We start from the raw sequence: 115,343 nt of genomic DNA, 5'->3' as shown, positions 1-115,343 counted from the left end.
AAATGTCCTTTTTCTGCCAGTGTTGTTTCTGTTGTTGTTTCTGAATACTCGTATGCATGGAATCGTACTGGGTTGGAACCATGTTCCGCTGAGCACTGTGGCATTGCAAACTACCTTGTTAATTGCTGTGCTGATGACTGTCATGGGGGGCCGTGTTATCCCATTTTTTACGGCGCGTGGCACACAAACTGAACCCATCACACGTATACCCTGGCGTGAATACTTAGCCTTGTGGCCCATGTGGGCTGTTTTCCTGTCATTATTACTGCTCCCGCCAGAGCACCTCTCAATGTGGTTTGGTGTCTTGTGTATGTTTGCAGCATTGGCACAAATTCCGCGTCTGGCGCGCTGGCGAACAGGCAGCACGTTTAGAATTCCATTATTGTGGATGCTTCATTTAGCCTATTACTTTACTGTTGTGGGTGTGTTTTTGTTAGGTGTCAGTCAGGTGTTTCCTCAGCAATTAGCCTACAGTATCTCACCGCATGTCATAACAGTCGGTGGTATAGGGGGCATGATACTGGCGATGGTTGTCAGGGTCTCATTAGGTCATACCGGAAGGGCACTGCAGACAGGGAAGCTGATTTTTGCTGCTTTTGTCACTTTGCTGATGGCTGTGTTAGTCAGAACGTTACTGATAGTGATGTTTCCGGGGCTGACGCAACACGCCTACATACTATCCGCATTACTGTGGGCGGTGGCCTTTGGGCTATTTTGTATTGTGTTCTGGCCGATACTCACTCAGGCTCGTGCTGACGGGCATCCGGGCTAGGGCTTTTGAATTATCAATGACAGGCTGATGAAGAGTCGTTAGAATGGCTTCCCTTTCAAGAAGTGTACAGGATTCGTTATGTTTGGTGATTCGTCAATTTCTTTAACTCACGAAGAACAGCAAGAAGCGGCAGAGCGAATTCATGAGCTGATGGCGCAAGGTATCAGCAGTGGAGAGGCGATTCAAATTGTTGCTGAACAGATTCGCCAGAGTAAAAGTGCGGATAAGAGTCAGTAACCATTACAGTCAGACTCACAAAAAGGGCTTTGCAATAACGCAAAGCCCTTTTGCTTTTCAGCGACGGTTTGCTTAATCCTGGTCGTAGATAGTCGGGATTGGTTGTCGTTTATGCTGAGTGGCGTTATAAATGCCGATCAGCTTCTCCTTCACAGAATCACTGACTGTTTTTCCTTCAAGAAAATCATCGATTTCATCGTAAGTCAGCTGTAGCGCCTCTTCGTCCGTCTTTTGGGGTGTCAGGCATTCAAGATCGGCAGTTGGCACTTTGTGAACAAGTGTTTGCGGCGCGCCAAGGAAATCTGCAATTTGTCGTACCTGCCGTTTGCTCAGACCAAACAGTGGTGCTAAATCGCAAGCGCCGTCGCCCCATTTGGTATAAAAGCCGGTAATATTTTCAGCCGAGTGGTCGGTCCCCAGGACAAGTCCGCCAACCAGACCGGCGATCTCATACTGTGCCACCATACGGGTCCGCGCTTTAACATTCCCTTTAACAAAATCGACTTTGGCATCATCTTGTGGAATCACGCCGGTACCGCTCAGCGCATCCAGTGTGGCGGCATGCGTTCCATCGACGCCAGGCTTAATATTGACCGACACTGAATGAGTAGGGCGGATGAATTGTAAGGCCTGTTGGGCTTCATCTTCATCCTGTTGCTGCCCATAAGGTAAACGAACAGCGATGAACTGATAGTTTTGAGATGCGGACTCAGCATTAAGACCATCTACCGCCAGTTGAGCCAACCGGCCGCAGGTAGTGGAATCAACCCCACCACTGATACCCAGCACTAAAGACCGGCAATGCGCTTGTTTAAGCTTGTGTTGAATGAAAGCAACGCGACGCTGAACTTCAAACTCAGCGTCTATCACTGGGAGTACCTGCATTTCTGCACGGATAAGCTGTTCCATGACATGAATCCTCTGTGCTTAGACCAATTTCTGGACATTCGATGCCGAATACTGGTGAAAGCGGTAAAATGTATTAAACCTTTTACGAAATCATGCGATAACTCTTAAGTAGGATCAATGCTGATTGAGAAAGAAATTGGTATTTTTATTTTGTTCAGAGGGGAATGAGGCAACAGAAGTATGACAAAAAAGATTGCAGTATTTGGCAGCGCATTTAATCCCCCCAGCTTAGGGCATAAATCTGTGCTGGAACGGCTATCCCATTTTGATCAAGTTTTACTGGTTCCCAGTTATTCTCATGCCTGGGGAAAAGTCATGCTTAACTATGACTCTCGTTGCACTATGGTTGCCGCTTTTATCGCAGATTTAAATTTTGCCAATTTATCTCTTTGTCGAATAGAGGAAGCAATCTCACAAAATGATAAACCAGTGACGACCTATGATGTTATGCGTTCCCTGCAAAATGAACATCAGAGCGCAGAGCTGACTTTTATTGTCGGACCAGATAATTTTTTAAATTTTTCAAACTTTTATCGGGCTAAAGACATCTTAAGTCATTGGCAGATTCTCAGCTGTCCTGAAACGCTTCCCATTCGGAGTACTGACATTCGTGATAATATTGTCAAAAACAGGCCAATTTCACATTTAACAACTCCGGGTGTGGTTAGAATAATAACGTCAGAGCATTTTTATGTTGCCAGTGATGGTTAAAAATAAACCAGTCAGTATTTCTGTCGCCTATACGTTTAAAGTCCGAAAAATTTATTAAGGGTGTTTCGTGAATCGGGTTATTCGAAAATTGCATGTTGCTCTATTGCAGATCGGGCTGTTGTCTTTTTCGTATTCTGCATTCGCTTTACCTTGCCACTTTTATAGTCAGAAACAGCTTAAAAGTTTGTCTGAAGACGACAGAGGGGCCTACTTGCTGACCTGTTTTCAACCCTTAACGGTAGGGAAAGGGGGAGCTTATTCCACTCAGGCTCTGCCCTCAGCCGGGGACAATATGCGCTGGGATGAAGCTGAAAATCACCATGAGAACGACGCATCTTTTTGGGATGACTGGCAATCTGGCTCCAGTGGTCCAATGCTGAAAGATAACTCATCGTCCGCTTTCTATGGTCTGGGCTTGTGGCTTCCCAAAAAATATGAAGGTCTGGATATCATGACGCTGCAAGATGCCAAAGAATGGGTCATGAAACACGGTGTCATGATGAGTTTTGGACTGGGTTCAGAAGACGGCCAATCTACTAAATACCGAATCGATTACATGTGGCATGAAGATGAGCGGGATGGCGTCATGCTGCAGGTAGATATACCGCTTAAGTAACAATCGCTTTTTATACTCGCCCGGTTATCTGTAACCAGCTACCTGTACCAGGTAGCTGGGTGTTTTTTGTGAAGCTAAGCCGAAGCTTTAGAATGGGTAGTTAGCAAGAGTTTGACCAAGTGCTTGTAAATGGTCTAATTGGCACTCAAGTTCGCTGGCTATTTGCTCTGCATTTCTTCCGGAACGGGAGAGTCTGATAGCTTCACGGACGACAAGACAGGCTTCAAGTTCACGTACGCTCATCCCCAGAATGGCTTCGATTGATGATAGGTCTTCATCAGAAGCGGGTGAGCGCCTTTGAAGCAAGTTTCTCAGTACAGATTGCTGTTTGTCAGTAAGAGCAGGGCAAAGTTGCTGCGTAACAGGTGAAAACTTCGCCGTTTGATCAACTATGACTGCGAGTATCCGTCCTATAGGGCTATGATTGGTTTGAGACTGCTCTTTAGTTTGGCTCAGCTCTTGCAGTAAAGCGTCCAGAAGTGGTGTTACAGTCACAAAGCCTGCTTGCTGACACAGCGGTTGCTGGAGGCGGGCAGAGAAATGAATCATGCTATAGCGACAGCCCGGTAATACGGTTAAAGCATGAAGACACTCAAAGGGTACCCAAAATCCGCTACCCGCGGTTAATGCGAATTCATGTTTGCCCAGCCGTAACAGAGCGACGCCTGCATTGACGGTAATCAGGTATGCGGTAACATTTTTTCTGCGAGCGCCCACGGCCAGCAGGGACTGTTCAGCCTTTGTATATTCAATTGCCTGGTTCATGTTGTTCCTCTGAGTCAAAGCCCGCACATAGTGTTCGGTTTTACCTTCGGGGTCAAGATGGTCTGAGTCGGGCTCAGTAGGCAGAAAGTTTGTTGGTCAGACCTCCAACCATTAAACTGTTTGGGGCCGATCATTGGGTAATCAATCAAATCTGCGTAGAATGGCGCGATTTTAAAATTAGATGAAGCAACATAGTGCAAACAAATAACGATATTTATAAAGATATACGCCCCTACAATGACGATGAAGTCAGTGGGGCGATTCAACGCTTAATCAATGATGACGAATTCATCAACGCTATCCTCAACTACCGGTTTGCACAGCTATCTGGTGTGTTTGGCTGGCTGTTGCGCCCATTGATTAAACGCTTTCTTGTCCGTAAATGGTCAAGTGTTAAGACAGTAGAAGACGTTCAGCTGCAAGTGGCCAAGTACATGGCTGCGACGATTGAACACTCTTGTGACGGCGTCACCCATTCTGGGTTAGACAAACTGGATCCTAATAAAGCGTATCTGTTCATCTCCAATCACAGAGATATCGCCATGGATCCGGCAATGGTGAACTGGTGTCTTTACCACAATAACCTGAACACAGTCCGTATCGCTATTGGCGACAATCTTCTGAAGAAGCCCTGTGCGACAGAACTGATGCGTTTAAACAAAAGCTTTATTGTGAAACGTTCAGTGAAAGCGCCGCGTGAAATGATGAAAGCACTGGGTCTGCTGTCAGATTATATTGCCAATTCTATCGAAACTGGTCACTCAATCTGGATTGCTCAGAAAGAAGGGCGAGCAAAAGACGGAAACGATAAGACTGATCCAGCGTTGCTGAAAATGTTTTACATGGAAGGACGCAAACGGAAACTGTCTTTTGCCGAATTCATGACTCAGCTTAATATTGTGCCTGTGGCCATTTCTTATGAGAATGATCCCTGCGATTTAGCTAAGGCAAACGAACTGAATGCCAAGCAGACAACGGGTAGCTATGAGAAAGGCGAGTTTGAAGATATCGAAAGCATCGTACAGGGTATAGTCGGAGAAAAACGACGTGTTCATGTGAGCTTTGGCGATGTGATAGAGCAACCGTTTGAAACCCCAGAGCAACTGGCTGATGAAATCGACCGTCAGATAACGGGTATTTACCACTTGTTCCCTGCAAATTATATTGCTGCCGGTATCAAAGACGACTCAGTCACCGAAAGTGAAGAAGCGAAGTTTAACAGCAAGCTGGTTTCTCAACCGGAAGGCGTGGCAGACATCATCAAGAAAATGTATGCATTCCCGGCGTTGAAAAAACAGGGATAAATTCACCTCTTTTTCTGTATGGAGCTGTGGTTCAGAACTTGCCGTCCTCATTAGAGGCATTTAATGTTCTGACCACAGTCTCTGGCGAAATGACTTCAACCCGGCTGTTCGACCCGGATGTTGCCGGATCGCCGTTGCCTTGGGCAACAACCTGTATACGTTCTTCTTCAATCCCAAATACAGATGCAATATAAATGGCCACACTGAACGCCCGTTCATACGATAACGCCATATTATCTTCTTCGTTCTCACTCTCTGAACTGTGACCAATGATGATTACGTTACTGTCAGGATGCTGCCTGAGTCTGACTGCAATGGGATCGATTTTCAGCTGTTCGCGTTGCGGAATTTCAAAGCTGCCTTTGTCAAAAAAGACGGTGTCACTGACTTCAGGAATTTCTGTAAGGATTGCTTTTGGTGGTGGTGGCGGTTCTGCAACCTCTTCAACCGTTGCCGGCGTACTGGTTACTGCCGGAGACGGTTCAGTTTCTTCCTGAGTGGCACAGCCAGCCATGATCAGTACCCCTGATAAAAGTATGATGTGAAAAGGTTTTTCTCGAATGTAGGCTGAAAGAGTTAACATGGCTGCTCACCTGTAAGAACTACCTATAGGTGTAGAACAGTAAGTCAGGTTCCTCAACTGCAGTTCTAAGACGTGGCAGCACAGAGACTACTGGCGAGGTTGGAAAGGATGGCTGGTCATCCATTCTGCCATAAAGTCGATAAAGGCTCTTACTTTTGGGGCCAGGTACTTGTGACGCGGATAGACAGCGTACATGGGAAGCGCTAATTCTGGCTTCCAGTCTGCTAACAGCTGGGTTAACTGCTGAGTTTCTAATTCATCGTGGATCAGGTAGGTGGCCAGATAGGCGATACCTGCTCCTGCTTTTGTTGCTTCTAAAACAGCGGGCGCATTATTGATTCGGTAGCTGCCAGTGACCCTGACTGACTCTTTTACGCCTTCTTTTGAAAAGTCCCACTGGACATATTTTCGATCCCGGCTTTCATAGGTGATGCAATTGTGCTTGCGTAAATCAGCAGGAGTTTTGGGTTCGCTGTGCAGGGCGATATAGTCCGGAGAAGCGACAACGATGAATTCGCAATCGACAAGTTTTTTCGCAACCATGCCTTCAGGCGGGTGCTCGTGAATAGCCAGCCAGCAATCAAAGCCTTCTTCCAGCAGGTTAGGACGATGATCAAAAAGACTGATTTCCAGCTCAAGTTCAGGATGAGCTCGCTGAAAAGCGACCATTGCGGGGGTGATATTGGTGTTCCCAAATGACTGGGCGACACCTATTCTGAGTACGCCTTTTATTTCATTTCTGTACCCGGCAACCAAAGCCTCTGCTTCTTTTACGGTATCAAGCAGTTGCTGTCCAAATTCAGCATATTGCAAGCCAATATCTGTAAGGGCAACAGTGCGTGTGCTGCGCTGAACTAATTGACAACCCAGGCGTTCCTCAAGGAATCGAATTTGCTTGCTGACTTGTGATTTAGAAATGCCAAGGCGTTCAGCGGCACGTGTGAAGTTCTGTTCGTGACTGACAGTGGCCAGGATCACCATTTGTTGCAAATTTTCTAACATCAAGGGCTTACCTGTAATATTTCATACATAAAGAAGAGATAAAATTGTCATATTTAGTCTCACTGTTTGCTAGTGTAAACAATCACAATTTGATTCGGTAGTTATGATCCAAGATTCATTTAAAAGAAGATTAGTTTCTTCACTTGAACCCGTATTGCAGGTGTTCTGTTCATTTCTTATTTTAGGGTTAGGCAGTTTTGGTGGGCCAGTTGCTCATATCGGCTATTTCCAGCGATCATTTGTACAGAAGAAACAGTGGCTATCAGATTCTGAATTTTCCCAGGCGACGGCGCTATGCCAGTTCTTACCTGGACCTGCAAGCAGCCAGCTAGGCATGTTTATTGGGTATCGTAAGGCCGGTTATGTGGGCGCGCTGGCGGCATTTATCGGTTTTACTTTGCCCTCTGCAGCTTTGTTAACAGTGCTCGCCGTTCTGGAGAACAGAGACTACCAACCAGAATGGGTATATCAGGTTATTCAGGCGGCGAAACTGCTTGCGGTTGTGGTTGTCGCTGATGCTTTGTTCAGCATGATTAATAAAAGCCTGACAGATAAACTGACCGTTTGTATTGCAGTATTAGCAGCAATCAGTGTCTTTTTTACTCATGGATTAAGCGGCCAGTTGTTACCGATACTGCTGGCTGCAGCCACGGGGTTCCTCCTGTCCTTCATGCAAAAAGAACCGACGGACAAAACGATGCCTCGATCTTCCCCGGGAAAGCCAAATTTCGTCATTCTTGCTGTTTTCCTGGTACTTTTGCTGGGGCTGCCATATCTGGCTCTTCTCTCAAAAGAGTGGGCAGTGTTTAACAATTTCTATCAGGCGGGCAGTTTTGTCTTCGGAGGAGGGCACGTCGTTCTTCCCTTACTGGAGCCTTTAGTCCAGCAATGGATTGATGCAAATACATTTCTGAGCGCTTATGCATCTGCTCAGCTTGTTCCAGGCCCAATGTTTACCATGGCGAGTTATCTGGGCGCAGCGACTTTACCTGAAGCTCCTGTTTGGGGAAGTGTTCTGGCAACGCTGGCGATTTTTTTACCGGGCAGTTTGCTTCTTTTTGCCTTTTTACCGGCGTGGCAATCATTATTGCAACATCCCCGTTTACGTCTTTCAGTTAAAACAATTACAGCCTCTGTCGTCGGGTTGTTAGCGGCGGCTTGGGTCGACCCGGTTATTACATCTTCAATAACGAGCGGCTGGGACATCTTGGTGATTGTTATCGGTTTCGGTTTACTGAAAAAACAGCTACCAGTTTGGTGTCTGGCGATGATGTTTATTGGCTATAGTTTTGTTATTTAACATTTTTTCTGAAGTCGCTGTGGATTTCATTATGATCCTTTAGTGCACTATAACTTATCTGTGTGCATTAAAATAAAAGCACTGATACAACACACATTGCACAGTGCTTTTATTACCTAAAGACCGGCTTATCAAATTTGAATCACCAGAGAATGATTCTTGATTTTGAGTTCTGGTCTGGCAGTTTTCAGAAGCGATTGCTTAAAGTCGTCTTCCTGGAGTTTGTAGACAGGTATCTTCAATAGATATTGTCCCACGATCTCAATGAGAGGAGAAAGTATCTGGCTACTGGCAAAGGGACCTAGCGTATTTGGGGTAATATCCAGAGATTCTACTTTCAAATTATTCAGGTAAACAGCCCCTTCACTTTTGTCGTAATAGGGGATCGCACTGAAGTTGACATTGATAGCCACTTTTTGCTGCGGTTGACCCTTGATACTGATATCTGCTTTAGATTTTGCTTCGAGATTAATACGATCCGATGCCGAACGACCGATGCCTACTTTGATGTCGTTAAACAGAACATGAGCCTGAACGAAGCCGCCAAACCCTACCTTTTGCTCTACACGTGCTTGTTTATCAAGGTAATTCTGTACTTCTTGTTCCGTAATACTATAACTGGCACAAGAAGTCAGTAAAACGACAGAAGCGAGGAAACACAGTTTTCTGAATATCATGATCTCTACACTGCTAACTGAATGGGTTAACCCAAATTATGAGTAAAATACAAATGTCTGCCAAGCAATTTGGCAGTAAGGATTTTTGCTTTATGGTTAGGATAAGGTGTCAGAGTTTTGTCAAATGCCGTGAAATGAGAAAAGCCTGGTGTATTACCAGGCTTTATTGGTGTAAAAACAGTCAATTACGCTATTTCGGAAAATAACATCTCCAGGCTGTAATTCTCACGCTGAAGGGCATTTTTCAACTTATTCAACGAGCTTACCTGCAGCTGTCGGATACGTTCACGGGTAAGACCCACTTCCTCTGCCACCTCCTGAAGAGTCTGCGCTTCATAGCCAAGTAACCCGAAGCGACGACACAGTATTTCTCTGTCTCGTTCATTCAGGCTCTTCAGCATAGTCAGAGCGAGAGCATGGATGTCTGATTGATCCATCGAGGCATCCGGAGCGGTCATGTTGGTATCAGCGATGAAAGCAGCGATGGAATTTGAGTTGCTGTCGTCCGACAAAGATTGATCGATAGAAACCACAGGGGTGTCGTAGGACAGGACTTCTGAAATTTCATCTACAGATTTTTGCATTTTTTCAGCAACCTGCTCGTGAGTAGGTTCCTGATTACTGTTTTTCATCAGCTGTTTGTGCGTACGAAGTATGGTATTGATTTCCTTTGATACGTGAACAGGCAAGCGGATGGTTCTTCCCTGGTTGTGGATCGCACGTTCAATGGTTTGCTTAATCCACCAAGTAGCGTACGTCGAAAAACGGAACCCACGTTCAGGATCAAATTTTTCAACAGCAGTAATTAAACCAATATTGCCTTCATCAATTAAGTCGCTAAGCTGCATCGTGCTGCCGCGATATTTCTTAGCGATACTGACCACCAAACGCAAATTACTCTCAATCATGACAGATTTTGCGTGTGGGTCGCCAGCCAGACTTTTACGACTGTATTGAACTTCTTCTTCTTTACTGAGTAGTGATTTATGCGAGATTTCCTGCAAATACAAATGAATAACATCAGTATCAAAGCTACTTACTTCCTGTGTATTGACATCCATATCTGGTCCCCTCTACAAGGTTTGAGCAAGCTAACTAATTTTTCGTGTTTTTATTGCAGTACCAGAAAACACTAACACACAGATGTTACACAATCTATTCACAGGAAACACAAAGTTGCCATTAAGGTATACTTATTTGTTATTAGGCGATTTGAATTTCATCGCTTTTGTTCTTAAAAGGAATAATTAACCTGAGTGTCAATATTCATTCCCGTCGCTAATTTCAGCACGAGATGCGAAATTCTTGATTTTTTATGAAGTTTGATGCTTTATATTCTCTTACGCTCGGTGTGATTTCAGTCATTAATCAGATAAAATGACCCCCTTATTAACCTTTGTTTTCTTATGGTTTTCTTGTAAGAAATCAAGTGCTCACAACTTTAAGGTGAAGATAAAAATGGAGTTTCAAACACTTTTACTTTTTGCTCTGGCCTCAATCAGCCTTAACTTAGTACCGGGGCCAGATGTTATCTATATTGTGTCGAACGCTATGCGTGGAAAGATGCAATTAGGCATTCAAGCGGCTCTGGGACTAGGAATAGGGTACTTGGGACATACGCTGGCTGCTGTGCTTGGGCTTTCAACGATTATACTCAGCTCAGCTTTTTTATTTAGCGTAATAAAATACTTAGGGGCAGCGTATTTACTCTATTTGGGTATTTCGTCGATTCGAAACAGTATCCGTGGTAAGAGTCAACTGACAGCTTCCACACCAGTAAAATCAACATCGAATGTGTTTATGCAAGGCGTGATTGTTAGCGTTCTGAATCCTAAAGTTGCCTTGTTTTTTCTGTCTTTTCTGCCTCAATTTATTGATGTCAGCGCTGGCCAGGTCACAATACAACTTTTGACCCTTGGCTTACTGTTCAGTGTTTTAGCCACTTGTATTAACTTACTTTACGCCATGTTGGGTAGTTTTGTTTTTGGTAACCCTAAAATGTCAGGTTATGCGAAAGCGATTGAGGGTGTTTCTGGTGGTTTACTGGTTGCCTTAAGTGCCAAAGTGGCACTGACGCAGCGTTGATCAATCCTGAATAATAAGGTGGGAAGATGCTAAAGAAAGGATACTGTGTCGTTCTGACCACTTTTTCAGATGATAAGGTGGGTGAGGCAATCATCCATTCTCTGCTGAACAAACATCTGGCTGCCTGCGTTCAGGTGCAGAGTATTGACAGTTATTACCACTGGAAAGGCAAAATCCAGTCTGACAAAGAAAAACTGGTTGTCATTAAAACAACTCAAGACAGGTATTCAGAAGTCGAAGCCGATATCCTGGCGAATCATAACTATGAAACGCCGGAAATCATTTGCCTACCCATTGAAGCCGGTTATCAGGCCTATCTCGATTGGGTGCGCGTAGAGACACACCCTTGAGCTGATCACATTCACATCGAGCGATAATTGGGCCCGCTACCGCCTTCTGGTGGGGTCCAGATAATATTCTGGGACGGATCTTTTATATCGCATGTTTTACAATGAATGCAGTTTCCGGCATTGATTTGAAATCGTTTCTGTCCGTTATTTTCTACAATTTCATACACGCCCGCCGGACAGTATCGCTGGCTAGGCTCGGCATACTTGTCCAGGTGCATTTTTATCGGCAACTCTTTATCTTGCAGTATCAAGTGGCATGGCTGGTTTTCATCATGTTTAACAGTTGATAGAAAAACAGATGAAGTTCGGTCAAAACTGAGTTTTCCGTCCGGTTTAGGGTATAAAAGCGGTTCAGTCTGATTGGTCATTTTCAGGGTTTGATAGTCTTGTTTATCATCCCGAAATGAAAACAGGCTTTTTTTCAGAATATTAAATTCTAACGTTGCGATGGCTCCACCAACTAATGTGCCTAAGCGATGCACCTGAGAGGTGAAGTTTCTGGCTTCAAAGAGCTCCTCTTTCAGCCATGAGTCCTCGAACAGCGAAGAATAATCGGGTGATGTGTGCGAGTGGTTAACGGCTAGCTCCGAAAAAACCGCCTCAGCAGCGAGCATGCCAGATTTCATTGCAGTATGAGAGCCTTTGATTTTTGCACTGTTTAGCGTCCCAGCATCACACCCAATCAGTAATCCGCCAGGAAAGCTTTGCTCTGGCAGGGCATGCAGTCCGCCTTTTGTAATAGCACGTGCCCCGTAAGAAATACGCTCCCCGCCGTTTAACACAGAGGCGAAAACCGGATGGTGCTTCATTTGCTGAAACTCATCAAAAGGGCTGAGATAAGGGTGCTGATAATTCAGGTCGATCACTAATCCGACAGACACAAGGTTATCGCCAATATGGTACATAAAGCCCCCACCTGAGGTTTGGGTCTGGCTGAGTGGCCAACCGGAAGTATGTACGACAAGCCCAGCCCGGTGTTGTTCTGCCGGAATTTCCCACAGTTCTTTAAAGCCAATTGCGTAATGCTGGGGCGCTTTATCTTTATCCAGTTCGAAACGATCTATGACGGCTTTTCCTAAGTGCCCGCGAGAACCTTCAGCAATAAGCGTATATTTTGCTTCAAGTAAGATACCTGGCTGAAAACCTGGTTTTTCATTACCTTGCTTGTCGCGTCCCATATCAGTCGTCATGATCCCAGCCACGGCACCAGAGTCGTTAAAAAATAATTCAGCTGCAGCAAATCCCGGAAAAATGGACACTCCCAGCGCTTCTGCCTGTTGAGCCAGCCAGCGACATAATTCGCCCAGACTGATAATGAAGTTCCCATCATTCTGAAGGGGGGAAGGAACAAGTACTGTAGGGATACAGAACTGATTGTACTGATTGGAGAGCCAATACACCTTATCATCCTGAACCCGGGTACAAAGTGGTGCCTCGCGGCTTTGCCAATCAGGAAACAACTCATTTAATGGTCTGGGTTCAAACAAGGCACCGGATATGATGTGCGAGCCAACTTCCGCCCCCTTTTCGATCACACAAACCGATAACTCCTTTCCACTCTCCTTAGCCAGTTGCATCAGCCGACATGCCGCTGACAACCCCGCTGGACCGGCTCCGACAATGATCACATCAAACGCCATGCTTTCTCTTTCCATGCCCCATGTCCCTTTGTATTAAGACTATGAGTAACTGTAGTCCAGTTGACGTAAACGTAAACCCGAGCCACACTCAATGCAAAAGACATCTCTCGGCTTTTGAATGTCCGATTGGGAACTTTTTAATCAGGCATCTTGCCGTACTTCTTCATTAACATATTGATTTGCAAAGGAGCCGCCAGTGAAAGTGTTAGTCGCAATCAAAAGGGTGATAGACCCGTATGTGAAGATTCGTGTTAAATCCGACGGCTCAGGCGTTGAACAGCATAATGTTAAAATGGCCATTAATCCTTTTTGTGAAATTGCCATAGAAGAAGCGGTTCGCATGAAAGAAGCCGGCTCGGCCAGTGAGGTGGTTGTAGTCAGCGTGGGTGAAACGAGCTGCCAGGAACAGCTCCGTACTGCTTTGGCACTTGGCGCAGACAGAGCAATTCACATTGATAGTGCCGCACAAGCTGAGCCTCTGAATATTGCACGCATTCTTCATGCCCTTGTAAAAAGTGAATCGCCTGATCTGGTGATTATGGGCAAGCAGTCAATTGATTCAGATAATAATCAAGTCGCTCAAATGTTAGCAGCCATGTCTGGCTTTCCTCAGGGGACTTTTGCCTCAAAGATTGAAGTAGATAACGGTTTCATCAAAGTAACACGAGAAATTGATGGCGGTTTGGAAACCGTCAAGTTACGGCTGCCTGCGGTAGTCAGTACAGATCTCCGGTTGAATGAGCCCAGATATGCCTCATTACCCAATATCATGAAAGCGAAGCAAAAACCGTTAGATGTTATCAGCTTGGATGGTCTTGGTGTGACGCTGTCACAAAACCAGGAATTACTGGCAGTTTCATCACCACCTGCTCGCCAGGGGGGCACAAAAGTAAGTTCAGTCTCTGAATTGGTTGATAAACTAAAAAATGAAGCCAAGGTGATCTCATGAGTGTACTTATCATTGCAGAACACGACAATCATACGTTGTCACCTGAAACATCCAAGGTGATAACTGCAAGTCAGTCACTGGAGAGCGACTGTCAGGTATTGGTAGCGGGTTATCAATGCCAGGCTGTTGCAGAGCAAGCCGCTGGCATTGCGGGTGTGAGTAAAGTACTTCTGGCCGATCATCCTGTGTACACGCATTGGCTGGCTGAAAATATGTCAGCGGTTATCGCCGAACTATCAGCCGATTATTCTCACTTACTGATGGCAGCAACGACAACCGGAAAAAACATATTACCGCGTGTTGCCGGTCTTCTGGATGTTGGATTACTGGCCGATGTCGTCAGCATCGAGTCTGCCGATACCGTAATCCGACCGATATATGCAGGGAATGCACTAGCCAAAGTGAAGTCGCTAGATAGTAAAAAGCTGATTACTGTGCGTGCTTCAGCATTTACCTCTTCAGCAACAAGCGGGGCAGCGGCCCCAATTGTCGAACTAGAAAAAGTGATCGAATCACCGAACTCTGAATATGTGTCCAGTGAAATTACGCAAAGTAGCCGCCCAGAATTGCCAGCTGCGCGTGTGGTGGTTTCCGGTGGCCGGGGGCTTGGAGATAAAGCACATTTCGCAATGATAGAAACGCTGGCGGATAAACTTGGCGGCGCTGTGGGGGCTTCCCGAGCGGCTGTCGATGCGGGCTTTGTGTCAAACGATCTGCAAGTTGGGCAGACCGGTAAAATTGTTGCGCCAGAGCTGTATATTGCTGTTGGTATTTCAGGAGCAATACAGCACTTGGCTGGGATGAAAGATGCGAAAGTGATTGTCGCCATCAACAAAGATCCTGATGCTCCAATCTTTGATATCGCTGACTATGGGTTAGTCGGTGACTTGTTTGAGATCTTACCTGAACTCATCGAAAAGCTTTAATGTGAAGGGTCAGAAGTGCGCCCAGACAGTCTGAGCGCATTTCTTTAACGCATACGAAAAACGTCAGTTTGCTTATCACTTTGCACTTCCGCAAAACTGCGGACGAACGGACCTTGTGCCAATATACGAGGCGACAATGTTTGAATACGCTGCTTCGCTTCTTGTTTAGTGGCAAAATCGCCATAAATAACAGCGTACCAGCTCTTACCTAAACTATGTTTCCAGTTAACCCAAATTGGATCCTGCCCTGGGATTTCCCGCAGATAACCGCGAATATCTCTTTCTTCACTCAGAGCCAGCACCTGAATAGTGTAACGATTAGGGTCTAAATGCCCATACGCTTCTTCTGTTGTCATTTTTCCGACGCACTGCCCAGTGTGATACTGCTGATCAGGCTGTAAAGCACAGCCACTGAGCACGACCAGTGCTAAAATCATGATGATTTTTCGCATTTTCATTCTCCAATTCCAATCCCTGTCACCAACAGGCGGCCAGTTTAGCAATAAGATAAACTGGTGATCGGATAAATCCCTAAATTAGCGTTGAGTTTGTTGTTTTTTAAAGCAGACTTGCCCGTTTTTTTGCAAATATGTAGCAGCATGAGTGCTATGAGCGCAAGAATACCATGGTACTGTATATAAAAACAGTCCCATCAACATCGCTTCAGTGTAAGACAAAGATTTATACATTTTATTTCGGTATTTCAGTGCATTAGAAACACTCTGAACTTTTCAGAGCCATGCCGCATTTTTTCTCTGTTCAGTACGCCAATAACCTTTTATACTGTTTTTATATACAGTGTAAGTTGAGAGGGTAACAATGGCTGTATTACCTTTGTTTATTGAATCTGTTCGGTGCGGCTTTCCCTCACCAGCTGAAGGGCATGAAGAATCACTGGAACTGATGGATTATCTCATTCGCCATCCCAATGCCACTTTTGTACTGAAAGCGTCTGGTGAGTCTATGACGGGGGCCGGCATTTACGATGGCGATTTATTAGTTGTGGACCGTGCTGAAGCTGTGCTGCCGGGCCGGATTGTCATTGCCCGTATCTTCGATGAGTTCACGTGTAAGCGTCTCATTCGACATAACAATACCTGGTGGTTAAAAGCTGAAAACCCGGCGATGAAGCCATTTCCTATGCCGGAGGACTCTGAAATTTTTGGCGTGGTTACACGTAATATTCATAACTTGCTGGAGCGCTAATGACTCAAACAGTATCTGGAAACAAGGATCAGGTTTGGGCGCTGGTTGATGTTCAGAGTTTTTATACAGCCTGCGAGCAATTATTTGACCCCAAACTCGCAAACAAGCCTGTTGTGGTGCTTTCAAATAACGATGGCTGCTGTGTTGCTATTAATGCACAAGCAAAAGCGGCAGGGATAAAACGTGGGGCAGTATGGTACAAAATTGAGCGAGAAGCTAAACACGCAGGTGTTGAGGTACGCAGTTCAAATTACAGTCTGTATGCTGATATGAGCCAGCGTTTTATCGACGAGTTGAGGCAGTTTTCTCCTCAGGTTGAGCAATACTCTATTGATGAAGCGTTTATACGTTTAGACGGTTTGGCAACTGAAACACTGACAAGTTATGGAAAAAGTATTGTAGAAGCAATCAGTAACAGGCTTGGTTTAGCTGTTCGTGTTGGCATTGGTACTTCACCGACATTGGCGAAACTTGCAAACAATGCAGCCAAACGCTACGAAAACAGAGTGCATGGCGTGCTTCATATTCAAACAGAACGGCAAAGACAGTGGTTGCTGGAAAGAATGGATGTTCAGGAAGTGTGGGGGATTGGAACACGATTGGCCACCCGACTGAAAACCAGTGGTATAACAACAGCGTGGCAATTAGCAAATCAGGATGTTGCGTTTATGCGTCAACTCTGGAATGTAGGCCTAACTCGTACAGTATTAGAGCTCCAGGGAATCAGTTGCATTGATCCAGGAGATATTGATGTAACGAAAAAACAAATTCTCTCGAGCCGGAGCTTTGGTGTAGGCATTACGGATCAACAAGAATTACAATCAGCTCTTGCTTTCCATTGCCATCGTGCAGGTGAAAAACTAAGAAAACAGGGGAGTCAAGCGTCCTCTGTTGGGGTTTATATACGAACAAATCGCTATAAACAGTTACCTCAACACAATAAAAGCAGTATGGAATCCTTGGTTTGCCCGACTCAGGATACACAAAAACTGATCATTTCTGCACAAGCGCAGTTGGCTAAAATGTATCGTCCTGGTTATTCATATCAAAAAATTGGCGTCATGCTGAATGAGCTTAGCCCTGTGAGTCAGAACAAACTTCAGCTAGACATGTTTAGCGGAGATGCGCTGCAAGAAAGCAAACGCCGTGATCTCATGCTCATCACCGACAGGCTCAATACGCGCTATAAGAATGGCCTTAAACCGGCATCCGTTATCGCAACCAGCAATTGGCACATGCGGCAAGCCTTCCGATCCAACCGATGGACAACTATGCTGGACGAAATACCAGTGGCAAAGTGTTAAGCATCATTTGTAGTGCTGGTATAACCTTGCTTAATCAACGTCATAGGCCATGACAGAGGCAATAGAAATATCACGGGCAGTGATAAGTTAACTCGACATTTATACTTTGCAGAAAATAGACACTTTAGCTTTGCGTCTACAACCTTAGTGCGCATAACATAGATTATGTTAAATTAAGGGTGTGAGAGTCTACACGTTGGGCTCTCTGCTCCCTTCTGTATGACGGCCTCGCCAGACAGGTTCACGCAATTTAACCATAAGTGTGATTTACCATAAAATAGGTAATTCACACTTGTATTTAAGTCCTGCTGCAAATTGTCAGTTTGCCTGGTTCTTCAATGTCAGGCGGAATTACCTAAGACCAACGAACGCCAATGTGTTCGTCGGGATCTCTTAAAGTGCGCAGGCAATCTTGTCGGCGTGTATACGTTGTGAATTCAGGTTGCGCTGATTAGATCCTGGTTGGCTGCTGAAACCAGGATTGCCAGACTGATGTAAGTCTCTCAGCCACCGGCTAATTTTACCGTGTGTCCCTTTTTCTCAAGGGTGGTTTTGATGAGATCGCGTTTATCACCCTGAATTTCTATGGTTCCATCTTTTACAGAACCGCCGCAGCCACAGACTTTTTTTAACTCAGCGGCCAAAAGCTTGAGCTCAGCATCATTCATATCCAACCCTGTGACAATACAGACTCCCTTTCCTTTACGGCCTTTTGTCTGGCGCTGAATTCGTACCACGCCATCGCCTTTCAGACGTTCCGGGACTGTTTTCTCTTCTTTAATTCTGCCTGCATCTGTTGAATAGACTAATCGGCTGTTATCACTCATGAAATTGACCCCAATAACTGCTTTAAAAGTGTGACCTGGCCATCAGGTTGAATATAGAAGCTTGCGACCAGGCTAAGCCCGAATATTATCAATAAATAGGCCTCTAACGGAAACGCATATGATTCATAACGTAGTTTTTGACTTTGGTGCTGTGCTGTTTGATTGGAACCCGCACAAAATCGTCTCTACTTTCACTCAGTCAACTTACGAGCAAGACATACTGCTGACACATGTACTTCAGCACCCTGACTGGTTGGCTTTGGATCGCGGTACAATGTTGATGGCCGAGGTTATCCCTAAATTTGCTGCTCGTACCGGTTTTCCAGAGGCAAGAATGGAAGATTTCATCGATCACATTCAAAACAGTCTGACTGTGATCGATGCGTCGAAAAACTTACTTGAAGACTTACTGGAACAAGATTTTAACCTGTACTATCTCACGAACATGAGTAGCGCCTTTTTCGACACGCTCAACGATAAGCATGATTTCATTTCATTGTTCAATGGTGGTCTGGTTTCTGCTAAAGAGCTATTAATGAAGCCAGAACCTGAAATATTCCAATCACTTATGTTAAAATACGCGTTTAGTCCAGAAGATACGTATTTTATCGATGACAATGAAGACAATGTGCTTGCGGCCAGAAAGTTGGGCATAACAGCCATTCGTTTTTCACCTACACCTGCTTGTTATCAACAGATTCGCTCAGCATTGAGACTAAAGGTTGATTAGCTGAACCTAAGCTTACCTCATCAGACCTTTAACTTTAAGCTGAACAAACATACGTAACTTATGTTTATAGTGATCATATTTACGATTGGCACTTTTTTGGAGGTTCCGTGAAAAAAGCATTGATTCCGTTAATGTTAGTTGTATTTGCATTTAACAGCCCCTCTTCCTTGGCTGACAGTCGACCTCTCGAAAAAAAATCCATTGTTGGTCAGGTTGAAACTATCAACGTCCAGGATTTAGAACTCGAATATAAAGCCCGAATTGATACTGGCGCGAACACGTCTTCGATCAATGCTTACGATATCCGTATATTAGGTGATAAAAGCGAGGATATGCGTGAAAATCTAGGCAATATGGTGGAATTCAAGACAAAAAATGAAAAAGGTGAAACAACCACCCACAAAGCCAAAATAGTTAAAGTCAGTAAAATCCGTAATGCTCAAGGTGTTGAACGCCGTTATGCAGTAAAAATGGATTTAAGCTGGAACGGTGAGCATAAACAAGTCACAGTAAACTTGCGAAACCGGAGTAAGCTGGAATACAAACTGTTGCTCGGCAGAAACTGGCTGATGGGCGACTATTTGGTTGATGTAGAAAAATCAGATGAAGACGATTAACCTCCTGTATTAGTTAGCTATTTAATGTTTGTTACATGCCGTCTTGTTTATGAGGCGGCTTAGTATATAGTATTTGTTATTGACGAATAAGTTATAGTGCATTAAATGAAGAATATTCCTTCCATTACAGATGAAAACAAGAAAAAAGACAGTATCAAGGTCTTCACACTCCCTATAGAAGATATTGATATCTGGAAAGTTTTAACGCATAAGCAGTATTCACCAAACACATTGCTTGCTTTCAAAAATGACTGGAATAATTTCCTTCAATACTGCCTGGACAAACACGCGATTCCTTTGCCGGCAACGGTGAAAACGGTACATAACTTTATTGATACGATGGCCAAGAAACGCAAGCTGGCAAGCCTTAAGCGTTACATTGTCACAATCGGGCTGGTTCACCGCTGTCATGCCCTACCCGATCCCTGCCGTCATACTGAAGTCAGGCTGGTACTGAATAAATATTGCGTTGAAAAAAAAGACGACTATAAAAACGCGAACGCCTTCAGAGACGATCACTTACAGCAACTGGTTGATGTTTTCTCTCTCTCCACCAAACCTAAAGACATTCGCGATCTGGCGATTTGGGCTGTCATGTTTGAAGCAATGCTCAAGCGGAGTGAACTGGCAGCACTGACCATTGAAAATATCTCCATTGATGCGTCTGGACTTATCAGTCTGCATATCCAGGAGTACACGATTGCATTAAGTACCATCGCATCTCGTAGTATGCAGCGTTGGCTTACGGTAGGCATGATTGAATCAGGTGTTATTTTTCGAAGAATTGATCGTCATGGCAATATTGGCGAGCAACAGCTTGACCATTCATCCATCTACCGGGTGTTTCGCCGGGCTGGTGAAGAACTCGGACTCAGTCAGGACAGTATTTTTTCAGGTCAGTCGCCCAGGGTGGGAGCCGCCAAAGATTTATCTGATGCTGGCGTATCCATTCCTGACATCCAATCCCAAGGCCGCTGGAAGAGCCCAGCTATGCCAGCACAGTATGTAGGCCATAAAGACAAACACGATACGGAAATTGCGAAATACGTGAAGAAAAAAGACTGGGAAAAGTAAGTGTAGATTTAAGCGCCCGGGCCGGATGCCCACTGAGGTTGAACCACTGCATGAATCGGTTGAGTGATTCTTTCAAACAAGCCTTCCAAAGGAGCCATAATGCCAAAGTAACCCGCCTGATTCGCTTCGACCCACTCTTTCAGGTTAATGCCTTCCCAACAGATTTCGAACCCGGCATTGAGGGACAGAATTTCAAAGAAAATACGTTGGACGCGCCCATTCCCTTCCCTGAACGGGTGTATGACATTCAATTCACAGTAATAATGGGCAATGCGGCGAATAAAATGATCAAAGTCCAGCCCACAAAGATGTGACTCATCAGCCAGTGAAGCAAAAAGACGAGTCGCCTCTCTTTCAATATTCCTTGCATGACAAAAACGACTCTGGCCTTTGGTGATGTCAACACCTCGTATGTCACCGGCCCAGGGATATAAATCCTGAAACAGAGTGAAATGTATTTGTCTCAGATAGGCTAAATCAAATCGGTCGAACTCAGGTACAAAGTGCTCTGCCCGGACCCGTGTGAAATCCCGCTCAGCCAGAGCGAGCTCTTCTTCATCGTTGATATTCAGTAAGTTGATAAGAACAGCCGAACCGGGGTAGCAATCAGGATCCTGCTGAACACCATATTTATCTCGCATAATGCTTCTTTAACCGAGCGATTTGTTCATATTCGGACACGGGTGGTTCATGTGGCGACTCTGTACCTGGCGCCCCATCTAATTCAAAGCCCTCCAGCTTTAAACTGGCTCTGTAGTTCTTGTTCTGCATAGCTTTAAAACGCGCAGCTTTCTGTTTGTTCGTCAGCATAGGGTTCTTTTTCAGTCTCATCGTCAGTATTGCAGCCAATGAAAAAAACGCCAGTCAGGCTGGCGTTTTTAAAACTGTAAAATCACTGGTTGAATGGATGAACAGCACTTTTGATAGCTTTCTCAAGATAATCCGTAAACGTGTGTCCATGATGAGCCAGCATCTGAGGAAACATAGATATCGGTGTCATGCCAGGGAAAGTATTGATTTCATTAAGAAGAATGTCACCGTCTTCACTCAGGAAGAAATCAATCCGTGACAGATCTTTTAACTTCATATGGACAAACGCTTTTCTGGCATAACTGCGAATGGCTTCAATCTGTTCGTCTGTAATACCAGACGCTTCAACAGAGGTGGTCGAATGGCTTTCTGTGCTGTATTTTTCTTCGTAGGTGTAGAATTTACCATCCGGACAGGTCACTTCCCCTGGCTTGGTGACAATCAATTCATCGCCATACTGATAAGCAGCGACTTCTAACTCTCTGGGCTTGATGGCTTTTTCAACCAAAACTTGTTCTGAAAAGGTAAACGCCTTGTTCAGCGATTCGATCAGGCTTTCCTGATCTGTCGCTTTATAACAGCCCACTGATGACCCTTGGCAGGCCGCTTTAACAAAAACACTTCCCCAACGGGCTAATGCATCTTGGGCAGTACGTAACGATTCTTCGTCTTGCTCGCTGAGAAACACATAAGGTGTGTTAGGAATACCCAGCGCATCAAACCACAATTTGGTCGTGATCTTGTTGAAACAATTTGTGCTGGCCTGAGGGCCACAACCGAAGTAAGGCACAGCGGCTATTTCAAGTAAAGATTGCAAATCGCCTGTTTCGCCGGGGTAGCCGTGGACACACGGAATGACGTAATCAACGGGGAGCTTCTCGCCAGATTCAGACTGGATACTGCGATCCAGGTTCAACTGCCAGCGCTGGCCTTCTCTGTCAAACCAGCCGTCTTTTTGCATTTCTATGCGGATATAGCGAATGCCATCAATCGCCTGTAGGTTTTGTTCTATGAAATTGGCAGAAACCAAAGACACTTCGTGTTCTGCGCTGCCGCCGCCACAAAGAAGTAAAACGTGAATTGGATTCATCTTGATCCCTTGTAAAACGTAACCTGCCGATCATGGCAGGCCGAAATTTGTTTGTACCACCGGGTTTCATCTGTTCTGAAGGATGATATTACGAAGTGCCCCCGGCAGCCTTCAGGGCATCAACTATTGCATCTTATCTACCAGGCATCAAGCCATTGGCCTGATTCCCTGCCGTGAAAGCGGTCAACGATGCAAAAAATAAGCTCTTCCAGGGAAGAGCTTATCGGGAGGATTAATGTATCTTGGTCAGCTTAGGCTCAGGTGACTGATGAATCTTGGCCAGACTACGAACAAAGGGGCCGAACGAACGGATCTCTGCAGGCAAATCTTTGATGGCAGCCTGGGCTTCCTGAACAGTATCAAAGTGTCCGTAAAGTAAAGTGTACCAAGGCTTTTCGTGGAAGGTTTTCTGATTCACCCACACCGGTTGCTGTCCTGGCAACTTAGCAATGTATGAGGCAAAACCACTATTTTTACTTACACCCAGCACCTGAACAGTGAATCCCAATACAGGTTCCGTCACATATTCATAGCTGGCTTTCGCCGTTTGTGACTCATTGTTCTTCGAAGCTGCCGCGGCTGAGTCAGTCATTGGCTCAGGCTCTGCGATTACAGCCACGGATGTTCCCTCAGCCGCTGCTGGTGCGTCTACGGGGGCAATCTCCTGATCAAGTGGGACAACTTCATCTGTGATTGCTATATCAACAGGGTTCAGCGGTGGAATCGGTTCATTTAACTGCTCAACCGCCATCGGTTCAGCCGTTGCTCCCTGTTCTACGGCCATTGCCGCTTGTTCCTGTTCATCCAATGTTGGAACCACAGTGCCATTCATTGTCTGACGCTCATTATCTAGCGCACAGCCTGTTAAAGCTGATGTAATTGCAACCATTAAGGCAATTTTTTTCATTATCATCGTGCCTGATCAAATTTGTCTTTAAAAAGATTTTGCACCCCGACCTGATGCCAATCAAGCCTGCATCACTCTGTATGCGATAGAATTGGCGTTATGTCACAGGTTCAACGTTATATCAATAATAGATTGATTTTTTATGTGAATTCCAGTTTTAAATAAAATTGTGCAATATAAAAATACAAAGAATGAAGCGCAGCACCTTCTTCTTTTTCAAACAATGTCGAATGGGTTCCATTACACTCACAGCAGTGAATAATCAGCAGCTCAATCATACAACCAAGCTAAGAAAAATGATTGTCTGTCGTTGAGTGTTAATTCTTTACGAAATACTGAGAGAAAATGCCATGAAAGGACTCGAGTCACTACTGAAGCCACGTTCTGTCGCCATTATCGGCGCATCGGATAACCCCAAGCGTGCCGGTTATGTGGTTATCAAAAACCTGCTGTCCGCTAACTTTCATGGGCCCATCATGCCAGTGACCCCCAAATATGACGCAGTTGCAGGGGTATTAGCCTACCCAGACATCGAGAGTCTGCCTCGCGTACCAGATCTGGCTGTTTTATGTACCAATAGTGTCAGAAACGTCAGTATTATCGATCAATTAGGCCGTAAAGGCGTCAAACTGGCCGTAGTATTAGCGGCAGGAATGAACGCAGAGCCCGACAGTGACGGTGTCACAGAAGATGTGCGCATGTATGAAACCGCCAGACAATACGGAATGCGACTTATCGGGCCAAACAGCATGGGGATGATCTTACCCTGGCATAATCTCAATGCGTCTTTCTCACCGGTTTCCGCCAACAAAGGCAATATTGCTTTCATTTCACAGTCTGCGGCAGTCTGTACCACGATTCTGGACTGGGCCAAGAACAAGAATATTGGCTTTTCGACCTTTATATCGTTGGGAGATACCTGCGATATTGGTTTTGATGAACTGTTAGATACCTTGTGTCGTGACAGCAAAACACAGGCTATCTTGCTGTATATCGACTCAATACGTGATGCCAGACGCTTCATGTCAGCTGCACGAGCAGCGGCTCGGACCCGGCGAATACTGGTGCTGAAAAGTGGCCGGACGAAAATTGGCAGTGCTGCTGCCCATCTTCACACAGGAGGAGAAATCGGTCTGGATGCTGTCTATGATGCGGCCATCAAACGCTCGGGGATGCTGCGGGTGCATAATACCCATGATCTGTTTGCGGCAGTGGAGACACTGGCTCACGCTGTGCCTTTGCGAGGCGAACGTTTAGCAATACTAACCAATGGTGGCGGGCCTGCGATTATGGCCGTTGATGCCCTCAGTGAACGTGGCGGAAAGCTCGCGACACTAAGCCAGGAGACTATCGCTAAACTTTCTTCTGTATTGCCGGCCTGCTGGTCTCAATCTAACCCGATTGATATCGTCGGGGATGCCGATATCGCTCGTTATGAGGCGGCAACCAAGATTCTGTTAGACAGCGACGATTTCGATGCCCTGCTCATTATGCACTCTCCTTCTGCCATTGCACCGAGCAAAGAGACCGCTGAGCACATGGTCAAAGTATTGCAACAGCACCCCCGTACCCTGCATTTCAACATCCTCAGTAACTGGGCCGGAGAAAATCAGGCGTTGAAAGCCAGGCAGGTTTTCACACAGTCCGGCTTTCCAGCGTACCGAACACCGGAAAGTGCTGTCACCGCCTTCATGCACCTGGTGGAGTACCGGCGCAACCAGAAACAGCTGATGGAAACCCCGTCCTCATTCGGTGAGACCCAGAGCAACCCGGGGTTGGTTCATCAATTATTGGATCAGTTACTCGATCAGAAAATCTATCATCTGGAAACGCACGAAGTACGCCCTGTGCTGGAAAGTTATGGTTTTCATACTCTGCCGACCTGGATTGCGTCAGAGCCCGCTGAAGCCGCACATATTGCCGAGCAGATTGGCTATCCGGTTGCCGTCAAATTGCGCTCTCCTGATATTCGCCATAAATCAGAAGTACATGGTGTCATGCTGCATCTGCGAACGGCAGCAGAGGTTGCCAATGCCTCTCAGGCGATTCTGGATCGTGTTTCCTACAACTTCCCGAAAGCCCGTATTGACGGCTTGCTGGTGCAGCGCATGGCCAACCGTTCCGGTGCACAGGAATTACGCATTGCTGTTCACACCGATCCCGTGTTCGGGCCTGTTATTCTTATTGGTGATGAAGCTGCAGAGTGGGATATCCATCGTGATGCCGCCGTTGCTATTCCACCACTTAATATGGCGCTGGCGCGATACCTTGTCATCAATGCCCTGAAAACAGGAAAAATTAAACAGCGCAGTTTGCCGGATCGATTGGACATCCCTGCACTCTGCAAACTACTGGTTAAGCTTTCACAGCTGATCATTGATTGCCCGGAAATCATTGAACTGGATATACACCCCTTACTGGCAGCGGGTGAAGACATGACAGTGATCGATGCTTCCATGACCATTCACCCCTTTAATGGTGACACACAACAAAGGCTGGCTATTCGGCCTTATCCAAAAGAGCTGGAAATTTACACTTCACTGAAAGACGGTTCGCCGATATTACTTCGCCCGATTCGCCCGGAAGATGAACCCGGCCACAAAGCTTTCATTGCGCAGGTTTCACATGATGACCTGTACAGCCGTTTTTTCTCTGAAGTCGGTGAATTCAATCATGAAGCATTGGCGAATCTCACTCAGATTGATTACGACCGTGAAATGGCCTTTATTGCGGTGCGGCTTGCGCCTGATTCACACACCGAAACCGACATTATTGGTGTCAGTCGTGCGGTCTCCGATCCCACCAACGAAGAAGCGGAGTTTGCGGTGTTGGTTCGCTCTGATCTCAAAGGGCAAGGGCTGGGGAGCATCTTGCTCAATACCATAATTCAATATTGTAAGCAGCGGGGTTTACAGCGGTTGACCGGGATAACCATGCCCAATAACCAGGGAATGCTGTCACTTGCCAGAAAGAGTGGCTTTCATGTAGAGATTCATTTTGAAGACAAAACGGCGGAACTTCTGTTGGCGTTACAAGAAGACAGCCAGTCTGACCACGGTTAAATAATCACCACTGCCATAGTCGGTGGTTTAGAAGTGACAATAAAAAGGCTGACCATATGCCAAAGGTCAGCCTGCTTTTTCATGGCATACTGAGTGACCAAGCGGGTCGAAAAATATCGACACAAACATACGTCAGTTCAGATGCTTTTTCCATAACTGCTCAAGGTGTTTGATCGCCCAGGCTTTTGCCTTGCCCATGCGGCTGCGATTCCAGGCCAGGACCAGTTCAAACTCTCTGACAGGATTATCCCCCACCATGGCCAGCTTGCCTGTTGCTAAATCATCCTGAATGAAAAAACTGGGGATTGTCGCTACACCAAGGCCGGCACGTAAGGCATTCAACTTGTCATTCATGCTGGAAACTGTAAGTAACGGCTGCTCTTCAAGAATGTTGTGCGTTATCGGCGGCAGATTTCGTGCGGTATCTGCAACTGCTATGCCTCGGTATTGCTGACGAATGACAGGATCGAGCGGGTTATCATGTTTATGAATCGGGTGATCCGGGTGAGCAACCCAAACGATATCCATTTTGCCGAGAGGCTGAATTTTCACTTCCGGTGGCGCGACACTTGGCGGAGGAGCAATCAGAATATCGGCTCTGTCCTGTGCGAGCGCTTCCCAGCATCCGGCCAGAATTTCTTCACGAAACTTCAGACGGGTCTTACTTTTCTTTGCCAATGCATCAACAAGCGGAAACATCAGATCGAGCTTAATCAAACCGTCGTAGGCAATCGTGAGATCTAATTCCCAGCCGTGTGCCAGCGCTGTTGCATCCGAGACCATTTCATCCGCCGCGGATAATAATAACCGCCCCCTGTCCAGCAACAGCCGGCCAGCTTTGGTAAACGCGGCTTTATGACCGGAACGGTCGAAGATAACCAGATCCAGATCTTGTTCCAGTTTCTGAACCTGGTAACTCAGGGAAGATGGCGCTCGGCCGAGTTCTTCTGAGGCCGCAGCAAAACTGCCGCGACGCTCAATAGCATCTAAAACCATCAATGCTTCAAAGGATAATAACCGGTTCACTTTCAATCCCTGTGCCAATACAGCCATTTATTATGAGGCTGTTTTAACACATTCATCTTAAAATGCCTATCTGTACAATAACGCTCAATGCATCAGGTTCAAACTGGTGCCGAGGCCTGCGAAAGCTGTCCTCGACGACGGCGATTTCTGTATACCAAGCCTAAAGCGACCAGTGAATACAGAACAGCCAGCCCCCAAAGCTGAAACCACCAGGCGCTAATCTGGCTAAAACTCGCTCCCATCTGATTTAACCGCAGGAATCCGTTAATCGCCGGCGTAGAAGGTATCCATTGTGCCAGCCAGTAAACCGGAGCCGGCAGTGCGGATACGGGCCATACAAAACCAGCCGAGAACACCAAAGGCAGTGAGCTGAGCAGCACGATAACCGTAGCCAGTTCCTTACGGGGGATCAGCTCACCGATGACTATACCTAACGCAGTTACTGAGATCAGAAACGGCACTGTCAGCATCAGCATGTCGCCGATTAAAGCCTGCCGACCGATGCCGTAATACTCAAAACTCAGTCCAAAGTAGTAAGCAGACAGAGGCAGATAGATCACGGAAAACAAGCAGATACGTGTGAAAATCATTCGCCAGGGTGAGCAGGTGTGCCAGTAACCCGACACGCCGGAACGATGCATTTCATTCTGAGCCGCCCCAACTAATGCAGAGCCAATCAGCAGTGTCTGATGGAGTATCAGTACGAACACGGCAGGGACAACATAATTGATGTAACCCATGGTCGGGTTAAATACCGGACGCATATTCAGTTTCAGCGACGCGTACTTTTCGGAAGCTAACGCCAGGTTCTCGCCTTCAAGAATCATACGGGCCACTTTTGCTTCAGCGCTGAGCGTTCCTGTGGCTGTCGCCAGCCCTTCAACAACAGTACCGTAAACAAGAAACAGCGCCGCATCACCGGCGAAAGAGACTGTCGGGCTGGTACCAAGCAGGAGATCCCGGTAAAAGTGTTCAGGGATCACTAGCATCCCTTTCACCTCTTGTGCCTGAATCCAGTTTTTTGCTTCTTCAATACTGGCGGCTGTTTTCGTCACGGCCACCTGAGGTGTCGCATCAACCATGCGTATCAGTGCCCTACTAACTGCACTGTTATCCAGATTAACAACTGCAATCTGCTGTTCGCGAGGAAGCTGGTTTGAATAAGGCAGCGGGTAAATAAGCGAATACATTAAAACGCCGCCAAACACGGTGAAGATAATCGCAGGGTTGGTGAACACCGCTTTCAATTCACTCAGAAACAATTGACGCCAGCTCATACACCGCCCTCCAGCTGGCGTTTGCGCCAGACCAGCATTTTCAGCATAGCCAGTGCCATTGCCAGCAGAAACACCGCAAGCGCCATCATCTGAGGCATAGCTTGCTGTAAACCCGTCCCATAGTTAACCTGCTGAACCTGAATTTCAATGTAATGACTGACAGGTAACAGCGCCCGCCAGCCTGTCGCAATGGCTGGCATATCTGTCGCAGGAAAGGTTATTCCCATAAAAGCAAACGCCGGCGCTGAAAACCCGGCCACGAAGCTCATTGCCCGGGTAACATCCATTGCAAGGAAAAAGAACAGCACAGCCACACTCTGGCAAGCAATCACCATTAAACATTGTGCCACCAGCAAAATGCTCCAGCTACCGTGCATAGGCCAGCCCAGCAGCGAATACATGCCCCACAGAAACAACACACCTTGCAGAATAAAAACCGCCGCATAAGGTATAAGCTTGGCGACGAGTTGCTTCACCGGGTGTTGCCCCAGCCAGGCCAGTAATCCTTGCCGTCGCTGCTCTGCCGCCAGTGCCATGACAGTCGTGGCAATGATAAATATCTGCCACATGGCAGGAATAGCCGCCGAGACCAGAAACTGCCCATAGTGCGAGTTACTGTTAAATAACGGGGTTATCTGATTGCGGACTGGCAAGGCCTGCCCCAGCGCCTGTAGCGGTACTGGCGTGCCAGACACCATATTACTTACCGTATCTATACTGGCGGCATAGGTAGTCTGCGCCGACACGAAAGCGCTGTTTATCAGCTTGGCAATCAAAATAAACTGGGCGTTATAAAACACTGTCACAGACGGAGATCGCCCGAGCAATGTGTCTTTTTCCAGAGAATCAGGAATCACCACCAGCGCATAAATCTCACCGCTCCGCATTAACGCTGTGCCTTCTTCCACCTCGCTCAATTGTCGGGCAACCGACAGGGTCGGGCTGGCATCGTAGTATCGGATCAATCCGCGGGACAGGCGGCTGTGATCCAGATCGACCACACCGACGGGCAGATCGCGGGCGATCCCTTGCGAGAATATCCACCACAACAAGAGAAACAGACTTAAAGGCAAAAAGAACAGCATCGCCTTCAGCCAGGGTTCCTGACGTATGAGCCGCCACTCTCGCTGCATTGTGTTTAACCACATATCAGCGCTCTACCAACACACTCATACCGACACGCAATCCATCAACGGGCTGCAACGGACGCGCTTCAACTTCAAAAGTGCGCATATCGAATCCTTGCTGGGTATCCGTTGCCCGCCATGTCGCAAAATCTCCCATGACGGAAACATGCGTCACAGTAAACGGGAACGTTTGATCTCCCAATGCCGGCACCTTAGCTTCAAATTGAGTGCCTTTGGCAAAATCGGCCAGCCTGTCTTCACGGACATGAAACACCGCCCAGGCATCGTCCATATCTATGATGCTGACAACTGGAAACCCCTGTGGTGCCAATTCGCCACCATGAAGCAGGATCTGGCTGACCTCGCCATCATGCCAGCTGGAGATTCTGGTATCCGCCGCATAGGCTTCGACTTCTGCGACAGCCCCGGCAGCCATACGCTCTTTTTCCTGCGCAGCGCGTTTGGTTTCTTCCCGCGCCCCTTCTTTGGCCATTTCAAACATCTGATAAGCCGCTTGCTCTGTATAACGGGCCGCCTGCCATTGCGTATAGGCTTCATCCCTTTTCTGCTCAGCTACCACGCCGTCGCGATAGAGATTATTTATCCGTCGATAGGTTTTCTCACCCAACGCCGATGCCGCTTTGGCTTTTTGCCACTGATCGCTGGCCGCCGCAACTTCCTGAGCACGTGCGCCATTTTGTGCTTCGTCAGCCAGTGCCCCGGCCGCCTGTTGACTGGCTTTTGCCTGCTCGAGCTTGGCATCAATTTCAGGGCTCAGTAAGGTAAAGATCAATTGCCCTTCGGTGATTTTATCCCCTTTTCGCACCAGTACCTGATCGATACGACCGGCGACTTTTGAGGAGATATTATATTGCTGAGCTTCAACCTGGCCCTGTAATCGCTCAGCATTCGGCTGATAGGCGTTCCAGAACCGGTATCCCAACCAAGCGACCAGCACAACAGCCGGTAATGCGACGGCAAGAGTTTTTAGCTTACTCATTTCAGTTAACCTTAAGTCCTTTGTAATTTTCATATTGGTTGAAGGTATTGATATCACCGCTGACAGCCAGTAATCGCGACAATGCTGTGACATAGTGATAAGCCGCTGCCAGGCGCTGCGTTTTTACACTCGCCAGATACAATTCGGCATCGACCACATCCAGAGAGGTCGACAGCCCCTGACTAAAGGCTTTCTCACGTAACACCACACTTTCCTCGGCCAGTGCAATATTGGAAGCCAACCCGTCATATTCTTCCAGTGCCTGAGAAGCTTCACGGTATGTTTTCTCCACCAACACGCTCAGATCCTGCTCAGCCTGTGCGCGCAGGTAATTCACCTGTGTCATTGCACTGTGAGCCGCTTTTACCTTGTCTGAACGGCCTGAAGAGTCGAGTAGCGGTATACTGACACCAACACCCACAGCCCAGTCTGGCGTTGTTTTCGCTGCGAGCGTGTCTTCTTCATAAAGGTTGTAATTACCGTAAAGAAAAACCTCAGGGTAATATTTGCCCTTTTCTGCATCTAACACGCCATTGGCCTGCGTTTTCTTGGCATCAAGAATATGAAGACCGGGGTAATCACTAAGGGTTTTATCAATAAAGGTGGTCATTGCCGGTAACCCTTCATTAACGAACAAGGACGTTGAAGGCAATGCGGGGGTTTGTAATTTAAGTAGCCTTGTCAGGGCAACTTGCGCAATTTCCAGATCGCGCTGGGCTTTAAGACGCTCAACACGGGCTTTATCAAAAGACGACTGTGCCTGCAAACGTTCGACTTTGGCTATCTGCCCTTGCGATTCTAACTTCAGGGCATTTTTATAATGCTTTTCCAACCCACGTTCCGCCTCCTGACGCGTGTCCAGCACTTGCTGCGCTAACACCACACCAAAATAATAGGTCGACAGATCTTCAAACTTGGCATGCTCTTTCATCTCAAGCATATATCTGGCTTCCTGGGTTTTTCCTTTCGCGATGTCCTGAGCCGCCATCACTCTTCCCCCGAGAAATACCGGCCAGATAGCACGAACTGAACTGGTCAGAATATCTCTGTCGGTAAGTTGCGAGGTAAACATTTTGTCGAATTGCCCCGGTGTCATTCCCATGAGCTGGGCCAGACCACCTAAACTGTTTGCCTGACTGCGCCCGGCTGGGGTGCTCGCAATCAAATCCGAAGGCGCAATCTCAATAGGACCGTCCAGATAGGTATAATTGGCTGATACTGTCACTCTGGGTAACGACAGTGCTTTCGACGCCTCTTGCAGGTATGCGGCCTTTTCTACGTTGCTTTTTTCTGCCGCCAGTTCATCGCTATTGTTTCGGACAATTCGCCACGCATCGTCAAAACTGACAGTCGCCGCTTTCACAGGAAAACACACGGAACTTATCAGTAGTGCCAGGGAGATGGGTTTAGCCAGAGTCGGCCTTACATTCATCATATATCCTTAATGACCTCAAGAATGACTGCTCATATTAGAGCAAATGCTCTATTTGACAAGCTTCAATGAAATATTTATTCACATGTAGATCACAAGATATTGTTTTAAAAGCATAACAAAAGAAAAAGCCCTCGGTTGAGGGCTTTGATACTTGATTCTAAGAATGTGGCTTACATCAACCATTTCCACCAGATAAAGATAGCGAGAAAACCGTAAAGATAAGTTAAACCTGCCCATGACAGAAGTTTCATTGATTTGGTCAGTTTCAAATCTTCTGGCAATGATGCCGTGGACACCAGGCGATAGTTCAAATAGGCAAAAACAGGTGTCGTCATGAAGGCCAGTATCATGGCAAAGTCCATCATTGGCATTAGCGCTGAGGTAAAGAACAAAATGATCGCCATCGCAAACACACTGACAACAATCATCCATGCATTAATATAGCTATTTTGCTCCAGTGGTTTTTTCTGGATAACCAGTTGTGCTTCAGCAAGTGCGCGCGAATAACCATCAATAACGGTAATCGTACTGCCAAAAATACAGAAGAAAGCGATCACTGCGATCAGGTAACGAGACCACTCACCTATGGTAGACGCATACATGCTGACTAACTGATGAGAGAACCCGATTCCTGACGCTTTCAGTTCGGTACCCGTTCCATACAGCACCAAGGCACCCAGTGAAAGAAACACAACCGCCAGAATTGCCGTGCCAATATAGCCTACATTGAAATCAAACAGTGCCGAACGTGTTGTCACTGTTTGCTCTTTACGCTGACTTTTCAGCCAGAGTGATGTCAGGCAAGAAATTTCAATCGGCGCCGGCATCCAACCCATCATCACGACAATGAACCCGAAAGACGCCAGAGTCCAGGCAGAAGGCCCCTGATAGTCGGCGGGTGCGGCACTGCCATTACTTGCGGCTATCACAACTGCAGAAATGGTCGCGATAACCAACACTGACATAATGACTTTTGACAATCCATCCAGCGCTTTATAGTGACCAGCCATCAATATGGCCAGACATGCGACAAGCACAATGGCAGAAAGAACCGGCAGAGGTAAATTGCCCGGCATAAAATAACCCAGCAGGCTTGCACTGAATAGCAACAGCGCTGCTGTGTTCACAATACCGGATAACAGGTTAAGCCCTGAAAACACCCAAAGATAGCCACGTCCTAATTGGTCGTAGCCTTCGACCAGGCTTTTGCCTGTTCCCATAGTGTATTGAATACCTGCCCTGAAAAATGGGTATTTAAAAAGGTTTACCAGCAAAATGATCGCGGCCAGTTGCCAGCCGTATATGGCCCCGGCTTTGGTTGATGCAACCAAGTGTGACCCGCCAACCGCGGCCGACGCCATCATGATCCCGGGACCTAACGATTTGATTAATTGCTTGAAGCCACTTCCCTGTCTGGATTTCGGCGGGATAGTTACTGTGTCTGACATTCAATACGTCCTATGTAGTTTTTTATAGTAATGAGCTTCTTTGTCTCAGGTTTAAATCAGTTGTGCAATCCCCTGGTCCGCCTGAATTCAGTGTGAAACACTATAAAGTGGCGATACCAAGCACATGTCTCTACTCCTGATATTATTTTCATCAGTAAATATTAGGAATCATGTTAAAAAAACGATAAAAAAATATGCCTATTTCATAACTCCTGTGCACCATTCCTTGACGGCACTGAGAATATGCCTGCTCCCCATAAAATCATGATTTACCCCAAATATTCCACACTCCCACTCGCTTAGGCTTATGCTTGTAAAGAAAGCACCATAGGTTTTTCATACTCGCTTGAGCCTTTATGCCAACAGCTAAACACAATGACAGCGCGCAAGCTTCCTCTTCATCAGGTATCCTTCGCCGGATTCGGCGGGGACTGCTATGGGGTTTTATATTCGTCACCTGCGCGTTAGCCACTTTAGCTGTAGGTGTGACTTTCTGGTTAGCCGGTGAAGGTATTCAATTAGGATCTGTCTCTGGCATCAGCCTGTCGCAACAAGGCATCTCAGTTAAAAAACTGAGTATCAAGATCAAAGACAATGAGTTTGTGCTGAATAACGTTTTGCTGTTGCACCGCTACGCTGGGGATCAACAGCCGAACATGCCAGACTCCCCTCAGAACTCTCTTGCTGCCGGCTGGCTAGTTAAGGCCGACAAGCTGACAGTGGTGATCCCACCGGTAGTTCACAGGGCTCTATTTGAAAATGGGCTCAGCGCTGACATCGTTACTTTCAACAAAGTAAAACTGATGACGCAGGGAGCACTGACCGAAGGACGGTTCATTATTACCGCTGCTTTTGCCGAAGCAATATTGGCTACGCCATCATCGAAAACAGATTATCAGCAGGCATTACATGACATCAGTATTGGCGTTTCAACAACACCAAAACTACAGCTCAGTGGTACGGTCGGGCGCGGCGATTTTCAGCCGCCGTTGGCGGCTTTCATCAAAGATGACAAGCATGGAGACAAGTTCCGCAACGCTGATCACCCCCAAAATAGTTACCCTGTCACGTTCAGGTCACTTTCATTTGCATTGTTACCACCAGAGGATGGCACGCAGCCCCTTTCGGTCTCTGTTGATCACATTGCGCCAGTAACAGCATCTTCAGATCAATCTGAACAGGATGGGATTCGCCAGTTATCTCTGTCTGTCGATTTATTATCGCCGCTGAGCTCACTTGAACTGAGCATCAGCAGGTTACGCTGGGATCCTGCGCCATTCCTGTCTCAAGAACAGACCTCAACATCAACCGACCTTCCCCACCTCGGACAAATCACCCGCCTGTTGTTTCAGGCTCCGGTTAAACACATTGAAATCGCATCGATGGCAATCGTCGATTACTTATCCCAGGCCAGATTTTTATTTCAGCGAGGGACAGAAAACACACGGTTTGAATTAGAGGGAAAGGTACAAACAGCCAACAATACGTTATTACCTGTCACCAGCCACTTTCTGGCTTCTGAAAACAAACCGGCTGTTTTTACTGTACAGCTCACTGATGCTGATCAGGCAAGTCTTTCTGGCGTTGATTTAGTAAGCTGTCATGCCAGCTGGCAATTTACGTCAGACATGCCGCAATCTCTCAACTGTAAAAGTGACAATGTCACTAAAGTGCTGGATTACTTCGCCATCCAATCCATATCGCTCCCTGATCCGAATCAACAACAAGCTGCCTTAGTGGCAAAACTAACAGAAACTAATCAACCCCAAAAAAAGCAATCTGAGAAAAAGCAACCAAAGAATAAAGACCACCAGTCTGATTCAGCCTCTGAGCCAGATTCGCTCTCGCCGGTATGGCACTATGCGATTGAGATAAGAGCGCCCGGCAGCATTCAATTCAGATTACCCCACTCACACCAACACAGCGGGCCAGACGATTATAGTGCCGTAGCGTTAAACCATGACGGTATCTGGAGTTGGGCCCTGTCGCTTGATCAGCAACAGGCACAGTTCAGATTAACCACTCCGAAACAGTTAGACATTGGCGTTAAAAACCCGGCTGCGCAGGGAAAAATTGTTATAAACACTCTCTCTTGCCATGTGCCGCTAACAATACCGGCCCGGCCTCAATGCCGCAGTACTAATTCGCTTACCGCGCAGGCAGCAGTTCTTGAAATCGACTCACTGACAATCAGTAATCTGCAGCTGTCACAGCGTATCGACATACAAAGCACTGGCAACGTACTCAAACTGAATCTGGACAGCACCCGGATCAGCGCACAAACAGTTGCCTTACCTGACTATGCTGATCAAAAGCAAAACTACTTAAGTCAGGTACGCATAGATATGCCCGACACTGGCATTCAACTGGACAATCTCTTTTCATCAGCGCCAGCGTCACCACAAGTATGGTTAGTCGATGTCGGGGAATCACCGGCCACACTGAATGCGGCATTCAGCAGTTTACGCACTATGACTACAGACACTGAATCGAGAAAGAATCAAAGCTCTCTCCCTGCACAACAATTTGAGGGTAATCTCGCGATCACGTTAAACAGCTTGAGGGCAGTAAAAAACACTCAGGCATGGAAGCTTAGCAGCGATTATTCGACACAACTGGCGCTCAGTGTGAATAATCAGGTGCTGCCTGTCATCCGCAACCAGGGAAAACTGACACTCAATGCAGACACACTGGCAATAACAGGTTTGTTAAGTACCGAGCAAAGTCAGCCATGGTTAGATTTTTCATTCACTCAGGAATGGAAAAGCCGGATCAGCCGCATTCAGATAGCACAGAAACCCATTTCTTTTTCCGCAAAACAGAGCTTACAAAAGTACTATCTCGCGCCACTGCCTGTTAGCGCTGATCTGCATAATGGCAGTGTGAGTCTCCGAGCCGATCTGAAATATAAGAATGCTCTCTGGTCAGGCTCGCTGGATATCTTCACAACCCATTTAAGCGGAAATATTAAAGACACCCACTTTGCCGATCTCAATGTGTCATTGACCAGCCTGGTAACTAACAATACGATACGCAGCCGTCAGCCGCTGACGGTTCACGCCAGTTGGCTACACTTCGGCACCTTATTTCAGGACGTCACGGCCAGCTTTCATTTCGACACAGATGAGCCTCTCTATACGCTGCACAGAGCAACCGCCAAGGTGCTTGGTGGTCAATTAAGCACCCGCAACGTAGTGAGCCACTCTTTGACCAATATTGACGTGATTCCCTTGCGCATCCAGAGTCTCAATCTTAAGAAATTAATGGATTTATTTAACCCTGAAGATGTTGAGTTAACAGGAACACTGGATGGATTACTCCCCATCCGCATTGTGAATGGAAATCCCGTCATTGAAAAAGGTGCTTTATTTTCAAGAAGTCCGGGTGGCGTTCTGAGATATAAAGAAGGGGCAAATATCGATGAAAACGTCAGAGCCGGAGGCGAAAACAGCCTCAAAGTGATCACCAGGATTCTCAGAAATTATCAATACGACTCTCTTGCGGTTGATATAGACTATTCCAAAGAGGGTCAATTAAATGCTAGTGCCAGGTTCAAAGGCCGGAATCCTCACTTTCAGAATGGAAGACCGGTCAACATCAATCTGAACATTGAAGACGATATACCAGCACTGATCAAAACGCTCAACACGATAAATACTTCTCAGTTTGAGCGGATTTTTGTGAAGCAGCTTGGTCTTGAAAATTAGACTTTTGCGCTGAATTTATTGCAAATGACTTGAAAAGGTCGACGCCCATGGATATTCAGTTTAAGTATTACTGTATGACAGGCTGTTTAGCAGTGATATTCTTATTAATGACTTCTGGTTTGGTCGGATGTACACCTACTGTACAGGTTGCCGCATCTGACAAGCCTATAGAAGTCAATCTGAACGTGAAAATTGAACATGAAATCAGGATTAAAGTGGATAAGGAAATCGATGATCTTTTCAGTGACGATGATGTCTTCTGACAAGGCGGAGCGCCTGTTATGAAACGCATACTGACTTACCTGGCTATGTTGCTGTTTTGTGCACATGCTTTTGCTCTCGATTTACAACAGGCAAAAGCACAAGGCTTAGTCGGTGAAGCCAACAATGGCTACATAGCCGCTTTGGCACCGTCACCTTCAGCAGAAGTACGCCAGCTGATTCAAATTGTTAACAGTGAACGAAAAGAAAGTTACCAGCGTATCGCCGTATCACACGGGCTGACATTGCCCGAAGTAAGCCGACTCGCGTACAAAAAAGCGATAGAAAAAACCGAAAGCGGCCATTTTTATCAAAGCCCAAGTGGCCTGTGGGTCAAAAAGTAAACATGTTTTCTGCTCGCCATTCAGTCACCATCCAGAGATAACACGTCTTAACGACTGAAATTTTCAGTCATATTCACTACCAAGAAGAGGTATACTTCAGCTCTCATTTTCTGTGTGCTGTAGAAAGATGCTGTTCCAACCTGCCTTACTGAAACAACAGTTAACGCGCTATCCTCTATTCTGGCTGGGTGCGCTGATTTGCCTGATGCCATTCATCAACTCCCCTGTGGCGCTGATTCTGGGTTTCTCGCTCGCTACCTTAGGGTTTGTCCCTGCAGATATTCCTGTCGCCACCATCACAAAGAAATTGCTGTCATTGGCGATCATCGGTCTGGGATTTGGCATTCAGCTTGATGTCGCCATTGCAGCGAGCAAAGCAGGTTTAGGGCTCATTGTGGCTTCCATTGTCGTGACTTTAGTCATGGGATGGTTACTCACCCGATGGCTGAAGATTGACAGCAAAACCGGTCATCTGATTGCATCCGGAACAGCCATTTGCGGCGGTAGCGCAATCGCGGCTGTTTCTCCGGCAATCAGCGCTAACAGCCATCAGACCTCGCTGGCACTGGCGACGGTTTTCATACTGAACTCAGCAGCTCTCTTCTTGTTTCCCTCTGTTGGCCATCTGCTGGATATGACGCAACATGAGTTTGGTGTCTGGGCTGCCATTGCCATTCATGACACCTCTTCAGTGGTTGGTGCGGCAGGGGCTTATGGCGACGAAGCGTTAAAAACAGCCACCACGCTTAAGTTAGCCAGATCCTTGTGGATTATCCCGCTCGCGTTTCTCAGTGCTCTGATATTTCGGGGGAAAGAGAAAAAGCTAACCGTGCCAATGTTCATCATCTTCTATTGTGTCGCTATGCTGACGGCACACTGGCTCCCCCAATTCTCTGAGCTGTATCAGGGGATCTTCGCACTCTCGAAACGCCTGTTGGTGGTGTGTTTATTTATGATTGGGGCGGGAATTACGGTACAAAAACTGCGTGCGGCAGGCTTTAAACCGCTGTTACTGGGTATGTTGCTGTGGTTAATTATTGGCCTGGGTTCATTACTTGCTATATTGCTCGGGGCGGCCTGAATGGCTTAGTCGGTATCCCATTGCGGTGCCGTCTCTTGTTCGCTGCTTTGGCTTTTCACAGTCCAGGCTCTTCTGGCAACCAGATAAAAAAGCAGCGAAAAAGCCATCAGACTCAGCAAAGCGCTCCAACCACCTGTCGTCATTGTTGCGCCTAATGTCAGCAGCAACACCAGAGCTACCCATTTCTTTGTCTTATCCATCTAAGTCATTACTACTTTTATCTTTCCTGATGCTCATTATTGTTTAAGCACCACTGCAGATAAAAATACCTAATCACACTAAGAAAGCAGGTTTCGTTATAACCGTAAGTAGTTAAAGCACGATTTTTATACCGCGGGTTATTATCAACCTGATGCACTCAACCCCGGCACTTTGGTCTAGGCTAACAATACACCTCTGTAAGCACCGGAGATCATGCTTATGCGTCGATTTGAAAACTTGCTCTTTATTAGTGATGGTGTGCAGGATGAATCAGATGGATTAAAACAGGCATTGAGCCTGTCAAATAATCACCACTGTAACCTCACCGTGTTGATTATTTACCCTGAGCTACCTGAAACGCTGGGGAGTTACCAACCCAATTGGGAACAAGCACTCATTGAAAGTACCAAACTGCAGATTGCGCAGACGACGTCAGCGCTGTCTCTGTCTGAACAATCTGTTATGCCCGTCATTCTGGCGGAAAGCAGCAAAACGCCCTCCACACTCGTCATTCAACATGTGCTCAGAGACAGTTACGATCTGGTGCTGAAATCCGCCAATTTCAATCAAAGCGAGACTGGGTTGAAAGCCATTGATATGGAACTACTCAGGCAATGCCCCTGTCCGGTCTGGCTATGCCGTCCCATTACGCATGCGCAGAAGAAGGTCCATGTTGCCGTTGCTATTGATGCTGAAAACGATAGCAGGGAAGAGACAGATCTTGATCTGATGCTGCTTCAGTTGTCCCGATCACTGGCAGACAGTTGTGACGGAAGTTTGAATATCATTTCCTGCTGGGATTTCCCGTACGAAGAAATTGCCGGTAACCCGTTTATTCATGTCCCTGAGCAAGAACTTCAGCAATCCATCAAAGACGCGGAACACAAACATATTAATGGACTGAAAGCACTGATCACGCTATCTGGCATTGGCGGACCAGTGAAAGAATTCCACCCTAAAGGTCTTCCTCAGAAGTGCATCCCCGACATCATTGAAAGCGAAGGCATTGAGTTATTGATTATGGGAACAGTTGCCAGATCTGGCATACCCGGTTTTATCATGGGAAATACTGCCGAAGACATTATCCAGAATACTAAATGCTCCATTCTTGCCCTCAAGCCCAAAGGGTTTGTGACGGACGTAAAAGCCTACTAAGCAAGCATTGCCGGTATGGAGAACGATTCAGGTATGACAAAAAAATACGGGCTGCCAGCGGCAACCCGTATGTCTTAATGGTTATAAAAAGCTTTTTACTGCGCGTTCATCGCATCCAGTTTCGCACCAACCGGACCGGAGAAGTTATAACCGTCGTGTTTATCCCAGTTAATTGACCAGGTCATGACCCCGGCATAATTACTGTAATTAAACGCCGGAACCACAGTCTGGCAATGCGTACCGATGGTCAGGCAGTCTAACGCATCCAGAATGTTCTGAGTCGGTGCCTGGCCTGAGTTAGCAGAGCTGGGACCGGACGGCAGACCGATGGCGACCTGATCATCACGCAGTGGCGCAAACTGCTCGCCATTGGCTAACGTGAATCCCTCGATCAGCATTTTGGACTGTGCCACCATCATGTCCACTGAGCCTTCTGGTGCCGCACCTGGCAGATATGGGTTCGGCAAACCACCATTGTTATATAACTGCACATGCAGCAGATCCAAGGTATCTCGCAGTGCATTAATCAGTGGAATATAAGCGCCCCAGATACCGGAATACGCCACCATACCTCCCTGAACATACGGATGTTCAGGAGCCATGGTCAGGTACATATCACCGCCCATATTCACTTCAATCTGCTTCAGCGCGCGAGGCAGACGGGCCTGAATCTGAGAGCCGTGAACCAGATTGGAGCCGCTCTCAAGGTCAATGTCCAGCCCGTCAAATCCCCATTCGTTGATCAGCGCAGTCAGACTGCTGACAAAATGCTGTTCATCAGAATCCGTATTGAGGGTGATGGTTCCTTCGGCGCCACCAAGAGACAAGACGAATTTCTTACCCTGGGCCTGCAGTGCGGCCATATCCTGCTTGAATTTCTGGGGATCCAGTGCCGGGCAGCTGCTGTGAATATCACCACTGTACAGATTGAAATGGACAGTGCCCGTACTGTTGCGATCGTTCTCCGCAAAGGCAATATCGATGATATCCCATGCGTCTGACATCTCGCTAAGGTTGATAGGACAACCCGCGCCATTGACAAAGTTATGCCAATAACCAATCAGCTTATGGGTTTTTACAGACTGCTGAAGCACCTTGACGGTAGAGGCGGCAGATGTAACGGCCAGTCCGGTTGCATCTGTTGCCCTCGCAGAGACTGTGTAATTACCCACAGCGCCTGGCGTCCAGTGGGTGCTGTATGGTGAGGAAGAGTCCGTGGCGATCACTGCACCATTAACCAGGAAATCAACACTGTTCACTGTGCTGTTCAGTGATGCCGCATCTGCAGACACAACAACAGCCTTACCTAAGCCAACAGAAGTGCCGGATGCCGGTGACGTCAGGGTGACAACCAATGGCTCGTCACTGACATTGACCAAAACGCCCGCACTGCTCTGATTGCCTTCATTATCTGTTGCCACAGCCGACAAACTGACAGCCCCTGTTCCCGTCGCAGTCCAAGTAACACTGTAGGGCGCTGAGGTATCGATGCCTAAGCTTTGTCCAGCCGCAAAAAATTCCACTTGCGACACGGAGCCGTCAGCATCTGTTGCATCCACCGCCAGCGTGACAACGTCACCATTTAACACTGTTGCATTGTCGGCCGGAGAGCTAAAGGTGACTGTCGGCACAACCGCACATATCCCCTGCTCTGTCCAGGCGTCGGTCCAATAAAGACCGGTTCCCGGTTCGTATGCCCAGGCCGATTCAGACGAACACCAGCCAGCCACATCACAGCTATATTTGTAATTTGCACTTTGGACCAGATCACCTACCTGGTAACTGGTGCCAGCCTGATAAACAGGTACGCCAGCACATCCGCCACCAGTAGCACCTGAAACCGCGACAGTAACGACTGAGCTCCAGGTTACCGCACCATTATCGTCTGTGGCTTTTGACTTAAATTCGTGGCTGCCCGCGGTGGCAGACCAGACAGATTCAAAAGGCGAGGAGCCTGCTGTCCCCACCAGCTGGTCATCCACATAAAATTCAACGGAAGTCACTGTGCCATCCTGATCCGAGGCATCAGCGCTAATAGTGACAACGTCACTTTCCTTGGTTTGTGATACGGTCGTCGGATTAGTCAGTGCCACACTAGGGGGTTGGTTGTTACCTTCGGCCACCACGGTGATAGTCACGGAATCGGTTCGGCTCGCCCCTTTATCATCGGTTGCCACGACGGTGACAGAATGACTACCTTCAACCGTATTCCACGGCACTGAATACGGGGCGGTATCATCAATGCCTATGGTATTGCCGTCCACTTTAAACGTGACGTCAACCAACTGACCATCACTGTCCGCCGCATTAGCGGTCAAAGAAATGGCTTCATTGACACCAAACTGAGCATTATTCAATGGTGACGTCAAAGTCACTGTCGGGGGCTGATTACCGCCAGGAGCATCACACACACCCAGCAAAGACCATTCTTCGTAAGGATCAGAATACTGAACAGGATCCTTATTCTGGTTCCACCAATTTGCCTGATAGGCGTTATTAAGATGCTGTACTTGTGCCCCTCCATTATACGGAGTTCCACTTGCCCAGACTGGAAAAGCTGTACAGTCAATCGCATAGGCCGATACTGGGCTCACCAATACCAATGCAATTGCTGTATGAATGAGGGTTTTTCGCATTGTTAGCGTCCTTATTCTCTCAAATGAAGATTTTCCCAAAGAGATACTTACTTGGTTCAGATAGAAAATTATCCAAACCAATCATGGACGACTTTTTAAGTAATGATAAATAAGACAAAAGAGTATTGAATACAATCCTCTGTGAACTCTCATTTTCAGAGTAGCGCATACAAAATCAATGCAGAAAGACCGAAGAAAGATCACTTTTGACGGAAAAGCATATAGAAGAACAACCAAAGGGGCTTTATAGCCCCTCTCTTTTTGCTGCCTGTAAAATAATCAGCCCGTTACCGTGCTGAATAAAAATAAGTTGTAAGCGACGATGGCAATCAGTAGCAGTAAACCTTCTAAGCGGTTGATGCGGCCCGGCCCCCGGAAGCCCATGCACATCACAACCAGGGCTACGGTCAGTCCCATCATGACGGCCCAGTCGCGAGCAAACACTTCAACGCCAATGCCGCTGATCGGAGAAATAACACCAGCGATACCAATAACTGCCAGTATATTGAACATATTTGAACCGACAACATTACCAATAGCGATATCGTGTTCACCTTTACGTGCAGCAGCCACAGAAGCCGCCAGTTCTGGCAGTGAAGTGCCAAGAGCAACAATAGTCAGACCAATAATAAGATCACTGACACCAAGTGACTGAGCAATGGTCACCGCGCCCCAAACCAGAATTCGGGAACTCACCACCAAAAGCACCAGACCAATAAGCAGCCACATCACGGCTTTCTTTAAAGGCATGTTGTTGGCTTTCAGCTCGTTTGCCGTCTCTGACTCCAGCGTATCGCCTTTACCTTTCAGAGCAGAATATATAGACCAGCCAATCAAGCCAAAAAATCCAATCAGCAAGACAACCGCTTCAACGCGTGTTAACTCGCCATCCCAGAGCAAAATACCTGCAAGGATACCGATAAGTATAAGTAGTGGAAGCTCTTTTCTGATGATGTTCGACTGGACGGCGATAGGCGCAATGATTGCCGTAATACCCAGAATAAGCCCGATATTGACAATATTGGATCCAAGAGCATTACCCAAAGCCAGCTCAGGTTTACCGTCGATGGATGCCATAGCCGATACAACCATTTCTGGTGCGGAAGTACCAAAGCCCACAATAACCATACCGATTAACAGTGGTGGCATCCCCAGATAGCCGGCACTGGCAGCAGCCCCGTCGACAAATTTATCTGCACTCCAGACTAAAAGAGCAAAGCCCAACAATATGGCTATTGATGCGGTGATCATGTGTATGTACATCCCAATGTTTAACAGAAAATAACGTTCAAAAATGAGTAAAAAACAGGTTATACGAACGCATTCAGTAACACGGGAATCAAGCGGCGCCAAGAATAATGGGTTTACGTGTTTTATGGTAGCAAAATTATCACATTACACTGATAAATCTCACAGTCCAGCTCACCGCATACCGAGTGCAGAAACATGCGGTGAATCAATAAAAGAAGAACGATCTGACTGCCCGTAAAACACCCTGCGGCAAACAACCGCAAGGCATCATCACGAAAGGCAATCACAGATAGACAAAGAACCGCAATGTGGAGGACAGTTCATCACGTTGCCACTGCTGATAGGTAACTTCGGTGCGTAATCCCAACTGCTGGCTAAGCGCCCAGTGCCAACTTGCCTGTGATTCCGTACGCCAGCGCATAGCATCCCACTGGTACAGCCCCTGTGCGGACAAGGCCAGTTTGTGCTCTTCGTTAGCCTGCCAGACCAAGCCCGACTCCATCCCCAAACCCAACGACAGGTTCTCACCCTGAGCATCAAAATAATTCAGCTCAGAAGAGAGTAACGTATAAGCGTGTAAACGGTTAGCATCTCCCCAGGATTTACCGTACCCGCCCTGCATGAAGTATCGGCCAGTCAAACCGCGAGTATCTGGCTGTCGATCATAGCCGGCACGGATATTCCAGGATAAGGAGTCAAATACCCGATAATCAGGCGCCAGTGACATGGCATCGAGCAGATAAAGCTGGTTAAGATCCACATCGCCATCTTGATCAACCCCTAATTGCAGGTCGAAAAAGCTGATCTGTGCCCCCGGAATGTAACCGCCAGCGTTATCCAGTAAATCATGATAGGCCACTCGCCATTCCAGCAACGCTTGATCGGCGTTATGATTGCTGTAACGATATCCCAATCCTAACCGGCTTGAATTATGGCCTTCATCAGGCGACATGGCAGGTTTTACGGGTTTAGAAAATGGCGATGAGGTATTCAGCTTGCTTCTGGCAATCAACAATTTTTGTAGATGAGGCGCAGTGTCTTCCCGGGCGAGCGCCTGATCATAAAACTCATAGTTGAGCCACTCATAGGCCATTTCCAGAATGGCAGCCCGTTCGCTCAATGATCCTTCAGTCGGATACTGGCCCGTCATGGCAGCCCGCGCGGCCAACAGTTGTTGATCATCCAGTTGCTCAGCATAGTGCATTAAACGTGTACCAAAAGAAGCCCGGTATTTGGGAACCTCAATCAGTCCGTTCTCTCTGAGCACTTTGACTGTGTCTGATGGAATTGCCCGGTAATCAAAACCGGATGTCAGATCCAGCCCTTCCCTGCCCGCTTCAAGCAGTGCCAGCAGCTGATAGGAGCAATTCTCATCGATGAAATAGTAGTCAAATTCAACACCGTTCATTTCCCAGAGATGGCGCAGCACCTGCTGAACTTCTTCCTCATCCAGATTTAACGCATACTCCCAAATATCTCTTGATTCTAAATCGTTGTACTCACGTACTTTTCTGTAATACGGCATGACACTGAACGTGCCGGGGTAATTCCCGAACAGCCCTTTTGCTGCGTACAGAAACGCATTGTCATTACTCTCCGGCGTGGCGGCAAAATTGATTGCAAAGGCCACTAATTCGCGGTTTCGATTCTGATCTTTAGCATCAACACGCAGCAAAGTATGCCCGAACATAGACGATGGGCTGTTCATAAATGCTGTCGGGAAGACCAGTGTCAGCCCCTTGGGATTCAGCGCCTGCTTCCAGAGAGTCTGCTCAGGGCAGACGGCTACTGGCCAATCTGTATGTAATTTTTGTTTTAACCAATGGAAACGGGCCGGATACCGGCAGCTCAAACTCTGGTCATTGGGTGAGCTATCGGAGTGTTTCGCTTCGCGTTCAAATCCTTCGACGGTGGCATTAAGCTCGGCCAGAGGATCATCTTTTCCCTGCGGACTGACAAAGAAAGAAGGCGAATCGACCAGGCTTGTGAACGAGCCGGTCAGTCCGGGCTGATAATGCCCCAGGGTAAGCCAATAATCAGAGGTGGAAAGATGCACCAGATCTTGCTGGGTATACGCAAAAGCGGTGCTGCTGAAAACGCTGAGAGGAAGCAGAGATAGCCAGAACTTCATGAAATCATCGATGGGATCAAATAGGTTCAGTCAAGCACATTGAATAAACAAAGCACCAGATTAGAAAAAGATACAGCGCCTTTTGGCGCTGTATCTGAGCGGTTCACACCTGTAATAAATTACAGTGCGTAAGCGGCCAGCGTATTCTGATCAGCAACCATAGTGTTCAGGTTAGCCAGAACATCTGTAGAAGTAACATTTTCAGAAGCGAAGATAGACGCATAGTTGTTACGAGCAGTCGCGTTAAATTCCGCTTTTGCTTCATCGCTCATGCCCCAAACGTCAGTCAGAGTTGCCAGCGTTTCACCTTCGCCACGTGCGATATCACGAGCCAGATTGTCCATGTTACCGTCGATAAACATAGCCAGTTTTTCTTGAGAAGTGATCACGCCGTTGCCGTCACAACCCAGTGTGCCGAAAGTGATACCGAAAGTTTGGTTACCTGAAGTACCGTTCGTTGTCGCACCCAGTACTTTAAATACTTTGCCTTCTTGACCAGCAAATACCATAGAGCCCAGACCACAACCGATATCTTGGTCAGCCATTGCTTGAGAGAAAGGCATCATGCCCGCGAAAACTGCCACTGCAAATACTTTTTTCATTGTTATTCCTTAGACTTAATTAACACAAATTGCTTGCATCATTTTTATGCGTCCAAAATCATAACAACTTAAAGCTATATTTCAATTTATACAGGGCAAAAAGTTATTTGTTTACATTTTCTTAGCTCAAAATCCACTTTTTAAAAAAACCGCCCATTTTAGTTGAGTTAAAAATAACCAATCTGGGCGAAGTCGCTTAACGCAATATCGTTATTATTGTTCAGAAACTCACTCATTATTCCTATTAACAATATTTTTAACTTTATCGACTAAGTCGATAGGCAAAGGGAATACTATGGTTGATGTCCTGTCATTGGCAATCTCAGTCAATGTCTGCAGGTAACGAAGTTGAATCGCATTCGGGGCTTTATTCAGCACTTCGGCGGCCTCCATCAACTTTTTAGAGGCTTCCAGCTCACCCGTAGCATGAATAACTTTTGCACGACGTGAACGTTCGGCCTCTGCCTGACGAGCTAATGCACGCACCATGCTGTCATCCAGATCAACATGCTTGATTTCAACATTGGCTATCTTTATGCCCCAGTTATCGGTGTGCATATCAAGAATGCCCTGCAAATCTTTATTCAGTTCATCTCTTGCCGACAGTAATTCATCTAACTCATGCTGACCAAGTACTGATCGTAATGTTGTCTGGGACAGCTGGCTGGTGGCTTCAAGATAATTTTCGACATTGATGATCGCCATTTTGGGGTCAATAACCCGAAAGTAAACCACAGCATTGACCTTAACCGATACATTGTCTTTGGTGATCAGATCCTGAGTTGGCACATCAAGCACAATTGTTCTCAGGTCAACCCGAACCATTTGTTGAATGATTGGGATAATGATGATCAACCCAGGCCCTTTTACTTCATAAAAGCGCCCCAACAGAAAGACGACGGCACGCTCATACTCACGCAGCACTCTGAACATGCTGATAATCAGCACGAGTACCAGCACAACGATGGTTGCCAGGGAATACGTAATCATGGTTTATTCCTTCTCTTTGGCCGCAACATGCAAACACAAGCCTTCGACTTGCTTAACGACAATTTCCTGACCCACCCGCAACGGCGTATCACTGCGGGCTTGCCAGATTTCGCCTTCTACCAGCACCCGCCCCTCTCCGGGAAAGCCACTGACCACTTTACCGTGATCGCCAAGGAGCATTTCTACCCCGGTTGAAACAGGTTTACGGCGGGTTTTTAGCAATAAGGTAAGAATGACAAAGGTAAACAGCGCGGAAGTGGCTGTCAGACCCACGATCAAAGGGACGGCAATTTGATACCCTGGTTCTTCGGTATCCATTAACATGACTGACCCTATAACAAAAGAAACGATACCGCCCAGACCCAATATGCCAAAGCTGGGGCTAAAGCCTTCTGCCACCATCAGAATGATCCCCAGGATAATCAATCCCAGCCCCGCATAACTGACAGGCAAGAGTTGCAGCGAATACATAGCCAGAATCAGACAAATACCGCCGAGTACGCCAGGTAACCCAACCCCGGGGTTGTAAAATTCTAACAATAAGCCATAGATGCCTATCAGCATGAGTATGTAGGCCACGTTCGGATTGGTAATGACCGCCAGAAACTTAAACCGCCAGTCCTGTTCACGCTCTACATATGCAACATTCTCAAGTGATAAAGTCTGTTGTACCCCGTTTATAAGCACGGTACGGCCATTAATCTGACTAACCAGATCATCAAGATCTGTTGCCATAAAATCGATGACATTTTCTTGCAATGCCCCTTCGGCATCTAAACTTGCCGCTTCCCGAACGGCTTTCTCTGCCCAGACTTCATTTCTGCCATGCAATTTAGCCAGGCTGGTGATATACGCAGCCGCATCATTGATGACTTTCTTCTCCATGGCTGTTTCGGCTTTTACTTCCTTACCTGACTGTGTACCCTCTTCAGACTGTTTAGCCGCGTCATCTTTTCCAGCCGGTTCCTGTTCATCAGAGTCATCAAAAGGATTGTCTTTTTTCCCGCCTGGCGACCCACCGGTCAGAGATACTGGGGTAGCTGCACCAAGGTTTGTGCCCGGTGCCATCGCAGCAATATGACTGGCATAGAGAATATAGGTTCCGGCGCTCGCCGCTCTGGCACCCGATGGGCCAACCCAGGTTGCCACTGCAACCGGAGATGTTGTGATAGCGCGAATGATTTCCCGCATAGAGGTATCTAAACCGCCAGGTGTGTCCATCTTTAGCACGATAAGCGCAGCCTGTTCTTCCTGAGCATGATTAATTTCACGCGAGACAAAATCACTGACTGCAGGTCCGATCCCGCCTTTGATATCAATTAACCATACATTGGATGCCTGAGAACACATTGGCCAAAGCGCAGCCAGCCATAATGTCAGAATGGAAAACAGCTTCATGACGCATGCTCCCAGTAGGTGTACCAGACTGAACCAGATAGGAAAACCTGAACTCTTAGGCGTTGGTTATCCACCACCTTAAGCATAGCGCACAGAATTCGGTGCAGGATTGATCGCTGTACAGAGCCATGACACCCTGCACAGCGGCGGGCGACTCAGGGAATATGACGAGAGAATAGTCGGCCAAGCGCCGAGGGATGGTGAGACCAGTGCGTATCAAACATGTCCATCAAAGCCGGGTTGCCATACCGTGACAGACAAACGGCATGGAATCGATTCTTATGCTCTTTCAGTTTAGCTACCCGCTCCTGCATCTCCGGCGATTGCGACGGCGCAATAAAATCGGACAGCACAATGAGATCCGCATTTTTATACTTATCGCCACTCATCAGCATCAAGGACTGATCCAACACAGGCGTTAAATCTGTGCCGCCATGAAAAGAATAAGAAAGGAAATTTAACACTTCACTCAAACCATCCTGCCGGGTCAGCTCATACGTGATGTGCTGGGTAGAAAACAGCATGACATAACAGTCTCTGTCATCGGCAAGTGCAATCTGCATCAATCCGTAAGCCAACGCTTTCGCGCACTGTTCAGGGTAGCCGGACATTGAGCCAGAAGCATCAATGCAAACAATAAACGGCCCTTTGTCCTGTTCGACTTGTTTACTTTGCTTCCTGTAGGCTTTCACTTTACGCAGTTTGCGCTGGGCACCCTGCATTCTGTAATTCATTAAACGCTTATCAACAAGGTGTTTGTAGAACACCACCTCCAGCTCAGGATAGGCTAGAAACATTGCCTCGTTAGGCAGTAAGCGCGCCAGATCATCACTGGGATGCACGCCGACAATATCATCGGTGACGTTGTCACTCTTCTCTTCGACCATTTTCAGCTCTTCCGTCTGAACTCTGGCCTGACTCGGATCATCGACCTCGTTAGCCATCCGGCCTAGCTTGTCGGCAATCTCCTGAATTTCATTATTTTTTTGAAGAAATCTTGCGATAGATTTTAACCGCTCCACATCCGTTTTGGTCAGTTTGGCTTTCGCCATATCCCAAAGCCGGCCAGCGCGTTTTTCGTCGCCTGCTTCATCGACTTTTTCCATTTGCTGCATGGTTTCAATGCGCTGATACAGGTCTTTCAACAGTGCTTCTTTATGATGCTCTAACTCAGATTCCTGCGCTTTCTTGAGTGCTACCTGCAAATGTTCATACCACTGATGACAAAAGTAGCTGTGGAACATAGGGTTATGTTTCTTCTGATCATGGTCGAGCAATCGGCGCGCTTTAAAATAAAAGCCGGACGTCGTTTCAAGTTCACTGACTACCTGTTCAGCATTGTCCATAAAAGTGTCCGCAGACCATTGCCGAACCTTTTGGTATAAGGCCAGTTCCTGACTGAACCGATCGGCCACATCCACTTTTGCGATGCGATGCTGTACATAACTGCGCCACTTACCGACCTGCAGCTTCATAGACGACTTAATTCCCGGACTGGAGTCCGCAGCCATCATCAGCTGTGGCCGGGTCATCAGCTCGTTCACTGCATTTTCAATGATACCCGACTCAGTCAGCATCAGAGCCAGGTTAATACCTTCGGTGACTGGCATCGTCTCCTCCCAGTTATGCGAAGTATTCAGTCAGGCGGGTTAAACGCATGGCACTCTTGTCTAAATGCCGCTGAATTGTCGCAATCTCATCACTTGCAGTAGCCAGACTTTGTTCGATCAGCACCGGAAATTCAGGGTCAACGAAGTTGTGCGGCAATGCCCCGTGAAAACGGCTCCGTGCCAATTTCAGTAAATGCGCCGCCTCGCTGATCGCATCCGTAGCTTGCTCGACTTTCTGCTGCCAGCCAACCAACTGTTCCTGGCTGACGCCGTAATCTCCGGCCATGCCGACCAGCACATTCCGGTTCGCAATATCTTTGATCACCAGGCGGTCTGTGGCATCAATCTCAAAATGCAGCCGGCATAAATGCGTATTCTTATTAACAAAGCCATAGATATCGCACTGTCCTGCTTTGATCTTTTTCTCGAACTCATCCCCATCCACATACACCCAGCGGCTATCGCCGGTTTCCTGTTCAGAAACGGAAGGATTATGCTGCAGCATCACCAGCTTGATCATGCGCGGATTGTTGTTGACCGTGTACCGCTTGGCGCCGGAAAAATCGTACTTGTATCTTTCCTTGCCCATCAGCGTGTCATGTCCGAATATCACACAAAGCTTGCCGGCAACAGCCTGGTGGACTTCCTCTATCTGGTGCTGCGCCGTATCAGCCTGCTGAGTTGCTGCTTGCTGTCCGAAAACCTGGTTGACGGCAAAGTCGCGTAAAAGCTCCCGGATATCCTGTCTGGATTCCGGGCTGTGCCACAAACACTCCTGCAGCAACAGCAAATCAAGCGGATTAATACTGTCACGGCCATTAAAGAAAGCACTGGCTTTGAGCAGCCTGACCGATTTCTTCCATCGCCGGTCTGAGATGTAAAGCTCGCTGCTGCCCGATTCGACTTTCTCCTCGATCATGGATTTCAGCTGGTAAATGGTTTCGAATGTCGCCTCATCAAGCTGGATATGATCGATCAATGTCTGCCATTGCTGATATTCTTCTTCTTTGATTTTGAGCTCGGCAGGTAAACTCGCCATCTCTGGGCCTTCGCCCAGTAACATGGCTTTGAAATTTTGTTTTTCCTGTATGCGATTAACGAAAACACGAACCAGCATACGGTCGTACAAAGCTTCCAGACCGCTGTCTTCATCCGGTAATTCGTTGGATGCCGTAATCAGCAAACGCATTGGTACGTTCAGCGTGTCCTGACCATTTTTAAATGTCCGCTCGTTAACAACAGTCAGTAATGTATTCAAAATGGCAGGGCCCGCTTTCCAGATTTCATCCAGGAAAACGACTTCCGCTGTGGGTAAGTAGCCATCAACCAAACGAACATATTTACCGTGGTCTTTCAGTTCCTGAATCGATAGAGGTCCGAACACTTCTTCCGGGGTCGAAAAACGTGTCATCAGATAGTCAAAGAAGCGGCTGCCATCAAAGGCTTCAATCAGTCGCTTAGCAATCAAGCTCTTTGCTATTCCGGGAGGGCCAAGCAGGAAGACACTCTCACCAGACAGTGCCGCCAACAAACAGAGTCGAATGGTATGCTCTCTTTCATAGACCCCGTTTGACAGAGCCTGGATAAGTTTTTCTACCCGCTCAGCAAGCAGCGCTTTATTGGGTAGACTATTGGCCGCCATAGATAGCATATTGGTCATTTCCTCGAGGCAAAAAGGTCTGATGTAGAAATGAAATGGGTGGAGCTGAAAAATCTCATTCTAGCCACAGAATAGCCGTAAAAAACACATTGTTACAAGTATGTTAACATACATACTTTGTTACAAACAGGGTATATCAAACTGGGTAGGCAACCAACATAGATCAATCATTGATTTCACTTTTGATGCACTCAGGATGAGCACAAGATCACAGAATGTAATGGATTGCGATGCATGTTGAGGGATGCGGACTATGTCTCGATTTGTTACTACATAGCGCTACCTCAACACAAATCATCGTGATAATATTTTAGTCAATTATGAAAAAGATCTCTCAATTGCCTGTCAGGCTGACAATTTTTGTATGTTTTGGGGTGCTGATAACCACCTTTATCCCCATGCAAGGTAACCTGGATGCCGTTACTTCAAGCCTGACATTGGTGCTGATTATCCTGCTGGTTCGCGAAGTCGCCAGTAAAGAAATGAAGTTTTTATTACTTCTGTCTGCCTGTACCTACGGAATTGGCGTAATTGCAGATCTTCTTGATGATATTCCGGAACTTGCAAATCATTGGTTGCTGACGCGCACCGATGATGTATTCAGCAATATTGGTGTTTTTTTACTGTGTTTCTGTTTCATTAAACTCTTACATCAACGCCGCGAGTTAATACAAAAACTCAGACAGCAAATTGCTAAATCCCGTCAACTGGAACTGGAACTCAGCCGACAGGCCTTGCAAGACGATCTGACCAGACTGCAGAACAGGCGCTCACTTTTCAGACGATTTGATCATATGGCGATTAACCTTAATCGCGGCATTATGGCTTACATTGATATAGACAACTTCAAACAGGTTAATGACCGTCTTGGTCACCGCCAGGGAGATCTGGTACTGATTGAAATAGCCAACATTATCTTCAGGCATTCGCCTACCGGTAGTCAGGTATATCGCATAGGGGGTGATGAATTCATTGTTCTATTGCCCAGCGAAGACCAATGTCAAAGCCAGGAATGGCTTGACCAGCTCTATGAGCAAACTCAAGATCTTAGAGATACGTTCAAATTAGGCATCAGTGTCGGCCTTGTTCCGTTTCATCCTGGTAACCTCAGCGATCCTGACTTACTGCTCGCTAAAGCAGATACCGCCATGTATCAGGAAAAAGAACAAAAAAGTCGTGTCGAGTAACTTCGATTCAGATTCACAATTTTGTCATATCCTCGTCATACCATAGCGGCTACCCCTGTAGTTCAAATTTGGAGAGACGCAATGTTGCTTCGCCTGGCTTCTTTATTGGCCGTTATCACCCTATTCCCCATTCAGGCTAATGCCAAAACCGTTACCGTATCCGGTTCGACTTCTGTCAGTCATATACTTGAAGTATTAGCTGAACAATATGAGCAGCAACATTCCGATGCTTCCATTGCTGTGCAAGGGACTGGGTCATCTGCGGGTATTTCTGCCGTCAAACAAGAGGCCGCTGAGCTTGGAATGAGTTCGCGATTTCTAAAGGAGGATGAAATACGTCCGGATGTATCGACCACATTAATTGCTCATGATGGTATCGCACTGGTCGTCAACAAAAACAACCCGATTGACACCCTGACCAAAGAACAGGTTATGGGGATTTATCAGGGGACTATCACCAACTGGAAACAAGTTGGTGGCGATGACCTCCCCATTGCAGTTGTCAGCAGAGAGAACGCTTCTGGTTCACGATTTTCTTTCGAAGATTTTATGGGTCTGACACGTACTATCGGTGATAAAAGCGTCTCAGATATCAATGCGAAAGCGCTGGTGGTTAACACCAATGGCATGGTGAAAAGCCTGATTGCCAGAAACAGACACGCCATTGGCTATCTGTCACTTGGCTCAGTTGATGATTCAGTAAAACCACTGGATTTCGAAGGTGTATCACCCAGCCTGACAAACCTGGAGTCTGGACAGTATCAAATCTCCCGACCTTTCATCATGCTTTATAAAAGCAAAAAGCTCACATCAGATGGTCGTGACTTCCTCAATTATCTCCTGTCTGAAAACAGCCAGAAATTACTGCATGATCGCGGTTACATTCCCGTTGTGCATTAAACAATACACACTCTCTGGCTTACCTGATCACTCAGGTAAGCCAAAGCTCGATCAGGACACCACCGGGTATTTCATGCCTGCGCCCCATTCCGTCCAGGAACCGTCATAGACAGTCAGATTTTTCCGGCCTGCTACATCAGCTGCAAGAGCAAGAATGCATGCCGTAACCCCAGACCCACAACTGAAAATCAGTTGTTGATCTTGTTCTGAGAATGCATCAAAACGTTGTTTCAGTATTGATTGCGACGCTAACCTGCCGTCTTTCACCAACTGACCAAACGGGAGGCTTTTAGCATTCGGCATATGACCACTGCGTATGCCCTCTCTCGGCTCTGGCTGCTGGGCATAAAAACGTGCTGCCGGGCGTGCATCCAGCACCACAACCTGAGGGTCGGCTAATTTTTCCATCAATGCCTGGGCATCAATCACCCATTCAGATCTGAAATTGGCAGAAAATTGCCCTTTTTCAGGCACTTCAGTTACAACACCCGATTCTAACGAGCCTCCAGCTGCTTTCCAGGCAGGCAATCCGCCATCCAGCACCGCGACCTTGTCATGCCCCATCACTTTAAACATCCACCATACGCGCGGTGATGAGAACAGTCCGTGAGAATCATAAACAACGAGAGTGTCTTTGTTGCTGATGCCTAATTCCGACACTTGGCTGGCAAACTGCTCTGCACCGGGTAACATATGCGGCAGGCTGGATGCCTTATCGCATATCTCTTTATCGAAATCGAAAAAAACAGCACCTGGAATGCGTTCACTCTCCCACTCAGCCCTGGCATCACGGCCACTGCCCGGCATGAACCAGCTCGCATCCAGTATCACGATATTTCCCGCATCGGCATGTTCCAGCAACCAGTCAGCACTGACAACAGACGACGGTAATGAATTCTTTGTCATACCCTAATCACCTATCCCTATGAAATTCAGCTGTTTGTGTTAAACCAGATAACCATATTCATCACTGTCATTTCGGTTATCAACTTTATATTGTGATAGTGATAGCAGGTTATACGGCCAGACTAAACCTTTTTCTCTGTAATCCAGCCACTTGCCACAGCAAACACAAGCAGGCTGATCTTGAATCCGATTGTTCATCGGGTTAATGTCCCTGAACTCGGTGCCAGCACTTTTCTGATTTATTGCAAGGACGCGAATATGGACTATTTCCCGGTCTTCACCCAATTACATAACAAACCAGTACTGGTCATAGGTGGCGGAGAAGTTGCCTGCCGTAAAGTCGATCTTTTATTACGGGCCGGAGCGGCAATCACACTGATATCACCACGCCTGCATCCTGCCTTACAAAAACTGGCCAGCCAGCAAAAACTGCGCTGGCTGGCAGAGTCTTACCAGCCGGGAAGTCTGGGGGGCTATTATCAGGTGTGGACAACGACAGACGATCGCGAGCTGAATAAGCGTATCTTTCGTGATGCCCAACAGAAGAAAATTTGGGTCAATGCCGTCGACGATCCTGCCCATTGCGATTTCATTACCCCATCCATGATAGATCGTTCCCCCATTCAGGTGGCCATATCCAGTGGTGGCGCTTCACCGGTACTCGTACGTTACCTCAGAGAAAAGCTGGAAACCCAGCTCGCGCAAAACTTGTCTCTTCTGGCAGATTTCGCTGGAAAACAAAGAAACCGCCTGAAACTACATTACGATACCGTCGATAAACGAAGACACTTTTGGGAGCAATTTTTCCGCTTGCCTCAGGTAGAAAATGCCCAGTCAGTTGAGGTACTTGAAGCGGCTTTTGTCCAGTTACTGGCTCAAGACAATCAGGCAAAAGGGACGGTATGTGTTGTAGAAACCGGCACAGATGTTGAAATGCTGACATTGAAAGCGTTGCGACTGATGCAGCAGGCCGAAATGGTGCTTTACACCGATGAAGTGAGTCAGGCTGGTTTCATTGATCTTTGCCGCAGAGATGCTGATCGCGAAGCTTGCAGTGAGGAGAATCTGTTACAAAAAGCGGATGCCCTGCTCAGCCAGGCTGTCCGCGTCTGTATTCTGGTCAGAAAAGGAAGGACTTCTGCATCACTTTCTGCTTTTTGTCAGCAGCACAAGGGGGAGGTACTTCCCTCACTGTAACCATTTATTTTGTAGAGGCAGCGGGTGTAAGTTCAGACTTAAACGCTGTCTTCTGCGCGCGTTTTTCACTTTGCGCCTTCAACCACAAACCGGATGTTTTCATCGCATAACCAAACACTACCCCGAGCATCAGCGAAGGGATGACCAGTTGCCAGTTACCCGCCGCAGCAAATGTCGCACAACAGCCGATAAATGTCCCCGGAATAAAGCTCAGCCACTCGCGTTTTGCCTGCACACACATCAGAAATGAAACAATACCGGTTGCAATATAGCCGAACAGCTCCATTCCTATCCATGTTGAGCCGTGAATGATCAGCATTGCCCAGGCGACACCACTCAAATTGGTCGCCATACTGATGCCCATGCCCTTTAAGCCATCCTGAGGTGCCGCAAAATAAGTGGTACACCCCAGAAATCCGCCCCAGCTCAACAATCCAAGTGAAACAGCTACCCAGCCCCACAGACCAGATAACAAACCGGTTGTTATTGCTATAGCGATTAATGCTGACATGTTAAGACCTCTGAAAACGCTAACGTGATATCTTCGATGCAATGAAGGAAGAAGTCTAATCACTCTGCCCGTTCAATAAATTGATTAAAATCACATATTAAATGAAATAAATGAAACGCAATGTTTTATACAGTGAACAATGACACAGTAATCAGCTAACTGACGCCAGATTCAATCAGCAAAATGCTGTTTTGAGTCTGATCAGCTTGTGATAACTTAATGCTTTCTAAAACCTATGTTTCTTCTGAGATGCAGTCAAAACGGAGTGCCACCATGGGGCCTTTAATGCTAGATGTGTCAGGTTTCGAACTTGATGCCGAAGAGCGTGAAATTCTTCAACACCCCACAGTAGGCGGAGTCATTTTTTTCGCCCGCAACTACCACGACAGAGAGCAACTGTTTGCTCTGACACAATCCATTCGTCAGGCAGCAAAACGTCCTTTGATCATTGCGGTGGATCAGGAAGGCGGACGAGTCCAACGCTTTCGTGAGGGTTTTACTTTACTGCCTCCTGCCCGGGCATATGCAGCGGCCGACAATGGTGCCAACCTTGCCCGTCAGGGGGGCTGGTTGATGGCTGCAGAATTACTGGCTATGGATATCGATCTCAGCCTGGCACCTGTATTGGATATCGGCTTTGACTGTAAAGCCATTGGAGACCGTGCGTTTTCAGATCAGCCCGAACAAATCATTCAATTTGCCAGTGAGTTCATACGCGGTATGAAAGAGGCGGGAATGGCGGCAACAGGTAAACATTTCCCCGGACACGGTGGCGTTATCGCAGACTCACATCATGAAACCCCTGTTGATGAACGCACTGATATTGCCGCTCGTGATATGTCGGTATTTAAAGCATTGATCGAGGAACAATTACTGGATGCCATGATGCCAGCCCATGTGATTTATCCTTCCTACGACGATAAGCCCGCCAGCGGCTCTGAATACTGGTTAAAGAACGTACTTCGGCAACAGCTTAATTTTAAAGGGGTTGTCTTTTCAGATGATCTCAATATGAAAGGTGCCGATGTACTGGGCTCCTACGGCGATCGTGCTGTTGCTTCTCTGCAAGCCGGCTGCGATATGGTGATGTTATGTAACAACCGCAGCGGAGCAATCGAGGCACTTGAAGCATTGCCGCAAACGCAGGCTCCCGTGCTTAATAGCTTACTCAAAAAGCCATTTGCACAGTATGCAGAAATGGTGAGAACGGCTGAATGGAAACAGCGCTCTGAAGCCATTCGCCGACTGCAACAACAATGGCAGGAAAAAACGCACTAGTGCATTTTTTAACTGTTTGGTATCCCATTCCGCTTACCTGAACACAAACGCCCGGAAGACCGGGCGTTGTTATCGCGACAGGACATGCCGCTGAGTTAAAACTTGTGTTCAACCCCGACAGTCAGGCCATAAAGGCTGTTATCTTCGTAAATCGTCCCTGAGACATCTTTTCCGTCTTTGACCATTTTGTACTGAGCAGCCCCAAACAACGAGGTGTTGCCAAAGGAATACTTTCCTCCTACCTGCACACCCTTCGCACCGTTTCCTGGCGCCAGAGGATTCAGATTACCCTCACCGGCTCCTTCGGCATAATTCAGTTCGATGCCACCACCAAAGGATGGCGTAAACTGGCGAGCCAGTCCCAGCGCATAAGTGACACTGTCGCGATCAAAGGTAACGACTTCTCCGCGCACCTGGGTTTTTATCACATGCTCGCTCCATCTGCGCCAGTGAGCAGAAAAAGTCAGTAATGTATTCTCGGCAACCCCCGTCTGGAAATCAAAATCTATGGTTTCTGGTAGTTCAATTTCCGCCTGGCTTGATACTGAGCTTGCCTTCCCCCCTGTTTTATTCACAATTAAGGCACCGGATTCGGTCGTATCAAACGAGTGCTTAACCGCAGACTGATACGCTACAGTAGCGCGTAACGCGATTTTAGGGATGTGGTAAGACGCACCCACTGTATAACCGAAACCTATGTCATCACCCAGATCCAAATCTAAACCACCAAAACCACCATTCATGTTGGTGTTAAACTTCGCATTAATTTCAGTTTGATTGATGGTAGGGCCAGCAAAAGCTGAAAATGAAGGGGTAGTTTGGTACTTGCCCGTTAAGGCTACGGTCCGGGTTTTTACATTAGCGCTAGAGCCTTGCCAAAAACCGCTCGTGTGCTGAGTATCAATATTATTTGAAAGATAATACTGCGCATTTCCTGAAAAGTTATCAGTAAAAAAGTAATTTACTGCACCCTGGACATAGTGAGTATCGTTGAAGATATCACCAGTGCTACCAAAGGTAGGGTGGTTACCCTGAATGTCATAGTTAAAATAGGAATACGACGCCGCCACCTTATCATCGGGGCTGTACAAATTACTGTAGCTATAGCGTCCAAACTCATAGGCCGCACCATGAGAATAAAAGCTCGTTGCTGACAAAATTGCGATGAGTATTGATTGATACTTCAGCTTCATTGTTCGAATACCTCTACATGTGAACCCGTGCTCACCACAGTGTGATAACAAGGGTTATTCCCCCTATTGCTAACCTGCTTGAACTGCTCTTAAGGCAGTCATGAGCAAAAACGGTTAGCAACAACCCTGCTATCTAATTCAGTGAGACGAGACATCCGTTGTCGTTTCATCTTCGAAGTTCTCAACAATATTGTTAACACTTCGTTATTATTTTGTTTCGAAATGAGGTTAACTGAATCAAAGCTGAACGTCCATACATAATAGGTCATACGTCCGATTATTTTGAATATGTGCTGATTGATCACAAAAACATCTCAATGAGATGTGACTATGATTCAAACAATTCTGATTGATGAAGCCAGTGAAAATGCGGAGTTCAGCGAAAAAACCGCTGTGTCGTCACACACAGCGGCTGTTATCGCTCTAGCTACGAAAAAGAAGAAGGGAAAGGAAATGAAAAAATCAGTTCAAAAGCTTGGGTTATTCAGTAGCAATAAGTGTCGACAATAATCGCTTTAGGGTTTTAGAAACAATTTCCTGATTGAAGTTTTGATCACCACTGACCAAAGCAAACTCAAACTCCCTGAAGGTGAAAATGACCAGATTGGCATCAATTTCCGGATTCGGACTGCCAATCAATTCAGCCGTCTTTTTGATCAGGTCCAGCACTTGTAATTTATACTCACTGACTCGCTTGACCAGCATCTCAGACTGCCCGAGAGCAAACAGGAAATGGCAGCGAATTGTCAGCTGTTTTCTGCGCGTTTCGTCCGTCAGCTCCGTCGAAATGTACTGTGTTAACAATTCGGTTAGTTTCAGAACACATGACTCACGATCCCCGGAAGCTCCCTTTATCAGGTATTCCCTGAGTATCGTGTCCACCTGTTCCTGAATCCATTCAATCTGTTTCACTTCTCGCTGGGCAAACTCTTCAAATGCGCTCAGAATCAAATGATCCATGCTTTCAAAGTAATAACTGGTAAGTGATAACCGAACCTGAGCAGCATTGGCAATATTCCGGTGTGACAAACTGTTTAAGCCTGTAGTCGCAATCAAATCCAATGTTGCTTCAATGATTTTTTGTCGGGTAAGCTCTCCCTTTGTTGTTTTTCGAGAACTAGCTGCCATCTCGACTTATCCTTGATGTTTATGAAAAGTAAAAGTTTGCATTCATGGCAATAATATCGAAAACACTTCATTACATAAACTCCAGTGTTTCACTTTTGGTCTGCATGCCCACACTTACCAGCCCAGAGCTTCTCACTGACAAACATTTGCAACCTGACAGATGAATTTTCGTACAGTTAATTGCCTGCTTTAATGCCTTATAATGTGTAAAAAAAATCCCCGAGCAGTGCTCAGGGATTGATGTGTAAGTAGGCGTGCTTAAGCCGCCATGCGCGAGTGAATCTTTGTGCTAACTTACAGTGATTTACTGGAGTAGTTAATGTTCTTGCAGGTTTTCTTTTCTTTTAATACAACCACAATCCCGCCAACAATAAACGCCATTACCAGTAGTGTCTCGAACATAACTTTCCCCAAATTCAGATAATCACTGCAGTCTTAAACGACCAGCCAAGAAAAAATAAACAGAGCAGCTAAAATCTACATAAAAGTAGTTTTTCCGTCTCCGGTTTGGCGGTTATCAGTTCAGGCAGCATATCCGAAAGGGACTCAGTATCAATAGCATACTGAGAAAAAGGTTCAAATCCGGCTTTCCAACTGAAAGTTTGCTATAACATCCCGGCGACTAGTTTTTAGCCACGCGTATTCTGCGCTTTATTTGCACAAATTTCCAGCAAAATTTGCCTTACGATTCTTTGAACTTGATATAAGTTTAACTAATAAAAAATGCGGCCCGCACGGGCCGCATTTCATTCAGCTCTCTGCCTGACGCATTACAGCCAGCGTTTTTGACCGGTAAATGTGACAGACAGCCATGTATCACCCAGCTCGCCTTTCAATTTATCCCACAATAATTGACGAATCTTATCCTGACGTTTTGTAGTCCAGTATTTATCGTCTTTTACAAGGATGTTGATTTCCAGATCGTACTGACGGCCTGTTTTAGCGAAATGGTGAGTATAGTCATCGAAGTTGTACTGTTTAGACAGATCTTCAATCACACTATCCACCCGGTTCTGCACCTGGTCATGAGGAGCAACCAATAGCACCTCACGCAAGTTACGGCGTAATACCTTAATCGGCAGAACCGACGCAGCAATCGCCATTGCAGACACCAGAATGGGATCGACATAAGCATTCCAATGCGAATAGCCTATTTTGTCGAACACCATTACCAGCATGAAACCAACTAAAATTGCAGCACTCAAGATGCCATCGACCAACCATTCCTGTGAGTCGACCCGAGCAAGTTCCGAGTCTACCTTACGGGCAATGTGAGTTTCCGTGAAATAGATGCCAAAACAGCTGATGGTAGACAACACTGCGTATACCATTGCATGCTCCAGCACAACTTCATGGCCACCGTTGACAATGGTTTGCACACCACTAGCGAATGCAAACAGACAGGTTACCAAGATGAGCAAGCCATTGACGACATTGATCAAAGGTTCGATGTGGGCGTAACCAAACTGAAAGTGGTTATCGTCCGGTCTTGAGACCAGGTAGGCGGTATACAGACTCAGGCCTGTCATACCCATACTCAGAAAAGAGAACATACCGTCGAGCAGAATCGCACTAGATCCCACATACAGCCCATAACCTATACCCATAGTGGCAAGCAGGACCGTACCGGCAAGAGACATTTTCAGTGCCAGACGTTCCTTACTAATTTTACGGCTGATAGCCATAAATTCCTCCTCATTTTTCCCAAAGTGTTGATATTAGTATCAGCTTTAAACTGTTGACCTATAGCCAGTCAACCATTGAAGCATGACGATTTAATGAACCTGCGAAACTCGCTTTGGTGGCCGGCACTCAGTCGAGTGTATCTTCAAGCCATTGCAAAAACGCAGGTTTTCGTAATGCGGTGTTCAAGGTCGCCTGTTGGCGCCCTTTTCTGAAAACCAGAACAGTCGGAACACCTCTTACTCTGTAGCGCTTTGCCAGATCCGGATGCTGATTAACATTCACCCTGACAAAACGGTATTGCTTTTTCTGTTTAGCAACTTGCTCAACCACTGGCTTAAAAGCCTGACAGGGAGCACAATTATTACCCCAAAACGTCACTATCACAGGTTTGGGACTTTGAATCAGCATAGCAAAGTTATTACTGTCTGCCTCAACCGGGCTGCCATCCAATACGGCTTTAGAACAATGTACACAAGAAACGGTATTGGATAATGACGTGGTCTGCAGAGACACTGCCTTGTGACAATGCGGACAGCTCACAGTAAAACTTGGCATGTTTTCCCTATTTCCCCAGCCTGTTCTTTGTTATTCAGACAGGCCGTCTGATACAAATTTTCGCCAGTATACCACAACTTATAAAAAACCAGGATAACGGCAAGTGGCAGCCCCGTTAACTTAACTCGATATCACAGAGTGGGACAAGTCGCTGCTTCTGCCGTCAAATTCAAAAATCAGTGCGCTGTAACTGGAGCCGTTCAATATCACTAAAAAATGAGATGATCTTGGCTCGGCTGACACTGTACATGAACTCTGAACCATCACACATTTCAGAATCGACTATTTTTATCTGGGGCGATTTCAGCTGCATGAACTCGCAGGCAGCCTGCTCTTCACACGCAAGATCCCTCTCATCGTTCAGCGTTTTCCAATAGTCGGCAAAATGATTCAACGCTGTATCCAACTGCTGGTAATTCTCCGAACTCAACTCTGGGCGAAGAACTTTCAATTCCTTTTTGCGCTCAGTCAGAAATATGTTGAAGTTCTCAGCATAGCTGTCTATTGCTGAATGGCTGTAACATGCCTGCTGCACATATCTCTCTTGCTGGGCATAGACATTATCGCTGCCACGTTGAGAAGAGCAGGCAGATGCAGTAAAGCAGGCAATAAAGACAATAAAATACAACTTCATTTTACACACTTCCCGTTCCTGAATCCGGGCAGCGTCAGCAGAATGCTGCCCTTCAATATATAGAAAAGTATGCGTGAAATACCTTTTTCAACACGTGCAAAGACCGCGATTTCTTAGCACTGAGACACCTTGTTATCTATTGAGAAAACTGGACTGAGAAACTTAGGACTCAACCTGTGTGACAAGCTGAACACTGTTTCCCAGTTGAATATCTCCGTCAGACAACACACGGCAGCATACTCCGCCACGCCATTCCGACCTGAGTGCCTGAGTCATTCCCTGAAATTGCTCATCCATACGGGGGCAGGGATCGGTTTCTCTTGTAATCTGAAGCTGCAAGCTGCCAATCGCGATGATGTCGCCGACATTGCGCTCAGAAAAACGTACCCCTTCCACCAGCAGATTGGCTCGACGAATGGTCCAGGGCAATGTCTCCCCCACTTCATCACAGGCATCTTGCCAGGAATCAAGGGACAATACTGTCACTTGTCGCTTACCGGGTTTACCACGAAAGTCATCTTCTACACCGCTTTCACAGGTTACATTGACTTGATTTAATTCTTCCATAACAGCACGTGACGCTTTGCGTCTGGCAATTCCAATCAACTTCATCCAAACATCTCCCTAACACTCATCAAAATACAGCATTTAACACTGGTAAATCACCTGCTGTACCGAATTCTTTACTAAGTTAGCAATGTGCTACCAGCGCATTTTTTAACACTTTGATTACAATTAGAAGTGTTCGCCACTCCATGTATGTAAAGCACCTACTATACCCAAAAATGCCAGGTTGAAGCGAAACTAATTGCAACACCAAGGATGAAGGGGATAGCCAGGGTTAGCAATACACAATTAACAATAGTGACTTTTCTGCCCTAATGGTTTCGGGCAGTGACAGAAGGAGCTTGATATGAATGTTCAAGCCACAAGCATGCACCGCTACTTGGATTATCAGGGGCAGTTACTCTCGCCTCTGCCAGCATGGGCGGATATCCAAACGCTGCAAGGCTTTTACCGTGACATGGTGCTAACCAGAGTTTATGACAACAAAGCTGTCGCGCTTCAGCGTACAGGTAAACTTGGGACCTACCCATCCCATTTAGGATCCGAGGCCATAGGTATTGCTGTTGGTCGCGCCCTCAGGCAAGACGATGTCTTTGTGCCTTACTACCGAGACATGCCTGCAATGTGGGCGCGCGGAATAGCAATGGAAAAAAATCTCCAATACTGGGGCGGTGACGAGCGAGGCAGCGATTTTGCGTTTAACGATCAGCCCTGTCGTGATCTTCCTTTTTGTGTGCCGATTGCCACGCAATGCACGCATGCCGTAGGCGTTGCAGCTGCACTGAAAATCCAGGGAGGCCATCATGCTGCGCTCGTCACCTGTGGTGATGGCGCAACCTCTAAAGGTGATTTCTTGGAATCCATCAATTGCGCGGGCGCCTGGAACATCCCGTTAGTTTTTGTCATTAACAATAACCAGTGGGCGATCTCTGTGCCCCGCAAGTTGCAGTGCGGCGCCGAATTTTTGTCCGATAAAGCCAAAGGCGCAGGCATGCCCGGCATAACCGTCGACGGTAATGACATCATTGCCATGTATGACATCATTATAAAAAGTCTGGACCGAGCGCGAAAAGGCAAAGGTGCCACCTTAATTGAAGCCGTCAGTTATCGCTTAGGTGATCACACAACTGCTGATGATGCCAGCCGTTACCGGAGTGAAGATGAGCTGCAGCAAGCCTGGCAGTATGAACCAGTAAAACGCCTGAAAGCGTTTCTCATGTCGCAAAGCGCCTGGTCTGAAGACGATGAAAAACACTGGCTGGCTCACTGCCGTAAAGTCGTGGAAGAAGCAGTAGAGCGCTATCTTGCCATTGCTCCTCAGCCCCCAGAGGCAGCTTTCGATTATCTGTATGAACAACCAACTGATGACATGCATCCCCAGCGGGATGCCATTATCAATAAAGCAATGCGCATGCAGGGAGGCCGCCATGGCTGAGATTACCATGCTGGAAGCCGTCAACCTCGCTCTGCATCACGAAATGGCCAGAGATCCTAATGTGGTCATACTGGGTGAAGATGTGGGTGATAACGGCGGTGTATTTCGTGCCACTGTTGGCCTGAAGCAAGAATTCGGTTTGAAGCGTGTGATAGACACACCGTTAGCTGAATCTCTGATTGGCGGTGTCACCATAGGAATGGCAAGTCAGGGGCTTCGCCCGGTCGCTGAATTTCAATTTCAGGGTTTTGTCTTCCCTGCACTTGAACATCTGATCTGTCATGCGGCTCGCTGGCGTAACCGCACCCGGGGGCGACTCACCTGCCCTGCCGTTTTCCGCGCTCCCTTCGGAGGGGGAATTCATGCCCCGGAGCACCACTCCGAAAGTGTTGAAGCGATCTTTGCCCATACTCCGGGTTTGAAAGTGGTTATCCCTTCATCGCCGAAACGTGCCTATGGCCTGTTGCTCGCGGCTATCCGCAGCAATGACCCTGTTATGTTCTTCGAACCCAAACGCATCTACCGGACGGTGAAATCTGATGTCATCGACAACGGTGAAGCCCTTCCGCTGGATACCTGCTTCACACTGCGAAAAGGACGAGATTTGACATTAGTTACCTGGGGAGCCTGCGTTGTCGAAAGCCTGGACGCTGTGAACGAATTATCCAAAATGGGCATTGAAGCAGAAGTCATTGATCTGGCCTCAATAAAACCCATCGACATCAACACCATTATTGCCTCGCTGGAAAAAACCGGCCGATTACTGGTGGTACATGAAGCCAGTAAAACCTGCGGTGTCGGTGCCGAATTACTGGCGCAAGTCTCTGAGAAAGCAATGTGCCTGTTAAAAGCGCCACCAATTCGGGTAACAGGTATGGATACTGTCATGCCTTATTACCGCAATGAAGAGTATTTCATGATTAATAAAGACGACATTGTCATTGCGGCCAAACAACTTGTGGAGGGGTGGAAATGAAGACGTTTTCCTTGCCGGATCTGGGCGAAGGACTCGCCGAATCTGAAATTATTGAATGGCATGTCAGTGTCGGTGATACCGTGGAAGTCGACCAGGTCGTGCTAACCGTTGAAACTGCAAAAGCCACTGTTGAAGTGCCTGCGCCATACAGTGGCACCATTGTAAGCCGTCACGGAAGTGAAGGTGATGTCATCTCTATCGGCAGTCTGCTGCTGGAGATCGACGAAACAAATTCTACCGATACCGATGTCAAAGAAGCCAGCCAATCGGAAAAAAAACAACGTGCCGATGCAGCCACAGTGGTAGGCAACGTCTCCCACCATGCACAGAGCGTCAGCGTTGATGAGTTCTGGGTTGGTAGTCAGGTAAAACCATCCTCTGAACATATCAGCGCCTTACCTGCCGCCCGGCTGTTGGCTCAGAAACTGGGGGTTAACCTTAAGCAGATCAACGGAAGCGGGCCCAATGGCGTCATTGTCGAAGCCGATGTCTACCGGGCCTGCGATCAGCAACTGCCGGGCACTGAAGTGCTAAAAGGTGCTCGCCGCACTATGGTCGGCAGCATGACAGAAGCCCATCAGCAGGTCGCCGCTGTTACCATCACAGAAGAAGCACTGTTGGACAAATGGCCGAAAGACGAAGACATCACCACCCGTATTATTCAGGCCATTGTCTCTGCCTGTGAACAGGAATCAGCTTTGAATGCCTGGTTTGATGCCGAAACCATGACGCGCTGCGTACACCATAAAGTCAACATCGGTATCGCGGTAGACAGTCCGCATGGTCTGTATGTTCCGGTACTCAGGGATGCGGGCAGTCTGAATCCCAAAGCCATCCGACGCTGGATAAACGAAACAGCAGAAGGTATCAGGGCCAGAAAAATTGGCCGGGAAGAATTTCAGCATGCCACTATCACACTGTCTAACTTCGGTGCGATTGCGGGCATTTATGCAACGCCGGTAGTCACTCCGCCACAGGTGGCCATAGTGGGAGCTGGCCGGCTCATTGATAAACTCGTGATGAAAGATAACAAACCGCTTTCTGTAAAAGCCATGCCATTGTCAGTGACCTTTGATCACAGGGCCTGTACAGGGGGCGAAGCCGCTCGGTTTGTGAGAGCCCTTGTTCAACACCTGTCAAAACCGCATGGTTAACGCATAAAAAACAGGCCAGTGCAAAGCTGGCCTGTTTTTCTTCAGTTATTCGTCATCTGCTGACGGCTCTGCCGGTTTTCTCTTCTTCGGCATAAAGACATTATCCCCAACGGCCATGTTGTCGTAGAAGCGTTTATCCAGCTTCTTCTTCGGTTTAGACGCCGTTTTGGCTTTATCCTGTTGAGGTTTCGCCTTGGTATTTTTCTTCGGTTGATAGGTTTTCTTAGGTGCAGGTTTCAGCCCTTTAAACTTGCCTTCCAGCCCTTCCAGAGCGGTGAAACTGATTTGTTTCTGCAGGAAAACTTCCACATTCTTAAAGCTTTTCCAGTCTTTCGGCCCCACCAGCGACACTGCATCACCTTTGTTACCGGCCCGGCCAGTTCGTCCGATACGGTGAACATATTCTTCAGCGTGCTTGGGCATGTCAAAGTTAATAACGTGTGAGACTTTACTGATATCCAAACCACGCGATGCAATATCCGTCGTCACCAGAATCTTGTGAACATTACGCTCAAACTGGCTCATGATGTTATTACGTTGCGTTTGATTCAGATTACCACTCAGGGCCACCGCTTTGAGTTTGCGTTCATTGAGCAACTCAGTCAGGCGGTTTGTGTCTTCGCGTGTCGCGGTAAAAATAATGACCTGGTCATAATTTTCCTGCTCCAGCAAGCGATCCAAAATAGCCTGCTTATGATCCAGGTGATCGCACAAGATAAAACGTTGCTCAATATCACCATGATCCTGTGCCGCATGACCAACAGCAATACGCTTAGGTTCATTCAGCATTTCAGATGCGATATCAATGACTTCCGGATCATCTAGCGTGGCGGAAAACATCAGGGTCTGACGGCGTCTGTGATCAGCGGCCTGGTGAATTTTACGCAACTCCGGCGCAAAGCCCAGATCCAGCATGCGATCCGCTTCATCCATGATCAGCATTTCCAGACCGTTCAGATGCGTGCTGCGGTGCTCCAGATGGTCCGCTAAGCGGCCAGGTGTTGCCACCACAAACATTGGGTCATTGCGCAGCGCTTTTACCTGATCATTAAAGTTTTCACCACCTACGATCAGCGTGCTGTCATAAGGTGTACCGGCATTCAGGGTGCGTAGCTGTGCATAAACCTGCTTTGCCAGCTCACGGGTCGGCGTCAGAATGACCACTCGCGGGTCACGTTTGGTAAAAGGTTTACCGCGGTACATGCGCTGCATGGCCGGCAGCAAAAATGCCAGAGTTTTACCGGAACCGGTTTTCGAGGAAGCCAGCAAATCTTTTCCAGCAATAGCAACAGGAATGGCTTGCTGCTGGATTTCTGTCGCCTGCGAGAAGGCCATATGATTCAATTTTTTCAACAGTCGCTGATCAAGACCAAGATCTTTAAAGTGCAAAGTATTGCTCCGGTAAAACGCTCTAAAACAAGAAAATTTCCCGCTGATTGCTTGTGACCTGGCTCACAGCCGGAAGAAAATTTAGCGGCGGATTATACCATAGTTATCCTGATTAACCACGACAAGATAACAGAGCACCGTACAACACATTCTGATCATCGCTACTGTGTTAAACCGTAGTCAAAGACAGTAAAGCCTGAAACAAAATGGCCCCAGTCATCATTGAGGCCATTTTCGTTTTGGTTAGTAGTACGCTGTTAATGTTTCGCTATCACGCGCCATCAGGCACCAATCACGCCCCCGTCCTCCCGGGTAATCATCATGATAGTCGAACGCGGTTTGGTGTTACCACCGTAAGGGAAATGCGATGGCGCACCTTCTTCGCCTGGGTGCTGAACGCCCACGAACATGGTTTTGTTATCCGGCGAGAATGCCAGCCCTGTAATTTCACAAGCGACCGGTCCGGTCAGGAAGCGGCGCACTTCGCCCGTCATAGGGTCACCGCACAGCATCTGATTATTGCCCTGCCCGGCAAAATCGCCTTTGTTCGAATAGTTACCGTCAGTCTGAATCCACAAGCGGCCTGCGCTGTCGAACCCGATGCCATCCGGGCTGTTAAACATGTTACCGGCATTGATATTGTCGCTGCCGGCGTACAAGTCACCATTATGAATCGAAGGATTGCCCGCAATCAGATACAAATCCCAGACAAAACCTTCACTGGTGTGATCGCCATTTAATGGCATCCAGCGCAAAATCTGACCATAGTTGTTCTTAGCCCGTGGATTCGGCCCCCCAACGGGCTGCCCTTCTTTTCCACGGTTCTTATTATTTGTCAGTGTACAAAACACATGCTTATTGTCCGGATGCACAGCCACCCACTCAGGACGATCCATAGTAGTTGCACCTACCTGAGTGGCAGCCCGACGAGCAAAAATCAGCACTTCAGCCTGATCATTAAACCCATTTTCCGGTGTTAAACCATGCTTACCGAACGTCAGTTCGAGCCACTTCCCCTGACCTTTCAGCTGATCGTCATTCATACCGAACTGGGCAACATACAAAGTGCCTTCTTCCAGCAATTTGCGGTTAGCGGCATCGTTACCTTGCTGAAAACGGTGCTTAGAAACAAATTTGTACAGGTGCTCACCACGTTCATCATCGCCCAGATACACCACAACATGACCATCTTTATTCAGCGTCAATTCGGCATTTTCGTGTTTAAAACGGCCTAATGCCGTACGCTTCATTGGCGTTGACTGTGGATCATTTGGATCGATCTCGACGATCCAACCAAAGCGGTTGGCTTCATTCGGATTTTTCAGTACATCAAAACGTTCATCATGCTGATGCCATTTGTAATCACTGGGTGACGCTGAAATGCCATAACGGGCCTGATTCGCGTTAACATCCCCCTTTGCATCACTGCCGAAGAAGTCGTCAAAGTTTTCTTCACAAGTCAGATACGTTCCCCAGGGCGTTAGGCCATTTGCACAGTTATTGAATGTACCCAATGGTTTGATTCCTGCCGGATCCGCCTTGGTTTTCATCAGTTCATGACCCGCGGCCGGCCCTGTGAGCATCATAGGTGTATTCGCAGTAATACGGCGATTTCGTTTACCGCTCTGATCAACAACCCACTGTCCGTTTTTGCGCACGACTTCAACGATAGTCACACCGATGGCTGCCTGTGCCTTACGCACATCATCCGCCGTCATGTTGTCGCCCTGGTGATCAAACAAATACTCGTAGTTGGTGTATTCATTATTGATAGCCAGAACGCCGCGATCTTCACTTATTGCAAAAAAGCTCATGCCATCTGTGTTATCACCGAACTGGCGCTCTTGTGCATGTGAATCCTGTTTTCCGCTTTGGTCAAATTCAGGCGCACCGGGAAAGATAGGATCGCCCCATGACATCAGCGGAGTTGCTTTATAGCCTTTTGGTACAACTACTGTGTCTGCGGTAGAAGCGGGTACGGCTTCAAAATTCAGCAGGGAGGATGTCGGTGAAGCAGCCACTGCGTTGGCTACCGGGTTTAATGCCAGAAATGCCCCTGCACCTGCAGCAGCGGTTCCAGTCAGGAAATGACGGCGCGATAATCTCGCCTCAATCATGTTAGTTAGTTGCGAGTCCTGCTCATCACGCTTCCACATTGTATGCTCCTTATTATTCTTCGCATATCCAAATAGGTTTAACGAGCGGAGCATATGCACTAAATCTTACAAACTCATGAAGATTATGTGTCTTAACGATGAAAAGGCATTGAAAAGCAGTGAGTTAATCGTATTGCGCAAGTAAAAAGCCGCCTTCGGCGGTGGTTTAGGGGTGACAATAAAAAAACGGCCTGTGTCGGGCCGCTTTTGCAATACATATCGCTACTGTCAGTGGCTGTCCGGGTAGCCTTGCGGGTTCTGCGACTGCCAGCGCCAGGTGTCCTGCGTCATTTGATCGACAGTACGGGATGCTGCCCAATGCAATTCTTTCTTTGCTTTGCCTGGATCTGCCCAGCATTCTGCTATATCACCGGGACGTCGTGGTGCAATCTGGTAAGGCACCGCTTTCTCTGAGGCTTTTGCAAAGGCTTCAACCATTTGTAAGACGCTCAGACCATTGCCAGTTCCCAGATTATAAATATGCAGACCGGCTTCTTTCCCTTTGTGCGTCAGTGCTGCCACATGGCCATCCGCCAGATCGACAACATGGATATAATCACGTACACCCGTACCATCAACCGTTGGGTAATCATCGCCGAACACAGACAAAAACTCTCGACGACCCACAGCGACCTGAGCAATGAAAGGCATGAGGTTGTTGGGAATCCCCTGAGGATCTTCTCCCATTTCTCCAGACTCATGCGCCCCTACCGGGTTAAAGTATCGCAGCAGTGTGATGCTCATTTGAGGATGAGCATGCTGAATATCCGTCAGGCACTCTTCTACCATCAGCTTACTGCGGCCGTAAGGGTTGGTCGCGCTGGTCGGGAAAGATTCAAGAATCGGCACACTCGCCGGATCGCCGTATACTGTGGCCGAAGAGCTGAAGATGATGCTGTTCACACCGGCTTCACGCATTGCTTCAACCAACACAAGCGTTCCGTGAACATTGTTGTCATAGTATTCCAGTGGCTTGGCAACCGATTCACCCACAGCTTTCAGACCTGCAAAGTGAATCACTGATTCAACATCATTCTCACGAAATACTTTATCCAGAAATACGCGATCACGAATATCACCTTCAAAAAACGCCGGTCTGACGCCGGTCAGTTTTTCAATTCGCTCCAGCACAGTCTTCTTGCTGTTATACAGGTTGTCGACAATGATTGGGGTCATTCCCGCTTCTATCATTTGTACGCAGGTATGACTGCCAATATACCCCATACCGCCCGTGACCAGTACGCGCATACAATCTCCTTGTTTTTTAGTTCTTCATTATGCTGCAGATGCTGAGTATATCAGAGAATCTTCAACCGTCATCTGACGCATGGCTTGTGGCGCTTCGCTCGTGGCCCACAAATCGAGAATTTCTTTATAATCCATACCCGGCATTATTGCAGCGATAAACACTCTGCCCAGCCTTCAGTGTTACACTGGCTGACACATTAAGTTATGAAAACACATAGAGGCAATATGAAATCACAGACCCTGTGCCAATGGAAAGGCTTTTCCGTAGAACAAGGGACACACCAATTGCCGGATGGACGCGACATCACTTTTACCACAGTCCGCCATCCGGGCGCGGTGGTCATTGTGCCTGTCACGGCGCACGGGGAACTGGTTCTGTTACGCCAATACCGTCCAGCAATCGGACGCTGGATTCTGGAATTTCCCGCTGGCACTCTGGAAAAAGGTGAAGAGATCGCATATTGCGCGAAGCGAGAGCTGGCGGAGGAAACACAACTCGCCGCCAGTGAGTGGCTGGCTCTGGGTGAACTCCTGCCTGTTCCCGGTTTTTGTGATGAGGTTCAGCATGTCTTTCTGGCTAAAGGGCTTTCGCCGGCTGAAGGTGATCTTGATGCAGATGAAATCCTCGAAGTCGTGACTATGACCGTTGAGGCTTTCATCCAAAAGGTGGCCAGCAATGAGATCCAGGATGCCAAAACACTGGCAGTCTTTCTGAAATTACAGGTCATGGGTCTGATCTGACAACAAGCCACAATTTTTGTATCTCACATCATTGATATTAGCCATATAGCTAACTTCATAATCATTCACTTGCAAGTTAGCTATATAGATAACTTACAAACAATCAACTACACTGTTTGCTATATAGCTAATAGGATTTCAACATGGCCAACAGAGAGAGCATAGGTAAAGCAATAGCCGCAGCGAGAAAAGCCAGAGGCGCGACACAGAAAGCCATGGCAGAACAGACAGGCATTAACAAAACCACCCTGTCAGAAATTGAAAATGGCCGCTTTACCGGTTCCCTGGACATTTTCGAGCGCTACCTGGATGCCGTTGACTTGCAATTGCAAGTATCACCCAAGCAACATCAGTTGCCAGACTGGGATGATATCGACACACTGTTTGATGAGGACTGAGCATGGCTCTTGATCACCTGCCCGCCAAAATAGAAAAGATAACGGTGCGCCTGGATGAAGACGAATTAGGCGTGTTAACACATGGTTTCGTTCATCATTATCAGCCGATACAAACTCCGCGCCATGTCTCTCTTACCATGACAAAGCCTAATCTGGATGGCTATTCCTCCGGTGCATTACACCTATTTTCGCGCAGAATCTGCCCGAAGGCTTCAATCGCCGGTTCATTGCTGAAAAACTGGCAAGATATGCCCGAGTCAATGACATGTATCTGCTCGCACTGCAGGGCAAACACAGCATAGGTATGCTCAGCTACCAGAGCGAATTGCAGCTTCCGGAAGCCGACTCGGTATCCCTGACTGACATTCTGACTTATCAGGGTAGCACGCCTTTGTTTCCGCAACTGCTCGAGAAATATTACCTGCACAATGCGCTGGCCGGTGTGCAGCCTAAGGTCAGCATTCCCAAAACAGGCCGAACGGTTGAACAAAAAGATCTGATCGTTAAATCTTTCGATGCGGAGTTTCCGTTACTGACGGTCAATGAATATGTCTGTATGGAAGCGGCACGCCATTGCGGCTTAGCGCCGCCAGCCACCTATCTGTCCGACAATATGGAAACCTTTATTGTCGAACGTTTTGACAAACCAGATGACCAGTTACTGGGATATGAGGACTTCACCACCTTATTGAAAAAACCCAACAACCCGGACGCCAAATATACCGGCAGCTACGAAACTCTGCTCAAAGCAACCCACCTGTACACCAATAGTTTGGCTGAGGTGGAGAAAATGTATAAGTACATTGTCTTTAACTGCCTGATCGGCAACGGTGATGCACATCTGAAAAACTTCGCATTGCAATACACACAAGACATGCAACACATATTTGTCTCCCCGCCTTTTGATATCACCCACACTCTGATTTACGACACCATTGACAATAAAATGGCACTCAAAATGGCGAACAGCAAAGTCTTCCCGGATAAACACCATCTGTTAAAACTGGCAGAGTCCACAAGTTTCAGAATTCGGCAGGCCGATAAGATCATTGAAGAGCTGGCACAAGGCATCACAGACTATATAGATCGATCAGATGAAATATTGTTAATGGAAGGGCTAAAAACCTCCATAGGTAAGTCAGTTTCTGAAACCATGGTATCCAGCTATAGTGCAAAGTCGTATCGGCACGAAAAAAAACGTAAGTTCGAGTAATTCACCTTAAACAATAACATGTGTTAACATACCATTTTTAAGCAGGATATCACGCTGTATATTGCAATTTAAAATGTTAAATAAACTCCTTATTACCTCTATAGCAGACACGTTAATCGGTGTTAGCAGCCATCAATTAAATCTATCTCAGCCTTGCCATAAGCCATCATTAGACAAGAAAATACCAATCGCAATGTTTATAAATCTCTCAAACTTATAGACAGTAGAATCCTAGTGCATAATACAAAGCTGTTAGTGATTTTTTCAAAGGCAATATAGAGAGAACTCTCTTACAGTTACGACTGTGACAGTAATTAAATTGCTAACACATACAACGTCAGAGCGTTACTTAACAGTACGCCAATATAAGAAAATTAATAAAGGAATATCAAAATGACTATAACAAACTGTAAAAAAAATACTTTTCATTGGCATGGGTACTGAGTGTAAAACCAACTTACTCCATAGAATTGCAAGAGAACTTATTTAAAGGAAATATTATTTTCTCTCATAAAAACATAAAAAACATATCACAGTTACAATTTAGAGACACACCTGACTTGATCATCATTGATGCTATCAACAATGATTTCGAACTCATAAAGATCACAAAAAATGCGCTAACAATTCGCTTTCTACTGCAACAAACAACACCACCTGACTTCATTGCAATCATTAACAGTGAATACAATCACAAGAAGCAATTATTTGACATAGGTATCACTGATTACATTAGCTGCCCATTCATTAGCAAAGAAATTAACTACAGAATAATGCATATACTGCATTCCAATGAAAAAACAAACAACACACACCAAAGTAATGAATCCCTACCTGAACAAATAAACAACAACCGGGATTCCATGGATTCACAACTTATTTTAATTGAGAAATGCATAAAACACCTCAATGGTGCGATATCAGAAGATGTCAGGCTAGAAACGCTTTGCCGGATACTTGGAACAAACAGAAACAAGCTCAATCAAGTATTTAAGGATCACTTAGGTATGACTGTCTTTGAATGGTTAAGAAAACAGAGAATGCATAAAGCAGCAGAATTACTGGAAACATCCTCTCTCAACATTGTTCAGATCGCAGAAAAAGTGGGATACATGGACTCAAATAATTTTTCAACGGCATTTAAGCGTATTTACCATAACTGCCCTAGCCAGTTTAGAAAACAATTTAAATCCTCTATGCAAAGTTAAATTCTGGCTCAAACGGCCATGAATCATGCTTAACTCAAAGTTATAGATGATTTCATGAAAGGAAAATAAATCAGCATGACATAACATTAAGTTGTTCTTGACCAAGTAAAGGCCGGACCAAAGAACAATATATAGAACTATCTACTACAACGTCAGAGAAGGAGCTTTATCATGACAGTTAACGTACAACAAACAGGAGCTATCAACAATATATACCCTGGCTCACCTAATGTGTTTAATAACAATCAGAAAGAAGCAGTTTATAATGTTATAGGACAACTGACCTATGCAGATATCTACCGTAACAACGCAGGAACGATTGTCCAAAACCAAACCATGCGTCTGGATATGCAGGGAACCTTTATGCAAGGTAACTATCGTTTTCATAACCTTCAGGTTCAGGTCAATGGTGTGAATGGTAACAGCACTGTTGCTCACGTCAATGTTTCTGAAGAAACAATGACTAACGATCAGCCCAACCAGCAGGGGGTATTAAGAAAAGTGCAATCAGCACTGAATCAAAGCTTTGATAATGCTGCAAGCTATCAGGTTACAGGTACAGCGCCATAATCAATCCGTCTCCCGCACAAACAGAAAGCCCATTTTATGGGCTTTCTTATTTTAAAAATAAAGTTCATCACATTAAAAATCAAAAATAATGATATCGGAAAGAAATTAAGGTATTAAACAAAGGTTAATAGTAGAAAATACCGTTATCTTTAACCTGTGCCTGAACAACTCAAGCACCAAAATCAACGAACACAAACGTCAGTTAATCTATGAGGAAAAGAACATGTCACAGTCACAAATCAACTTAAACTTCATTAACCGCTCTAATGATGTCAACAACAGCGAAGTGGTTATTTTCCAGAAAAATGTCGCCGAGAGTTTTGACGAAATAGCCATTGCCTGGCGTGTTATCCAAAACTGCGGGCGTAATGATAACCATCCTTTCGTTTATCCTTTGAAATTCGAAGTCTGTGCAAGTGATTCCTTCGGTAACTACACACCACAGATGACAGCTTACGACGGGCAGGCCTATGAAATGGTAAAAGATACATCCGGTGATGTACTGCGGCTTGCCAGTACACCCGCCGTATCTCAACAAGAAGTTGAAGTACGTAATAACCTGAGCAGTGGTTCGATTAATGCCAATATCTATCGTGACGGAAAGCTACTGGCTGCTAAAACCAATGTTTCACCGGGTCAGAAAGGGGTCTTCCAATTCCATCCAAGCATTTTCGTCGGGGTTGTTTCACAGGTGGTTGAAGGCGAAGTGATGAATTCAGCGATTATCCAGCAAGTCAACACTGAAATTAACCTGTTCGGTATTCAAAGTGCCGATCTTGTTATGACCGGTGGTGGTTCAGGGCCAACCGCCTCACCTTTTGAATTCCATCTGGAAAACATCAACAAATAAGACTGAATAACCCAGGTGTTACAGCTGTGCCTGTAACACCTGCTTCAATCCATTTTTCTGCGAAGAGACACTATTATGACTGATAATCAAACAAGCCCGGCTCCACATACCTGGCAGTCTGGCGACTGGAAAGAAAAAGCCAACATTCAGGCTCCGTACAATGGCATTCAGATCACCGGCAATCCGCAATATAGTGATAATGGCACATTTATTTCAGCGGCCATTACCATTACAGATTATACGAATGATCCGGCTGGCATCAGCAGTGACATTCAGGCATTAACGATCGCTCAAGGACAAATGGACATTCCTGTACCTGAAGCTCCGACAGATTCCGCTGACTCTGGCAAAAGCAATGAAACGACACATTCAGATCCAGAATCAGCTACTGCGCCTGATAGCAGCAATACAACAACGGTAGAGGCCACGTCAGACCAAACCAGCGCTGAGCCGGAAAATAGCCAGGATGTACAATTGGATTCAAGTGGTAACAAACGCAACGATTTTACCGTTAAAGGATGGATTGCTCTGGAAAGTAATACCATGGATATTTTTCTGAGGGTGCATTTTATGTACGGTCTCGACCCCTTTCAGAAAGAAGAACTCGGTTACATTATGGGCTTCAGTGCTTTATTACAAAGTGCCGACTGAGATATTCAATCGTTCAATTAAGTGGGGGAAGTATGCAAACGGATATCTGCTTTCGCAATTTATCATTGAACACTCATTTACCGAGTGTCACCATCTTTCAGCACAATCATCTGGATGAAGAAACAAGATGCATCGCATGGAAAGTCATTCCGTATTGCCAATTCCGATGGCGTCACCCGTTCAGAGTAGAGACAAGTTACAGTTACCGGCTCTGTGATAACCATGGTAATTACAGTGTTGCCAGAAATGTATCCCTGGAGAAACTCCCCCACCACGATGAACATGGCCTGCTCATTACTCAAGACAGTAATATTCTCAGTGCGATGAAAACCACTGATAATAAATATACAGGTATTCAGTTACTGAAGAACAATCGCGTCATTGCGAATAACGCATTGAGTAATGGCTTTCAGACTTCGTTTCTGCTGAGTGACAAGTTTTTTATCGCAGCAGATCTGCGGACATCACAAGGTAACCTCATACACCCCATCAATATGAACGTGAGTCTGACAAGCTTCGATATTCACGATAAGACCAGCATTGATATTACTATGACGGGTGGTCAACCGGGGGCTGAGTCCAGCCCCCTGACGTTTCAGATTTCATCCACTTAAGACACAGTATCAACACCAGATTTAGCTAAGTATGACGCCATTTCTTCCGGTGGTACCATGCCACCGCCCGTTGCCCAGACAAGATGAGTCGCATTTTTCATTTTCTGGTGATCTAACAGCATGCTAGCGACATAGTCATGATCCCGGCTGACATGCACGGGACCGGGCATACCCGCCAAGGCAGACGGCTCCAGTTCAATGCCCTCGCTTTGGGCTAACTGCCCCAACAAACGGTACATGTGCTCATCCGACAGCGTGAAATACCCGTCCAGCATTCTCTCCATAGCCCGACCGACAAAACCAGACGCCCGGCCCACTGCAAGCCCATCGGCTGCCGTTAAATTATCCAGGCCAATATCCTGTACAGAGATCGCATCATGCAAACCTGTATGCACCCCCAGTAACATGCAGGGTGAATGAGTGGGTTCAGCAAAAATACAGTGAACGTGATCGCCAAACGCCATTTTTAATCCAAAGGCAACGCCACCCGGCCCGCCCCCGACGCCGCATGGCAGATAAACAAACAGCGGGTGCGCATGATCAACAACAATCCCCTGCTCTTCGAATTGCTTTTTCAGACGTTCACCGGCCACAGAATAGCCAAGAAACAAGGTACGGGAATTTTCATCATCAATAAAAAAGCAGCGCGGATCTTTCTCTGATTCTTTGCGCCCTTTTTCTACCGCAACGCCATAATCTTGTTCATACTCCACCACATTCACGCCATGGTCTCTGAGCTTCTGCTTTTTCCACTCCCTGGCATCCGCTGACATGTGAACCGACACAGAGAAGCCCAGTTTGGCACTCATAATGCCAATCGACATCCCCAGATTACCTGTCGAGCCGACCGCAATACTGTACTGGCTGAAAAAATCCCTGAAAGCATCCGAATGCAATTTACTGTAATCATCGGAAACAGACAGCTGCCCGGCTTCTGTCGCCAGTTTTTCAGCGTGTGTCAGGACTTCATAAATACCGCCCCGCGCTTTGATCGAGCCGGAAATAGGCAGATGGCTGTCTTTTTTCAGCATCAAACGACCCGCAATCTCAGTGCCGTAACAAGCCTCAAGACACTGCTTCATCGCAGGAATATCAACCAACTCAGACTCAATCAAACCGTTTGTCTTTGCCGTTTCAGGAAATACAGTTGCCAGAAATGGCGCAAATCTCGCCAACCTGTCACTGGCATCCTGAATATCCTGAGCATCTAAGCCTACGTAAGGTAAGGCTTCACTCACACTGGTGACAGCCGGATTAAACCAGCACACTTCCTCCAAAGCGATCAATTGATTAAGCAATGGGTAATCAGCCTTAAGCTTTTCCACATCATTGGGAGTCATTGCGGCTTCCTTTTGGTAACTAAAGACAACGAAGAGTTTACTGAGCAAAGTGATTCTAAGTGGAGTGATGACAGATGAAAAGCAGCCTCTTACAAAGACACAAATATGCAACAAAAACAAAACAATGATCACAAATGAGAAACATCCATGAGGCGAGGCTGAAATTTGCCACTATGATTCCAACTCATCGGAGGTCTAACAAGGAGTGTGACAATGAAACAGTTAATCAGCTTATTCATCTGCTGTATCGCAACCTTTACCAGTCAGGCAGGTACCAGTACTGCTGGTGTGTCAGAAAAAGGCTACACAGAAACCCAATACCCCATCGTACTGGTTCATGGTTTGTTTGGTTTTGATTCCCTGGCTGGAATTGATTATTTCTACGGTATTCCACATGCGCTCAATAAAGACGGTGCGACCGTCTATGTTGCCCAGGTCTCTGCCACAAACAGTAGCGAATTACGCGGTGAGCAGCTATTGGCGCAAGTGGAAGACGTGCTGGCCATCAGCGGCGCTGAAAAAGTGAACCTGATCGGACACAGCCACGGGGGCCCGACCGCCCGCTACGTCGCTTCAGTTGCACCTGAACTGGTTGCTTCTGTAACCAGTATCGGCGGTGTGAATAAAGGTTCGCGCATTGCTGATATTGTCCGGGGCACGATACCGGAAAACTCCCTGCCGGAAGGCATCGCCGTTAAACTGGCACAGGGACTGGTCACCTTGATCAACCTTCTATCCGGCGGCAGTGAATTACCGCAAGATCCGCTTGAATCACTGGCTGCTCTCACCACTGGAGGCTCGCTGGCATTTAACCAGAAGTATCCGGAAGGTATCCCCACAACCCGATGCGGTGAAGGAGACTATATCGCTGACAATGGCGTGTATTACTTCTCGTGGAGCGGTACAGGTAACTTCACTAATGCGCTGGACCCGACCGATGCCGCAATGGCTGTATTAGGTCTGGCATTTGACGAACCGAATGATGGTCTGGTAGGCCGTTGCAGTTCGCACCTGGGCAAAGTGATACGTGATGATTATAAGATGAATCATCTCGATGAAATCAACGGTTTGCTGGGCATTACGCATTTGTTCGAAACCGCGCCCACCACACTTTACCGCCAGCATGCGAACCGTTTACAGCTACAAGGCTTATAAATAATGAAAAAGACCGTACTTTCACTCATAGGTGTAGTTGCAGCAGCGAGTGCGGTCTGTTTCTACTACCCAACGACCTCCGATACACCCGTTATGCAAGTGCCTTCCCAGCAAGACACAAAGGTAGACACTTATTCATCTCGCGATACTTTTGATTATTTTCTGTCGGGACTTGGCGAGGCAGATCTAGAAACACTAAAGGCACATTTCAACACTTACAATACCGGACAGCCGGAGGCTTATCAGCTGGACAACGACTTGTTCGAGCGATTCATTCAATATCGGGCGGCACTGAGCAATCTTAACCCTGACAATAGGCATCCATTAAATACTGAAAGCCTGCAGCGATTGAACGAGCAGGTGATGCAAATCCAGTCTGCATTTTTCAGTATCGAAGAACAGCAAAGGCTGTTTGGCGAAGAAAATATGCAGCGCCAACTCGCCTTACGGCAGCTTGAATTAAAAGATCACATAATCAATCAGGACGATTACTACAATGCCTGGGAGCAGGAAATCAATACCCTTCCACCTGTCATGCAGCAGAGCTACCAAAATGCCGCCGTGTTGTCGCAGCTGCAAGCTACAAACTCGCTAGAGGAACACAAGCATTAGTGGGGTCTGAAGCCGCTGACAGACTGGTAACTTTGCGCAAAGCACGGGAAGCATTTCAAACCAAGCTGGAGCACTATTTTCAGCAGCGGGATGCAATTTTAGCGGATAACAACCTGGCGAAGGAGGAAGAGCAGCAGGCGCTGAATGACCTCAGGCAGACCACATTTACTGCCAGCCAGATCCGCCGTGTTCAAGCTCTGGAATCTATCCGGGATACTCAATCAGTCGCGCCAGTTCAGTAACCCAGCGAGAGTGAATAGCAATACGCCCTGACTGTCCGGCCAGGGCGTATCGCTAATAAATAAGAAGTGACAACAATATCAGCCTTGCATCAGTCTTTTTGGGGGCGTTTGTTTTTCGGGACGTAATTGAGCACAGTCACCGGCACAGGTTTTTTCGGCGCAAAACCTTCGACTTCCCGACGCTCAATCAAATGTCCAAGACGACTTTCGATCATGCACAGGTTTTTGAAGTTATCTTTTGACACAAAAGAGATCGCTTCACCTGTCGCATCTACACGGCCGGTTCGGCCAATACGGTGTACATACTCATCTGCCGGGAATGGCAAATCGTAATTGACCACACGTGATAATTCTTCAATGTCGATACCACGGGCGCCGACGCCAGTCGCTATCAGGTATTTGATCTTGCCTGCTTTAAAATCCGCCAGCAATTGAGCACGTATAGCCTGGCTGCGGCCACTGTGAAACGCTTCGGCTTCAATACCGCGCTTTTCCAGTTGAGAGGCCAGTTTCGCTGCGCCGTGCTTGGTTTCTATGAAGATCAATGCCTGATCCCACTGATTCTCCTGAATCAAATGACTCAGGAGCGCAGATTTTTTGTCTTTATCAACCGTTATTAACCATTGTGAAATATTCGCTTTTGATGCCTGATTGGCCGCGATGCTTATTTCATACGGGTTATTGACAACCGATTTTGCCAGATCCCGCACCTTGTTCGACAAGGTGGCAGAAAACAGCAAAAACTGACTATTGTCTGGCAGACGATCCAGGATCTTGTTGATGGCTTCAATAAAGCCCATATCCAGCATCCGGTCCGCTTCATCCAGCACCACCATCTCGATTTCTTCGAAATACACGGCACGCTGACCATACATATCAATTAAACGGCCCGGAGTGGCTACCAGCACATCCACACCGTCGATCAGACGTTGCTTTTGCTGCTGCTCATCGACACCGCCGTACATCGCCAGCGACGTTAAACCAAGGTGCTTACCGTAATGGGTGACCTTTTCTTCCACCTGCATCGCCAGCTCGCGGGTTGGCACCAGAATTAGGGCACGAACGCGCTTTTTACGCTGGGTCTGACCTTGACTCAGTCTTTCCAGTATTGGCAACACAAAACTGGCTGTTTTACCTGTACCTGTCTGGGCGGCAGCAATAAGATTCTGCCCTTCCAGTATCACAGGAATGGCTTTCGCCTGAATCGTTGTCGGTTTTGTGTAACCCAGTTCGGCCACTGCTTTATTCAGTGGTGCACTAAGTCCGAGAGTAGAAAATGGCATGTATCGCCCCTGGTTGATCTGAACGCGGTAAAAGTAGAGCTGCCCCTACATCAAGCGCGGGAGTTTACCACGGAGTCTGCTTACCAGTGAGAAGAATTATCTTCCGATCTCCCTCTCTAAACATTGAGAGGGAAACCGAGGCTAAATCAAACCCTCTGTGCAACGTCTGTACCCGCTTCATCTTCCGGCACAATATCGGTTTCCAGCAATGCTTCTTTCAGCCAGGCTTTCACCGATGCCGACTGCAACACTTTATCCATATAGAGCTTGCTGAGATCGGACACTTCAATGCCATAGGTTTTAAAGCGAAGTACGACAGGCGCAAACATACAATCAGCGATACTCCACTCACCAAACAGCCAGCCACCATTGTCACTGTATTTCAGCATCTGTTCACGCCAGATCTGATCAATCCGGGCGACATCATTCTGCGCCGCCTCAGACAACTCAACATGCCGTCGGGCACGGCAGTTCATCGGCATTTCATTGCGCAGTGCAGTAAAGCCTGAGTGCATCTCACAACTGATTGCCCGCGCTTTCGCTCGTTCTGCGTTACCCTGCGGCCAGGCACGTCCCTGACAATAAGTTTCATTTACGTATTCACATATCGCCAGCGAATCCCAAACCGTGACATCACCATCAATTAGCACAGGTACTTTCGCAGCCGGTGAGTAAACTTCCAGCGTTCGGTAAAAATTGTCGGTAAACAGCGTGAGCTTATTTTCATTAAAAGGTATACCATTCTGAACCAGCATCAGCCAGCCACGAAAAGACCAGCTTGAATAGTTTTTATTGCCGATAATCAATTGCATATCTTGCCCTCATACTGAATAGCGTCTAAACATTTCAGTACACCCTACGCCTTTCTTGGCATAGTGACTAACGCATAATTCTGATAGCACATATCAGGATTCAGAATGTATATTCATCCATTTTTATGCCGTTATGAACTCATACACTCAACTCATACCTCGTATACCAGAATGTTTATGACCTTGAGCGCATTTTCACACTTAACATTTAATCTTTTTGCGAACCGCTCTGCAGTTTAAAAAATACCTGCAAAAAGAGTGAAAATGACAGGGGAAAACGACACTTAACCTACAAATAAGCCATTCACATCAATAAGTTACACCTGTACAATCGCCAGACATTCTTTGGTCTCTTCGATAAAAACACTATGTCGCTTATTAACAATAAACCCAAAAGGTTTGTAAAAGCGGGTTATAAACCACTGGAAGATTATAGCTCGTCGAACAAACCATCAGTCACTGCATCTAATAAGACTCAGCAACCTGTCGCTGAGTACGCATGTAACCTGCTGATTTATTGTTCTCTCGATGAACTCAGCAGCTTGCAGGTTGGCTGCTGGACCCTGAAACGTACCGCCACAGAAAAGGCGGTGACGAGCTGGGAAAAGTCACCGGGAAAGAGCGGACACAGCGTGCTGACTGCTTACTGTATTGAACAGGAAGAAAAACACCTTTTGCACGAGGTTTTCCTGCAGGCGGGCTTAGCCTCCTCTTATACCATTCAGCCTCAGCCAATAAACACCGGCCATATCAACGCAGAATTTGTACCGGTAAAATTAGCCGTGCAATTGGAAAAATGGCTTGGTTGGCCCACCCTTGGCTACTTCTATTATTTTTGCGACAACAAGCTGGCTAAAGAATGTAAACTGACCGGTGATGACAGGTGGAGCTTTCAATTTACCCGCTCTGACGCCACAACACTGACCGACGAATTATTGTCTGATCATCATTACAGCAGCCTGCTGCTGCCTTATAAAATCGAAGGGCAGCCCGTCTCAGACCAGTACATACTGTTTCGCAAACAAAAGCTCTCTGACGACGAGTTTGCCAAACTCTCACCGGCCTGGCTGCAAGAGCATGCCGTTGCGCTGGATATGCAGAGTATTATCGCCAGCCGCACGCAGGCACTGCTTGAGCGCAGCACTCAGGAAACCGCACCGTCAGAAAACGCCGCCGCGAAAACACATCACACAGTCAAAATGCGGCCGGATACCCGACAACGTGAAAGCTGGCCGGATATTGCAGAACAATACGGTCTGACTGCCAAGCAATTACTGGATCTGAACCCGCAGTACAACGATGATCCCCTTAAACTACAAATCGGCGATACTTTACAAATCACCAAGCTGAGCAGTAACACACAGCCCAAACAACCCGATGCCCCCTCTCCACTCACCGACATAGAAACAGGAAAAGCTTATCCTTTTGGTAATGTGTGGGGCACCTACAACCAGCGCTACATGATGCCGGACCTGCTGCATATTCAGGCGAACAGTAAAATTCTCGCCCATACACCTGTCGTCAATACTATGCAGGTAAAACAGCGCATCCTGCGAATCGGCGTATTCTTCGACGGCACCGGCCAGAACAAAGACAATGACTTGTATAAAGAGACCTATGGCAACAAGTCCCGTTCGAATATCGGGCGTTTATTCGATGCCTATGAAGAAAAAGAAGGCGAAATAGCTAAAATCTATGTCTCTGGTGTAGGAACAGTAGATGGTGCCCATCAAGATCCTGGTGAGATTGATGATGGCGATGATGAAAAAACCTTTGGCCAAGCACTGGGGGTCTTTGATTCAACAGGAGCCTTTGCCAAATGGCAAAACTTACTCAAACAACTCGCTAGTATTATCAAGATCATAGATACAAAAGGTTCTTACAATGCAATAACTCAGATTGAATTTGATGTCTTCGGCTTCAGTCGAGGCGCGGCTTTAGCCCGTCATTTTGTCAATGCTGCGTTAAAGGGGCTTCCCGATTACACTCGCAGGCGTCAAGGGAGAGACTCTCTTGGTATCACTCCCAACCTGTTAGGGACAGAAGACGCTCACTGGTTTAACAGTGAAGAAGGCTATGCATTGGATACATCGCGACAGGTCAGTGTCCGTTTTGTCGGACTGTTTGACACTGTCGGATCGTTTTACTGGCCCGGCAATGCCGATGAGGGCAACTTCCAACTTGTACTACAGCCGGATTGTGCGCAAAGCGTTGTGCAGTTGTGCGCACATCACGAAGTCCGAGTGAATTTTGCATTAACGACACTGAAAACCAAGGGTACACTGCCAGACAACTTTTATGAGGAAGTCTTCCCCGGCGCCCACTCGGATGTCGGTGGTGGTTATTCCGCTATTGAACAGTATGATAAAAAAGGCCTGGACGAACGGTATGAATTCCCCATGCTCACGACTTACAACAGAGAATGGATCAAATCAGAATCACTGGTTGGTAAAGTGATTCAGACCAGTGACGGAGTGAGAACGGTTCCCGAAAATCCAGACAGTAAATTGATCCCATACCTTGAGTTTTTAATAGCTGAGATAGAGCCTGGCTGGATACAGCACTGCCAGGATACATATGGGCAATATGGTGCTGTCAAACGAGATAAAGCCGTATTGCATTATTACCGCCTGCAACCGGTCAACAACGCACTATCCGGTCTAACTCAGGAACGCATGAAACAACAGGCGGAAAGCATCGGGATCAAATGGATTGCATCCGCTTACGAGCAACCCAAAGACTTTGTCACAGATGGTGATATTCAGCAACTTTGGCAGAAACTAACCGCTCTTCCGGTGGGGACCATCTCACAAGAGCACTGGCAAGCTAACGTAGAAAAACACGGTCACAAATGGATCCATCGCCCACATGATGCACTCATTAACCCTGGATACTTTGAGGTCTATGAATGGCTTGTGAATAAACCTAATCGTAACGACGACGATAAAATAGTAAGGGACATATTTGAAAATGCTTAAATGGTTATCCATCTTATTGATTTCGTGCACTGCCCTCTCTGCATGCTCATTTACGCCCTACAGTCCGAAAATTGCAGAGATTGGCAATGCAGGAAGTACCACTGGCCCACATATTATTAAACGAATGACTGTGACCGATACGAATAGCGGCCGGACAAATTTTGCTTATGGCGCAGTTAGTAGTTATCCCGGCGCTAGTGCTGATATCGGACGAATAGGAATACCAAAAAAAGTTGAAGGTTATTGGTCTAAAGGCTGGGATGAGTATGAAGAGTACTACTATATTTCGTCTCTTATCGACAGCAAACTAGCTGAGAATAAAATCGATACATTAAGAGACTATTACAAAAATCACGGAGATTATATGGCGGCAATGGTACTTGCTGTTGATGGCCCGCGTGTTCGTCTCATTTACACATTGAACTGTTTTGCAAAATTTAATGACTGCGCGCCCAGAAAAAACGCTGACCCCAATGGTTGGGTTGTTCGCTCTCCGGATGACACCACCGAAGTAGTCGTACTCTTCGACGGCACTGGCGAAGCCTCCGATACTCCGTTTCCTGGCTCACCTTACGATAAATGAATGACAAACGCTTCATCATACCCATTATTTGCAGCCTGTTTACAGGCTGTTCAAATACCTCAGCACCAATTGCCTCGACTGGCACGGCAGGCAGTACATCCGGCGATCACAGCATCAAAAGAATGTACATAAAAGATACACAAGGTGGGGGAGCCAGTTTTGCTCATGGTGCAGTAAGTAGCTATTCGGGAGCTAGTGCAGATATCGGCAGTATTGGAATTCCTAAATACATTGACGGGTATTGGGCCAAATATCATGCTGACGAAGATGAATTGATTAATTTTTATCGCATCTCTTCACCCATTGACAGCAATCTGGCCAAGCAAAAAATTGAAGCACTGCGTAATTACTACAAAAACCATAAGACATTTAATACAACACTACACTTAATTGTAGACGGCCCACGCGTTAGACTGTATTACACTATGAATTGCTTTTCTTATCGTATGGACTGCAGCCCGAAAGAAAATGCTGACCCCAATGGATGGGTTATTCATCAGTCAAATGATGCCACTCAGATCGTATTACTCTTCGACGGCACTGGCGAAGCCTCCGATACTCCGTTTCCTGGTTCGCCGTATGACAAATAAAAGCTTACATAGCGCTTATAATAGATAAAAATTCCATTAAACATTCATCCATTATGCAGTCGCCTATCTGAAAGAGCTGATTACAGTATTAACCGTTTCGTCACGATCTTGTTTTCTTACTTAAAGGTACAAAATGAACTCATCTTTAAAGCCAACCAAAGCGTTCGTGTTCACATCGTGGGCGGCACTCGCGATTGCACTATGTGCCTATGCCATCGGATTACTGAATGCCGGTCTTCAGCTCAATGAAAAAGGCTACTATCTTGTTGTCATGCTCTTTGGCCTGTTCAGTGTGATCACTTTACAAAAGACGGTACGGGATGAAATGGAAGGCATTAAAGTCACCAGCGCATATAAAATGCTGGTGATTGCCTGTGTGGCTATCGCCTGTGCGTTAATGGTCATTGGTCTGTGGAACGCCGATACACTGGCCCTGAATGAAAAAGGCTTTTTTGCCATTGCATTTGTTCTCGCGCTGTTCAGTGCAATTGTGACTCAGAAAAATGTCCGTGATCTCTCTTATTTTGAACAAGAAACGCCTCATAACATTGCAAGTTCACCTTCAACGGAAACTGCCGATACTGCATCCGAAAAGCTGTAATAGTCTGTCTCTCAACTCTATCCCTCCCTGTCACGATCACAGGCAGCCCTCATGGCTGCCTGTGTTGTTTGCTGGGTTTAGCTTCGTGACATTTTGGCCACACTCGCTGTATGCTTGCCTGACTCTTACATGTAGATGGATTTTCGTCAGGGACGCTTATGGATATTGATGCGCTGCGCAGCTTTCTCGCTTTTATCGATACTGGGAGCTTCACCCGGGCAGCAAAACAGACTTTCAGAACACAGTCTGCTATCAGTATGCAGATGAAAAAACTGGAACAGGAACTAGATAAATGCCTGTTTCAGCGTGAAGGTCGTCAATTGGTGCTGACTCACGAGGGGCAACAATTAGCAAGCTATGCCCGCCGCTTGTTAAGCCTGCATGACGAGGCAGTATCCAGCCTGAAATCGAATACAGACACCCAACCTTTGCTGATCGGTTGCCCGGATGATTATGCTGAAACCTTGCTGCCGCACCTTGTTTTCCTGATTCGCGAACAACTTGGTCCGGTTCAGATACATGTCACCTGTGCATCCAGCGTGCGTTTAAGGCAACTGATGGATAAAGGCGAATTAGATGCCGCCATGCTGACACGCCATCCAGACTCGGAAGAAGGCCACTTTCTGATGCATGATCAGGGAGTGTGGTACGGCACATCGCAAACCGATTTACTTCATCGTCGTCCACTGCCCATTGCTCTTTTCCAGGCAGATTGTAAATTTCATGCGGCGGCGCTGGATGGTTTGATGAAACAGGAAATCAGCTTTGATCTGATCAGTTGCAGCAGCAGTGCAACAGCACAACGCGGTATGGTGCGGGCCGGACTGGCCATCGGGGCAATGGCACGAAGCAGTATGTCGCCAGATTTACGGGTTCTGCATGCCGATTGGCTGCCATCGCTGCCGAATATTGATATCGTGCTGGCACTGGCATCCCGGTCACAGTCCCGGCTGACGGCCCAGTATGCAAAGTCGATCAGCCATGCGTTTCAACGCAATCCGCCCGTGATTCCATGTGATTCACAGCCGATGGACAAACCTCACGGAATCACAATGATGAAAACTGCAATCAAATGTGAATAGCACTCGCCTGCCGGTTTATTTTGTGGCATTGTCCCGCGACAGAAAAATGTCATACGCACTAACCCGAAGATATTAAAACTATGCCCGATACCCAGCCTAAATGGATGTCACTACTGACTAAAATCACTGTCTACCTGTCGCTGCTGATGCTGGTCATTGGTGGCGGGCTCGCCTTGTACGCCATCGTGTACGGCCCCTAGTTTATCGACATACTTTACGGACCAATAATTGACGGGCCATAACTGGCCCGTATTACCTGAATTCTGATCAAACAGAGCAACGCTGACTACATTCTCATGCCGCCATCCACTTCCAGCACCCGCCCGGTAAAATAGTCATTTTCCAGAATAAATTTCACCGCATGAGCAATTTCTTTGGCCTGACCAACACGCTTTAACGGGATCATTTTCTCAAGCCTGTCTATCGCTTCCTGCGGCATTTGATCAGCCATTGCCGTTCTGACGACTCCCGGCGCGATAGCCGCGGCGCGAATGCCATAACGTCCCAACTCTTTTGCCCAGCAAACAGCCATAGTAGCTACTGCGGCTTTGGAAGCAGCATAGTTGGACTGACCAAAATTTCCGGCTCTGGCGACACTGGAAATATTAATAATCACCCCAGGCCGTTGCGTCTGGATCATACGGGCAACAGCTTCACGCCCACAGAGAAAAGTCCCTGTACTGTTGACTGTCATCACGGCATTGAACTGCTCAAGGGACATTTTTGTTACTTCGCCCTCTTTCACTTTTACCAGCAAGCCGTCACGCAGAATACCGGCATTGTTCACTAAACCATCCAGCTGACCAAAATCGTCAATGATCTGATCGAATACCCGCTCAACCTGGCTTTCCTGAGTGACATCCGCTGCATAGGTCAACGCTTTGCTGCTTAACATCTGGCATTGAGTTCGCGTCTGCGCGAGGCCTTCCTGGTTAAGATCTATCAAGGCCAGGTCAGCACCGGCCTGAGCCAGCGTCACGGCCATCATTTGCCCTAATCCCTGACCAGCACCGGTGATTGCAATCACAGCATTTCGTAGATCCATACTGATCTCCTTTCACTTTAATGTTGTTTTACTTCACCGTGATAAAACTCAAACAGGCTGGAAAAATCGCGCTGTTCATTGCCGTTCGCATTATGAAACGCATACAGATTGCGAGCCAGTGCTCCCATTGGCACAGACGTCTGACTTTGCAGTGCGGCATCCATGCCTAATCCCAAATCTTTGAGCATCAGTTTACTCATAAACCCAGGCTGATAGCCTTTACTGGCAGGTGCATTGTCCATCACCCCAGGACAAGGGTTGTAAAGCTCCAGTACCCAGTTACGGCCGGAGCTTTGCAGCATGATGTCCGACAACACCTTGGGATCCAGTCCGTTTTCCATGCCCAGATTAATCGCTTCACAGGCGCCTGCCATTTGGACGGCCAGCATCAGGTTATTGCAGATTTTCGCCATCTGCCCGGCACCGGCCGGTCCCGCATGGAAAATGTTTTTCCCTACATGCTGCAGAACCGCTTCGGCGCGATGAAAAGCTGAATCCGTTCCACCGACGATGAATGTCAGCGAACCGGCTTCTGCACCGGCAACACCGCCAGAGACGGGAGCATCAACAAACTCCAGCTGATGCTGCTGGGCATGGCTGGCCACTTCTTTTGCCGTTGCGGGATCAATGGTGGAAGAGTCAATCAGAAAAGTGCCGGATGAAACCAGATTGAGCAGGCCGGCTTCTGGCTGTCCTTTTGGCCCCAGATAGACATCATGGACATGCTGACCTGCCGGCAGCATGGTGATCACGGTATCCGCTCCGGCCACTGCTTCTTTTAAAGAGGACGCCACCTTAGCCCCCTCTTTTTCCAGCTTACGAGCCGCATCAGTATTGATATCGTAAACATTGACGTGATAACCCGCGCTGAGTAAATTCCTCGCCATCGGGCTGCCCATGTTGCCTAATCCAATAAATGCTATTGCTGCCATAACACACTCCTGTTCAGACTCTGTAAGCACGGCTCTATGCGTTGGGTGCAGGTATTACTCTGCGCCTAAGTTGCGCAGCGGGTGATCATCATCACTCCACATGGGTGCAAAGAGATCATCAATCACGCTGCTATCTACTGCCGACACATTGGGGAAAATCCATTTCGGTTCGCCGCACTTATCAATCAATCGTGCCCGGACGCCTTCCTGAAACTCGCCCAGCATGCCGCAGCGAACAGATAAACCAAGCTCAAGGCGGAAACAATCAGCCAGAGAAAGGGCTTTGTAGTCCGTCATTTGCCGGTAGCAAATATGCGCCGTAACCGGACTGCCCTGTTTCAGGGTTGATTTCGCGGTTTCCAGCCAGGTACCTAAGCCGTCAATGGCCTGAATTTGCTGACAGATTTCGTTCAGGTCTCGCCCTACGCTGGCAGCCTGAATCTGAGGAAAGTACGGGATCATCTGGCTGGGCGGCCATGCTGGTTTCGCGGCTTCCGCTAGTTGACTCAAACACGCTGTGACCGCCAGGTCTGATTCCCCAGCCTGCTGCCAGTCAATCGCCTGCAAACCGGAAAGCACGGCCTGTTTGTGCTCAGACAATAAAATATAATCCGCCATTTTCAGATCGAGAGCATCGCTGGCATTCACACGTGCCCCCGTCAGTCCCAAGAACAGTCCAATGCCGGAAGGTAACTGATTCAGAAACCAGGTGCCGCCAACATCCGGATACAAGCCGATCGTGACTTCCGGCATCGCCAGTATACTGGTCGGGGTTACTACCCTGTGGCTCGCCCCCATATACAGACCGATACCACCGCCCATTACAATGCCTTCACCCCATACGATGAGCGGTTTTTTGTACTGATGGATCTGATAATCACAGCGATACTCAACACTGAAATATTCAGTCAGAAAAGCTTCAGGTGATGCGCCGCTTTCACCGGCCTGCTTGTGGGCATCGGCTTCAATCATGGCATGGTACATGGCGCGCACGTCACCGCCGGCGCAAAAGGCTTTGCTGTGCTCGCTGTGAAGAAAAACACACACGATCTTGCTGTCATTTTCCCAGTCAGCCAGTTGAATGCTTAACTGCTTGAGCATTGGCAGTGTCAGTGCATTCAGTGCTGCGGGGTTTTCCAGTGCCGCGACACCAATGCGGGAGCCGTCTGCGCATTCCAGCTCGTTAAATTTGATTGTTCCTGTCATGATCTCTCCATTCATGATCTTTTCATGCTGCGTGTCAGACATAACCATTGTGGCGGACACGACATCCAGTATTTCTGTATTATTCGTTTTTCCAGACAGGTGCACGTTTCTCCAGAAACGCATTCACCCCTTCTTGTTGATCGGCTGTATCAAACAGGCGGACAAAACGTTCCCTTTCCTGAATGAGCCCCTGATGTAAAGGCGCAAACCTTGCTTGCTGAATCAATGCCTTACAGGCTGTGACCGCTGTCGGGGACTGGTTAGCCACTTCCGCCGCCAGTTTCATTGCCGTCTCCAGCCCTTGCCCTGACGCCACCACTTCTTCAACCAGACGGATGTCCAGCGCCTGCGAGGCGCCCACCCGCTCACCACACAAAATCATACGTTTTGCCCAGCCTTCACCCACCAGCCAGGCCAGATTCTGCGTACCACCAGCGCAAGGAAGCAGGCCAACACTGGCTTCCGGCAATGCCATCACCGCATGGGCCTCAGCAATGCGGATGTCACAGGCTAATGCCACTTCAAGGCCACCGCCCATTGCATAACCGTTAATCGCAGCAATCGAGACACCCCGGTACGACGACAATGTTTCAAAGGCCTGACCGAAGCAATACGCCATGTCAGCCGCCACGCCTTTATCGCCGCTGGCAAAGAGTTTGAGATCGGCACCGGCAGAAAAGAATTTCTCACCTTTTCCCGTCAGCACCAAGGCATAAATGGATTTGTCTGCATTCAGTGCTTCGACCAGAGATTTCAGCTGATGAAGACTGTCTGCCGTCCAGGTGTTAGCTGGCGGATTATTCATGGTCAGTACTGCAACATGGCCATCAATCGTCACCTCAATCGGGCCGTTTGTTTGTGTCAGTGGGTGCATCATCCCGCCCTCTTTATCTTTAATTGCGTACTCTGTGATTACGTAGTTTGGGTAACTTCTTGCCTGTGGACTGAGCACAACGATTCAAAGCAGTGCAGTATCGTCGTTCAATAACCGGCGCGCGATGATCAAGCGCATGATTTCATTGGTTCCTTCCAGAATCTGATGTACCCGCACATCGCGGAAATGGCGTTCAATCGGATATTCCTGGATATAGCCATAGCCGCCATAGAGCTGCAACGCCTGATCACAGACCGCAAAACCCACATCGGTTGCAAAGCGTTTTGCCATAGCGCAATACGCCGTCGCTTCCGGATCGCCGCGATCCAGCTTGCTGGCGGCATATCGCACCAACTGACGGGCCGCCACCAGTTCAGTCGCCATATCGGCCAGTTTGAATTGCAGGGCCTGAAAGTGAGCCAGCGGTTTGCCAAACTGTTTGCGCTCTGTCATGTACTGGCGGGCCAGATTCAGCGCCTGCTGCGCGGTACCCACGGAGCAGGTTGCTATGTTGATCCGGCCGCCATCCAGGCCTTTCATGGCGAATCTGAATCCCTGGCCTTCTTCACCTAACAGGTAATAAGCCGGAATCCGGACTTTATCGAATGTCACCGCGCGTGTTGGCTGGCTGTGCCAGCCCAGCTTAGGCTCTTTGCGGCCATAGCTGATGCCCTCAGCACCGGCCGGCACTATGAACGCCGAGATGCCGTCAGGCCCGGCTTCACCGGTTCGGGCCATCACAATCAGCAAGTCCGTATCTCCGGCACCGGAAATAAAGGCTTTAGCGCCAGAGATCTCATAATGATCCCCTATACGCACCGCCTTGGTCGTCAGCGATGCCGCATCAGAACCTGCGTTAGCTTCAGTCAGACAATAAGATCCGAGCCATTCACCGCAGCTCAGTTTCGGGCAGCATTCAGTTCTGGCCTGATCGGTCGCGAAACTGGCAACCATCCAGCTCACCATATTGTGTATCGTCATAAACGCTGTGGTTGAGGTGCAGCCCATCGCCAATTGTTCAAAGATGACGGAGGCATCCAGCCGATTCAGCCCCATGCCACCTTGCTCCGGCGGTGTATACAGGCTGAGAAATCCCATTTCACCGGCCTGACGCAACACATCCTTGGGGAAAGTAGAGGTTTCGTCCCAGCTGGCAGCCATAGGTAATAACTGCTCCCTGGCAAACTGACGTGCTGCTTCTTCAAAGGCACGCTGATCTTCATTGAGTTCAAAATCCATCGCTTACTCCGGCACAGGTAATCATCAATGATCCATATTTATAGTCAGGTTAGGGCCTTTCGGGATGTCGTCATCAAACCACCGCGCTGTCACCGTTTTGGTCTCGGTGTAAAAACGGACGGCCTGCTTGCCATAAGCATGTAAGTCACCATAGAAACTGCCGCGCCAGCCCGTGAATGAAAAGAAAGGCAATGGCACAGGAATCGGCACATTGATACCCACCTGACCAACCTGAATCTCATGCTGAAACTTGCGCGCCGCCGCGCCGTTGGCGGTGAAAATAGACGTCCCGTTTCCGTAAGGGTTGTTATTGATGAGTGCAATCGCTTCTTCAAGCGAAGCCGCTTCGACACAGACCAGCACAGGACCAAAAATTTCCTCGCGGTAAATGCTCATTTCCGGGGTGACGCCACTGAATAACGTCGGCCCGACCCAGTTACCATTCGGGTAATCTTTCACTGTGCATTCAGTACCATCCAGCTCGCACACCGCCCCTTGCGCTTTGCCTTCCTGAATCAGTCGCAGTACCCGCGTTTTGGCCTCCGCGCTGATCAGAGGACCGTAAGCGGCATCTTCCTCATCCCAGCCGCCGGGCTTCATGGCTGCCATGGCTTCTTTCAGTTCGGGAATCCAGGCTTTTGCGCCGTCAACAAACACGGCAACCGAAATTGCCATACAACGTTGACCAGCCGCCCCGACGGACGCCCCCACCAGATTGTTGATCACCTGTTCTTTGTTCGCATCAGGCATGACAACCAGATGGTTCTTCGCACCCGCGAACGCCTGAACACGTTTCAGATTGTGTGTACCGGTTTGATAGATATAGCGTGCGACCGGCACTGAGCCGACAAAAGACACAGTACGGATATCCGGATGTTCCAGCAGATGATCAACCTGGGCTTTGCGGCCATGTACGACCTGCAGCACACCGGGAGGCGCACCGGCTTGTTCAAACAATTCAGCCAGCCTGACTGATGTCAGAGGCACCTGATCGGAAGGTTTAAGTATGAAGGTATTACCGGCAGCAATAGCCAGCGGGAACATCCACAGCGGGATCATGGCCGGGAAATTGAACGGCGTGATACCGCTGCAAACACCCAGTGGCTGGATCAGAGAGTAAGTGTCGATGTTAGTGGCGACGTTTTCAGTGGTTTCACCCATCATCAGGCTGGCGATGTTTGCCGCCTGTTCAACCACTTCAATTCCGCGCCAGACATCCCCTTTGGCGTCGGCCAGAATTTTGCCGGTTTCACTGGAGAGCAAACAGGCCAATTCATCATGGTGTGCTTTGAGCAGTTGCTGGTAACTCAGCATCAGTCTGGCCCGTTCAGGCACGGGCACAGTTTTCCATTTCTCAAAGGTGGCTTTGGCACTGGCGATGGCTTTATCGATCTCGGATGTCAGCGCGCAAGGCAGATGGGCGATGACCTCGTTGGTCGCGGGGTTAGTCACATCAATCCATTCATCTGACTGCGACTGGCAAAATTTTCCTTCAATAAACAGAGGTACTTTCTCAATCATTTTCACGTCCTCTCACCTGTCTTACCATAGCTGGCGTCACCGCTGCCAGGCACGAATGTTACTGAGCCGGTAATTCGATTGCGATTGCTGTGGCTTCCCCGCCACCAATACATAACGAGGCAATACCTTTGCAGACGGCGCCGTCTTCCTGCTGTTGTCGACGAAGGGCATGTATCAGGCTGACGATGATCCGGGCGCCACTGGCCCCTATCGGATGCCCCAGGGCACAAGCGCCGCCATGAATATTGACCTTGTCGGCATTTAAATGCAGTTCACGCACCGCAATTTGCGTAACGACCGCAAATGCTTCATTGATTTCCCACAGATCCACCTCATCGACTGACCAGTTCAGACGATCCAGCAACTGACGGATGGCGTCTACCGGTGCCAGGGTAAATTCAGACGGCAGGCGTGCATGGGTTGTCTGACCGCGAATGATCGCTATGGGCGATAAACCATGCTGGCGGGCAGTTTCACTGTCCATCATCAGCAACGCGGCTGCGCCATCGGCAATGGAGCTGGAATTAGCGGCAGTCACTGTGCCGTCTTTGGCAAATACCGGCTTAAGCTGCGGGATCTTTGCCGGATCGACTTCACTGGGGTGCTCATCGGTTTTCACCAGATGCTCCCCGCGACGATCCGCCACCACCACCGGGCAGGTTTCCTGATCAAACCAGCCATGCTCTATCGCCAGACGCGCTCGCTCTACTGACATTGCAGCCCAGTCATCCATGTCTTCGCGGCTAAATTGCATCGCATCGGCAATCTGCTGTGCATACACGCCCATCAGTTCACCTTCGTAAGCATCCTGTAAACCATCCAGAAAAATGTGGTCTTCCGTTGTCTGATGCCCGAGGCGAAAACCGCCCCTTGCCTGCCGGAGAAGATACGGTGCATTGGTCATGCTTTCCATGCCTCCGGCCACCGCAGTGTGAATACTGCCGGCACGGATCATATCCGCAGCAAGCATCACGGTTTTCATCCCGGATCCGCACACTTTATTTACTGTCACGCAGCCTGTAGAAATGGGTAAACCGGCATTCAGTGCCGCCTGACGGGCCGGCGCCTGACCACAGCCGGCCGGCAGTACACAGCCCATCAGCACTTCGTCAATGTTCAGACCATCGGGCTGATCGGGGGCTAATTCATCGGCGAAAATACCAATGCTTTCCAGTGCGCCTTTTATCGCATACGCCCCCAGTGTTGTTGCCGACAAAGAAGAAAACTGCCCCTGAAAACTGCCCAGAGGAGTTCGCTTGGCAGACACTATCCAGACTTCCTTTTCCGGTTGCTGAGACTCGCCGCGTTGGGGTGCGGCTGTCTTGGTGGTGGTTTCCATTACCCGGCTCCACTTTTCTTGACGTTTACGTAAGCATAGCACTAACATTTACGTAAACGTTAAGAAACAAAACAACAACAGTATCACTTCTATTTGGTTGATAGGCGTACAGAATTGTTGCCATGATGCCGGCCTGGCCAGCGTTCTGACTCCACTCTGTGACAGTCGGTTATTCAGTCCCGCTTAATCCGCAACGAGAGGACAGCAGCGTGGTGAACACCTTTAAGATCAGTGAACTTGCCAAAGAGTTTGGTATCACCACCCGCAGCATTCGTTTTTATGAAGATGTGGGGCTGCTCCAGCCAGACAGAGAAGGTGCCATACGCATCTATCAGCGGCGGGACAAAACACGGCTGAAATTAATTCTACGCGGAAAGCGACTGGGTTTTTCGCTGGCCGAAATCCGCGAGCTGTTTGACCTGTACGATACCAACCAAAGTGACGGCCAATTGCGGCAAATGATCACAATGATCGACGAAAAACAGCACAAACTTCAACGCCAGTTAGACGACATTAAGGTTGTCATGGAAGAACTGAACGCCGCCAAAAGCCGATGTAAACTGGCACTGAACGGTAAAACGAAAGAAAAATAGCCCGTTGGCTAATCGCCAACTGAGCATCACGACATCTTGTTGAGAATACAGCCGTTTCTCAGGACCAGTCCGGTTACCGGATAAAGGAGATCCTATGAAAGACCTGTTTACCCCGCTCAACTTTGGCCTCGGTGAAACACTGGATATGCTACGCGATCACGTCAACCACTTCGCCGCCGATGCCATTGCTCCCATTGCCGGACAAATTGACAAAGACAACCAGTTTCCCTCCCACTTATGGGCTGCGCTGGGTGAAATGGGTTTGCTGGGGGTGACTGTCAGTGAAGAATTTGGCGGGGCTGGTATGGGCTATCTGGCGCATGTGGTCGCCATGGAGGAAATCAGCCGGGCTTCGGCCTCGGTCGGGCTCAGTTACGGCGCACATTCCAACCTGTGTGTAAATCAGATTTTCCGCAATGGCACCCAGACGCAGAAAGAAAAATATCTGCCTGGCCTCATCAGTGGTGAGCAGGTCGGCGCGCTGGCTATGAGTGAAGCCAACGCGGGTTCCGATGTGGTCAGCATGCAGCTCAGGGCAGACCAAAAAGACGATCGCTACATTCTGAACGGCAACAAAATGTGGATCACCAATGGACCGGATGCCCATACCTTTGTCGTGTACGCAAAAACCGATCCCAAGGCAGGGTCGAAAGGTATCAGCGCCTTTATCATTGAACGTGACTTTCCCGGTTTCACCCGCGCCCAGAAGCTCGACAAATTAGGCATGCGCGGCTCCAACACCTGTGAGCTGGTGTTTACCGACTGCGAAGTGCCGGCGGAGAACCTGCTGGGCCCGCTCAATAAAGGCGTCGAAGTGCTGATGAGCGGCCTGGACTACGAACGCGTGGTGCTGGCTGCCGGGCCGCTGGGTATTATGCGAGCCTGTCTGGATGTGTGTCTGCCCTATATCCACGACAGAAAACAATTCGGAAAATCCATCGGGGAATTCCAGCTGGTACAAGCCAAAATGGCGGACATGTACACGCGGATGAACGCAGCCCGTGCCTATGTTTACACTGTGGCTGCGGCCTGTGATCGCGGAGAAACCACTCGCCAGGATGCCGCGGGCGTCATTCTTTATTGCGCTGAACTGGCCACTCAGATGGCGCTGGATGCGATACAACTGCTGGGCGGAAACGGCTATATCAACGAGTTTCCTGCTGGTCGCCTGCTGCGGGACGCCAAGCTGTATGAAATTGGTGCAGGTACATCGGAAATTCGTCGCATGCTGATCGGCCGGGAGTTATTTGAGCAAAGCCGTTAAACAGGATTTTAACGACTATCGCAGAAGACAGCCGCCAGAACACAGTCACCATAAGACAGTTAACAGGGACACGGCAACATGGCAATCATAGACAGTCATATCCAGACACATGACTCACAGTTCCAGAACAACCAGCAAGCCATGGCTGAGCTGGTCGATGATCTTCACACGCGCCTTGCCCTTCAGTTGCAGGGCGGCGGCCAGAACGCGCAGGCCAGGCAACGCAAAAAAGGCAAACTCCCTGTCAGAGAACGTATCGACAGTTTGCTGGATTCAGGCAGCCCCTTTCTTGAAATCGGCCAGTTTGCGGCCTGGGAAGTCTATGATGAGGCCATACCCTGCGCGGGCGTTGTCGCTGGTATTGGTCGCGTGTCCGGCGCTGATGTGATGATCATCGCCAACGACCCGAGCGTTAAAGGGGGCACCTATTACCCGATTACCGTGAAAAAGCATTTACGGGCACAGGAAATTGCCGAACGCTGCCACTTGCCCTGCCTGTATCTTGTGGATTCGGGCGGCGCTAATCTTCCCCATCAGGCTGAAGTCTTTCCGGACAAAGATCACTTCGGGCGGATCTTCTTCAATCAGGCCAGAATGTCGGCCAAAGGAATCCCCCAGATTGCCATCGTCCTTGGCTTATGTACCGCAGGCGGTGCCTATGTGCCTGCCATGGCCGATGTCGCCATTATGGTAAAAAATCAGGGCACCATTTTTCTGGCAGGTCCGCCATTGGTAAAAGCAGCCACCGGTGAAGATGTCAGCGCGGAAGAACTGGGTGGGGCCGATGTTCACTGTAAAACATCCGGCGTTGCTGATTATTACGCCGATGATGAGCGCCACGCTCTGGCATTAGCCAGACAGGCTGTCGCCAGTTGTCACCACCCTGCGTCAGTGGCTGAGCAACCAACCTCTGTTCTGCCTCCCCGATATCCTGCCAGCGAACTCTACGGCATTGTCGGCACAGATCTGCGCAAACAAATTGATGTCCGAGAAGTCATCGCCCGACTGGTTGATGGGTCCGATTTTGATGAATTCAAAGCCCTGTACGGCGAAACACTGGTCTGCGGTTTTGCACGATTACACGGATACCCCATCGGCATTGTTGCCAACAACGGCATTCTGTTTTCTGAATCCGCGCAAAAAGGGGCGCACTTCATTCAGCTTTGTAGCCAGCGCAACATCCCTTTGTTATTCCTGCAAAACATCACTGGATTTATGGTCGGAAAAAAATATGAAGCGGAGGGAATCGCCAAGCATGGTGCCAAAATGGTGATGGCGGTTGCCTGTGCCAATGTGCCGAAATTCACTGTCATCATCGGAGGGTCATACGGCGCAGGTAACTATGGCATGTGCGGCCGTGCTTATGATCCCACTATGATTTGGATGTGGCCAAACGCCCGGATATCCGTGATGGGCGGTGATCAGGCAGCCGGTGTACTGGCTCAGGTCACGCGGGACAGCAAACAGCGTCATGGCGAGACATGGTCGGCTGAAGAGGAAGAAGCCTTCAAAGCCCCGATTAAAGCACGGTATGAAAAAGAAGGATCACCGTATTTTGCCAGTGCACGCCTGTGGGATGACGGCATTATCGATCCCGCGCAAACCCGGGATGTACTCGGTATGGCATTGCAAGCGGCAGCCAATGCGCCTGTTGAAAGCACACAATTTGGCATATTCCGAATGTAACAGCCGACGACTGTGAGGATGGATCATGACCTCTAAAATTACCCCGGTATTTCAATACAGCGATACCGCAGAAATTCTCCATGCGACAGCCAGTGACCCTGTGCTCTGTACTATCAGCCGTCAGGGGATTGCCACACTCACACTGAATCGCCCGGATAAAGCAAACGCCTTTGATGACCAGCTGATTGCGGCAATCCGGCATTATCTTCAGCAATTGGCGAGTCATTCAGAGGTCTCCGTGCTGGTGTTGCGCGCAGCGGGAAAACATTTCTCGGCCGGTGCTGATTTGCGCTGGATGAAAGCCATGGCCCGGAAAAAACGCCATGACAATCTGAACGACGCGCAGGCACTGGCCTTTTTGATGAATGAACTGGATACCTTCCCCCATCCGACCATTGCCCTGGTGCAGGGTTCGGCGTTTGGCGGCGCTCTGGGCCTGATCTGCTGTTGCGACATTGCCCTGGGCAGTCAGGATGCGCGCTTTTCCCTCAGCGAAGTAAAACTCGGACTCATCCCGGCAACCATTGGTCCCTATGTCTGCCGCACCATAGGACAACGGCATGCCAGACGGCTGATGCTGACCGCTGAAACCATGAATGCTGACATGGCGCATCAGCTTGGCATACTTCATGAGGTCAGTCGTAATGTCAGTGCCAATGACAGTGGCGCAGACACGGATAACTCTACCGGCTCTGGAACCTTGGAAAACCTGCTGCAACTGACCCTCAACCGCTTGCTGGCGAACAGTCCGGCGGCGATGACTCAGGTCAAAACCCTGTGCAAGCTTTGCGAACAGCAGCCAATTGATGCAGCCCTTATCCGACAAACCAGCGAAATGATCGCCGATATTCGCGTTTCCTCTCAGGGACAGGAAGGACTGAACGCTTTTTTTGATAAACGTCGCCCAGCCTGGGTGAAACACAACACCTCAGGGCAAGGAGAGCACAATGAGTAAACCAGGCGATTTGCTGCACCCCGTTTCCGAGCATCCGGCTCTACACGCCCAGCACACTGCTGTAAGCGAAATGGACAGTGCGCAGACCCCCATTCGTCGCTTGCTGATTGCCAATCGGGGAGAAATTGCCTGTCGGGTAATTCACTCCGCCAAGTTAATGGGGATAACCACTATCGCGGTATATTCTGATGCCGATCGCCATGCCAAACATGTCAATATGGCGGACGAGGCGATATATCTCGGCCCATCCCCTGCGCTGGATTCCTATCTCGCCATTGATAAACTGATCAAAGCCGCTTCAGCCACCCAGGCTGACGCTGTTCATCCGGGCTACGGCTTTCTCTCGGAAAATGTGGCGTTTGCCAAGGCCTGCCAGCAGCATGGCATTATCTTTGTCGGGCCATGCCCGGATGCTATGGCGGCCATGAGCTCAAAATCAGATGCTAAAGCCATCATGGAAACGGCTGGCGTCCCCCTGTTACCCGGATACCATGGCGATGACGACAGCCTTGAAAATTTAACCACCGAGGCAGCACGCATAGGTTTTCCTGTCATCCTCAAACCGGCGCTGGGCGGTGGTGGTAAAGGGATGAAAATCGTGCGCCAGCAGAGCGATCTCGCCGAGGCCGTGCTGTCAGCGAAACGGGAGGCAAAATCCGCTTTTGGCGATGACAGATTACTGTTAGAAAAATACCTGACCGAGCCCCGTCATATCGAAGTCCAGGTTTTTGCCGATCAGCACGGCCACTGTGTTTATCTCTCAGATCGTGACTGCTCTGTCCAGCGACGCCACCAGAAAATTATTGAGGAAGCCCCAGCACCCGGCCTCAGCGACTCACTGCGCCAGCATATGGGCGAAGCGGCGGTTCAGGCCGCACAAGCCATCGACTATGTCGGAGCCGGTACTGTCGAATTTCTGTATGACGCCCGACAGCAAACCTATTTCTTCATGGAAATGAACACCCGATTACAAGTTGAGCACCCGGTTACTGAGATGATCACAGGGCAGGATTTGGTGCAATGGCAGATCCGGGTAGCCGAAGGCAGGCCTTTGCCGCTTACCCAGTCTGAGATCCGTCATCAGGGGCATGCCGTGGAAGCCAGGCTGTATGCTGAAGACACGCAGCAAGACTTTCTGCCGGCCTCAGGTCTGGTTCACTTTCTCAGCGAGCCGGAATCAGGCGCGTTTTCTGTCGGTAAAGCGCAAGCGATCCGCTCACGTATCGACAGTGGCATCGCGCAAGGTGACACTGTCACTACTTATTACGACCCTATGCTGGCGAAAGTCATTGCCTGGGGTGAAGACAGGGCTTCTGCTATCCATCAGTTACAGTTTGTCTTGTCTCAGTACCAGATTGGCGGTGTTGCCACCAATATCCAGTATCTGCAGCGGATTCTGGCCCACCCTTCTTTCACTCAGGGCCAACTGACCACACATTTCATCGAGCATTATCAGGATTCCCTGCAGGCAGCGGCTGCCAGCCTTATCAATGTACAAACACCGGACGGCGCTGAATATCAGTTACCCCGAAATCTGGTGCTCAGTGCCGCCAGTCTGTGCGTGATTCAGAACGATACCGACCACCAGTCCGGCTGGCGGCTGAACCAAGCAGCACAACAGCTGATCACTCTATATGATACAGAAATGGCGGCCAACACTTTCAGCTTCGTCACAGACAAAGACGATCACCATCATGTATTACTTACCCACTGTTCAGTGGCCCGAACGCAGCATACTGACAGTGAAGAACTGGTGTTATCCCCGCTGTCCCTGCGCTTGCTGTCGACAAGATCCGTTCAGCATGTCACGGACGTCACGCTTGAGGTCGAAGGGAGACGCGAACATGTCCGTCTGGTATTCGATAGTGCTGCACAGACTGTATTGACCTTCACCGGACAGGAACAGTACGCTTATCAGCTTCGGCCGACCTTTGGCCCGCATGAGTCCGGCGCTAAAGACAGTCCGACGGCGCCGTTAAATGGCATAGTGGTTGACGTGCTGTGCCAGCCGGGAGACAAGGTAAACAAAGATCAGGGACTGATTGTGATTGAAGCCATGAAGATGGAATACACAGTGCGCGCCCCCCATCAAGGCCAGGTGTTGTCCGTATTGGCGAGCACAGGTGATCAGGTACAGCATGGCCAGGAGCTGGTTCAGCTCAGCCCGGCCACCGATTCAGCCGATTGAAACCAGAGTGTGTAAATAATGACAGTTTTTTTTCCTGCCACCAGCGATCTGCCGAGCCGGGTAAAAATCGTCGAGGTCGGCCCGCGAGACGGCCTTCAGAATGAAGCCAATGTCAACCTCAGCGATAAAATTCAGCTAATTGATATGCTGTCAGCAACTGGGCTGACGCACATTGAGTCCGGCTCTTTCGTCTCACCGAAATGGGTGCCACAGATGGCCGACTCAAGCGAGGTGTTCCAGCGCATTCACAGAGCGCCGGGAATTGTTTATTCAGCCCTGACCCCCAATGCCAGAGGTGTTGATCTCGCCATTGCTGCCGGCGCTGACGAAATTGCCATTTTTGCTTCAGCGTCTGAAGGCTTCAGCCAGAAGAATATCAACTGCAGTATTGCCCAGAGCCTGGTTCGGTTCGAGCCTGTGTTACTGAGAGCCAGAGAGCATCAACTTCGTGTACGTGGTTATCTGTCCTGCGTCACCGATTGCCCTTACGACGGGCAGACAACGCCTGAGCAAGTTGCCAATGTCGCCAGACTGCTGTACCAGATGGGCTGTTATGAAGTGTCACTGGGTGATACGGTCGGCAAAGCCACGCCGCTGCGCTTTGCACGTATGCTGGACACCTGCCTCTCCCATATCCCTGCCGATGCACTGGCGGTGCATTGTCATAACACCTGGGGACAGGCACTGGCGAATATTTATCAGGCGCTTTTGATGGGGATCGGCACTGTGGATGCCAGTGTCGCCGGTCTCGGTGGTTGCCCTTATGCTCCGGGCGCAAGCGGTAATGTAGCCACCGAAGATGTGGTTTACCTTTGTGAGCAATCCGGAATATCGACGGGGGTCGATCTCATGAAGCTGGCTCAGGCGGGTGAGTTCATTTGCAAGCAATTGGGCAAACCCCCTGCTTCAAATACAGCATTGGCACTTTTAGCAGGCGACTCAGACAGATAGCTTATAAAAAAACATGACCAGCCTTATTACTGGTCATGTTTTCTACTCCGGTGAAAACGTCAGTCAGAACGCAAAAATCGCTGTTCTGCTTCCAGCTCATTCACCACTCGCCATACCTTCTGCTCACGTCGTTGCTTGGTATCAGATGACATGTTCAACCCGGCGCCTTTCAGCGAATCATCAGGCCCGACATACTGATCAATATGTTCATTAAACATGGTCCGAAATTCTTCCATTGTCGGCATGCAATAATGTTCTTTTTCGTAGACTTCGAAAATATGTTCTACTTTTAGTGAGATATCACGTTTGATTCCATCAAAATCTGACATATCCATCTTACACCTCACCACAATAACCCATACAGGCATGTATAGATTTTCTAATCCAGATTAGTGTAGCCCAGTTCTGTGACAATAAAGTTGCCGATTGAAGGGCAAAATATTCGTAAATCATTCCTATTTGCGATAACTCACCGCGGCAAAAGCGTTTTCCGCGCATCCTGATTACGCGCCCACTTGTTAATTTCATTTGTTGCTTACAAAACTTAGATCACCTTCGAATTTTTTATTCTCAATATTAAATGGCTACACCCTATCCCTGATAGCTATACTCAATTGGCTTGAGTTTCAATTTGTTAGCATTCGGTTTCGAGGGCTTACATGAGATGTCTGCTACTTTTCAGCACCCTACTGATACCTGCCATCTGGCTTGCATTGCCTGTGGTATGCCTGGCAGATGACCCGCCAGAGACAGATCCCCGGCTGCTTCCTGAAGACGGTCCGGAAGACATTATTTTTTCAGGCTGGCTGGAAGAAACTCAAACATCGCTGTCAGAAACCATTATCGATATGAGCTCAAATATTGACCACTTCCTCAGTCTGGAAGACGATGAAGAGCCTATGATCAATGAAAGCTACCTGCGGATTCGCATTCAGCCTAACTACTCGCACAGGGAATACTTTGAATTTGATTCAAGCATATCGCTGCGGATGGATCTTCCCCACACCGAAAAAAACTGGAAACTGATCTTTGAAACGGATCCTGAAGACTTCGAAAGTCTCGAAGACAAAGAGCGGGGACTGGTGGAAACAACCCGAACCGGCAATCGGGGGGCCATTGGCGGCGTGCGGCTTGAAAGCCGTCAGATTGGCGAGTGGTATGCCGATTTTGATATCGGTCTGAAACTGCGTTTACCGTTAGATCCTTTTACCCGGGCACATTTCCGGCGCGTAGACAAACTGGGCGAAGGCTGGACAGCCTTACTGCAGCAGGAGTTTTTTTATTTCCACAGCCGAGGCCCCGGCAGCGTCACTTCTGCTGACTTCTATTACACTGTCGATCCCACAGAGCTGACCATTCTCAGAGCCGGCACCAGCGCACAATTTCTCGATGATGACAATAACTGGCAATTCGTTAACCTTGCAGAGATTTATGACAGAGTCAGCAACCGTAATCTGTTCACTTACACCATAGGCGTAAGTGCCAACAGCCGGCCTGATCTCGCGGTTGAAAACGCCTGGCTTGCTTTCAGCTGGCAACGACGGCTGCATAAAAACTGGCTGTATATGAAATTAACGCCAACTATCAACTTCCAGGAAGAGTTCGACTATAAAGCCAACCCTGGCCTTCTGGCCGAAATAGAACTGTATTTCACCAAAAACCGGCAATTTAATCAGCTTTACCGCAGCATTCCCCGCCCCTGATGTTACGGCAGGGTAAACCACACAAAGCCAGTGTGTAACAAATCAGTACCAGAACGAATAGTTAAGGCGAAGCACAGTCTGGGTTGGTACAATAGCGGCCATTATGCCTATAAGCACGGTTCGGCGTTTATCATGAACACAGCTAACTTTAATGGCAGATCGTGCTAACCCCCTATTTCTTCGTGGTTAGTCATATTAACCACCTATTACAGGACACATACCTTGAGCCATGCCGACATTGCTTCGACTCCGTCGAACGATAACCCGCTGCTTTTTTCAGCACTGTCATTGAAGCCTGAACTGTTGGAAAACCTCGCCACTATAGGTTTTACTTCTATGACGCCGATTCAGGCACAAAGCCTGCCGTCAATTCTGAACGGTAGCGATGTTATCGGCCAGGGTAAAACCGGTTCAGGTAAGACCGCCGCTTTTGGATTAGGTCTGCTGAACAAACTGGATGTAAAACGTTTTCGAGTGCAGTCGCTGGTGCTGTGCCCTACCCGCGAACTGGCCGATCAGGTCGCGCAGGACATCCGTACTCTGGCTCGTGGTATTCATAATATCAAGGTGCTGACATTGTGCGGCGGTGTGCCTATGGGCCGTCAAATCGGCTCTCTTGAACACGGTGCCCATATTATCGTCGGCACGCCTGGCCGCGTGCTCGATCACTTAGATCGCGGCCGTTTAAGCTTAAGCAATCTGAATATGCTGGTGCTTGATGAAGCCGATCGCATGCTGGAAATGGGTTTCCAGCCCGCACTGGATGCCATCATTGAACAGGCCCCGCAACAGCGACAAACCCTGCTGTTCAGTGCAACGTTTCCCAAACAGATCCAGTCTGTCGCGGAACAAATCCTTCACAAACCTGTGATGGTGAAAGTCGCCTCGACGCATGAAAAAAGCACCATTGCCCAGTCCTTTTTCCGTCTGGAAGACAACAAAGAACGCATGCAGGCGCTGCGTCTGCTGCTGCTGGATAAACAACCGGAAAGTGCCGTGGTGTTCTGTAATACCAAGCGCGAAACACAGCAAGTCGCAGATGAGCTGGCCGATTCAGGCTTCAGCGTGTTAGCGCTGCACGGCGATCTGGAACAAAGAGACAGAGATCAGACGCTGCTGCAATTTGCCAACAAAAGTGCCTGTATTTTGGTTGCTACAGACGTTGCCGCCCGCGGACTAGATATCGATGCCCTGGACGCTGTCTTTAACTACCACATGGCCCACGATACCGAAGTGTATATTCACCGTATCGGCCGAACAGGCCGTGCCGGCAGCCAGGGTAACGCGTATACCTTCTATGGCGAAAAAGATGGCTACAAAATGGCGTTGCTTGCTGATCATTTCGAGCGCGAGATCACCAGCGATCCCTTGCCGCCAACGACATTACTGAACAATACACCTGCGGCACCTGCCATGGTCACTATCCAGATTGATGGCGGCAAGAAGCAAAAACTGCGTCCTGGTGACATTCTGGGCGCACTCACAAGCAATAACGGTATTGAAGGTACGCAAGTCGGAAAAATTCACATTACCGATTTTCGTGCTTATGTTGCCGTTGACAGAAAAGTCATGAAAAAAGCGCTCGCTAAAATCACCAGCGATAAAATCAAAAGCCGCTCTTACCGGGCCAGAGCTTTACGCTGATTACTGATTACCGACTGTTGGCTGTTGGCTGTTGGCTGCTGACTTAGCCATCAGACCGTAAAGCAAGAAAAACGGACCGTCATTAACTATGACGGTCCGTTTTTTTCAGGACATATTGCCGTTAGACGCTCAGTGTCCGGTAACGAAAGCAAGCACTGGCCCTGTACCTGTTTCGTAAATCAGTTTAACCGTCATCAATAAAGTGACCGTGATGAATATCGGCCGCACGACTCTGTCGCCATTGCGAATCACCACTTTGCTGCCCAGCACAGCCCCCAGCACCTGAGCGCCGCCCATGACCAGTCCGATCTGATAATTCACGCTGCTGATTGAGATAAAGAAAATCAGCGAAACCAGATTACCCATCAGGTTTAATGGTTTAGTGGCAATACTGGCCTGTTTGATCGTGTATCCCAGCAAGATTGCAAACGCGATCATCCAGATCGCACCTGTACCCGGCCCGAAGAAACCATTATAGAAACCAATGATCAGCCCCATAGACAGCATGAAAGTTCGGGAAGACACCTTCGCCTGTTCAGCAACGACATTTTTCAGACGTTTAGACAAAATGGAATAAACAGTGATAGCCACCATCAGTATGGGCAGCAGCGCCCTCAGAATATCAGCCGGGAACAAGCTGACGGCAAAAGAACCCGCCGTTGCTCCTATTGCCGTCGCTATCATGCCAAGCAACAGGCCGGAGAGGTTCACTTCTCTGTGCCACAAATAGGTCACAAAAGACGTCAGTTCACCAATAACGGCCTGTAAGCGGTTAGTACCGAGAGCCGTCAGCGGCGGCACACCTGCCAGCAAGAGACTCGGAACCGTAATTAAACCGCCACCACCAGCAATAGCATCGACAATACCGGCAATAAATGCCGCACAGAACAGCATGATTAATACACTGTCTGAGGGAACAAAGGTTATGGATTCCAACATATTCTTTCCTTTCTTTTTTCAACTACTTCATTCATCAACCACATGTACAGCGCTGCAACAAATTGTCGGGCGCTGTAAATGTATGTTGTTTAACGCATTGCCGAACGGACAATAATACGGTGCATCACACGCAACTGGCCGTAATAGTCGTTTACGGCATGGTGCTGAAGGCCACGGTTATCCCACAATACAATCGTATCGTTTTCCCACCGCACTCTGGCCGTGAACTCATCACGGGTAATATGGCTAAAGAGATATTCCAGGATAGGCGCACTCTCTTCTGCTGACATAGACGTAAAGCGGCTGGTGTGCTCAGCGTTCACGTAGATCCCAGGGATCCCTGATTCTTCATGTCGCTTGGCAGCAAAATGTGAGGCACTAAAGAAGGTATTAGCCATTGCGATATCTGTAAAATTCACCAGATGCGGGGCTTTATTACCGGCTTCCTGAATTTTATTTGAAATGAATTCCGCTTTTTCCGACAGCAGAAATTTCTGCATCCCTTCCGACAAAGCGGCAAACGCTTTCTGAGAATCTGAAAATACCGTATCTCCGCCAACTTCCGGTGTCTGTTTAGCCGCCAGCAGAGTGAAATCGGGCGGAGATTCCAGATAAGTGGAGTCGATATGCCACACACCACTGAACACATTTTTCTGATCCGGCTCTTTACGGATTTCGACAATTTCCGGGAAGCCTTCAATGCCGCTCGAAAATGGATAGCGTTGCACGTTACCGAGCTGCTCCGCAATCTGCATCAGCTGCTGAGACGATGTGTCCTGCTTGCGAAAAATGAGTAACTTATGCCGGACCAATGTCGAATACAGTTCGTCGAACTGCTCTGATACTAAAGTAGCGAGTTGCTTGTTGGTAAACTCCAAACCAAAGCTTGGAGCCAGGGGCTTCGCTTCACTAGCCAATGAAGCAATTGTTGCGTCAAGACGAGTCATTGTAATTATTCCACTCTTAATCAGTTAGAAGGAGCGGACATAGTTGTAACAAGGTTGCATATTAAGTTAAATTAATCATTATTTATTGCCATATTAAGATAGAGATTAATGATAAATTCTCAGGATATTGAATTTTTCAGTGTGATTGCAGACAGTCCCTCTCTGGCGGCTGCCGCCAGAAAACTCAATGTGACACCACCCAGTGTCACCCAGCGTCTACAGGGATTAGAGCGGAAAATGTCCGTCACTTTGGTAGACAGAAATCTGAGAACCACCAAGCTGACGCAGGAAGGAAAAAAGCTTGCCCGAGAAGGCAGAGAGATACTGCTGGCACTCGAAGCACTTCAAAATGATCTCCTGTCGAACCAGTCAATGATCGAAGGCAGACTGAATGTCCTTGCCCCGCTGGGATTTGGCACAACCCACATTGCGCCACTCATCGCCAGGTTTCAGAATCAATACCCCAATCTGATTATTGATTTAACGCTCACCGACAAACCGAGCTGGTCGCACCCTATCAAGCCGGATGTCATGATCTATATCGGGCGGTTAAAAGATTCATCGCTGCGATGTATTCACCTGGTTGAGAACAAACGCTTTCTTCTCGCGTCGCCCGGTTACCTGGCTTCCGCACCACCGCTGGAAACACCGGAAGACCTTCACCATCATTCGTGTATTGCACTGAAAGAAAATGACGAAGATGTCACCATGTGGAAATTCAATCTTCCGTCGAAGCAAACTATCAGTATTCGGATCGAACCCAAGTTATCCTGCAATGTCGGTCAGGTCGCCAAGCAATGGGCTCTGGATGGCTACGGAATCATTCAGCGTTCTGAATGGGATGTCAGGAAGGAAATTGATGCCGGTCTGCTGGCCCCGGTGCTGACTGACTATCAGTTACCTAAAGCCAATATCGTAGCATTGGTATCGGCGGAGAAAAGTAAGCGATCCCGTAAACTCAGTCTGTTTCTCGATTACCTGAGCACCCATCTGCCTGAAAGTTGGTAGCGCGAAACCGATACGACTATCAATGCGATAGCCTGCAGGTGACAAGAATACCCGGAGGATGAAACAGTTTTCAGCGAAGCTGAAGATCCCAGTTTATTTAAACGGGATAATCACGCCCATGCTGTATAAAGTGGGGTTCATATCATTTAACCCAACCAGCGTACTCGCTTCAGCGTAGCCTATCCATTTGTCATTAAATGCACCAGACACACCGGCGTGAAACCGACCGTAAAATTGATCGTCCGACTGAGTAATCACAGGCAAATTACTGCTGCTATAGGCAGATTTAAACTGGCTGATAATACGCTCTGAATCGAACTGATAGTCATAATGCAGATAGCTTTTCACATAAGGCTGGAACAGCCCTAAGCTGGTTCGGAAGGGTTTTGAAATCGATGCACCAGTAATAAAGGTGGTCCCTTCCAGGTTATTGACATCATCAACCTGTGAAATCACATAGTTTGAATTGCCTTTCGACAACCTTTCGTTGTACCTGTCCTGATCGGACAAGGTGTACTGCACCGAACTTTCTAATGCAATGGTCGCATAGGGATAGTCAACCACATAGCCGCCGCCCAGAGTAAATACCCACACGTCAGAATCGGCATCATCCATGCTGCTGACCACAGGATCGGTATACATATTGACCTGACGTTTCATGTCTTTGTCTATCAGTGCATAGCTGGCGGAAAAATCGAGAAACCACTCGTTCTCAAAATAGCTGAAATAGCCAGATGCCACTAAGCCTTCAACGCCACTGCTGCTTTCATTTTCAGTACCGGATGTTCGGTACGACGGCATACCCAGCGCTAAACCAAACAGGTAATTATTATTCAGCAGATAGTCACCGCCCATGGTCAATGAGTAACCATCATTAACAGGCACGGTGCGATCAACCGGCGACGATTTGAAATGAAGCTGCGGCTGCGAGCGATCGACTCGCATATAGGTGCCCAAACCGCTCTGCGAATTTTCGAAATAGGATGAATTGGCGTAATCACTGCCAAAGTATGAAGAACTGAATGTGCGAAGACGGTTATCTTCCCTGACACTGCTTGTTCGTGTACTGACATCACCGGGATATAAAGCAAAAGATGAAGTATTGAGACTGGCGGCTGGGTGAAGGGATTCTTTCTTGCTGCGTTTATCTACTCTGACGTCGCTGGCCATTGACGATAAAGAGTCGATCACCTCATCAGATACCGAACTGACAAAGCTGAATTTATCGCTGTCTGCCCATGCAAGTGATGGTAAAGTGACTGCCACAACCACGACAGACAACCCGACACCGCGACACCGATGTGCGCTCTTCATACAGCCCCCTAAACTACACGCTTTATGTTATCCGTACGCCTTCATTAGACGTATCTAATACATCGTCACAAGTGCTTTCCTCTTGAGTATAGGGAGGTGAAATTTTGAGCAGCGTCTCAAAAATAACACTACGATTTTTTTGCGATTCGAAGTATTACGCCTCAGTATGTAATGGGTACAGGATCCTTGAGCAACTCGTTGAAGTCAGGCTATTTACTTTTCTGACACTGTAACTGATGCATAGCACCAAACTTTTTCTTTTTTTATGGACATGCCAGGAGGTAGAGATGAAATTCCTGATAGCCCCCTTGTTTATCGCCTCCCTGACGGCTTTTCCTGTTCAGGCCGATGATCTGGACCAGGCCGCAAAAGATGTCTGCGGCTGCCTCGCCCAGCCCTATGCCGAACTTGAAAAAGCCTTACAGGCGGTGAAAGCAGATAAAGGTAATGACCTTTCCAGCCTGATGAATTCCAAAGACGAGCTCACTAAGATGATGGAAGCCACGCAGACGTGCATGGAAGATCTCAGGAAACAGTACCCTGAGATCGAGGCTGATAAAGCCTTGCAAAAACAGGTGATGGAGAAGACCCGGCAGTATTGCCCTAACCCGTTAGAAACGTTAGATCTGAAAGCACCGCCCGTGCCGGCGGGTTGAGGCTTGTTCTGAGTTTTTCTTTGGGGTTGAGGATCACTTTCGCTTAGATAAATATGCTTGGTCCGTTATTACCACGACGGTGGAAATCCGGATACCGAGTGCCATTTCAAAAGTGGTATTGGTTTGTCGCACTTGAGTTCAGCGCTTCTCTCAACTGTGTAGTACGCGCGCCAGTTACTCTTTGCTGGCACAAAGCGTAACCAGAAATGCCTTTGGGTTCTCTGGTGTTGGCCGGGGCGGTTGTAGGCGCTCCCTGCGCCGACAACCTGAAAATTCGTCCTGAATTTTCCCCTGGGGTTGGGGATTTCTTTCGCTTAGATAAATATGCTTGGTCTGTCATTCCCATGTCGATGAGAAATGAGCGCAGCAACGAGTTCAATTTCAGTTGGTTTGTTGGTTTGTCGCGCTTAAGTTCAGTGCTTTTCTCAACTGTGTACGACGCGCGCCAGTTACTCTTTGCTGGCACAAAGCGTAACCAGAAATGCCTTTGGGTTCTCTGGTGTTGGCCGGGGCGGTTGTAGGCGCTCCCGGCGCCGACAACCTGAAAATTCGTCCTGAATTTTCCCCTGGGGTGAGGATCACTTTCGTTAAAGAAAATGCTATCGGGCCGTAATGACTACAACAATGACCACAGCGAACACAGGTAACAGTGCAATTTCAGCGGGGTTGTTAGTTTGTCGCGCTTGAGTTCGGTGTTTTTCTTAACTGTGTACAACGCGCGCCAGTTACTCTTTGCTGGCACAAAGCGTAACCAGAAATGCTTTGGTTTCTTTGGTGTTGGTCGGGGCGGTTGTTGGCGCTCCCGGCGCCGACAACTTGAAAATTCGTCCTGAATTTTCCCCTCGTCCCGAATTCAACTTCGAAGTGCGACACTCTCCAATATCAAGTAGCCAAAGTCATTTCTTCAAATACAATGGCTGGCT

The 115,343-nt window shown here is 47.9% G+C and carries 109 protein-coding genes (1 of these 109 running past the window's edge); 56 read left to right on the top strand and 53 right to left on the bottom strand.

The window, feature by feature from the left end; all coding sequences use genetic code 11:
- Nucleotides 1-772, top strand: the 3' portion of a protein-coding gene (locus tag Q4491_RS11055; protein WP_303457513.1) for an NnrS family protein. It extends 425 nt beyond the left edge of the window; 772 of the gene's 1,197 nt are visible here — the last part of the coding sequence; the start codon falls outside the window, past its left edge; its stop codon occupies nt 770-772.
- A 78-nt stretch (nt 773-850) separates the two neighbouring features.
- Nucleotides 851-1,009, top strand: a complete 159-nt coding sequence (locus tag Q4491_RS11050) for a YoaH family protein (RefSeq protein ID WP_081669192.1) — start codon at nt 851-853, stop codon at nt 1,007-1,009.
- 72 nt (nt 1,010-1,081) lie between these two features.
- On the opposite strand, the gene nadE is transcribed toward Q4491_RS11050, so the two are convergent.
- Nucleotides 1,082-1,918, bottom strand: a complete 837-nt coding sequence (nadE, locus tag Q4491_RS11045) for an ammonia-dependent NAD(+) synthetase (RefSeq protein ID WP_303457510.1) — start codon at nt 1,916-1,918, stop codon at nt 1,082-1,084.
- A gap of 180 nt (nt 1,919-2,098) precedes the next feature.
- On the opposite strand from nadE, the gene Q4491_RS11040 reads away from it, so the two are divergent.
- Both Q4491_RS11040 and Q4491_RS11035 read left to right on the top strand, forming a co-directional pair.
- Nucleotides 2,099-2,629 (top strand): nicotinate-nicotinamide nucleotide adenylyltransferase, encoded by a 531-nt coding sequence (locus Q4491_RS11040; protein WP_192013780.1) that lies wholly within the window; start codon nt 2,099-2,101, stop codon nt 2,627-2,629.
- A 67-nt stretch (nt 2,630-2,696) separates the two neighbouring features.
- On the top strand, nt 2,697-3,245 hold the full coding sequence (locus Q4491_RS11035) for a hypothetical protein (RefSeq protein WP_192013778.1): 549 nt from the start codon (nt 2,697-2,699) through the stop codon (nt 3,243-3,245).
- Between the two features lie 87 nt (nt 3,246-3,332).
- Here the strand turns inward: Q4491_RS11035 and Q4491_RS11030 are convergent, their stop codons facing one another.
- Nucleotides 3,333-4,010, bottom strand: a complete 678-nt coding sequence (locus tag Q4491_RS11030) for an AraC family ligand binding domain-containing protein (protein ID WP_303457507.1) — start codon at nt 4,008-4,010, stop codon at nt 3,333-3,335.
- 194 nt (nt 4,011-4,204) lie between these two features.
- Between Q4491_RS11030 and Q4491_RS11025 the strand changes: the two genes are divergently transcribed.
- Complete coding sequence (locus Q4491_RS11025; protein WP_192013775.1) at nt 4,205-5,314, top strand: 1-acyl-sn-glycerol-3-phosphate acyltransferase; 1,110 nt, start codon at nt 4,205-4,207, stop codon at nt 5,312-5,314.
- Between the two features lie 31 nt (nt 5,315-5,345).
- Here Q4491_RS11025 and Q4491_RS11020 read toward each other — a convergent pair whose 3' ends face one another.
- Both Q4491_RS11020 and Q4491_RS11015 read right to left on the bottom strand, forming a co-directional pair.
- Nucleotides 5,346-5,897 (bottom strand): OmpA family protein, encoded by a 552-nt coding sequence (locus Q4491_RS11020; protein ID WP_218385722.1) that lies wholly within the window; start codon nt 5,895-5,897, stop codon nt 5,346-5,348.
- Between the two features lie 87 nt (nt 5,898-5,984).
- Nucleotides 5,985-6,899 carry a LysR family transcriptional regulator gene (locus tag Q4491_RS11015; RefSeq protein ID WP_237795527.1) on the bottom strand — a complete coding sequence of 305 codons (915 nt, stop codon included), beginning with the start codon at nt 6,897-6,899 and terminating at the stop codon, nt 5,985-5,987.
- Nucleotides 6,900-7,002: 103 nt separating this feature from the next.
- Here Q4491_RS11015 and chrA point away from each other — a divergent pair, with 103 nt between their 5' ends.
- A complete protein-coding gene (gene chrA, locus Q4491_RS11010) occupies nt 7,003-8,199 on the top strand; it encodes a chromate efflux transporter (protein WP_303457502.1) in 1,197 nt (398 codons plus the stop codon).
- Nucleotides 8,200-8,330: 131 nt separating this feature from the next.
- Here chrA and Q4491_RS11005 read toward each other — a convergent pair whose 3' ends face one another.
- A complete protein-coding gene (locus Q4491_RS11005; RefSeq protein ID WP_303457500.1) occupies nt 8,331-8,876 on the bottom strand; it encodes a DUF1439 domain-containing protein in 546 nt (181 codons plus the stop codon).
- 185 nt (nt 8,877-9,061) lie between these two features.
- Entirely contained in the window at nt 9,062-9,937 is an 876-nt protein-coding gene (gene rpoS, locus Q4491_RS11000; protein ID WP_192013767.1) for an RNA polymerase sigma factor RpoS, read from the bottom strand.
- Nucleotides 9,938-10,334: 397 nt separating this feature from the next.
- On the opposite strand from rpoS, the gene Q4491_RS10995 reads away from it, so the two are divergent.
- Both Q4491_RS10995 and cutA read left to right on the top strand, forming a co-directional pair.
- The gene (locus Q4491_RS10995) at nt 10,335-10,961 is read left to right on the top strand and encodes a LysE family translocator (RefSeq protein WP_303457499.1); all 627 of its coding nucleotides are present in this window, start codon (nt 10,335-10,337) and stop codon (nt 10,959-10,961) included.
- 26 nt (nt 10,962-10,987) lie between these two features.
- Entirely contained in the window at nt 10,988-11,311 is a 324-nt protein-coding gene (gene cutA / locus Q4491_RS10990; protein ID WP_192013763.1) for a divalent-cation tolerance protein CutA, read from the top strand.
- A gap of 11 nt (nt 11,312-11,322) precedes the next feature.
- On the opposite strand, the gene Q4491_RS10985 is transcribed toward cutA, so the two are convergent.
- A complete protein-coding gene (locus tag Q4491_RS10985) occupies nt 11,323-12,966 on the bottom strand; it encodes an electron transfer flavoprotein-ubiquinone oxidoreductase (RefSeq protein WP_303457496.1) in 1,644 nt (547 codons plus the stop codon).
- Nucleotides 12,967-13,147: 181 nt separating this feature from the next.
- On the opposite strand from Q4491_RS10985, the gene Q4491_RS10980 reads away from it, so the two are divergent.
- Nucleotides 13,148-13,900 (top strand): electron transfer flavoprotein subunit beta/FixA family protein, encoded by a 753-nt coding sequence (locus Q4491_RS10980; RefSeq protein ID WP_303457494.1) that lies wholly within the window; start codon nt 13,148-13,150, stop codon nt 13,898-13,900.
- Nucleotides 13,897-14,826 (top strand): electron transfer flavoprotein subunit alpha/FixB family protein, encoded by a 930-nt coding sequence (locus Q4491_RS10975; protein ID WP_192013760.1) that lies wholly within the window; start codon nt 13,897-13,899, stop codon nt 14,824-14,826. Before Q4491_RS10980 ends, Q4491_RS10975 begins: the two co-directional genes overlap by 4 nt.
- A 44-nt stretch (nt 14,827-14,870) precedes the next feature.
- On the opposite strand, the gene Q4491_RS10970 is transcribed toward Q4491_RS10975, so the two are convergent.
- A complete protein-coding gene (locus tag Q4491_RS10970) occupies nt 14,871-15,278 on the bottom strand; it encodes an SPOR domain-containing protein (RefSeq protein WP_192013759.1) in 408 nt (135 codons plus the stop codon).
- 367 nt (nt 15,279-15,645) lie between these two features.
- On the opposite strand from Q4491_RS10970, the gene Q4491_RS10965 reads away from it, so the two are divergent.
- Together Q4491_RS10965 and Q4491_RS10960 are read left to right on the top strand one after the other, a co-directional pair.
- Nucleotides 15,646-16,032 carry a LexA family transcriptional regulator gene (locus Q4491_RS10965; protein ID WP_027251321.1) on the top strand — a complete coding sequence of 129 codons (387 nt, stop codon included), beginning with the start codon at nt 15,646-15,648 and terminating at the stop codon, nt 16,030-16,032.
- Nucleotides 16,032-17,336 carry a Y-family DNA polymerase gene (locus Q4491_RS10960; RefSeq protein ID WP_303457493.1) on the top strand — a complete coding sequence of 435 codons (1,305 nt, stop codon included), beginning with the start codon at nt 16,032-16,034 and terminating at the stop codon, nt 17,334-17,336. Before Q4491_RS10965 ends, Q4491_RS10960 begins: the two co-directional genes overlap by 1 nt.
- A 503-nt stretch (nt 17,337-17,839) precedes the next feature.
- On the opposite strand, the gene yciH is transcribed toward Q4491_RS10960, so the two are convergent.
- Nucleotides 17,840-18,163: a stress response translation initiation inhibitor YciH gene (gene yciH / locus Q4491_RS10955; RefSeq protein ID WP_192013757.1), complete on the bottom strand. Its 324-nt coding sequence runs from the start codon at nt 18,161-18,163 to the stop codon at nt 17,840-17,842.
- Nucleotides 18,164-18,281: 118 nt separating this feature from the next.
- On the opposite strand from yciH, the gene Q4491_RS10950 reads away from it, so the two are divergent.
- From Q4491_RS10950 to Q4491_RS10940, 3 genes are all read left to right on the top strand, one after another.
- Nucleotides 18,282-18,893, top strand: coding sequence for an HAD family phosphatase (locus Q4491_RS10950; protein WP_218385739.1), 612 nt, complete (start codon nt 18,282-18,284; stop codon nt 18,891-18,893).
- 107 nt (nt 18,894-19,000) lie between these two features.
- Nucleotides 19,001-19,510, top strand: a complete 510-nt coding sequence (locus Q4491_RS10945; protein WP_237795535.1) for a RimK/LysX family protein — start codon at nt 19,001-19,003, stop codon at nt 19,508-19,510.
- 105 nt (nt 19,511-19,615) lie between these two features.
- Complete coding sequence (locus tag Q4491_RS10940) at nt 19,616-20,584, top strand: tyrosine-type recombinase/integrase (RefSeq protein WP_303457489.1); 969 nt, start codon at nt 19,616-19,618, stop codon at nt 20,582-20,584.
- Nucleotides 20,585-20,592: 8 nt separating this feature from the next.
- Here the strand turns inward: Q4491_RS10940 and Q4491_RS10935 are convergent, their stop codons facing one another.
- The 4 genes from Q4491_RS10935 to Q4491_RS10925 form a co-directional block, all read right to left on the bottom strand.
- Nucleotides 20,593-21,225, bottom strand: a complete 633-nt coding sequence (locus Q4491_RS10935; RefSeq protein WP_303457487.1) for a putative adenosine monophosphate-protein transferase Fic — start codon at nt 21,223-21,225, stop codon at nt 20,593-20,595.
- A complete protein-coding gene (locus tag Q4491_RS21520; protein WP_368393483.1) occupies nt 21,215-21,355 on the bottom strand; it encodes a YhfG family protein in 141 nt (46 codons plus the stop codon). The genes Q4491_RS10935 and Q4491_RS21520 overlap by 11 nt, the downstream gene beginning before the upstream one ends.
- A 121-nt stretch (nt 21,356-21,476) precedes the next feature.
- Complete coding sequence (locus Q4491_RS10930) at nt 21,477-22,484, bottom strand: D-alanine--D-alanine ligase (RefSeq protein ID WP_303457485.1); 1,008 nt, start codon at nt 22,482-22,484, stop codon at nt 21,477-21,479.
- Nucleotides 22,485-22,716: 232 nt separating this feature from the next.
- Entirely contained in the window at nt 22,717-23,391 is a 675-nt protein-coding gene (locus Q4491_RS10925; protein ID WP_303457484.1) for an SPOR domain-containing protein, read from the bottom strand.
- A 350-nt stretch (nt 23,392-23,741) separates the two neighbouring features.
- Here Q4491_RS10925 and Q4491_RS10920 point away from each other — a divergent pair, with 350 nt between their 5' ends.
- Nucleotides 23,742-26,453 (top strand): bifunctional acetate--CoA ligase family protein/GNAT family N-acetyltransferase, encoded by a 2,712-nt coding sequence (locus Q4491_RS10920; protein WP_303457483.1) that lies wholly within the window; start codon nt 23,742-23,744, stop codon nt 26,451-26,453.
- Nucleotides 26,454-26,585: 132 nt separating this feature from the next.
- On the opposite strand, the gene Q4491_RS10915 is transcribed toward Q4491_RS10920, so the two are convergent.
- The 6 genes from Q4491_RS10915 to Q4491_RS10890 all read right to left on the bottom strand — a co-directional run bounded on the left by Q4491_RS10915 (nt 26,586) and on the right by Q4491_RS10890 (nt 33,766).
- Nucleotides 26,586-27,506 (bottom strand): LysR family transcriptional regulator, encoded by a 921-nt coding sequence (locus Q4491_RS10915; RefSeq protein WP_192013742.1) that lies wholly within the window; start codon nt 27,504-27,506, stop codon nt 26,586-26,588.
- A gap of 71 nt (nt 27,507-27,577) precedes the next feature.
- Nucleotides 27,578-28,756, bottom strand: a complete 1,179-nt coding sequence (locus Q4491_RS10910; protein ID WP_303457482.1) for an ABC transporter permease — start codon at nt 28,754-28,756, stop codon at nt 27,578-27,580.
- A complete protein-coding gene (locus Q4491_RS10905) occupies nt 28,753-29,904 on the bottom strand; it encodes an ABC transporter permease (protein WP_218385749.1) in 1,152 nt (383 codons plus the stop codon). Before Q4491_RS10905 ends, Q4491_RS10910 begins: the two co-directional genes overlap by 4 nt.
- 1 nt (nt 29,905) lies before the next feature.
- Entirely contained in the window at nt 29,906-30,883 is a 978-nt protein-coding gene (locus tag Q4491_RS10900) for an HlyD family secretion protein (RefSeq protein WP_192013736.1), read from the bottom strand.
- 1 nt (nt 30,884) lies between these two features.
- Nucleotides 30,885-32,315, bottom strand: a complete 1,431-nt coding sequence (locus Q4491_RS10895; protein WP_192014520.1) for a TolC family protein — start codon at nt 32,313-32,315, stop codon at nt 30,885-30,887.
- A 173-nt stretch (nt 32,316-32,488) separates the two neighbouring features.
- Nucleotides 32,489-33,766: an NRAMP family divalent metal transporter gene (locus Q4491_RS10890; protein ID WP_303457480.1), complete on the bottom strand. Its 1,278-nt coding sequence runs from the start codon at nt 33,764-33,766 to the stop codon at nt 32,489-32,491.
- A 356-nt stretch (nt 33,767-34,122) separates the two neighbouring features.
- Between Q4491_RS10890 and Q4491_RS10885 the strand changes: the two genes are divergently transcribed.
- The 4 genes from Q4491_RS10885 to Q4491_RS10870 all read left to right on the top strand — a co-directional run bounded on the left by Q4491_RS10885 (nt 34,123) and on the right by Q4491_RS10870 (nt 39,159).
- A complete protein-coding gene (locus Q4491_RS10885) occupies nt 34,123-37,473 on the top strand; it encodes a YdbH domain-containing protein (RefSeq protein ID WP_303457478.1) in 3,351 nt (1,116 codons plus the stop codon).
- Nucleotides 37,474-37,520: 47 nt separating this feature from the next.
- Nucleotides 37,521-37,736, top strand: coding sequence for a YnbE family lipoprotein (locus Q4491_RS10880; RefSeq protein ID WP_081669195.1), 216 nt, complete (start codon nt 37,521-37,523; stop codon nt 37,734-37,736).
- 18 nt (nt 37,737-37,754) lie between these two features.
- Nucleotides 37,755-38,078: a YdbL family protein gene (locus Q4491_RS10875; RefSeq protein ID WP_192013731.1), complete on the top strand. Its 324-nt coding sequence runs from the start codon at nt 37,755-37,757 to the stop codon at nt 38,076-38,078.
- A gap of 127 nt (nt 38,079-38,205) precedes the next feature.
- Complete coding sequence (locus Q4491_RS10870; protein ID WP_303457475.1) at nt 38,206-39,159, top strand: YeiH family protein; 954 nt, start codon at nt 38,206-38,208, stop codon at nt 39,157-39,159.
- A gap of 5 nt (nt 39,160-39,164) precedes the next feature.
- On the opposite strand, the gene Q4491_RS10865 is transcribed toward Q4491_RS10870, so the two are convergent.
- Complete coding sequence (locus tag Q4491_RS10865; RefSeq protein WP_192013727.1) at nt 39,165-39,359, bottom strand: hypothetical protein; 195 nt, start codon at nt 39,357-39,359, stop codon at nt 39,165-39,167.
- 220 nt (nt 39,360-39,579) lie between these two features.
- Here Q4491_RS10865 and Q4491_RS10860 point away from each other — a divergent pair, with 220 nt between their 5' ends.
- A complete protein-coding gene (locus tag Q4491_RS10860; RefSeq protein WP_303457473.1) occupies nt 39,580-40,515 on the top strand; it encodes a universal stress protein in 936 nt (311 codons plus the stop codon).
- 95 nt (nt 40,516-40,610) lie between these two features.
- Here the strand turns inward: Q4491_RS10860 and Q4491_RS10855 are convergent, their stop codons facing one another.
- The 8 genes from Q4491_RS10855 to Q4491_RS10820 all read right to left on the bottom strand — a co-directional run bounded on the left by Q4491_RS10855 (nt 40,611) and on the right by Q4491_RS10820 (nt 52,784).
- Entirely contained in the window at nt 40,611-43,151 is a 2,541-nt protein-coding gene (locus tag Q4491_RS10855) for an Ig-like domain-containing protein (RefSeq protein ID WP_303457471.1), read from the bottom strand.
- Between the two features lie 279 nt (nt 43,152-43,430).
- Complete coding sequence (locus Q4491_RS10850; RefSeq protein WP_303457469.1) at nt 43,431-44,402, bottom strand: calcium/sodium antiporter; 972 nt, start codon at nt 44,400-44,402, stop codon at nt 43,431-43,433.
- 283 nt (nt 44,403-44,685) lie between these two features.
- Nucleotides 44,686-46,533, bottom strand: coding sequence for a DUF4105 domain-containing protein (locus Q4491_RS10845; RefSeq protein WP_303457467.1), 1,848 nt, complete (start codon nt 46,531-46,533; stop codon nt 44,686-44,688).
- Nucleotides 46,534-46,652: 119 nt separating this feature from the next.
- Entirely contained in the window at nt 46,653-47,135 is a 483-nt protein-coding gene (locus tag Q4491_RS10840) for a DUF3015 domain-containing protein (RefSeq protein WP_192013718.1), read from the bottom strand.
- A gap of 228 nt (nt 47,136-47,363) precedes the next feature.
- Nucleotides 47,364-48,125, bottom strand: a complete 762-nt coding sequence (locus Q4491_RS10835; protein ID WP_192013716.1) for a slipin family protein — start codon at nt 48,123-48,125, stop codon at nt 47,364-47,366.
- A gap of 3 nt (nt 48,126-48,128) precedes the next feature.
- Complete coding sequence (locus Q4491_RS10830; RefSeq protein ID WP_303457464.1) at nt 48,129-49,523, bottom strand: nodulation protein NfeD; 1,395 nt, start codon at nt 49,521-49,523, stop codon at nt 48,129-48,131.
- Between the two features lie 155 nt (nt 49,524-49,678).
- Nucleotides 49,679-51,133: an ATPase RavA stimulator ViaA gene (gene viaA, locus Q4491_RS10825; protein ID WP_192013712.1), complete on the bottom strand. Its 1,455-nt coding sequence runs from the start codon at nt 51,131-51,133 to the stop codon at nt 49,679-49,681.
- A gap of 13 nt (nt 51,134-51,146) precedes the next feature.
- A complete protein-coding gene (locus Q4491_RS10820; RefSeq protein WP_192013710.1) occupies nt 51,147-52,784 on the bottom strand; it encodes an ATPase RavA domain-containing protein in 1,638 nt (545 codons plus the stop codon).
- A gap of 383 nt (nt 52,785-53,167) precedes the next feature.
- Here Q4491_RS10820 and Q4491_RS10815 point away from each other — a divergent pair, with 383 nt between their 5' ends.
- Both Q4491_RS10815 and Q4491_RS10810 read left to right on the top strand, forming a co-directional pair.
- On the top strand, nt 53,168-53,980 hold the full coding sequence (locus tag Q4491_RS10815; RefSeq protein ID WP_237902787.1) for a GGDEF domain-containing protein: 813 nt from the start codon (nt 53,168-53,170) through the stop codon (nt 53,978-53,980).
- Between the two features lie 81 nt (nt 53,981-54,061).
- The gene (locus tag Q4491_RS10810; RefSeq protein ID WP_218385765.1) at nt 54,062-54,880 is read left to right on the top strand and encodes a phosphate ABC transporter substrate-binding protein; all 819 of its coding nucleotides are present in this window, start codon (nt 54,062-54,064) and stop codon (nt 54,878-54,880) included.
- Nucleotides 54,881-54,931: 51 nt separating this feature from the next.
- Here the strand turns inward: Q4491_RS10810 and sseA are convergent, their stop codons facing one another.
- Nucleotides 54,932-55,786 (bottom strand): 3-mercaptopyruvate sulfurtransferase, encoded by an 855-nt coding sequence (gene sseA, locus Q4491_RS10805; RefSeq protein WP_303457454.1) that lies wholly within the window; start codon nt 55,784-55,786, stop codon nt 54,932-54,934.
- A 258-nt stretch (nt 55,787-56,044) separates the two neighbouring features.
- Here sseA and Q4491_RS10800 point away from each other — a divergent pair, with 258 nt between their 5' ends.
- Complete coding sequence (locus tag Q4491_RS10800) at nt 56,045-56,983, top strand: NAD(P)-dependent oxidoreductase (protein WP_303457452.1); 939 nt, start codon at nt 56,045-56,047, stop codon at nt 56,981-56,983.
- A gap of 4 nt (nt 56,984-56,987) precedes the next feature.
- Here the strand turns inward: Q4491_RS10800 and Q4491_RS10795 are convergent, their stop codons facing one another.
- The gene (locus tag Q4491_RS10795) at nt 56,988-57,494 is read right to left on the bottom strand and encodes a DUF1097 domain-containing protein (protein ID WP_303457450.1); all 507 of its coding nucleotides are present in this window, start codon (nt 57,492-57,494) and stop codon (nt 56,988-56,990) included.
- Nucleotides 57,495-57,767: 273 nt separating this feature from the next.
- On the opposite strand from Q4491_RS10795, the gene nagZ reads away from it, so the two are divergent.
- Nucleotides 57,768-58,772, top strand: coding sequence for a beta-N-acetylhexosaminidase (gene nagZ / locus Q4491_RS10790; RefSeq protein WP_303457448.1), 1,005 nt, complete (start codon nt 57,768-57,770; stop codon nt 58,770-58,772).
- 95 nt (nt 58,773-58,867) lie between these two features.
- Here the strand turns inward: nagZ and Q4491_RS10785 are convergent, their stop codons facing one another.
- The 6 genes from Q4491_RS10785 to Q4491_RS10760 form a co-directional block, all read right to left on the bottom strand.
- Nucleotides 58,868-59,965 (bottom strand): outer membrane protein transport protein, encoded by a 1,098-nt coding sequence (locus Q4491_RS10785; RefSeq protein ID WP_303457447.1) that lies wholly within the window; start codon nt 59,963-59,965, stop codon nt 58,868-58,870.
- A 480-nt stretch (nt 59,966-60,445) separates the two neighbouring features.
- A complete protein-coding gene (locus Q4491_RS10780; protein ID WP_303457446.1) occupies nt 60,446-61,093 on the bottom strand; it encodes a TetR/AcrR family transcriptional regulator in 648 nt (215 codons plus the stop codon).
- Nucleotides 61,094-61,863: 770 nt separating this feature from the next.
- The gene (locus Q4491_RS10775) at nt 61,864-62,778 is read right to left on the bottom strand and encodes a cation diffusion facilitator family transporter (protein WP_303457445.1); all 915 of its coding nucleotides are present in this window, start codon (nt 62,776-62,778) and stop codon (nt 61,864-61,866) included.
- Between the two features lie 127 nt (nt 62,779-62,905).
- A complete protein-coding gene (trxC, locus tag Q4491_RS10770; protein WP_303457444.1) occupies nt 62,906-63,334 on the bottom strand; it encodes a thioredoxin TrxC in 429 nt (142 codons plus the stop codon).
- Between the two features lie 169 nt (nt 63,335-63,503).
- Nucleotides 63,504-63,968 carry a hypothetical protein gene (locus Q4491_RS10765; RefSeq protein ID WP_192013687.1) on the bottom strand — a complete coding sequence of 155 codons (465 nt, stop codon included), beginning with the start codon at nt 63,966-63,968 and terminating at the stop codon, nt 63,504-63,506.
- A gap of 162 nt (nt 63,969-64,130) precedes the next feature.
- Nucleotides 64,131-64,580, bottom strand: a complete 450-nt coding sequence (locus tag Q4491_RS10760; RefSeq protein WP_192013685.1) for an MOSC domain-containing protein — start codon at nt 64,578-64,580, stop codon at nt 64,131-64,133.
- A gap of 301 nt (nt 64,581-64,881) precedes the next feature.
- On the opposite strand from Q4491_RS10760, the gene pdhA reads away from it, so the two are divergent.
- Genes pdhA through Q4491_RS10745 form a run of 3 tightly spaced genes read left to right on the top strand, consistent with a single transcriptional unit; the run spans nt 64,882 to nt 68,100 of the window.
- The gene (gene pdhA / locus Q4491_RS10755) at nt 64,882-65,970 is read left to right on the top strand and encodes a pyruvate dehydrogenase (acetyl-transferring) E1 component subunit alpha (RefSeq protein ID WP_303457439.1); all 1,089 of its coding nucleotides are present in this window, start codon (nt 64,882-64,884) and stop codon (nt 65,968-65,970) included.
- Nucleotides 65,963-66,946 carry an alpha-ketoacid dehydrogenase subunit beta gene (locus Q4491_RS10750; protein ID WP_192013681.1) on the top strand — a complete coding sequence of 328 codons (984 nt, stop codon included), beginning with the start codon at nt 65,963-65,965 and terminating at the stop codon, nt 66,944-66,946. The genes pdhA and Q4491_RS10750 overlap by 8 nt, the downstream gene beginning before the upstream one ends.
- The gene (locus Q4491_RS10745) at nt 66,943-68,100 is read left to right on the top strand and encodes a dihydrolipoamide acetyltransferase family protein (RefSeq protein ID WP_192013679.1); all 1,158 of its coding nucleotides are present in this window, start codon (nt 66,943-66,945) and stop codon (nt 68,098-68,100) included. Before Q4491_RS10750 ends, Q4491_RS10745 begins: the two co-directional genes overlap by 4 nt.
- 45 nt (nt 68,101-68,145) lie before the next feature.
- Here the strand turns inward: Q4491_RS10745 and Q4491_RS10740 are convergent, their stop codons facing one another.
- From Q4491_RS10740 to galE, 3 genes are all read right to left on the bottom strand, one after another.
- A complete protein-coding gene (locus Q4491_RS10740; RefSeq protein WP_192014519.1) occupies nt 68,146-69,435 on the bottom strand; it encodes a DEAD/DEAH box helicase in 1,290 nt (429 codons plus the stop codon).
- A gap of 335 nt (nt 69,436-69,770) precedes the next feature.
- On the bottom strand, nt 69,771-71,645 hold the full coding sequence (locus Q4491_RS10735; RefSeq protein WP_303457436.1) for a PhoX family phosphatase: 1,875 nt from the start codon (nt 71,643-71,645) through the stop codon (nt 69,771-69,773).
- Between the two features lie 228 nt (nt 71,646-71,873).
- A complete protein-coding gene (gene galE, locus Q4491_RS10730; protein WP_192013675.1) occupies nt 71,874-72,893 on the bottom strand; it encodes a UDP-glucose 4-epimerase GalE in 1,020 nt (339 codons plus the stop codon).
- A gap of 225 nt (nt 72,894-73,118) precedes the next feature.
- Between galE and Q4491_RS10725 the strand changes: the two genes are divergently transcribed.
- From Q4491_RS10725 to Q4491_RS10685, 9 genes are all read left to right on the top strand, one after another.
- The gene (locus Q4491_RS10725) at nt 73,119-73,634 is read left to right on the top strand and encodes an NUDIX hydrolase (RefSeq protein ID WP_303457434.1); all 516 of its coding nucleotides are present in this window, start codon (nt 73,119-73,121) and stop codon (nt 73,632-73,634) included.
- 143 nt (nt 73,635-73,777) lie between these two features.
- Complete coding sequence (locus tag Q4491_RS10720) at nt 73,778-74,032, top strand: helix-turn-helix transcriptional regulator (protein ID WP_303457402.1); 255 nt, start codon at nt 73,778-73,780, stop codon at nt 74,030-74,032.
- A gap of 2 nt (nt 74,033-74,034) precedes the next feature.
- Nucleotides 74,035-74,334, top strand: a complete 300-nt coding sequence (locus Q4491_RS10715; RefSeq protein WP_303457400.1) for a hypothetical protein — start codon at nt 74,035-74,037, stop codon at nt 74,332-74,334.
- On the top strand, nt 74,217-75,245 hold the full coding sequence (locus tag Q4491_RS10710; RefSeq protein ID WP_368393482.1) for a type II toxin-antitoxin system HipA family toxin: 1,029 nt from the start codon (nt 74,217-74,219) through the stop codon (nt 75,243-75,245). The genes Q4491_RS10715 and Q4491_RS10710 overlap by 118 nt, the downstream gene beginning before the upstream one ends.
- A gap of 428 nt (nt 75,246-75,673) precedes the next feature.
- Nucleotides 75,674-76,453 carry an AraC family transcriptional regulator gene (locus Q4491_RS10705; protein WP_192013667.1) on the top strand — a complete coding sequence of 260 codons (780 nt, stop codon included), beginning with the start codon at nt 75,674-75,676 and terminating at the stop codon, nt 76,451-76,453.
- Between the two features lie 171 nt (nt 76,454-76,624).
- Entirely contained in the window at nt 76,625-77,023 is a 399-nt protein-coding gene (locus tag Q4491_RS10700; RefSeq protein ID WP_192013665.1) for a hypothetical protein, read from the top strand.
- A gap of 223 nt (nt 77,024-77,246) precedes the next feature.
- Nucleotides 77,247-77,873, top strand: coding sequence for a hypothetical protein (locus Q4491_RS10695; RefSeq protein ID WP_120513075.1), 627 nt, complete (start codon nt 77,247-77,249; stop codon nt 77,871-77,873).
- Nucleotides 77,874-77,948: 75 nt separating this feature from the next.
- Nucleotides 77,949-78,524 (top strand): hypothetical protein, encoded by a 576-nt coding sequence (locus tag Q4491_RS10690; RefSeq protein ID WP_192013664.1) that lies wholly within the window; start codon nt 77,949-77,951, stop codon nt 78,522-78,524.
- Between the two features lie 32 nt (nt 78,525-78,556).
- Complete coding sequence (locus Q4491_RS10685; protein ID WP_192013662.1) at nt 78,557-79,138, top strand: hypothetical protein; 582 nt, start codon at nt 78,557-78,559, stop codon at nt 79,136-79,138.
- Here the strand turns inward: Q4491_RS10685 and Q4491_RS10680 are convergent.
- Nucleotides 79,135-80,478, bottom strand: a complete 1,344-nt coding sequence (locus tag Q4491_RS10680) for a D-serine ammonia-lyase (protein ID WP_303457392.1) — start codon at nt 80,476-80,478, stop codon at nt 79,135-79,137. The two genes, Q4491_RS10685 and Q4491_RS10680, sit on opposite strands and share 4 nt — an antisense overlap.
- Before the next feature lie 213 nt (nt 80,479-80,691).
- On the opposite strand from Q4491_RS10680, the gene Q4491_RS10675 reads away from it, so the two are divergent.
- The 3 genes from Q4491_RS10675 to Q4491_RS10665 are packed head-to-tail and all read left to right on the top strand — an operon-like array spanning nt 80,692 to nt 82,487.
- Entirely contained in the window at nt 80,692-81,633 is a 942-nt protein-coding gene (locus Q4491_RS10675) for a triacylglycerol lipase (RefSeq protein ID WP_303457390.1), read from the top strand.
- A gap of 3 nt (nt 81,634-81,636) precedes the next feature.
- A complete protein-coding gene (locus Q4491_RS10670; protein WP_303457388.1) occupies nt 81,637-82,245 on the top strand; it encodes a lipase secretion chaperone in 609 nt (202 codons plus the stop codon).
- Nucleotides 82,245-82,487 carry a lipase secretion chaperone gene (locus Q4491_RS10665; protein WP_303457386.1) on the top strand — a complete coding sequence of 81 codons (243 nt, stop codon included), beginning with the start codon at nt 82,245-82,247 and terminating at the stop codon, nt 82,485-82,487. Before Q4491_RS10670 ends, Q4491_RS10665 begins: the two co-directional genes overlap by 1 nt.
- Before the next feature lie 89 nt (nt 82,488-82,576).
- Here the strand turns inward: Q4491_RS10665 and Q4491_RS10660 are convergent, their stop codons facing one another.
- Together Q4491_RS10660 and Q4491_RS10655 are read right to left on the bottom strand one after the other, a co-directional pair.
- On the bottom strand, nt 82,577-83,770 hold the full coding sequence (locus Q4491_RS10660) for a DEAD/DEAH box helicase (protein ID WP_192013654.1): 1,194 nt from the start codon (nt 83,768-83,770) through the stop codon (nt 82,577-82,579).
- A 146-nt stretch (nt 83,771-83,916) separates the two neighbouring features.
- Entirely contained in the window at nt 83,917-84,582 is a 666-nt protein-coding gene (locus tag Q4491_RS10655; protein WP_192013652.1) for a glutathione S-transferase family protein, read from the bottom strand.
- A 368-nt stretch (nt 84,583-84,950) separates the two neighbouring features.
- On the opposite strand from Q4491_RS10655, the gene Q4491_RS10650 reads away from it, so the two are divergent.
- The 6 genes from Q4491_RS10650 to Q4491_RS10625 all read left to right on the top strand — a co-directional run bounded on the left by Q4491_RS10650 (nt 84,951) and on the right by Q4491_RS10625 (nt 90,616).
- Complete coding sequence (locus tag Q4491_RS10650) at nt 84,951-87,560, top strand: DUF2235 domain-containing protein (protein ID WP_303457381.1); 2,610 nt, start codon at nt 84,951-84,953, stop codon at nt 87,558-87,560.
- On the top strand, nt 87,553-88,143 hold the full coding sequence (locus tag Q4491_RS10645) for a hypothetical protein (RefSeq protein WP_303457379.1): 591 nt from the start codon (nt 87,553-87,555) through the stop codon (nt 88,141-88,143). The genes Q4491_RS10650 and Q4491_RS10645 overlap by 8 nt, the downstream gene beginning before the upstream one ends.
- A complete protein-coding gene (locus tag Q4491_RS10640) occupies nt 88,140-88,733 on the top strand; it encodes a hypothetical protein (RefSeq protein WP_303457378.1) in 594 nt (197 codons plus the stop codon). Before Q4491_RS10645 ends, Q4491_RS10640 begins: the two co-directional genes overlap by 4 nt.
- 133 nt (nt 88,734-88,866) lie before the next feature.
- Nucleotides 88,867-89,334: an inner membrane protein YiaA gene (gene yiaA / locus Q4491_RS10635; protein WP_192013644.1), complete on the top strand. Its 468-nt coding sequence runs from the start codon at nt 88,867-88,869 to the stop codon at nt 89,332-89,334.
- A gap of 158 nt (nt 89,335-89,492) precedes the next feature.
- Complete coding sequence (locus Q4491_RS10630) at nt 89,493-90,416, top strand: LysR family transcriptional regulator (RefSeq protein WP_192013642.1); 924 nt, start codon at nt 89,493-89,495, stop codon at nt 90,414-90,416.
- An 80-nt stretch (nt 90,417-90,496) separates the two neighbouring features.
- Nucleotides 90,497-90,616 carry a 3-ketoacyl-ACP reductase gene (locus tag Q4491_RS10625; RefSeq protein ID WP_225444986.1) on the top strand — a complete coding sequence of 40 codons (120 nt, stop codon included), beginning with the start codon at nt 90,497-90,499 and terminating at the stop codon, nt 90,614-90,616.
- Nucleotides 90,617-90,702: 86 nt separating this feature from the next.
- Here the strand turns inward: Q4491_RS10625 and Q4491_RS10620 are convergent, their stop codons facing one another.
- The 7 genes from Q4491_RS10620 to Q4491_RS10590 all read right to left on the bottom strand — a co-directional run bounded on the left by Q4491_RS10620 (nt 90,703) and on the right by Q4491_RS10590 (nt 98,572).
- Nucleotides 90,703-91,461, bottom strand: coding sequence for an SDR family oxidoreductase (locus Q4491_RS10620; RefSeq protein WP_303457374.1), 759 nt, complete (start codon nt 91,459-91,461; stop codon nt 90,703-90,705).
- 17 nt (nt 91,462-91,478) lie between these two features.
- Entirely contained in the window at nt 91,479-92,393 is a 915-nt protein-coding gene (mmsB, locus tag Q4491_RS10615) for a 3-hydroxyisobutyrate dehydrogenase (RefSeq protein WP_303457372.1), read from the bottom strand.
- Nucleotides 92,394-92,447: 54 nt separating this feature from the next.
- Entirely contained in the window at nt 92,448-93,599 is a 1,152-nt protein-coding gene (locus tag Q4491_RS10610; protein ID WP_303457370.1) for an enoyl-CoA hydratase/isomerase family protein, read from the bottom strand.
- Between the two features lie 79 nt (nt 93,600-93,678).
- A complete protein-coding gene (locus Q4491_RS10605; RefSeq protein WP_155804810.1) occupies nt 93,679-94,473 on the bottom strand; it encodes an enoyl-CoA hydratase in 795 nt (264 codons plus the stop codon).
- Nucleotides 94,474-94,557: 84 nt separating this feature from the next.
- Nucleotides 94,558-95,712, bottom strand: a complete 1,155-nt coding sequence (locus tag Q4491_RS10600) for an acyl-CoA dehydrogenase family protein (protein ID WP_192013636.1) — start codon at nt 95,710-95,712, stop codon at nt 94,558-94,560.
- 24 nt (nt 95,713-95,736) lie between these two features.
- The gene (locus Q4491_RS10595; RefSeq protein WP_192013634.1) at nt 95,737-97,233 is read right to left on the bottom strand and encodes a CoA-acylating methylmalonate-semialdehyde dehydrogenase; all 1,497 of its coding nucleotides are present in this window, start codon (nt 97,231-97,233) and stop codon (nt 95,737-95,739) included.
- Between the two features lie 58 nt (nt 97,234-97,291).
- A complete protein-coding gene (locus Q4491_RS10590) occupies nt 97,292-98,572 on the bottom strand; it encodes a thiolase family protein (protein ID WP_303457364.1) in 1,281 nt (426 codons plus the stop codon).
- Nucleotides 98,573-98,784: 212 nt separating this feature from the next.
- Here Q4491_RS10590 and Q4491_RS10585 point away from each other — a divergent pair, with 212 nt between their 5' ends.
- The 6 genes from Q4491_RS10585 to Q4491_RS10560 all read left to right on the top strand — a co-directional run bounded on the left by Q4491_RS10585 (nt 98,785) and on the right by Q4491_RS10560 (nt 106,209).
- Complete coding sequence (locus Q4491_RS10585) at nt 98,785-99,165, top strand: MerR family DNA-binding transcriptional regulator (protein ID WP_303457559.1); 381 nt, start codon at nt 98,785-98,787, stop codon at nt 99,163-99,165.
- 94 nt (nt 99,166-99,259) lie between these two features.
- A complete protein-coding gene (locus Q4491_RS10580; RefSeq protein WP_303457361.1) occupies nt 99,260-100,429 on the top strand; it encodes an isovaleryl-CoA dehydrogenase in 1,170 nt (389 codons plus the stop codon).
- Nucleotides 100,430-100,507: 78 nt separating this feature from the next.
- Nucleotides 100,508-102,115 (top strand): carboxyl transferase domain-containing protein, encoded by a 1,608-nt coding sequence (locus tag Q4491_RS10575; protein WP_303457359.1) that lies wholly within the window; start codon nt 100,508-100,510, stop codon nt 102,113-102,115.
- A 25-nt stretch (nt 102,116-102,140) separates the two neighbouring features.
- Nucleotides 102,141-103,070 carry an enoyl-CoA hydratase-related protein gene (locus tag Q4491_RS10570; protein WP_303457357.1) on the top strand — a complete coding sequence of 310 codons (930 nt, stop codon included), beginning with the start codon at nt 102,141-102,143 and terminating at the stop codon, nt 103,068-103,070.
- The gene (locus tag Q4491_RS10565) at nt 103,063-105,258 is read left to right on the top strand and encodes a biotin carboxylase N-terminal domain-containing protein (RefSeq protein WP_330872791.1); all 2,196 of its coding nucleotides are present in this window, start codon (nt 103,063-103,065) and stop codon (nt 105,256-105,258) included. Before Q4491_RS10570 ends, Q4491_RS10565 begins: the two co-directional genes overlap by 8 nt.
- An 18-nt stretch (nt 105,259-105,276) precedes the next feature.
- The gene (locus tag Q4491_RS10560; protein WP_303457355.1) at nt 105,277-106,209 is read left to right on the top strand and encodes a hydroxymethylglutaryl-CoA lyase; all 933 of its coding nucleotides are present in this window, start codon (nt 105,277-105,279) and stop codon (nt 106,207-106,209) included.
- 59 nt (nt 106,210-106,268) lie between these two features.
- On the opposite strand, the gene Q4491_RS10555 is transcribed toward Q4491_RS10560, so the two are convergent.
- Nucleotides 106,269-106,544 carry a hypothetical protein gene (locus tag Q4491_RS10555; protein WP_218385818.1) on the bottom strand — a complete coding sequence of 92 codons (276 nt, stop codon included), beginning with the start codon at nt 106,542-106,544 and terminating at the stop codon, nt 106,269-106,271.
- A gap of 324 nt (nt 106,545-106,868) precedes the next feature.
- On the opposite strand from Q4491_RS10555, the gene Q4491_RS10550 reads away from it, so the two are divergent.
- Both Q4491_RS10550 and dbpA read left to right on the top strand, forming a co-directional pair.
- The gene (locus tag Q4491_RS10550; RefSeq protein WP_303457352.1) at nt 106,869-107,912 is read left to right on the top strand and encodes a hypothetical protein; all 1,044 of its coding nucleotides are present in this window, start codon (nt 106,869-106,871) and stop codon (nt 107,910-107,912) included.
- A gap of 267 nt (nt 107,913-108,179) precedes the next feature.
- A complete protein-coding gene (gene dbpA, locus Q4491_RS10545) occupies nt 108,180-109,556 on the top strand; it encodes an ATP-dependent RNA helicase DbpA (RefSeq protein ID WP_303457556.1) in 1,377 nt (458 codons plus the stop codon).
- A gap of 129 nt (nt 109,557-109,685) precedes the next feature.
- On the opposite strand, the gene Q4491_RS10540 is transcribed toward dbpA, so the two are convergent.
- Together Q4491_RS10540 and Q4491_RS10535 are read right to left on the bottom strand one after the other, a co-directional pair.
- On the bottom strand, nt 109,686-110,495 hold the full coding sequence (locus tag Q4491_RS10540) for a TSUP family transporter (RefSeq protein WP_303457350.1): 810 nt from the start codon (nt 110,493-110,495) through the stop codon (nt 109,686-109,688).
- 89 nt (nt 110,496-110,584) lie between these two features.
- Nucleotides 110,585-111,442, bottom strand: a complete 858-nt coding sequence (locus Q4491_RS10535; protein WP_192013615.1) for a TauD/TfdA family dioxygenase — start codon at nt 111,440-111,442, stop codon at nt 110,585-110,587.
- Between the two features lie 108 nt (nt 111,443-111,550).
- Between Q4491_RS10535 and Q4491_RS10530 the strand changes: the two genes are divergently transcribed.
- Nucleotides 111,551-112,450: a LysR family transcriptional regulator gene (locus tag Q4491_RS10530; protein ID WP_303457342.1), complete on the top strand. Its 900-nt coding sequence runs from the start codon at nt 111,551-111,553 to the stop codon at nt 112,448-112,450.
- A gap of 93 nt (nt 112,451-112,543) precedes the next feature.
- Here Q4491_RS10530 and Q4491_RS10525 read toward each other — a convergent pair whose 3' ends face one another.
- Nucleotides 112,544-113,764, bottom strand: coding sequence for an autotransporter outer membrane beta-barrel domain-containing protein (locus Q4491_RS10525; RefSeq protein ID WP_303457340.1), 1,221 nt, complete (start codon nt 113,762-113,764; stop codon nt 112,544-112,546).
- Between the two features lie 287 nt (nt 113,765-114,051).
- Here Q4491_RS10525 and Q4491_RS10520 point away from each other — a divergent pair, with 287 nt between their 5' ends.
- A complete protein-coding gene (locus Q4491_RS10520) occupies nt 114,052-114,420 on the top strand; it encodes a hypothetical protein (RefSeq protein WP_303457338.1) in 369 nt (122 codons plus the stop codon).
- Nucleotides 114,421-115,343: the final 923 nt, after the last annotated feature.

Origin of the sequence: Photobacterium sp. 2_MG-2023, from assembly GCF_030547675.1 — a bacterium.
In the GTDB taxonomy this organism is placed as follows: Bacteria; Pseudomonadota; Gammaproteobacteria; order Enterobacterales; family Vibrionaceae; genus Photobacterium; species Photobacterium arenosum.
Note: the sequence above shows the minus strand (reverse complement) of the source record. Positions and strands in the feature narration are given on the sequence as shown.

Excerpts from the sequence above, each read along its gene's own strand:
- Q4491_RS11050 (WP_081669192.1), top strand. The coding sequence starts at position 851 with ATGTTTGGTGATTCGTCAATTTCTTTAACTCACGAAGAACAGCAAGAA.
- nadE (WP_303457510.1), bottom strand. The coding sequence starts at position 1,918 with ATGGAACAGCTTATCCGTGCAGAAATGCAGGTACTCCCAGTGATAGAC.
- Q4491_RS11040 (WP_192013780.1), top strand. The coding sequence starts at position 2,099 with ATGACAAAAAAGATTGCAGTATTTGGCAGCGCATTTAATCCCCCCAGC.
- Q4491_RS11030 (WP_303457507.1), bottom strand. The coding sequence starts at position 4,010 with ATGAACCAGGCAATTGAATATACAAAGGCTGAACAGTCCCTGCTGGCC.
- Q4491_RS11020 (WP_218385722.1), bottom strand. The coding sequence starts at position 5,897 with ATGTTAACTCTTTCAGCCTACATTCGAGAAAAACCTTTTCACATCATA.
- Q4491_RS11015 (WP_237795527.1), bottom strand. The coding sequence starts at position 6,899 with ATGTTAGAAAATTTGCAACAAATGGTGATCCTGGCCACTGTCAGTCAC.
- chrA (WP_303457502.1), top strand. The coding sequence starts at position 7,003 with ATGATCCAAGATTCATTTAAAAGAAGATTAGTTTCTTCACTTGAACCC.
- Q4491_RS11005 (WP_303457500.1), bottom strand. The coding sequence starts at position 8,876 with ATGATATTCAGAAAACTGTGTTTCCTCGCTTCTGTCGTTTTACTGACT.
- rpoS (WP_192013767.1), bottom strand. The coding sequence starts at position 9,937 with ATGGATGTCAATACACAGGAAGTAAGTAGCTTTGATACTGATGTTATT.
- Q4491_RS10995 (WP_303457499.1), top strand. The coding sequence starts at position 10,335 with ATGGAGTTTCAAACACTTTTACTTTTTGCTCTGGCCTCAATCAGCCTT.
- cutA (WP_192013763.1), top strand. The coding sequence starts at position 10,988 with ATGCTAAAGAAAGGATACTGTGTCGTTCTGACCACTTTTTCAGATGAT.
- Q4491_RS10985 (WP_303457496.1), bottom strand. The coding sequence starts at position 12,966 with ATGGAAAGAGAAAGCATGGCGTTTGATGTGATCATTGTCGGAGCCGGT.
- Q4491_RS10975 (WP_192013760.1), top strand. The coding sequence starts at position 13,897 with ATGAGTGTACTTATCATTGCAGAACACGACAATCATACGTTGTCACCT.
- Q4491_RS10970 (WP_192013759.1), bottom strand. The coding sequence starts at position 15,278 with ATGCGAAAAATCATCATGATTTTAGCACTGGTCGTGCTCAGTGGCTGT.
- Q4491_RS10965 (WP_027251321.1), top strand. The coding sequence starts at position 15,646 with ATGGCTGTATTACCTTTGTTTATTGAATCTGTTCGGTGCGGCTTTCCC.
- Q4491_RS10960 (WP_303457493.1), top strand. The coding sequence starts at position 16,032 with ATGACTCAAACAGTATCTGGAAACAAGGATCAGGTTTGGGCGCTGGTT.
- yciH (WP_192013757.1), bottom strand. The coding sequence starts at position 18,163 with ATGAGTGATAACAGCCGATTAGTCTATTCAACAGATGCAGGCAGAATT.
- Q4491_RS10950 (WP_218385739.1), top strand. The coding sequence starts at position 18,282 with ATGATTCATAACGTAGTTTTTGACTTTGGTGCTGTGCTGTTTGATTGG.
- Q4491_RS10940 (WP_303457489.1), top strand. The coding sequence starts at position 19,616 with ATGAAGAATATTCCTTCCATTACAGATGAAAACAAGAAAAAAGACAGT.
- Q4491_RS10935 (WP_303457487.1), bottom strand. The coding sequence starts at position 21,225 with ATGCGAGATAAATATGGTGTTCAGCAGGATCCTGATTGCTACCCCGGT.
- Q4491_RS21520 (WP_368393483.1), bottom strand. The coding sequence starts at position 21,355 with ATGCAGAACAAGAACTACAGAGCCAGTTTAAAGCTGGAGGGCTTTGAA.
- Q4491_RS10930 (WP_303457485.1), bottom strand. The coding sequence starts at position 22,484 with ATGAATCCAATTCACGTTTTACTTCTTTGTGGCGGCGGCAGCGCAGAA.
- Q4491_RS10925 (WP_303457484.1), bottom strand. The coding sequence starts at position 23,391 with ATGAAAAAAATTGCCTTAATGGTTGCAATTACATCAGCTTTAACAGGC.
- Q4491_RS10920 (WP_303457483.1), top strand. The coding sequence starts at position 23,742 with ATGAAAGGACTCGAGTCACTACTGAAGCCACGTTCTGTCGCCATTATC.
- Q4491_RS10915 (WP_192013742.1), bottom strand. The coding sequence starts at position 27,506 with ATGGCTGTATTGGCACAGGGATTGAAAGTGAACCGGTTATTATCCTTT.
- Q4491_RS10910 (WP_303457482.1), bottom strand. The coding sequence starts at position 28,756 with ATGAGCTGGCGTCAATTGTTTCTGAGTGAATTGAAAGCGGTGTTCACC.
- Q4491_RS10905 (WP_218385749.1), bottom strand. The coding sequence starts at position 29,904 with ATGTGGTTAAACACAATGCAGCGAGAGTGGCGGCTCATACGTCAGGAA.
- Q4491_RS10900 (WP_192013736.1), bottom strand. The coding sequence starts at position 30,883 with ATGAGTAAGCTAAAAACTCTTGCCGTCGCATTACCGGCTGTTGTGCTG.
- Q4491_RS10895 (WP_192014520.1), bottom strand. The coding sequence starts at position 32,315 with ATGAATGTAAGGCCGACTCTGGCTAAACCCATCTCCCTGGCACTACTG.
- Q4491_RS10890 (WP_303457480.1), bottom strand. The coding sequence starts at position 33,766 with ATGTCAGACACAGTAACTATCCCGCCGAAATCCAGACAGGGAAGTGGC.
- Q4491_RS10885 (WP_303457478.1), top strand. The coding sequence starts at position 34,123 with ATGCCAACAGCTAAACACAATGACAGCGCGCAAGCTTCCTCTTCATCA.
- Q4491_RS10880 (WP_081669195.1), top strand. The coding sequence starts at position 37,521 with ATGGATATTCAGTTTAAGTATTACTGTATGACAGGCTGTTTAGCAGTG.
- Q4491_RS10875 (WP_192013731.1), top strand. The coding sequence starts at position 37,755 with ATGAAACGCATACTGACTTACCTGGCTATGTTGCTGTTTTGTGCACAT.
- Q4491_RS10870 (WP_303457475.1), top strand. The coding sequence starts at position 38,206 with ATGCTGTTCCAACCTGCCTTACTGAAACAACAGTTAACGCGCTATCCT.
- Q4491_RS10865 (WP_192013727.1), bottom strand. The coding sequence starts at position 39,359 with ATGGATAAGACAAAGAAATGGGTAGCTCTGGTGTTGCTGCTGACATTA.
- Q4491_RS10860 (WP_303457473.1), top strand. The coding sequence starts at position 39,580 with ATGCGTCGATTTGAAAACTTGCTCTTTATTAGTGATGGTGTGCAGGAT.
- Q4491_RS10855 (WP_303457471.1), bottom strand. The coding sequence starts at position 43,151 with ATGCGAAAAACCCTCATTCATACAGCAATTGCATTGGTATTGGTGAGC.
- Q4491_RS10850 (WP_303457469.1), bottom strand. The coding sequence starts at position 44,402 with ATGATCACCGCATCAATAGCCATATTGTTGGGCTTTGCTCTTTTAGTC.
- Q4491_RS10845 (WP_303457467.1), bottom strand. The coding sequence starts at position 46,533 with ATGAAGTTCTGGCTATCTCTGCTTCCTCTCAGCGTTTTCAGCAGCACC.
- Q4491_RS10840 (WP_192013718.1), bottom strand. The coding sequence starts at position 47,135 with ATGAAAAAAGTATTTGCAGTGGCAGTTTTCGCGGGCATGATGCCTTTC.
- Q4491_RS10835 (WP_192013716.1), bottom strand. The coding sequence starts at position 48,125 with ATGATTACGTATTCCCTGGCAACCATCGTTGTGCTGGTACTCGTGCTG.
- Q4491_RS10830 (WP_303457464.1), bottom strand. The coding sequence starts at position 49,523 with ATGAAGCTGTTTTCCATTCTGACATTATGGCTGGCTGCGCTTTGGCCA.
- viaA (WP_192013712.1), bottom strand. The coding sequence starts at position 51,133 with ATGCCAGTCACCGAAGGTATTAACCTGGCTCTGATGCTGACTGAGTCG.
- Q4491_RS10820 (WP_192013710.1), bottom strand. The coding sequence starts at position 52,784 with ATGCTATCTATGGCGGCCAATAGTCTACCCAATAAAGCGCTGCTTGCT.
- Q4491_RS10810 (WP_218385765.1), top strand. The coding sequence starts at position 54,062 with ATGTTGCTTCGCCTGGCTTCTTTATTGGCCGTTATCACCCTATTCCCC.
- sseA (WP_303457454.1), bottom strand. The coding sequence starts at position 55,786 with ATGACAAAGAATTCATTACCGTCGTCTGTTGTCAGTGCTGACTGGTTG.
- Q4491_RS10800 (WP_303457452.1), top strand. The coding sequence starts at position 56,045 with ATGGACTATTTCCCGGTCTTCACCCAATTACATAACAAACCAGTACTG.
- Q4491_RS10795 (WP_303457450.1), bottom strand. The coding sequence starts at position 57,494 with ATGTCAGCATTAATCGCTATAGCAATAACAACCGGTTTGTTATCTGGT.
- nagZ (WP_303457448.1), top strand. The coding sequence starts at position 57,768 with ATGGGGCCTTTAATGCTAGATGTGTCAGGTTTCGAACTTGATGCCGAA.
- Q4491_RS10785 (WP_303457447.1), bottom strand. The coding sequence starts at position 59,965 with ATGAAGCTGAAGTATCAATCAATACTCATCGCAATTTTGTCAGCAACG.
- Q4491_RS10780 (WP_303457446.1), bottom strand. The coding sequence starts at position 61,093 with ATGGCAGCTAGTTCTCGAAAAACAACAAAGGGAGAGCTTACCCGACAA.
- Q4491_RS10775 (WP_303457445.1), bottom strand. The coding sequence starts at position 62,778 with ATGGCTATCAGCCGTAAAATTAGTAAGGAACGTCTGGCACTGAAAATG.
- trxC (WP_303457444.1), bottom strand. The coding sequence starts at position 63,334 with ATGCCAAGTTTTACTGTGAGCTGTCCGCATTGTCACAAGGCAGTGTCT.
- Q4491_RS10765 (WP_192013687.1), bottom strand. The coding sequence starts at position 63,968 with ATGAAGTTGTATTTTATTGTCTTTATTGCCTGCTTTACTGCATCTGCC.
- Q4491_RS10760 (WP_192013685.1), bottom strand. The coding sequence starts at position 64,580 with ATGAAGTTGATTGGAATTGCCAGACGCAAAGCGTCACGTGCTGTTATG.
- pdhA (WP_303457439.1), top strand. The coding sequence starts at position 64,882 with ATGAATGTTCAAGCCACAAGCATGCACCGCTACTTGGATTATCAGGGG.
- Q4491_RS10750 (WP_192013681.1), top strand. The coding sequence starts at position 65,963 with ATGGCTGAGATTACCATGCTGGAAGCCGTCAACCTCGCTCTGCATCAC.
- Q4491_RS10745 (WP_192013679.1), top strand. The coding sequence starts at position 66,943 with ATGAAGACGTTTTCCTTGCCGGATCTGGGCGAAGGACTCGCCGAATCT.
- Q4491_RS10740 (WP_192014519.1), bottom strand. The coding sequence starts at position 69,435 with ATGGCCTTCTCGCAGGCGACAGAAATCCAGCAGCAAGCCATTCCTGTT.
- Q4491_RS10735 (WP_303457436.1), bottom strand. The coding sequence starts at position 71,645 with ATGTGGAAGCGTGATGAGCAGGACTCGCAACTAACTAACATGATTGAG.
- galE (WP_192013675.1), bottom strand. The coding sequence starts at position 72,893 with ATGCGCGTACTGGTCACGGGCGGTATGGGGTATATTGGCAGTCATACC.
- Q4491_RS10725 (WP_303457434.1), top strand. The coding sequence starts at position 73,119 with ATGAAATCACAGACCCTGTGCCAATGGAAAGGCTTTTCCGTAGAACAA.
- Q4491_RS10720 (WP_303457402.1), top strand. The coding sequence starts at position 73,778 with ATGGCCAACAGAGAGAGCATAGGTAAAGCAATAGCCGCAGCGAGAAAA.
- Q4491_RS10715 (WP_303457400.1), top strand. The coding sequence starts at position 74,035 with ATGGCTCTTGATCACCTGCCCGCCAAAATAGAAAAGATAACGGTGCGC.
- Q4491_RS10700 (WP_192013665.1), top strand. The coding sequence starts at position 76,625 with ATGACAGTTAACGTACAACAAACAGGAGCTATCAACAATATATACCCT.
- Q4491_RS10695 (WP_120513075.1), top strand. The coding sequence starts at position 77,247 with ATGTCACAGTCACAAATCAACTTAAACTTCATTAACCGCTCTAATGAT.
- Q4491_RS10690 (WP_192013664.1), top strand. The coding sequence starts at position 77,949 with ATGACTGATAATCAAACAAGCCCGGCTCCACATACCTGGCAGTCTGGC.
- Q4491_RS10685 (WP_192013662.1), top strand. The coding sequence starts at position 78,557 with ATGCAAACGGATATCTGCTTTCGCAATTTATCATTGAACACTCATTTA.
- Q4491_RS10680 (WP_303457392.1), bottom strand. The coding sequence starts at position 80,478 with ATGACTCCCAATGATGTGGAAAAGCTTAAGGCTGATTACCCATTGCTT.
- Q4491_RS10675 (WP_303457390.1), top strand. The coding sequence starts at position 80,692 with ATGAAACAGTTAATCAGCTTATTCATCTGCTGTATCGCAACCTTTACC.
- Q4491_RS10670 (WP_303457388.1), top strand. The coding sequence starts at position 81,637 with ATGAAAAAGACCGTACTTTCACTCATAGGTGTAGTTGCAGCAGCGAGT.
- Q4491_RS10660 (WP_192013654.1), bottom strand. The coding sequence starts at position 83,770 with ATGCCATTTTCTACTCTCGGACTTAGTGCACCACTGAATAAAGCAGTG.
- Q4491_RS10655 (WP_192013652.1), bottom strand. The coding sequence starts at position 84,582 with ATGCAATTGATTATCGGCAATAAAAACTATTCAAGCTGGTCTTTTCGT.
- Q4491_RS10650 (WP_303457381.1), top strand. The coding sequence starts at position 84,951 with ATGTCGCTTATTAACAATAAACCCAAAAGGTTTGTAAAAGCGGGTTAT.
- Q4491_RS10645 (WP_303457379.1), top strand. The coding sequence starts at position 87,553 with ATGCTTAAATGGTTATCCATCTTATTGATTTCGTGCACTGCCCTCTCT.
- Q4491_RS10640 (WP_303457378.1), top strand. The coding sequence starts at position 88,140 with ATGAATGACAAACGCTTCATCATACCCATTATTTGCAGCCTGTTTACA.
- yiaA (WP_192013644.1), top strand. The coding sequence starts at position 88,867 with ATGAACTCATCTTTAAAGCCAACCAAAGCGTTCGTGTTCACATCGTGG.
- Q4491_RS10630 (WP_192013642.1), top strand. The coding sequence starts at position 89,493 with ATGGATATTGATGCGCTGCGCAGCTTTCTCGCTTTTATCGATACTGGG.
- Q4491_RS10625 (WP_225444986.1), top strand. The coding sequence starts at position 90,497 with ATGCCCGATACCCAGCCTAAATGGATGTCACTACTGACTAAAATCACT.
- Q4491_RS10620 (WP_303457374.1), bottom strand. The coding sequence starts at position 91,461 with ATGGATCTACGAAATGCTGTGATTGCAATCACCGGTGCTGGTCAGGGA.
- mmsB (WP_303457372.1), bottom strand. The coding sequence starts at position 92,393 with ATGGCAGCAATAGCATTTATTGGATTAGGCAACATGGGCAGCCCGATG.
- Q4491_RS10610 (WP_303457370.1), bottom strand. The coding sequence starts at position 93,599 with ATGACAGGAACAATCAAATTTAACGAGCTGGAATGCGCAGACGGCTCC.
- Q4491_RS10605 (WP_155804810.1), bottom strand. The coding sequence starts at position 94,473 with ATGCACCCACTGACACAAACAAACGGCCCGATTGAGGTGACGATTGAT.
- Q4491_RS10600 (WP_192013636.1), bottom strand. The coding sequence starts at position 95,712 with ATGGATTTTGAACTCAATGAAGATCAGCGTGCCTTTGAAGAAGCAGCA.
- Q4491_RS10595 (WP_192013634.1), bottom strand. The coding sequence starts at position 97,233 with ATGATTGAGAAAGTACCTCTGTTTATTGAAGGAAAATTTTGCCAGTCG.
- Q4491_RS10590 (WP_303457364.1), bottom strand. The coding sequence starts at position 98,572 with ATGGAAACCACCACCAAGACAGCCGCACCCCAACGCGGCGAGTCTCAG.
- Q4491_RS10580 (WP_303457361.1), top strand. The coding sequence starts at position 99,260 with ATGAAAGACCTGTTTACCCCGCTCAACTTTGGCCTCGGTGAAACACTG.
- Q4491_RS10575 (WP_303457359.1), top strand. The coding sequence starts at position 100,508 with ATGGCAATCATAGACAGTCATATCCAGACACATGACTCACAGTTCCAG.
- Q4491_RS10570 (WP_303457357.1), top strand. The coding sequence starts at position 102,141 with ATGACCTCTAAAATTACCCCGGTATTTCAATACAGCGATACCGCAGAA.
- Q4491_RS10565 (WP_330872791.1), top strand. The coding sequence starts at position 103,063 with ATGAGTAAACCAGGCGATTTGCTGCACCCCGTTTCCGAGCATCCGGCT.
- Q4491_RS10560 (WP_303457355.1), top strand. The coding sequence starts at position 105,277 with ATGACAGTTTTTTTTCCTGCCACCAGCGATCTGCCGAGCCGGGTAAAA.
- Q4491_RS10555 (WP_218385818.1), bottom strand. The coding sequence starts at position 106,544 with ATGGATATGTCAGATTTTGATGGAATCAAACGTGATATCTCACTAAAA.
- Q4491_RS10550 (WP_303457352.1), top strand. The coding sequence starts at position 106,869 with ATGAGATGTCTGCTACTTTTCAGCACCCTACTGATACCTGCCATCTGG.
- Q4491_RS10540 (WP_303457350.1), bottom strand. The coding sequence starts at position 110,495 with ATGTTGGAATCCATAACCTTTGTTCCCTCAGACAGTGTATTAATCATG.
- Q4491_RS10535 (WP_192013615.1), bottom strand. The coding sequence starts at position 111,442 with ATGACTCGTCTTGACGCAACAATTGCTTCATTGGCTAGTGAAGCGAAG.
- Q4491_RS10530 (WP_303457342.1), top strand. The coding sequence starts at position 111,551 with ATGATAAATTCTCAGGATATTGAATTTTTCAGTGTGATTGCAGACAGT.
- Q4491_RS10525 (WP_303457340.1), bottom strand. The coding sequence starts at position 113,764 with ATGAAGAGCGCACATCGGTGTCGCGGTGTCGGGTTGTCTGTCGTGGTT.
- Q4491_RS10520 (WP_303457338.1), top strand. The coding sequence starts at position 114,052 with ATGAAATTCCTGATAGCCCCCTTGTTTATCGCCTCCCTGACGGCTTTT.